This window comes from Bradyrhizobium sp. CCGUVB14, assembly GCF_024199935.1.
GTDB lineage: Bacteria > Pseudomonadota > Alphaproteobacteria > Rhizobiales > Xanthobacteraceae > Bradyrhizobium.
In genome coordinates, this window is record NZ_JANADS010000001.1 from 4992393 (window position 1) to 5105484 (window position 113092).

The 113092-nt window shown below is 64.7% G+C and carries 101 protein-coding genes (2 of these 101 only partly in view); 52 read left to right on the forward strand and 49 right to left on the reverse strand.

Annotated features, from left to right (window positions below):
* The 8 genes from NLM32_RS23110 to NLM32_RS23145 form a co-directional block, all read right to left on the reverse strand.
* Positions 1–89 carry the 5' end (the start) of a response regulator gene (locus NLM32_RS23110; RefSeq protein WP_254131176.1) on the reverse strand. It extends 352 nt beyond the left edge of the window, so the window shows 89 of its 441 coding nt (coding positions 1–89); the start codon lies at positions 87–89; its stop codon lies off the left edge, out of view.
* Complete coding sequence (locus tag NLM32_RS23115) at positions 86–1603, reverse strand: CHASE3 domain-containing protein (protein ID WP_254131177.1); 1518 nt, start codon at positions 1601–1603, stop codon at positions 86–88. Before NLM32_RS23115 ends, NLM32_RS23110 begins: the two co-directional genes overlap by 4 nt.
* A 106-nt stretch (positions 1604–1709) precedes the next feature.
* Positions 1710–3068 carry an acetyl-CoA carboxylase biotin carboxylase subunit gene (gene accC / locus NLM32_RS23120; protein WP_254131178.1) on the reverse strand — a complete coding sequence of 453 codons (1359 nt, stop codon included), beginning with the start codon at positions 3066–3068 and terminating at the stop codon, positions 1710–1712.
* A gap of 31 nt (positions 3069–3099) precedes the next feature.
* Entirely contained in the window at positions 3100–3591 is a 492-nt protein-coding gene (gene accB / locus NLM32_RS23125) for an acetyl-CoA carboxylase biotin carboxyl carrier protein (RefSeq protein ID WP_254131179.1), read from the reverse strand.
* A 37-nt stretch (positions 3592–3628) separates the two neighbouring features.
* Positions 3629–4096, reverse strand: a complete 468-nt coding sequence (gene aroQ, locus NLM32_RS23130; protein ID WP_212427781.1) for a type II 3-dehydroquinate dehydratase — start codon at positions 4094–4096, stop codon at positions 3629–3631.
* 258 nt (positions 4097–4354) lie between these two features.
* Positions 4355–5164: a DUF1236 domain-containing protein gene (locus tag NLM32_RS23135; protein WP_254131180.1), complete on the reverse strand. Its 810-nt coding sequence runs from the start codon at positions 5162–5164 to the stop codon at positions 4355–4357.
* A 221-nt stretch (positions 5165–5385) separates the two neighbouring features.
* The gene (locus tag NLM32_RS23140; RefSeq protein WP_254131181.1) at positions 5386–6153 is read right to left on the reverse strand and encodes a DsbA family protein; all 768 of its coding nucleotides are present in this window, start codon (positions 6151–6153) and stop codon (positions 5386–5388) included.
* A gap of 97 nt (positions 6154–6250) precedes the next feature.
* Positions 6251–7654 (reverse strand): M48 family metalloprotease, encoded by a 1404-nt coding sequence (locus NLM32_RS23145; RefSeq protein WP_254131182.1) that lies wholly within the window; start codon positions 7652–7654, stop codon positions 6251–6253.
* 216 nt (positions 7655–7870) lie between these two features.
* Between NLM32_RS23145 and NLM32_RS23150 the strand changes: the two genes are divergently transcribed.
* The 3 genes from NLM32_RS23150 (at position 7871) to NLM32_RS23160 (ending at position 11124) form a co-directional block, all read left to right on the forward strand.
* Entirely contained in the window at positions 7871–9058 is a 1188-nt protein-coding gene (locus NLM32_RS23150; RefSeq protein ID WP_254131183.1) for a pyridoxal phosphate-dependent aminotransferase, read from the forward strand.
* Positions 9059–9145: 87 nt separating this feature from the next.
* Positions 9146–9703, forward strand: coding sequence for a biotin transporter BioY (locus NLM32_RS23155; protein WP_254135400.1), 558 nt, complete (start codon positions 9146–9148; stop codon positions 9701–9703).
* Positions 9704–9789: 86 nt separating this feature from the next.
* Complete coding sequence (locus NLM32_RS23160; protein WP_254131184.1) at positions 9790–11124, forward strand: dicarboxylate/amino acid:cation symporter; 1335 nt, start codon at positions 9790–9792, stop codon at positions 11122–11124.
* Positions 11125–11157: 33 nt separating this feature from the next.
* On the opposite strand, the gene NLM32_RS23165 is transcribed toward NLM32_RS23160, so the two are convergent.
* Positions 11158–12036 carry an SDR family oxidoreductase gene (locus tag NLM32_RS23165; protein WP_254131185.1) on the reverse strand — a complete coding sequence of 293 codons (879 nt, stop codon included), beginning with the start codon at positions 12034–12036 and terminating at the stop codon, positions 11158–11160.
* A 92-nt stretch (positions 12037–12128) separates the two neighbouring features.
* Between NLM32_RS23165 and NLM32_RS23170 the strand changes: the two genes are divergently transcribed.
* Positions 12129–12962, forward strand: a complete 834-nt coding sequence (locus NLM32_RS23170; RefSeq protein WP_254131186.1) for a helix-turn-helix transcriptional regulator — start codon at positions 12129–12131, stop codon at positions 12960–12962.
* Between the two features lie 59 nt (positions 12963–13021).
* Positions 13022–15106, forward strand: coding sequence for a tetratricopeptide repeat protein (locus tag NLM32_RS23175; RefSeq protein ID WP_375143568.1), 2085 nt, complete (start codon positions 13022–13024; stop codon positions 15104–15106).
* On the opposite strand, the gene NLM32_RS23180 is transcribed toward NLM32_RS23175, so the two are convergent.
* The 3 genes from NLM32_RS23180 to NLM32_RS23190 form a co-directional block, all read right to left on the reverse strand.
* A complete protein-coding gene (locus tag NLM32_RS23180; RefSeq protein WP_254131187.1) occupies positions 15103–16335 on the reverse strand; it encodes an FAD-binding oxidoreductase in 1233 nt (410 codons plus the stop codon). The two genes, NLM32_RS23175 and NLM32_RS23180, sit on opposite strands and share 4 nt — an antisense overlap.
* A gap of 16 nt (positions 16336–16351) precedes the next feature.
* A complete protein-coding gene (locus NLM32_RS23185) occupies positions 16352–17566 on the reverse strand; it encodes an MFS transporter (protein WP_254131188.1) in 1215 nt (404 codons plus the stop codon).
* A gap of 62 nt (positions 17567–17628) precedes the next feature.
* Positions 17629–19125, reverse strand: a complete 1497-nt coding sequence (locus tag NLM32_RS23190) for an amidase (protein ID WP_254131189.1) — start codon at positions 19123–19125, stop codon at positions 17629–17631.
* A 209-nt stretch (positions 19126–19334) separates the two neighbouring features.
* On the opposite strand from NLM32_RS23190, the gene NLM32_RS23195 reads away from it, so the two are divergent.
* Positions 19335–20015: a helix-turn-helix domain-containing protein gene (locus NLM32_RS23195; protein ID WP_254131190.1), complete on the forward strand. Its 681-nt coding sequence runs from the start codon at positions 19335–19337 to the stop codon at positions 20013–20015.
* A gap of 70 nt (positions 20016–20085) precedes the next feature.
* Here NLM32_RS23195 and NLM32_RS23200 read toward each other — a convergent pair whose 3' ends face one another.
* Positions 20086–23199: a ribonuclease E/G gene (locus NLM32_RS23200; RefSeq protein WP_254131191.1), complete on the reverse strand. Its 3114-nt coding sequence runs from the start codon at positions 23197–23199 to the stop codon at positions 20086–20088.
* 705 nt (positions 23200–23904) lie between these two features.
* Here NLM32_RS23200 and NLM32_RS23205 point away from each other — a divergent pair.
* The 8 genes from NLM32_RS23205 (at position 23905) to NLM32_RS23235 (ending at position 33270) form a co-directional block, all read left to right on the forward strand.
* The gene (locus NLM32_RS23205; protein WP_254131192.1) at positions 23905–25194 is read left to right on the forward strand and encodes an N-acetylmuramoyl-L-alanine amidase; all 1290 of its coding nucleotides are present in this window, start codon (positions 23905–23907) and stop codon (positions 25192–25194) included.
* Positions 25195–25426: 232 nt separating this feature from the next.
* Complete coding sequence (locus NLM32_RS23210) at positions 25427–27934, forward strand: penicillin-binding protein 1A (protein WP_254131193.1); 2508 nt, start codon at positions 25427–25429, stop codon at positions 27932–27934.
* A 109-nt stretch (positions 27935–28043) separates the two neighbouring features.
* A protein-coding gene (gene prfB, locus NLM32_RS23215; protein ID WP_254131194.1) for a peptide chain release factor 2 occupies positions 28044–29175 on the forward strand; the annotation gives its coding sequence in 2 pieces (ribosomal slippage) (positions 28044–28112 and positions 28114–29175; 1131 coding nt in all).
* 2 nt (positions 29176–29177) lie between these two features.
* A complete protein-coding gene (locus NLM32_RS23220; protein ID WP_254131195.1) occupies positions 29178–30059 on the forward strand; it encodes an NAD(P)-dependent oxidoreductase in 882 nt (293 codons plus the stop codon).
* Positions 30060–30073: 14 nt separating this feature from the next.
* Positions 30074–30796 carry a DMT family transporter gene (locus NLM32_RS23225; protein WP_254131196.1) on the forward strand — a complete coding sequence of 241 codons (723 nt, stop codon included), beginning with the start codon at positions 30074–30076 and terminating at the stop codon, positions 30794–30796.
* Between the two features lie 23 nt (positions 30797–30819).
* On the forward strand, positions 30820–30942 hold the full coding sequence (locus NLM32_RS45885; RefSeq protein ID WP_256568288.1) for a hypothetical protein: 123 nt from the start codon (positions 30820–30822) through the stop codon (positions 30940–30942).
* 71 nt (positions 30943–31013) lie between these two features.
* Complete coding sequence (locus tag NLM32_RS23230; protein ID WP_254131197.1) at positions 31014–31925, forward strand: DMT family transporter; 912 nt, start codon at positions 31014–31016, stop codon at positions 31923–31925.
* Between the two features lie 109 nt (positions 31926–32034).
* Positions 32035–33270 (forward strand): ABC transporter substrate-binding protein, encoded by a 1236-nt coding sequence (locus tag NLM32_RS23235; RefSeq protein WP_254131198.1) that lies wholly within the window; start codon positions 32035–32037, stop codon positions 33268–33270.
* A gap of 63 nt (positions 33271–33333) precedes the next feature.
* Here NLM32_RS23235 and NLM32_RS23240 read toward each other — a convergent pair whose 3' ends face one another.
* The 5 genes from NLM32_RS23240 to NLM32_RS23260 are packed head-to-tail and all read right to left on the reverse strand — an operon-like array spanning position 33334 to position 38840.
* On the reverse strand, positions 33334–34617 hold the full coding sequence (locus tag NLM32_RS23240) for an O-antigen ligase (RefSeq protein WP_254131199.1): 1284 nt from the start codon (positions 34615–34617) through the stop codon (positions 33334–33336).
* Positions 34614–35999, reverse strand: a complete 1386-nt coding sequence (locus tag NLM32_RS23245) for a glycosyltransferase family 1 protein (protein ID WP_254131200.1) — start codon at positions 35997–35999, stop codon at positions 34614–34616. Before NLM32_RS23245 ends, NLM32_RS23240 begins: the two co-directional genes overlap by 4 nt.
* Positions 35996–36736, reverse strand: coding sequence for an ABC transporter ATP-binding protein (locus NLM32_RS23250; protein ID WP_254131201.1), 741 nt, complete (start codon positions 36734–36736; stop codon positions 35996–35998). The genes NLM32_RS23245 and NLM32_RS23250 overlap by 4 nt, the downstream gene beginning before the upstream one ends.
* Before the next feature lie 3 nt (positions 36737–36739).
* Positions 36740–38668 carry a glycosyltransferase gene (locus NLM32_RS23255; protein WP_254131202.1) on the reverse strand — a complete coding sequence of 643 codons (1929 nt, stop codon included), beginning with the start codon at positions 38666–38668 and terminating at the stop codon, positions 36740–36742.
* Positions 38669–38675: 7 nt separating this feature from the next.
* Positions 38676–38840 carry a hypothetical protein gene (locus NLM32_RS23260; protein WP_254131203.1) on the reverse strand — a complete coding sequence of 55 codons (165 nt, stop codon included), beginning with the start codon at positions 38838–38840 and terminating at the stop codon, positions 38676–38678.
* Between the two features lie 129 nt (positions 38841–38969).
* On the opposite strand from NLM32_RS23260, the gene NLM32_RS23265 reads away from it, so the two are divergent.
* Both NLM32_RS23265 and NLM32_RS23270 read left to right on the forward strand, forming a co-directional pair.
* On the forward strand, positions 38970–39869 hold the full coding sequence (locus NLM32_RS23265; RefSeq protein WP_254131204.1) for a DUF6502 family protein: 900 nt from the start codon (positions 38970–38972) through the stop codon (positions 39867–39869).
* On the forward strand, positions 39869–41059 hold the full coding sequence (locus NLM32_RS23270; protein WP_254131205.1) for a DUF5666 domain-containing protein: 1191 nt from the start codon (positions 39869–39871) through the stop codon (positions 41057–41059). The genes NLM32_RS23265 and NLM32_RS23270 overlap by 1 nt, the downstream gene beginning before the upstream one ends.
* Before the next feature lie 11 nt (positions 41060–41070).
* On the opposite strand, the gene NLM32_RS23275 is transcribed toward NLM32_RS23270, so the two are convergent.
* The 6 genes from NLM32_RS23275 to NLM32_RS23300 are packed head-to-tail and all read right to left on the reverse strand — an operon-like array spanning position 41071 to position 45986.
* On the reverse strand, positions 41071–41793 hold the full coding sequence (locus tag NLM32_RS23275) for an amino acid ABC transporter ATP-binding protein (RefSeq protein ID WP_254131206.1): 723 nt from the start codon (positions 41791–41793) through the stop codon (positions 41071–41073).
* An 8-nt stretch (positions 41794–41801) separates the two neighbouring features.
* Entirely contained in the window at positions 41802–42506 is a 705-nt protein-coding gene (locus NLM32_RS23280; RefSeq protein WP_254131207.1) for an amino acid ABC transporter permease, read from the reverse strand.
* Complete coding sequence (locus NLM32_RS23285) at positions 42506–43204, reverse strand: amino acid ABC transporter permease (RefSeq protein ID WP_254131208.1); 699 nt, start codon at positions 43202–43204, stop codon at positions 42506–42508. Before NLM32_RS23285 ends, NLM32_RS23280 begins: the two co-directional genes overlap by 1 nt.
* Before the next feature lie 49 nt (positions 43205–43253).
* Entirely contained in the window at positions 43254–44072 is an 819-nt protein-coding gene (locus tag NLM32_RS23290) for an ABC transporter substrate-binding protein (protein ID WP_254131209.1), read from the reverse strand.
* A 25-nt stretch (positions 44073–44097) separates the two neighbouring features.
* The gene (locus NLM32_RS23295; RefSeq protein ID WP_254131210.1) at positions 44098–45315 is read right to left on the reverse strand and encodes an aspartate transaminase; all 1218 of its coding nucleotides are present in this window, start codon (positions 45313–45315) and stop codon (positions 44098–44100) included.
* Positions 45312–45986 (reverse strand): RraA family protein, encoded by a 675-nt coding sequence (locus NLM32_RS23300; protein WP_254131211.1) that lies wholly within the window; start codon positions 45984–45986, stop codon positions 45312–45314. The genes NLM32_RS23295 and NLM32_RS23300 overlap by 4 nt, the downstream gene beginning before the upstream one ends.
* Positions 45987–46115: 129 nt before the next feature.
* Between NLM32_RS23300 and NLM32_RS23305 the strand changes: the two genes are divergently transcribed.
* The gene (locus NLM32_RS23305; RefSeq protein WP_254131212.1) at positions 46116–47042 is read left to right on the forward strand and encodes a LysR family transcriptional regulator; all 927 of its coding nucleotides are present in this window, start codon (positions 46116–46118) and stop codon (positions 47040–47042) included.
* Here the strand turns inward: NLM32_RS23305 and NLM32_RS23310 are convergent.
* Both NLM32_RS23310 and NLM32_RS23315 read right to left on the reverse strand, forming a co-directional pair.
* The gene (locus NLM32_RS23310; RefSeq protein WP_254131213.1) at positions 47039–48403 is read right to left on the reverse strand and encodes a M23 family metallopeptidase; all 1365 of its coding nucleotides are present in this window, start codon (positions 48401–48403) and stop codon (positions 47039–47041) included. The genes NLM32_RS23305 and NLM32_RS23310 overlap by 4 nt on opposite strands.
* A gap of 111 nt (positions 48404–48514) precedes the next feature.
* Positions 48515–49234, reverse strand: coding sequence for a peroxiredoxin (locus NLM32_RS23315; RefSeq protein ID WP_254131214.1), 720 nt, complete (start codon positions 49232–49234; stop codon positions 48515–48517).
* 204 nt (positions 49235–49438) lie between these two features.
* On the opposite strand from NLM32_RS23315, the gene NLM32_RS23320 reads away from it, so the two are divergent.
* Positions 49439–53245: an AsmA-like C-terminal region-containing protein gene (locus tag NLM32_RS23320; protein ID WP_254135402.1), complete on the forward strand. Its 3807-nt coding sequence runs from the start codon at positions 49439–49441 to the stop codon at positions 53243–53245.
* A gap of 166 nt (positions 53246–53411) precedes the next feature.
* On the opposite strand, the gene NLM32_RS23325 is transcribed toward NLM32_RS23320, so the two are convergent.
* The 4 genes from NLM32_RS23325 to tyrS all read right to left on the reverse strand — a co-directional run bounded on the left by NLM32_RS23325 (position 53412) and on the right by tyrS (position 58675).
* Positions 53412–55106: a methyl-accepting chemotaxis protein gene (locus tag NLM32_RS23325; RefSeq protein ID WP_254131215.1), complete on the reverse strand. Its 1695-nt coding sequence runs from the start codon at positions 55104–55106 to the stop codon at positions 53412–53414.
* A 357-nt stretch (positions 55107–55463) separates the two neighbouring features.
* Positions 55464–55901, reverse strand: coding sequence for a DoxX family protein (locus NLM32_RS23330; protein ID WP_254131216.1), 438 nt, complete (start codon positions 55899–55901; stop codon positions 55464–55466).
* Between the two features lie 220 nt (positions 55902–56121).
* Complete coding sequence (locus NLM32_RS23335) at positions 56122–57366, reverse strand: MFS transporter (RefSeq protein WP_254131217.1); 1245 nt, start codon at positions 57364–57366, stop codon at positions 56122–56124.
* 55 nt (positions 57367–57421) lie between these two features.
* Entirely contained in the window at positions 57422–58675 is a 1254-nt protein-coding gene (gene tyrS / locus NLM32_RS23340; RefSeq protein WP_254131218.1) for a tyrosine--tRNA ligase, read from the reverse strand.
* A 167-nt stretch (positions 58676–58842) separates the two neighbouring features.
* On the opposite strand from tyrS, the gene NLM32_RS23345 reads away from it, so the two are divergent.
* From NLM32_RS23345 to NLM32_RS23355, 3 genes are all read left to right on the forward strand, one after another.
* Complete coding sequence (locus NLM32_RS23345) at positions 58843–59946, forward strand: anhydro-N-acetylmuramic acid kinase (RefSeq protein WP_254131219.1); 1104 nt, start codon at positions 58843–58845, stop codon at positions 59944–59946.
* 109 nt (positions 59947–60055) lie between these two features.
* Positions 60056–60733 carry a glutathione S-transferase family protein gene (locus NLM32_RS23350; protein ID WP_254131220.1) on the forward strand — a complete coding sequence of 226 codons (678 nt, stop codon included), beginning with the start codon at positions 60056–60058 and terminating at the stop codon, positions 60731–60733.
* 10 nt (positions 60734–60743) lie between these two features.
* Positions 60744–61067 carry a multidrug efflux SMR transporter gene (locus NLM32_RS23355; protein ID WP_254131221.1) on the forward strand — a complete coding sequence of 108 codons (324 nt, stop codon included), beginning with the start codon at positions 60744–60746 and terminating at the stop codon, positions 61065–61067.
* 15 nt (positions 61068–61082) lie between these two features.
* Here the strand turns inward: NLM32_RS23355 and NLM32_RS23360 are convergent, their stop codons facing one another.
* The 5 genes from NLM32_RS23360 to NLM32_RS23380 form a co-directional block, all read right to left on the reverse strand.
* The gene (locus NLM32_RS23360) at positions 61083–61373 is read right to left on the reverse strand and encodes a DUF1330 domain-containing protein (protein ID WP_254131222.1); all 291 of its coding nucleotides are present in this window, start codon (positions 61371–61373) and stop codon (positions 61083–61085) included.
* 182 nt (positions 61374–61555) lie between these two features.
* Complete coding sequence (locus tag NLM32_RS23365) at positions 61556–62644, reverse strand: IS5 family transposase (protein ID WP_254128493.1); 1089 nt, start codon at positions 62642–62644, stop codon at positions 61556–61558.
* A gap of 83 nt (positions 62645–62727) precedes the next feature.
* Complete coding sequence (locus tag NLM32_RS23370) at positions 62728–63240, reverse strand: DUF1697 domain-containing protein (RefSeq protein ID WP_254131223.1); 513 nt, start codon at positions 63238–63240, stop codon at positions 62728–62730.
* A gap of 7 nt (positions 63241–63247) precedes the next feature.
* Complete coding sequence (locus NLM32_RS23375; RefSeq protein ID WP_014495555.1) at positions 63248–63895, reverse strand: alpha/beta hydrolase; 648 nt, start codon at positions 63893–63895, stop codon at positions 63248–63250.
* Positions 63896–64249: 354 nt separating this feature from the next.
* On the reverse strand, positions 64250–65203 hold the full coding sequence (locus tag NLM32_RS23380; protein ID WP_254131224.1) for a LytTR family DNA-binding domain-containing protein: 954 nt from the start codon (positions 65201–65203) through the stop codon (positions 64250–64252).
* A 44-nt stretch (positions 65204–65247) separates the two neighbouring features.
* Between NLM32_RS23380 and NLM32_RS23385 the strand changes: the two genes are divergently transcribed.
* The 9 genes from NLM32_RS23385 (at position 65248) to NLM32_RS23425 (ending at position 74117) form a co-directional block, all read left to right on the forward strand.
* Entirely contained in the window at positions 65248–66456 is a 1209-nt protein-coding gene (locus NLM32_RS23385) for an acyltransferase family protein (protein ID WP_254131225.1), read from the forward strand.
* A gap of 51 nt (positions 66457–66507) precedes the next feature.
* Positions 66508–67647: a cysteine desulfurase family protein gene (locus NLM32_RS23390; RefSeq protein ID WP_254131226.1), complete on the forward strand. Its 1140-nt coding sequence runs from the start codon at positions 66508–66510 to the stop codon at positions 67645–67647.
* Between the two features lie 113 nt (positions 67648–67760).
* Positions 67761–69257 carry a Fe-S cluster assembly protein SufB gene (gene sufB, locus NLM32_RS23395; RefSeq protein WP_254131227.1) on the forward strand — a complete coding sequence of 499 codons (1497 nt, stop codon included), beginning with the start codon at positions 67761–67763 and terminating at the stop codon, positions 69255–69257.
* A 62-nt stretch (positions 69258–69319) separates the two neighbouring features.
* Complete coding sequence (gene sufC / locus NLM32_RS23400) at positions 69320–70072, forward strand: Fe-S cluster assembly ATPase SufC (RefSeq protein ID WP_254131228.1); 753 nt, start codon at positions 69320–69322, stop codon at positions 70070–70072.
* Positions 70073–70083: 11 nt separating this feature from the next.
* Complete coding sequence (gene sufD / locus NLM32_RS23405; protein ID WP_254131229.1) at positions 70084–71388, forward strand: Fe-S cluster assembly protein SufD; 1305 nt, start codon at positions 70084–70086, stop codon at positions 71386–71388.
* Positions 71385–72632, forward strand: coding sequence for a cysteine desulfurase (locus NLM32_RS23410; protein ID WP_254131230.1), 1248 nt, complete (start codon positions 71385–71387; stop codon positions 72630–72632). Before sufD ends, NLM32_RS23410 begins: the two co-directional genes overlap by 4 nt.
* Positions 72629–73000, forward strand: coding sequence for an SUF system Fe-S cluster assembly protein (locus NLM32_RS23415; protein ID WP_148748806.1), 372 nt, complete (start codon positions 72629–72631; stop codon positions 72998–73000). Before NLM32_RS23410 ends, NLM32_RS23415 begins: the two co-directional genes overlap by 4 nt.
* 49 nt (positions 73001–73049) lie before the next feature.
* A complete protein-coding gene (locus tag NLM32_RS23420) occupies positions 73050–73460 on the forward strand; it encodes an iron-sulfur cluster assembly accessory protein (protein WP_254131231.1) in 411 nt (136 codons plus the stop codon).
* Positions 73461–73670: 210 nt separating this feature from the next.
* On the forward strand, positions 73671–74117 hold the full coding sequence (locus tag NLM32_RS23425) for a TfoX/Sxy family protein (RefSeq protein ID WP_254131232.1): 447 nt from the start codon (positions 73671–73673) through the stop codon (positions 74115–74117).
* A 102-nt stretch (positions 74118–74219) separates the two neighbouring features.
* Here the strand turns inward: NLM32_RS23425 and fabA are convergent, their stop codons facing one another.
* From fabA to NLM32_RS23445, 4 genes are all read right to left on the reverse strand, one after another.
* Entirely contained in the window at positions 74220–74750 is a 531-nt protein-coding gene (gene fabA, locus NLM32_RS23430; RefSeq protein ID WP_254131233.1) for a bifunctional 3-hydroxydecanoyl-ACP dehydratase/trans-2-decenoyl-ACP isomerase, read from the reverse strand.
* Between the two features lie 216 nt (positions 74751–74966).
* Positions 74967–76037 (reverse strand): GGDEF domain-containing protein, encoded by a 1071-nt coding sequence (locus NLM32_RS23435; protein WP_254131234.1) that lies wholly within the window; start codon positions 76035–76037, stop codon positions 74967–74969.
* Positions 76038–76165: 128 nt separating this feature from the next.
* Positions 76166–77710 (reverse strand): DEAD/DEAH box helicase, encoded by a 1545-nt coding sequence (locus NLM32_RS23440; protein ID WP_254131235.1) that lies wholly within the window; start codon positions 77708–77710, stop codon positions 76166–76168.
* Between the two features lie 282 nt (positions 77711–77992).
* Positions 77993–78955: a helix-turn-helix transcriptional regulator gene (locus NLM32_RS23445; RefSeq protein ID WP_254131236.1), complete on the reverse strand. Its 963-nt coding sequence runs from the start codon at positions 78953–78955 to the stop codon at positions 77993–77995.
* A 192-nt stretch (positions 78956–79147) separates the two neighbouring features.
* Here NLM32_RS23445 and NLM32_RS23450 point away from each other — a divergent pair, with 192 nt between their 5' ends.
* The 4 genes from NLM32_RS23450 (at position 79148) to NLM32_RS23465 (ending at position 84093) form a co-directional block, all read left to right on the forward strand.
* Positions 79148–80662 carry a caspase family protein gene (locus NLM32_RS23450; RefSeq protein WP_254131237.1) on the forward strand — a complete coding sequence of 505 codons (1515 nt, stop codon included), beginning with the start codon at positions 79148–79150 and terminating at the stop codon, positions 80660–80662.
* A gap of 79 nt (positions 80663–80741) precedes the next feature.
* Positions 80742–81995, forward strand: coding sequence for an FAD-dependent oxidoreductase (locus NLM32_RS23455; protein ID WP_254131238.1), 1254 nt, complete (start codon positions 80742–80744; stop codon positions 81993–81995).
* A 179-nt stretch (positions 81996–82174) separates the two neighbouring features.
* On the forward strand, positions 82175–82945 hold the full coding sequence (locus tag NLM32_RS23460; protein WP_254131239.1) for an outer membrane protein: 771 nt from the start codon (positions 82175–82177) through the stop codon (positions 82943–82945).
* 332 nt (positions 82946–83277) lie between these two features.
* Positions 83278–84093 (forward strand): outer membrane protein, encoded by an 816-nt coding sequence (locus NLM32_RS23465; RefSeq protein WP_254131240.1) that lies wholly within the window; start codon positions 83278–83280, stop codon positions 84091–84093.
* A gap of 72 nt (positions 84094–84165) precedes the next feature.
* Here the strand turns inward: NLM32_RS23465 and NLM32_RS23470 are convergent, their stop codons facing one another.
* Positions 84166–84936, reverse strand: coding sequence for an SDR family NAD(P)-dependent oxidoreductase (locus NLM32_RS23470; protein ID WP_254131241.1), 771 nt, complete (start codon positions 84934–84936; stop codon positions 84166–84168).
* Positions 84937–84957: 21 nt separating this feature from the next.
* Positions 84958–85143: a hypothetical protein gene (locus NLM32_RS23475; RefSeq protein WP_007609848.1), complete on the reverse strand. Its 186-nt coding sequence runs from the start codon at positions 85141–85143 to the stop codon at positions 84958–84960.
* Between the two features lie 138 nt (positions 85144–85281).
* Between NLM32_RS23475 and NLM32_RS23480 the strand changes: the two genes are divergently transcribed.
* Positions 85282–85920 carry a hypothetical protein gene (locus NLM32_RS23480; RefSeq protein WP_254131242.1) on the forward strand — a complete coding sequence of 213 codons (639 nt, stop codon included), beginning with the start codon at positions 85282–85284 and terminating at the stop codon, positions 85918–85920.
* A gap of 76 nt (positions 85921–85996) precedes the next feature.
* Here the strand turns inward: NLM32_RS23480 and NLM32_RS23485 are convergent, their stop codons facing one another.
* Positions 85997–86782 carry an outer membrane protein gene (locus NLM32_RS23485; RefSeq protein WP_254131243.1) on the reverse strand — a complete coding sequence of 262 codons (786 nt, stop codon included), beginning with the start codon at positions 86780–86782 and terminating at the stop codon, positions 85997–85999.
* A gap of 429 nt (positions 86783–87211) precedes the next feature.
* Positions 87212–89260, reverse strand: coding sequence for a DNA topoisomerase IV subunit B (parE, locus tag NLM32_RS23490; protein ID WP_254131244.1), 2049 nt, complete (start codon positions 89258–89260; stop codon positions 87212–87214).
* Positions 89261–89534: 274 nt separating this feature from the next.
* On the opposite strand from parE, the gene NLM32_RS23495 reads away from it, so the two are divergent.
* The 4 genes from NLM32_RS23495 (at position 89535) to argC (NLM32_RS23510) (ending at position 93059) form a co-directional block, all read left to right on the forward strand.
* Positions 89535–90065 carry a DedA family protein gene (locus NLM32_RS23495; protein ID WP_254131245.1) on the forward strand — a complete coding sequence of 177 codons (531 nt, stop codon included), beginning with the start codon at positions 89535–89537 and terminating at the stop codon, positions 90063–90065.
* Between the two features lie 225 nt (positions 90066–90290).
* Positions 90291–90974 (forward strand): FMN-binding negative transcriptional regulator, encoded by a 684-nt coding sequence (locus NLM32_RS23500; RefSeq protein ID WP_254131246.1) that lies wholly within the window; start codon positions 90291–90293, stop codon positions 90972–90974.
* Positions 90974–92023 carry an N-acetyl-gamma-glutamyl-phosphate reductase gene (gene argC, locus NLM32_RS23505; RefSeq protein ID WP_254131247.1) on the forward strand — a complete coding sequence of 350 codons (1050 nt, stop codon included), beginning with the start codon at positions 90974–90976 and terminating at the stop codon, positions 92021–92023. Before NLM32_RS23500 ends, argC (NLM32_RS23505) begins: the two co-directional genes overlap by 1 nt.
* Positions 92024–92069: 46 nt before the next feature.
* Positions 92070–93059 (forward strand): N-acetyl-gamma-glutamyl-phosphate reductase, encoded by a 990-nt coding sequence (gene argC / locus NLM32_RS23510; RefSeq protein WP_254131248.1) that lies wholly within the window; start codon positions 92070–92072, stop codon positions 93057–93059.
* Between the two features lie 65 nt (positions 93060–93124).
* Here the strand turns inward: argC (NLM32_RS23510) and NLM32_RS23515 are convergent, their stop codons facing one another.
* From NLM32_RS23515 to NLM32_RS23525, 3 genes are all read right to left on the reverse strand, one after another.
* Positions 93125–93892, reverse strand: coding sequence for an outer membrane protein (locus NLM32_RS23515; RefSeq protein WP_254131249.1), 768 nt, complete (start codon positions 93890–93892; stop codon positions 93125–93127).
* A 198-nt stretch (positions 93893–94090) separates the two neighbouring features.
* A complete protein-coding gene (locus tag NLM32_RS23520) occupies positions 94091–94489 on the reverse strand; it encodes an MAPEG family protein (protein WP_254131250.1) in 399 nt (132 codons plus the stop codon).
* A 57-nt stretch (positions 94490–94546) separates the two neighbouring features.
* On the reverse strand, positions 94547–96367 hold the full coding sequence (locus NLM32_RS23525; protein ID WP_254131251.1) for an alpha/beta hydrolase: 1821 nt from the start codon (positions 96365–96367) through the stop codon (positions 94547–94549).
* A 253-nt stretch (positions 96368–96620) separates the two neighbouring features.
* On the opposite strand from NLM32_RS23525, the gene NLM32_RS23530 reads away from it, so the two are divergent.
* The 6 genes from NLM32_RS23530 (at position 96621) to NLM32_RS23555 (ending at position 103539) form a co-directional block, all read left to right on the forward strand.
* Positions 96621–96896, forward strand: a complete 276-nt coding sequence (locus NLM32_RS23530; RefSeq protein ID WP_254131252.1) for a hypothetical protein — start codon at positions 96621–96623, stop codon at positions 96894–96896.
* A gap of 248 nt (positions 96897–97144) precedes the next feature.
* The gene (locus tag NLM32_RS23535; RefSeq protein ID WP_254131253.1) at positions 97145–98365 is read left to right on the forward strand and encodes an LL-diaminopimelate aminotransferase; all 1221 of its coding nucleotides are present in this window, start codon (positions 97145–97147) and stop codon (positions 98363–98365) included.
* 39 nt (positions 98366–98404) lie between these two features.
* Positions 98405–99721, forward strand: coding sequence for a homoserine dehydrogenase (locus NLM32_RS23540; RefSeq protein WP_254131254.1), 1317 nt, complete (start codon positions 98405–98407; stop codon positions 99719–99721).
* A gap of 138 nt (positions 99722–99859) precedes the next feature.
* Positions 99860–100861, forward strand: coding sequence for a class II fructose-bisphosphatase (glpX, locus tag NLM32_RS23545; protein ID WP_254131255.1), 1002 nt, complete (start codon positions 99860–99862; stop codon positions 100859–100861).
* 88 nt (positions 100862–100949) lie between these two features.
* Positions 100950–101669 (forward strand): haloacid dehalogenase type II, encoded by a 720-nt coding sequence (locus NLM32_RS23550; RefSeq protein ID WP_254131256.1) that lies wholly within the window; start codon positions 100950–100952, stop codon positions 101667–101669.
* 133 nt (positions 101670–101802) lie between these two features.
* On the forward strand, positions 101803–103539 hold the full coding sequence (locus NLM32_RS23555) for a hypothetical protein (protein WP_254131257.1): 1737 nt from the start codon (positions 101803–101805) through the stop codon (positions 103537–103539).
* A gap of 27 nt (positions 103540–103566) precedes the next feature.
* Here the strand turns inward: NLM32_RS23555 and NLM32_RS23560 are convergent, their stop codons facing one another.
* Positions 103567–104232, reverse strand: a complete 666-nt coding sequence (locus NLM32_RS23560; RefSeq protein ID WP_254131258.1) for a GntR family transcriptional regulator — start codon at positions 104230–104232, stop codon at positions 103567–103569.
* Between the two features lie 116 nt (positions 104233–104348).
* Between NLM32_RS23560 and NLM32_RS23565 the strand changes: the two genes are divergently transcribed.
* From NLM32_RS23565 to NLM32_RS23590, 6 genes are all read left to right on the forward strand, one after another.
* Positions 104349–105143, forward strand: coding sequence for an enoyl-CoA hydratase/isomerase family protein (locus tag NLM32_RS23565; protein WP_254131259.1), 795 nt, complete (start codon positions 104349–104351; stop codon positions 105141–105143).
* 9 nt (positions 105144–105152) lie between these two features.
* Positions 105153–106412, forward strand: coding sequence for a CaiB/BaiF CoA-transferase family protein (locus NLM32_RS23570; RefSeq protein ID WP_254131260.1), 1260 nt, complete (start codon positions 105153–105155; stop codon positions 106410–106412).
* A 55-nt stretch (positions 106413–106467) separates the two neighbouring features.
* Positions 106468–107460: a tripartite tricarboxylate transporter substrate binding protein gene (locus NLM32_RS23575; protein WP_254131261.1), complete on the forward strand. Its 993-nt coding sequence runs from the start codon at positions 106468–106470 to the stop codon at positions 107458–107460.
* Between the two features lie 148 nt (positions 107461–107608).
* Positions 107609–108091: a tripartite tricarboxylate transporter TctB family protein gene (locus tag NLM32_RS23580; protein WP_254131262.1), complete on the forward strand. Its 483-nt coding sequence runs from the start codon at positions 107609–107611 to the stop codon at positions 108089–108091.
* A gap of 11 nt (positions 108092–108102) precedes the next feature.
* Positions 108103–109641, forward strand: a complete 1539-nt coding sequence (locus NLM32_RS23585; RefSeq protein WP_254131263.1) for a tripartite tricarboxylate transporter permease — start codon at positions 108103–108105, stop codon at positions 109639–109641.
* On the forward strand, positions 109638–110648 hold the full coding sequence (locus NLM32_RS23590) for a 4-hydroxythreonine-4-phosphate dehydrogenase PdxA (RefSeq protein ID WP_254131264.1): 1011 nt from the start codon (positions 109638–109640) through the stop codon (positions 110646–110648). Before NLM32_RS23585 ends, NLM32_RS23590 begins: the two co-directional genes overlap by 4 nt.
* Before the next feature lie 27 nt (positions 110649–110675).
* Here the strand turns inward: NLM32_RS23590 and NLM32_RS23595 are convergent, their stop codons facing one another.
* Complete coding sequence (locus NLM32_RS23595) at positions 110676–111206, reverse strand: hypothetical protein (RefSeq protein ID WP_254131265.1); 531 nt, start codon at positions 111204–111206, stop codon at positions 110676–110678.
* A gap of 153 nt (positions 111207–111359) precedes the next feature.
* A complete protein-coding gene (gene cax, locus NLM32_RS23600) occupies positions 111360–112463 on the reverse strand; it encodes a calcium/proton exchanger (protein ID WP_254131266.1) in 1104 nt (367 codons plus the stop codon).
* A gap of 155 nt (positions 112464–112618) precedes the next feature.
* Here cax and NLM32_RS23605 point away from each other — a divergent pair, with 155 nt between their 5' ends.
* Positions 112619–113092, forward strand: partial view of a L,D-transpeptidase family protein gene (locus tag NLM32_RS23605; protein WP_254131267.1) — the beginning only. It continues 534 nt past the right edge of the window; 474 of the gene's 1008 nt are visible here — the first part of the coding sequence; it begins with the start codon at positions 112619–112621; its stop codon lies beyond the right edge, outside the window.

Here is a 113092-nt window from a genome sequence, read left to right on the forward strand (position 1 = left end):
TTGACCCCGGAGCGGCGGATATTGCGCTCGATCAGCCGGGCGTGGCCCTCGTCGTCCTCGATCATGATGATGGTGACGGGCAGTGTCATTTGTCAGCGTTCCGGTTGCTGGCGTTCCACGAGATGGGCAGCGTGATCGTAAAAGTGCTGCCCGCGTTCAGTTCCGACGATACCGACATCGTGCCGCCGAGGCGGCGCACAAGTGCACGCACATGGGCAAGACCGATGCCCTGACCGGGCTTGTCCTGGGTTCCCGCACGGCGGAACAGGTCGAAAATCCGCTGATGATCCCTAGCGTCGATACCGCGGCCGTTATCGCTGATTTCGAAGATAGCGTAGCCGAGCTTGGTGCGCCCGCGAATTCTGATCTCGCCGGGCACCCCGTTCTTCAGATACTTAATCGCGTTGTCGATCAGATTGGAGAAGATCTGCTCCAGCGCAAGGCGGTCGCTGACGATATTCGGCAGCGGCTCGATATGGATCTCGGCCTGCGCCTCTGCCGCCTGATGTGCCACCGACGAGACGATGGCCTCGATGAAGTCGCGCGTATCGATCTTCTCCGGCTGGAACTCACGCCGGCCCTCGCGGGTGAGGTTGAGGATCGCCGAGATCAGCCGGTCCATCCGGGCGATCGAGGATTTGATGAAGCCGAGGGCTTCGGAAAAATCCGCCGACATCTGCTTGTCGGGGCCGTCCAGCGGAATCTCCGCGACATCGACGGGCGGGCCGCCGGCCGGCGTGCCCGTGAGACCTCCGATCCGTCGAAAGATGTCCTTGCCCAATTCCTCGAGCTCGCTGGTGAAGCCCATGATGTTGACCAGCGGCGAGCGCAGGTCATGGCTCACGATATAGGCAAAGCGCTGGATCTCGTCGTTGGCTTCGCGCAGGTCGGCCGTGCGCTCATCGACAGTGGCCTCCAGATTGAGATTGGAGTCGCGAAGCCGTGTTTCCGCGTCGTCGCGGGCGCGGGCAGAGCGCCGCACCAGCCAGACCGAGATGATCGCTAGCAGCACGACGAGACCCGAGCCGATACCGGTCATCGATGCAGCGAGCGTCTGGCTGCGGTTGGCGTTCGCCGAACGGAGGCGGAACAGTCGCTCCTCCTCTGCGATCATGGCGGCCGCGACGCTGCCGATGGTGGCGGTCGTGTTGCCGTCAGCCGCCTCGCGAGCCAGCGCTGTGGCTTGGGCCTGCTGGCCCTGCCTGATGAAGTCGATCTCGCGTCCGAATTGGCCGAGACGGATCTCGATCGCCGCGCTCAGTTTCTCGATACTGTCGCGCTGCGCAGGATTGTCGCCAATGAGGCGGGTGACACGGTCAAGCGCAGGAATGATTGCGGCGACGGCCTTCTCGTGGTCGCCCTGGAATTCTGGTCCCAGCGTCAGGAGATAGCCACGCAGGGCGCTCTCGGCGCGCCGGACTTCGAGCAGCAGACCGTTGATCTGGTTCTCCACCTCGAGGGTGTGAACCACCCATTTGCTGTCGTCTCGGGCTTCGTTGACGAGGTAGACGGAGCCGGCGCTGATCACGGTCAGCACCAGGAGTCCCGCCGCGAACAGCAGGATCTGCCAGAATGCGCGCCGCCGCTGTTCCCCAGCCGTCACGACGGTCTTGCCTTGTTAGGTGTCGCGGAGTTCAAAACGCCCCCTTGGAACTGTCCCCAACCGTCCATAATGCGATTGGGACCAAAGGGTTCCACGGCAGAGAAGATTATTTCGCGCTGGGTTCCGTCTTACCGGCCAGGTACTGCTCCAGCCAGTGGATGTGGTAGTCGCCGTTGATGATGTCGTCCTGGCGCACCAGATCGCGGAACAGCGGCAGCGTGGTCTCGATGCCGTCCACCACCATCTCGTCCAGTGCCCGGCGCAGCCGCATCAGACATTCGGCGCGGGTCTTGCCGTGGACGATCAGCTTGCCGACGAGGGAATCGTAATAGGACGGGATCGTGTAGCCCTGATAGACCGCGGAATCGATGCGGACACCGAGCCCGCCCGGCGGGTGATATTGCGTGATGCGGCCCGGCGAAGGGCGGAAGGTCTGCGGGTTCTCGGCGTTGATGCGGCACTCGATGGCGTGGCCGATGATCTGGATCTCGCTCTGCTTGGCCGGCAACTCGCCGCCGGCGGCGATGCGGATCTGCTCCAGCACGAGATCGATGTCGGTGATGCTCTCGGTGACGGGATGCTCGACCTGGATGCGCGTGTTCATCTCGATGAAGTAGAACTCGCCGTCCTCGAACAGGAACTCGATGGTGCCGACGCCGAGATATTTCATCTCGCGCATCGCCTTTGCACAGGTCTCGCCGATCTTGGCGCGCGCAGCGGCGGCCAGCACGGGCGAGGGGCCTTCTTCCCAGACCTTCTGGTGGCGGCGCTGCAGCGAGCAGTCGCGCTCGCCGAGATGGATCGCGCCGCCGCGGCCGTCGCCGAGAATCTGGATCTCGATGTGGCGCGGCTTCTGCAGGTATTTCTCGAGGTAGACGGAGGCGTCGCCGAAGGCGGATTTGGCCTCGTTGGCCGCCGTCGACAGCGCGATCTGGAGATCCGCCTCGGTCTGCGCGACCTTCATGCCGCGGCCACCGCCGCCGGCAGCCGCCTTCACCAGCACCGGAAAGCCGATCTTCCTGGCGATCGCCATCGCATCGTCGTTGGGACCAACCGCACCGTCCGAGCCGGGCACCACGGGGATGCCGAGCTTCTTGGCGGTCTTCTTGGCCTCGATCTTGTCGCCCATCAGGCGGATGTGCTCGGCTTTGGGGCCGATGAATTGCAGATTGTGCTCGCCGAGGATCTCGGCGAAGCGCGCGTTCTCCGACAGGAAGCCGTAACCGGGATGCACGGCGTCCGCGCCGGTGATCTCGCAGGCCGCGAGCAGCGCGGGCACGTTGAGATAGCTGTCCTTGGACGGCGGCGGCCCGATGCAGACGCTTTCGTCCGACAGGCGCACATGCATGGCGTCGGCGTCGGCGGTGGAGTGCACGGCGACGGTCGCGATCCCGAGCTCCTTGCAGGCCCGCAGGATGCGAAGGGCGATCTCGCCGCGATTGGCTATGAGGATCTTGTCGAACATGGTCCCTCAGCGGGCGAAATTCGCCACTCGCTTATTCAATGATAACCAGCGGCTCGCCGAACTCGACCGGCTGGCCGTCTTCGACCAGGATCTGCGTCACCGTACCGGCGCGCGTCGAGGGAATCTGGTTCATGGTCTTCATCGCTTCGATGATCAGCAGGGTCTGGCCGACCGAGACCTTCGAGCCGACCTCGACGAACGGCTTGGCGCCGGGCTCCGGCGACCAATAGGCAGTGCCGACCATCGGCGAGGTCACGGCGCCCGGATGTTTCGACAGGTCGGACGCAGCAGCCGCAGGTGCGGCAGCCGCAAGGGCGACCGGCGCGGGGGCTGCATGCGCCACCGGAACGGGCATGGTCGCGGCGACGCTGATGTTGCGGGCGACGCGAAGGCGCAGGCCGGCGCGCTCGATCTCGATCTCGGTGAGGCTGGTCTCATCGAGCAGCAGAGCGAGCTCGCGGACGAGTGCGGAATCCTCGCTGGAAAACTTTGCGGCTGCTTTGTCGTCTGGCTGGCGCGCCATGTTCTTTGATCCGAATGTTCTGTGTGAGGAGGGAGCGTCAGGCTTTGGGCTTGATGCCGACCTTGGCGGCAAGGCCCTGGATGGCGAGGCGGTAGCCCTCGATGCCGAAACCGCACAGCGAGGCGAAGGCCGCGCGCGCGGTGTAGGAGTGGTGGCGGAAGCTCTCGCGGGCGTGGATGTTGGTCACATGCACTTCGACGGTCGGGATTTGCACCGCGAGCAGTGCGTCGTGCAGCGCGATCGAGGTGTGCGAATAACCGCCGGCGTTGATGATGATGCCCTTCATCTTGCGGGCATGCGCCTCGTGGATGAAGTCGATCAGCTCGCCTTCGCGGTTGGATTGACGGCAATCAGCCTTGAGGCCGAAGGTCGCGGCCGTCTCCCGGCACAGCGCCTCGACGTCGGCAAGCGTCGCGTGGCCATACTTCTCGGGCTCGCGCGTCCCCAACATGTTGAGGTTCGGCCCGTTGAGAACGAGGATCGTGTCAGTTGCTGGTTCGGCCATTCCTGTCCCGGCAAAGGTGTTTCGGCGTGGCGGGGGTTATAGGTAACAAAGTGACCCAGGGGAAGCCTTGAAGGGGCTCCCGATCGACTTCAGGCCCCTCATCCAGTGTGCAAAAACCTGTGCGGAAACTACGGAAATTGCTTGTTAACCAGTCGAAAGAGTGGCTTGCGGCAGGCCCCGGCGGGGCAGACCGCCCGATAGGCCAAAAGCCCCTGCCGATGGCTCGGCAGGGGCTCACTTTGGCTTCAGCGATCCGGCTTAGCCTTCGATGATGTAGACGATCTCACGCGTCTGCGGCCGGACGATGATGTACTCGCCGTGCACGAAGATCACCTCATAGCCGCGCCATTCCGGGTAGATCTCGACGATCCGGGCCGGGAGCGGGTGGAAACGAACGCCCGCCGGAATGGCGGTGCCGACCGAGATGTTGAAGTTGACGTTGGTGGTCTCTTCGATCTTGGTCGACTTGATCGCGGTGGAGATCTCGGTCCGCTTCTCCGCCGGCGGCGCAGCGGTCGCCGAGGTGGCGGCGTTGCCGGTCGTGGTCTGCGACTTGCTGTCGGTCGCAGCCGGGCGGTTCTCGGCATTGTTGCTCTTGGCGGCGCCGCCGGCCTTGTTGTCCTCGGCCTTCATGTTCTTGCTGTCGGACTTGGTCGTCGAGTCGGAACTCATGCTCTTCGACTTGTCCTGCGTCGCCTTGTCCTGCGCGCTCTGGGTGTGATCACCCTTCGCCGCACCGGCCTTCTCGTCGGCCGCGTTCTTGTTCATCGCGCCGGACTTCTCCATGCCGCCGGATTTCTCCGCGGCGCCCGACTTCTCCATTGCGCCTGACTTCTCTTCACCAGGCTTCATGGAGCCACCGGCCTGACCGACCGTGCCCTTCTGCGGGCTCGCGGATTCCTTGCCCATCGTGCCGTGTTCGGCGGCGCCGCCGGACGGCTGCGACTGCTGCATCGGCTGCGCGCCGGCGCCGCCGTTGTCGTTCTTCATGGTGCCTTGTGCGTTCGCCAGACCGGTGCCGGCGACGAGTGCAAGCGCGGCGACCGAGATCATAAAGCGGTTCGACATCGAGTTTCTCCTCACGTGTTTATTCTGCGTCATTGCCCGCGCCGACAACGAGAGGAGGTGTCACTTGTTCCGGAACATCTGCTGTTCCAAGGTATTTGTTTCTTAAACGCGAGATGAACGCGCGTGCCGGATTCGCGCCGGGATTCATGCAGAGAAGCGGCCAACGAAACAGGCCGGCTTTTCAGCCGGCCTTGTCGCGTCTGCGAATTGCAGGATGATTGTCAGCAGGTCGCCTTGCCGCAGCGTGCGACGCCGATCTTTTCCTTGAGACCGTCGAGCCCGACGGCGCCGACCACGATCTGCTTGCCGATCACGTAGCTCGGCGTGCCGTTCATGCCCATCGCCTCGGCGAGCTTGAAGTTCTCCTCGATGGTGGCGCGCACCTCGGGGCTCGCGATGTCCTTCTCGATCTTCGCGGTGTCGAGGCCGGCTTCCTTGGCCGCCTGGAGCGCGCGCGCCTTGTCGGCCGCGCCGCGACCGCCGAGCAGCTTCTGGTGGAAGTCGAGATATTTCTTGCCGGAGGGATCCTGCATGCGCACGGCGACCGCAACCTGCGCGGCCTCGACCGAGCCCTGGCTCAGCACCGGAAATTCCTTCAGGACGACCTTCAGCTTGGGATCGGCCTTCATCAGGTCGAGCATGTCGCTCATCGCGCGCTTGCAGTAGCCGCAATTGTAATCGAAGAATTCGACGAAGGTGACGTCGCCGTCCTTGTTGCCGAGCACGACCTGCCGCGGCGAGTTGAAGATCGCATCCGAATTCTGCGTGATGCTGGCTTCGTGCTTCTTGGTTTCGGCATCAGCCTGGCGCTTGCTGAGCTCGGTCATGGCCTCTTCGAGCACTTCGGGATGGCTGACGAGGTAGTTCTTGATGATCGCCTCGATGTCGGTGCGCTGGGCATCCGAGAAGCTGTCGGCCGAAGCCGGTCCCGTTGCGCCGAAGATGGCGAGCGCAAACAGCGCGGGAGCAAGCAGGCGCAGCGAAGGCATTGGCAAATCCTCTTATCCAGAGCAGGTTTCGAAAAGAACGTCCCGGCGGACTTAATCGGAGTGTCGTGACGTCAACGTGGCGGATGTCGTGATCAGGCTAGTTGCGCGGCGGCTTCGACGCCACGATATCGTCGGCCTTGACCCATCCGGGCGTGCCGACGGCGAAACGGGTTTTCGCGCGCGTGGCGAGCTCGCGAGCGGTCTTGTTGTCGCCGCGCAGATACGCGGCCTGGGCGGAGGCGAGATCCGCCTCGGCATAGTCTCCCTTCCGGCCATAGGCCATCGCGAGCTGGGTGTAGCCGATCGGCGCCTCGGGCTCGCGCGCCACCGCGGCACGGAGAATCTTGATGGCGTCGTCCGTGTAGGCCTTATTATCGGTTCCAACCAGAGCCTGCCCAAGTAACATCTCGATGAGGGCCCCGTTGTTCGAGAGTGCGACAGCCTTGCGCAGGGGGGCGACCGCGTCGGCCGGCTTGCCGCTTTCCAGCAGGGCCTGGCCGCGGACCTCGTAGAAGTACGGGTTGTTCGGCTGCACCGCGATCAGCGCGTCGATCTGGGTCAGCGCGCTGCGCAGGTCGCCGTGCAGATAGGTGCTGATCGCGCGGGCATAGCGTGCCGGCAAGCTGTCATTGGTCAGGGGATAGCGGCGGTAGACCGTCTCGGGCCGCTCCATGAAGGCGGAGATCTTGGCGCGCACCATGTCGTGGCGGAGCTGCAGCGCGGGATCGTCCTTCTTGTCCCAATACGGACTGCTGCTGGCAAACTCCTGGAGCGCTGCGACGCGCTCGGCGGGCATCGGGTGCGACTGCAGATAGGGATCAGCGCCGCGTGCCGCGAACAGGCTCTCGCTGGTGAACCGCTTGAAGGTCTCGTACATGCCTTTCGGCGATTGCTGGGTCGCGGTCAGGAATTTCACGCCGGCGCGGTCGGCGTTCTCTTCCTGTTGGCGCTGGTAGGACAACAGCGAACGGCGGATCATCTCCTGCGGTCCGGCGATCGCAGCGGCACCGGCATTGGCGAGGCCGTTATTGCCGCTGCCGCCGCCGCGGCTGGCGCCAGCCGCAAGGGCACCTGCGCCAAGCAGCATGGCGATGATCATCTGGGTCTGGGCACTGGCGAGCTGCTCGCGCAGCTTGGACAGATGGCCGCCGGCCAGATGCCCGGTCTCGTGCGCGAGCACGCCGATCAGCTGGTTCGGCGTCTCGGACTGGAGGATCGCGCCGTAATTGACGAAGATGCGGCGGCCATCGGCAACGAACGCGTTGAACGTGCTGTCGTTGATGATCACCATCTGGATGTTCTGCTTCTCCAGACCGGCAACGCGCAGGATCGGGCGCGTGTATTCGCGCAGCAGCTGCTCGGTTTCGGTGTCGCGCAGGACCGGCGGTCCGCGGCCTTCCTGCGCCTGCGTTGCCGGCACCGGCAGCAACGCGATCGCAGCTGCCGTGACGAGGGCGGTGAGGGCGGAGGCCTTCTTGCGCAATTCGATCTGGAGCAACATCAAACGGTCTGGGTCAAACGGGCTTTGCAAGCGGACTTGGCGATCGGACTTGGCGAGCGAACTTGGAATGCAGCTTTTGTGATTGGTTTTGTCGATTGGCGGCGGACCGGATACGCGATATGCCCTTATGAGCCGTATAATGCGGCTAGTCTGGGGCGCAAGTGCCCTGTTTTCCGGACCGAATGGCCCGGTCCGCCAGCGAAATAGCAGATATCGATGCACGATGCGACATTGAGGAACCGGGTGGGGCAGTGGCTCGAGCCCTCCCGCCGCAGTGATGTTCCCCCGTTCATGGTGATGGACGTGATGGCCGCGGCGGCCCGGATCGAGGCGGCCGGTGGTCATGTCATTCACATGGAGGTCGGCCAGCCCGCGGCCGGGGCACCGAAGACCGCGATCGCGGCGGCGCAGGCTGCGCTTCAAACGGGGCGGATCGATTACACCTCGGCGCTGGGCATCCCCACCTTGCGCGAGCGCATCGCGCGGCATTATCGCGATGCCTATGGCTGCACCGTCAGCCCGGAGCGAATCGTGGTGACCACGGGCTCCTCCGGCGGGTTCATCCTCGCCTTCCTGTCGATGTTCGAACCCGGCGATCGCGTCGCCGTCACGGTGCCGGGCTATCCGCCGTACCGTCACATTCTCACGGCGCTCGGCTGCGAGCCGGTGCTGATCGAGACCACCAACGAGACGCGTCACGCGCTGACCGGCGAGGCGCTGCTCGCCGCCCATCGCAAGGCGCCGCTCAAGGGCGTGCTGGTCGGCAGCCCCGCCAATCCGACGGGCACGATGATGTCGCGGGAGGCGCTGGCCGGGCTGATCGCGGCCTCCGAGGACGCCGGCATCCGCTTCATCTCCGACGAGATCTATCACGGGCTCGACTACGCGTTTCCGGCGGTGACGGCGGCCGAGCTGTCTCCGCACGCACTCGTGATCAACTCGTTCTCGAAGTATTTTTGCATGACAGGCTGGCGCGTCGGCTGGATGGTCGTGCCCGAGATCCTGGTGCGCCCGATCGAGCGGCTGCAGCAGAACCTCTCGATCTCGGTGCCGTCATTGTCGCAAATCGCGGCCGAAGCCGCCTTTGATGGCGCTGCCGAGATGGAGGAGATCAAGCACGGCTATCAGGAGAACCGGCGCATCCTGATCGAGGGATTGCCCAAGGCGGGGCTAGCCAAGTTTCTGCCCGCGGACGGTGCGTTCTATCTCTATGCCGACGTCTCGGACTTCACGTCCGACAGTTTCGACTTCGCCAAGCAGATGCTGGAGAAGGCCCACGTCGCCGCGACACCGGGGGTCGATTTCGATCCGATCCACGGACGCTCGTTCATCCGATTCTCCTATGCACGTTCGGCTGCGGAGATGCGGGAGGCAGTTGACCGGATCGCTCACTGGCTTAAATAGCCGCCAGTTTCGAACAGCCTTCCGGAGTGCATCTTGTCTGACCGAACCGTCCAGTCCGCCGCCACGCATTCTCCTCTTGCCGCAGTGATGTGGCCGACCCGACCGGGTGAGACCGTCGGCGCCTTGCGCGCCGTCGTCCTGGTCGCGCTCGGCTCCGCGCTGATGGCGTTGTCGGCCAAGGTGAATCTGCCGCTGCCTTACGTGCCCATGACGTTGCAGACCCTGGTCGTGCTGATGATCGGCGCGGCCTATGGCTGGCGCCTTGGCAGCGCAACCATGATCGCCTACCTCGCCGAGGGCGCGATGGGGTTGCCGGTATTCGCCGGTCCGGTCGGTGGAATTGCACCGCTGGTCGGCCCGACCGCCGGTTATCTCTATGGCTTCGTGCTGGCTGCCGTCGTCATCGGCTGGTTCGCCGAACGGGGCTGGGATCGCAACGTCGTGCTGCTGTTTGCGGCAATGGCCGTCGGCCATGTCGTCATTTTCATCGCCGGTTTCGGCTGGTTGGCCTACGGCATCGGCCTTGGCGCGGACAAGGCTTGGGCCGTCGGCGTCGCGCCGTTCATTGCGGCCTCGTTGGTCAAGAACGCGCTGGGCGCTGCGCTGATGCCGGCAGTGCGCCGGATCGTCGACCGCCGCGGCTAGATTTCATCATACGGAATGTTCCAATTGACAGGGCCGGCCAAGTTGATCTTGGCTGGCTCTGAATTTTGAGGGGGGAGTAAAAAACAATGACAACGACAACAATGAGCGGCGCGCCGGCCGCACCGAGCGCAGCCAAGCCGTGGTATAAAGTTCTCTACGTCCAGGTGCTGATCGCCATCGTGCTCGGCGCCATCGTCGGCTGGCTCTGGCCGACGGTCGCCACCAACGATTGGATCAAAGCGCTCGGCGACGGCTTCATCAAGCTGATCAAGATGGTGATCGCGCCGATCATCTTCTGCACCGTGGTCTCCGGCATCGCCCACATCCAGGACGCCAAGAAGGTCGGACGCATCGGCGTCAAGGCGCTGGTCTATTTCGAGGTCGTCTCGACCTTCGCGCTCGTCATCGGCCTCATCATCGGCAACGTCGTGAAGCCGGGCGCAGGCTTCGGCAGTGCCGCCGCCAACGCGCAGGCCGTCGCCAATTACGCCAAGCAGGCCGAAGGCCAGCGGTCGGTCGACTTCATCCTGCACATCATTCCCGACACGGTCGTCGGCGCCTTTGCGCAAGGCGAGATCCTCCAGGTGCTGCTGTTCTCGGTGCTGTTCGGCTTCGCCATCATGGGGCTCGGCGAGCGCGGCCATGTCATCCGCAGCTTCATCGACGATGCCGCGCATGCGGTGTTCGGCGTCATCTCGATCGTGATGCGCGCAGCCCCGGTCGGCGCCTTCGGCGCGATGGCCTATACCATCGGCAAGTTCGGCACGGGCGCGATCCTCAATTTGATGGGCCTGATCGCGACGTTCTACCTCACTGCCGCATTGTTCGTGTTCGTCGTGCTCGGCATCATCGCGCGGATCGCGGGGTTCTCGATCTTCAGGTTCCTGGCCTACATCAAGGACGAGCTGCTGATCGTGCTCGGCACCTCGTCGTCCGAGAGCGCGCTGCCGTCCTTGATGGAGAAGCTCGAACGGCTCGGCTGCTCGAAGTCGGTGGTCGGCCTCGTGGTGCCCACGGGTTATTCGTTCAACCTCGACGGCACCAACATCTACATGACGCTGGCAACCCTGTTCATCGCGCAGGCGCTCGGCTTCGATCTGACCTTCGGTCAGCAGCTCACCATCCTGGTGGTGGCGATGCTGACCTCGAAGGGCGCCTCCGGCATCACCGGCGCGGGCTTCATCACGCTGGCGGCGACGCTCGCGGTGGTCGATCCGCGGCTCGTGCCGGGCATGGCGATCGTGCTCGGCATCGACAAGTTCATGAGCGAGTGCCGCGCGCTGACCAATCTCTGCGGCAACGGCGTGGCCTGCGTGATCGTCGCCTGGTGGGAGGGCGAGCTCGATCGCGACAAGCTCAATGCGCGGCTGAGCCAGCAGATCGATCCGACCGACCTCGAGACCGCGGTCACGACGGACTGATCCACCGGCTACATCTGGCGGCGTGATGCGCCGTCAGACCTTGAAGTAATAGGGCTGGTCGAGATCCTCGATCAGCCCGATTTCTTTTGGCGCCCAGCCAAGCAATGCGCGCGTCTTCGCACTCGATGACGGAACGTCGACGGCGGCAAACCGCGCGAACCAGCCGAAATGCGCTTCCGCTTCGTCGGGCGATTTCGAGACCACGGGCACGCCGAGCCTTTTGCCGATCACCTCCGCAATCGTCCTGAACGGGATGCCTTCCTCTGCGATCGCGTGATAGCGCGGCGCGGTTGCGCCTTGCTCGAGCGCGAGCCTGTAGACGCGCGCGGCATCGATGCGGTGCCCGGCCGGCCAACGATTCATGCCGTCGCCGATATAGGCCGCGACGCCCTTCTGGCGCGCGAGGTTGATCAGGATCGGGACAAAGCCGTGGTCACCTTCGCCATGGGTCGTCGGTGGCAGCCGAACCACGGCGGCACGAACGCCGTCCAGCGACAGCGCGGTCGCTTCCGAGACACGTGGGAAGCCGCGTGCCGGCTCGTCATCCTCCGTGGCGAGCCGTCCGGGCGCGAGCAGCGCCACGCCGGAGGTGACGATCAGCGGGCGCGCGGAGCCCTTGAGCTCCGCGCCGAGCGCCAGGATGGCGCGGCGGTCGAGCTCGCAATTGTCAGGGAATTTCGAGAAGTCGTGGTTGAAGCCGAGGTGCAGCACGCCGTCGGAGCCGGCCGCGCCGCTGCGCAAGGAGGCGTGGTCCTCCAGCGAGCCGCGGTGGACTGTCGCCCCCATCGCGGCGAGCGATGCGGCACCCGCATCGGAGCGGGCAAGGCCGGTGACGTTATGGCCGGCGGCGATCAGGTCGGCGACGACGGCAGAGCCGACGAAGCCGGTGGCGCCAGTGACGAATACACGCATGAGCAGTTTCTCCAGGGTTGGTGGAGGGCAGCATCTGCGCTACAATTATCCGGGTAAAGTAGTGACGTTATCAGGGTATAATAGCTAACAGGATGAGCGAGACCACCAGCGAGAACCTGCTCGGGACCTATTTGAAAGACCGCCGTACCCGGCTCGACGCGGCGGCCTTCGGCTTTGGCGGCAGCCGCCGGCGGACGCCGGGGCTGCGGCGCGAGGAGGTGGCGCAGCGGGCCAATATCAGCCCGACCTGGTACACTTGGCTGGAGCAGGGCCGCGGCGGCGCGCCGTCAGCCGACGTGCTCGACCGGATCTCGGCCGCGCTGATGCTGACCGACGTCGAGCGCGAGCATCTGTTCTTGATCGGGCTCGGCCGTCCGCCCGAAGTCCGCTACCAGGCGCGTGAGGGCGTGTCGCCGCGGCTTCAGCGCGTGCTCGACGCGCTCGAGACCAGCCCCGCCATCATCAGGACCGCGATCTGGGATGTCGTTGCCTGGAATCGCGCGGCGAGGCTGGTGCTGACCGACTATTCAAAACTCCCGCCCGAACGGCGCAACATCCTGCGGCTGATCTTCAGCGAGCCCAACATCCGGGCCGCGCAATATGATTGGGACAGCGTGGCGCGCTTCGTGGTCGCGGCGTTCCGGGCCGATGCGGCGCGCGCCGGCGCGGTCTCGCATGTCGCCGAATTCGTCGACGAGATGTGCCGTCTCAGCCCCGAATTCGCGAAGCTGTGGGCCGACAATGACGTCCGCAGCTATGGCGAGGGCGTCAAGCATCTGCGCCATCCCGTGCTCGGCCCGGTCGCGTTCGAATATTCGGCCTTCTCGGTCGACGGCCGGCCCGATCTCGGCATGGTCGTCTACAACCCGGCGACGCCGGAGGACGCCGAGCGCATCAGAAACGTTCTCGCCACGCATATCGACTGACGGAATTCGCCGCGTCGCACGTTTAACCGGCATCTCTGATCTCGGGGGGCGGTGATATCGTGGGCGAGGCGGCGGTTAATCGGATCGTGCGGGCGGCGGCGGAGCATTTTGCGGCCGGTCGACCGGATCAGGCGGAGGCGCTCTGCACCGAGGTCCTGAAGGCGGAGCCGGACCATGTGCCGGCGCTGCATCTGGCGGCCGTCGCGGCCTTCGTCACCGACCGTGCCGCCGACGGCGCCGCGCTGCTCAACCGGGTCTTCAATATCGATCCCGACCATGCGCCGGCGCTGGTCACGCTCGGCGATGCGCTGGCCGTGAAGGGCGAGCACGAGGGCGCCGTGGCCGCATTCCAGCGCGCGCTGCGCGGGCGGCCCGATGACGCCGGCCTGCACAACAAGCTCGGCGTGGCACTGGGCGAGCTGTCGCGCTTCGGCGAGGCCGAGACCGCCTATCGCCGCGCAATCGCGCTCGATGCGCATCTGACGCGCGCGTGCTTCAACCTCGCCGTCGCGCTCGCCGGGCAGGGGCGGCTGATCGAGGCGGAGGACGCCTATCGCGCCGTGATCGCGCGCGAGCCCGCCTTCCGCGGCGTCTGGCTCAATCTCGGCAACGTGCTTGCGGACCAGAACAGGTTGAGCGATGCCGTGGCCGCCTATCGCCGCGCACTCCAGCTCGATCCCAACGATGTCGGCCTGATCTGCAATCTCGGCGCGGCGCTCTATCGGCAAGGATTGCTCGAAGAGGCCATCGTCCAGTATCGCCGCGCCGTCGAACGCACGCCCGACAATGTCGCGGCACTGCGCCTGCTTGGTCTCGTGCTGCATGAAGCCCGTCATTTGCAGGAGGCCGCCGGGATCTACCGGCAAGCATTCGCGCGCGATCCCACGGATCATATGATCGCCACCAATCTCGGCGCCTGCCTCTCCGATCTCGGCGAACTCGACGACGCCGTTGCGGCCTGCGAGCACGCGCTGCGGCTCAAGCACGATCACGCGCCGGCCTACACCAATCTCGGCATCATCTTCGAGAAGCAGCAGCGCGTCATTGATGCCGTCGCCGCGCATCGCTGCGCGATCGCGACCGATCCGTCCTATGCCAAGGGCCACGCCAATCTCGCCGTCGCACTGCGCAACGCCGGCGAGATCGACGAGGCGCTCACGGTCTCGGCCCGCGCGGTTGCGCTCGATCCGGAGCAGCCGCTCGCGCAATACAACCACGCGCATTTCCTGCTGATGAACGGCCATTTCACCGAGGGGTTCGATGCCTATCGGTGGCGCCGCAAGTGCAAGACGCTGTCGGATGGCGATCCGACTTTCAGTGAGCCGGAATGGCAAGGCGAGCCGCTCGAAGGGTGCACCTTGCTGGTCTTCGCCGAATACGGCCTCGGCGATGCCCTGCATTTCGTGCGTTACCTGCCGATGGTCACAGGGAAGGGCGGCAGGATCATCCTGCAGGTGCAGCCCGCGCTCGCCTCGCTGCTGCGGCAATTGCCCGATGTCACCGTGATCCCGCGCGGCGAGGCGCTGCCGCCGTTCGATCTGCAAGTGCCGCTGATGAGCCTGCCACGCCTGTTCGGCACCACGCTCGACAATCTGCCTGCCGACGTCCCGTACCTGCACCCGGATCCCGAGAAGCTGTCGCGCTGGCGCGCCGTGCTCGGTCGCGAGACGCGACTGAAGGTCGGCGTGGTCTGGGCCGGCAATCCCAAGCACAAGGGCGACGCGCAGCGCTCACTGTCGGCCGGGGCGGTCCTGCCGCGGCTCGTGATGCCGGGCGTGCAGCTCTACAGCCTGCAAAAGGAGCCGCGCGCGGAAGACGGTGCGGTGCTCGCGGCGCTCGGCGACGACATCATCGATCTCGCGCCCGCGCTCGGCGATTTCGCCGACACGGCGGCGGCCGCGGCCGCGCTCGATCTCGTCATCGCCGTCGACACGTCGGTTGCGCATCTGGCCGGTGCGCTCGGACGTCCGGTGTGGATGCTGACGCCTTACGCGCTCGACTGGCGCTGGCTGCGCGATCGCGAGGACAGCCCGTGGTATCCGACCATGCGCCTGTTTCGCCAACGCCGCCCCCGCGAATGGGACGATCCGCTGATGCGCCTGACGGCTGCGCTCTCAGTGCTCGCCGCGAAAGCGGAGAGCTAGAACCGCTCCGGCCGGTACGGCGTCGGATCGATTGACGGCGTCTCGCCGTTCATCATCTCCGCGAGCAGGCGTCCGGTGGCGGGGCCGAGCGTAAAGCCCTGGTGGCCGTGGCCGAAATTCATCCAGAGGCCGGGGTGGCGCGGGGCGCGACCGAGCACGGGCACCATGTCGGGCGTGCACGGACGGGTGCCGAACCATGGCTCTGGTTCGGCGCGCTTGCCAAGGTCGATCAGTTCGCGGGCCGAAGCTTCGGCACTGGCGAGCTGTACCGGGGTTGCCAGCGCATCCGGGCCCGTGAGCTCCGCGCCGGTGGTGATGCGGATGCCCTTGGCCATCGGCCCCATGGCGTAGCCCTGGCCCTTGTCGACCAGCGGCAGGTCGAGCGAGGCGCCGCCAGTGTAGTGCATGTGGTAGCCGCGCTTGCGCACCAGCGGGATCCGGTAGCCGAACTTGTGCAACAGGTCGGGCGACCACGGCCCGAGCGTCACGACGGCGTTCGCGGCATCGATGCGGCCGTTGTCGGTGTTGACCGACCATCCGGTCGCGGTCTGCTGCAGCGACTGCGCATCACCGAGCACGATGGTGCCGCCGAGCCGCTCGAACAGATTGGCGTAGGCCGTCACCAGCGCGCCGGGATCGGACACGGTCCAGGTATCGAGCCAATGGATCGCGCCGGGAAGGTCATCGCGCAGGATCGGCTCGGCTTTGGTCAGCTCGCTGCCCGAGAGCACGCGAAAATTCACGCCGAACTCGCGGCGGTCTTCTTCCGCGGCCTTGATCGACTGGTCGAGCGCGGCAGCATCGCGAAACAGCGCGCGATAACCGGCGCGGCGGATCAGATTGTCGGCATGGGCCTCGCGGATGAGGATGTCGTGCTCGGGCGTCGCATAGGCGATCAGCTGCGCCCAGGCGGCGATCGCCTCGCGATGCCGCTTCGGTGCCGAATGCCACCAATAGCGGAGCAGGGGCTCGACATGGCGATGCAGCGAGGACAAGCTGTAGCGCACGTCGTTGGTGCGGCCGGTCGCGATCTTCACGAGCGAGGCGAGATCGCGCGGCATCGGATAGGGCCGCACCGCCTCCGCCTGGATCATCCCGGCGTTGCCGTAGCTGGTCTCGCGGCCGGGCTCCCTGCGGTCGACCAGGGTGACGGTCCAGCCGCGTTGCCTCAAATGCAAGGCGGCGCCGACGCCCACCATGCCGCCGCCGAGAATGATTGCGCTTTGCATTGGCGGAATTCTCCTGTCAGGCCGGCTTCGGCGTGAGCCTGGGCTGCGCCGTGTTGATGGTGGCGGCGACGACCACGGACAGCGCGGTCATTGCCACCAGGAAGCCGAAGGCCGCGTCAAACGATCCGGTCCCGGTCACGATGAAGCCAATCGCCGCCGGTGCGACAAAGCCTGCGCTTTGGCCGCCGAGATTGACCATGCCGACGCCCGACCCGATCTGGTCGTCGCGGAGCAGCTTGGTCGGAAGCGCAACCACCGCGGCCAGCACGAAGGATTTGAAGAAGTAGACCAGCGACTGATAGACGATCAGCACCGTAATCGTCTCCGCCTTGTACATGGCGTAGAGGAAGATGCCGGTCAACGCGGAGCTGCCGATCAGCAGATATTTCTCGCGCTCGGAAAAGAACGTGGTCATCACCCAGCCACCGATCGCGGTCGCGATCGTCGCCATCACGAACGGGATCGGCGCCACCACGCCGACGGTCTTGAGATCGAGGCCGCGCTGCTGGAGCAGATAGAGCGGCATCCAGGAATCCAGGCCCTTGTTGACGCAGCTCAGGCCGAACCACACCACCATCAGCTGCCACAGCAGCGGATTCTTCATCAGCTCGCGCATCGGCGCCCGCGGCTTCGCCGTCACCGGCCCCACGCCGATACGCGCGAGATGCGGAACGAAGACGAAATAGATCACCGCGAACAGGACGCCGGCGATGCCGATGGTATTGAAGGCGTGACGCCAGCCGAGCCAGAGGATCAGCGGCGCCATGATCAGCGGCGCGATCATGCTGCCGGCATAGTTCGACGACAGCAGCAGCGCGGACATTTTCGGCCGGCTATCCTTCTTGAACAGCTCCGCGATGGCGCGGATGCTCGCCGGCGGAAATCCGCCCTCGGCGATGCCGAAGATGAAGCGGATAGCGATCAGCGAGGTCAGCGACCAGGCGAGGCTGGTGAAGGACGTGAACAGCGACCACATCACGATAGTGACGATCACCACGTATTTCGAGCCGAAGCGGTCGGAGAGCCATCCGCCCGGCACCTGCATCGCGGCGTAGCCTAAGAAGAACGCGCTGATGACGATGCCGAGGTCGGCAGCCTGGAGATTGAAGTCCTTGCCGATCTGCGCCAGCGCCAGCGAGATCGCCGCGCGGTCGATGTAGGAGATGCAGTAGGCGACATAGAGCAGGACGAAGGCGACGATGCCGGTCTTGCGGTTCGACAATTCGGCCATGCTGCTCTCCGCTTTGCCGGCGACCCGGCGGTCATGCCTGCTTGTTGATCTATTCCCGGGCTCTATTCCCAGGTGAGGAAACCGGGCGTCGACGACAGCGGCGGCGCTGCGGCAAGCCGTGCGAGGTCGGGAACAGGCCGGCACAGTTGTGGATCGCCCGCGAACGCAGCTTCGATGCTCGCGGCGACCGACAGCACGACGGCATCGCCACCGCGCGGGCCGACGATCTGCAGGCCGAAGGGCAGCCCGGCTTCATCGACGCCGAGCGGAACGCTGATCGCGGGATGGCCGGGAAGCGTGACGGCATAGGCGAGCGCGAGCCAGTGGAAGTAGGATTTCGTCGGCACGCCGTCGATCTCGGCGGGATAGAGCTCCGACCACGGCCGCGGGCTGAGCGTGATCGTCGGGCTGATCAGCACGTCGCAGGTTTCGAAGAAGCTTTGATAGGCGCGATAGATCCGCGTCTGCGTCGTCGCGGCGCGACCGTGATCTTCCAGCGTGTAGCTCAGGCCTTCCTCGACATTGGCGCGGACATTGGGGCCGAGCATCTCCGGCCGCTCCTTGTAGTTCTTGCCGTGCATCGCCAGGAACAGGCCGGCGCGCAGCACGGCGAAGGCATCGTCGGCGCCGGTGCAGTCAGGCGTCGCCTCGCGGCTCTCGGCGAACAGCGGGGCAAGCTTGTTGACGCGATCGCGAAAGACGCGGCGGATGGCCTGCTCGGTTGGCGCAAAACCAAAATCTTCGGTGAAGGCGAGGCGTAGCCTGCCAAGTTCCGCGGGACGCGGCGCGGCCCAGCGCTCGGCGCGTCCGCGCAGGGGCTCGCCGGGAAGCGTGTAGGCGAGCGGATCGCGGGCATCGTCGCTCGCCATCACCGAGAGCATCAGCGCGGTATCGGCGACATTGCGGGCCATCGGTCCGTCGGTCGACAGGTTGGACCAGCCGAAGGCGCGCTTTTCGCTCGCCACCAGGCCGTAGGAGGGGCGCATCCCGACGATGCCGGCATAGCCCGCGGGATTGCGCAGGGATCCGCCGGTGTCGGAGCCCGAGGCGAGCGGTGCCATGCCGCACGCAAGCGCAACCGCCGATCCGCCGGAGGAGCCCGCCGCGGAGCGTGAGGGATCAAAGGGGTTGCCGGTCGCACCGAAAACAGGATTGCGGGTGTTGCCGCCCGCCGCCCATTCCGGCGTGTTGGTCTTGCCGAAGACGATGGCGCCCGCCGCACGCAGCCGCGCCACCGAGCCCTGGTCGGCGGCCGGGACATTGTCGCGCAACAGGGGGCTGCCGTAGGTCGAACGCATGCCGGCGGTGTCTTGCGTATCCTTGATCAGGACGGGAAGCCCGTGCAGCGCGCCATGATCCTCGCCGCGCAGGATCGCGGCCTCAGCCTTCTTTGCGGCGGCGCGTGCACCCGGCTCGTCGAGCGTCACGATCGCATTGACGGCGGCATTGGTGGTGGCGATGCGGGACAGGCAGGCGTCCAGCAGTTCGATGGGCGAGATCGCCCGTGCGGCCAGCAGGCGGCGCAGCTCGACGGCACTTTTGTCGCAAAGTTCGGACAACGCCAGGCCCTTTCAAAATATGAAAACGATTTAGCATATCGGAAAGTATGTACAACGCACCAATATTCGCCAACCGGGGCATTTCATGCACAAATCGTGGCTTGCGTGCCCGAGAGGTAGCTCGGAGAGGTATTATGTGGCGGATTGAGCCGAAAAGATTAGACGGATCGGCCAATACCTTTTTCCCGGCGGCGTGATAGAGATGCTGCATGAGCGAGATCACCACGCCCGAAAGTGCCAACTCCCAGCTCGGCCAGTGTCTCAAGGCTGCGCGTCAGGCGCGCGGCCTGACGCTCAAGCAGGTGGCGGAGCGGACGGGCATGGCGCTGTCGACCCTGTCGAAGGTCGAGAACGGCCTGATGTCGCTGACCTACGACAAGCTGCTGCAGCTCACTTCCGGCCTGAAGATGGAGATCGCGGAGCTGTTCAACCCGGCGGTCGCGGCGCCTGCGCAGGGTCGGCCGGTCACCGCGCGGCGCAGCATCAGCCGGGCCGGGCAGGGGCAGCTGATCAACACGAAATTCTACACCTACACCTATCAATGCACCGACCTGATCGGCAAACGCATGGTGCCGATCGTGGCCGAGGTCCGCGCGCGCTCGCTGGACGAATTCGGTCCGCTGCTGCGCCATGCCGGCGAAGAGTATTTTCTGGTGACGAGCGGCCGCGTCGCTGTTCACACCGAGTTCTATGCGCCGGAGATCCTTGGCGCGGGCGACGGTATCTATCTCGACAGCACCATGGGCCACGCCTACCTCAACGCCGGCGAGGCACCGTCCGCCACGGGCGTCTGTCTCTGCACCAGCGAGGCGCCTGACCTCTACGACCAGCTTCGCCAGATCGCGTCGCGCGAGGTGGCGCCACTCGGTGATGACGAGCTGCCATCGTAATCGTCAGCCCTAGGCATAAAATGAAAAACGCCCGGCCAGGCCGGGCGTTTTTTTATTCGGGTGTTTCGTTCTATTCGCCGCCGCCGAAACGACGCGACCACCAGCCGGCGCGACGCGGCGCCGCCGGCGTCTCGCTTGCCGGTTCCGGCGCGGGCTCAGGCGCAGGCGGAGCAACCGGCTCCGGCGCGGCCGCAACCGGGGTTGCGGGCTCGCTCGGGCTGCTCGACAGGAAGCTCACCTTCTCGCGGACGGTGGAGCGGCGTCGTGCGGCCTTGTCGTCGACTGCGGGCTCTTCCTCCACAACGGCGGCAGAAGGTTCGGGCTGCTCCGGTGTTTCAACCGGGGCCTGCAACTGAAACTCGGGCTGAGACGTCTCAACCGGCGCGATGTGCTCCGAATGCGTGATCGACGGAGCTGTCTCGTTGCCGGAGCTGTCGAAATCGGCGACCGCGTCGGTCGCTTCCGACGGCGGATTGCCGCCGAGCTCATCGCCGATGGAGCCGGCGAGACCTTCCTCGCCGTTACCGCGCCGACGACGTCCGCCCCTGCGACCACGCCGGCGACGGCGTTCGCCGCTGCCCTGCTGCTCGCCACGGGCGGCCTGCTCCTCGCCTTCCTCGCCGTCCTGCTCGGTGTCGGCATCCTCTTCGCCTTCGCCGGCCGCTACGACCCCTTCGGGAGAAGCGGGAGCACCATCCTCGCGTGCCTCACCGTCGCGCTGACCGCCGCGGCCACGCCGACGGCGGCGACGCTTGCGGCGCTGGCCGTCCTGCTCGGGCGCGGCATCGCCAGCGGCCTGCTCTTCGGAGAGACCTTCGGTTTCCTCGCTCTCGACCTCGGATTCCAGCTCCGCGTCGAATTCCTCGTCGTCAAAGGCCTCTTCGACCAGCGGCGGCGGGCTTGCGGCCGCCTGTGCTGCGAGCAGCGCCTTGGCGGCTTCGAGCGTATGCACCTGCTCGCCGCGGTCGATGACATAGGCTTGCGGTCCCGAGACGCTGGGGTCGGCGATAACAGACAGCGAGACCTTGAAGCCGTTTTCGAGATCGCGCAGATGACCGCGCTTGTGGTTCAGCACATAGAGCGCGACGTCGGTGCGGGTGCGGACCACGAGGTTGTGGGTCGCGCCCTTCATCAGGATCTCTTCGAGGCCGCGCAGCAGCTGCAGCGCCACCGAGGACACCGAGCGGACATGGCCGGTGCCGCCGCAATGCGGGCAGGGATCGGTCGAGGATTCCAGCACGCTGGCGCGGATGCGCTGGCGCGACATCTCGAGCAGGCCGAAATGCGAGATGCGTCCGACCTGGATGCGCGCGCGATCCTGCCGCAGGCAGTCGGACAGCTTGCGCTCGACCGCACGGTTGTTGCGCTTCTCGTCCATGTCGATGAAGTCGATGACGATCAGGCCGGCGAGGTCGCGCAGGCGGAGCTGGCGGGCGACCTCTTCGGCCGCTTCCAGATTGGTCTTGAGCGCGGTGTCCTCGATATGATGCTCGCGCGTCGATCGTCCGGAGTTGACGTCGATCGAGACCAGCGCCTCGGTCTGGTTGATCACGATGTAACCGCCGGAGCGCAACTGCACGGTCGGCGAGAACATCGCATCCAGCTGGCTCTCGACGCCCATGCGCGAGAACAACGGCTGGCCGTCGCGATACTGCCTGACCGCGCTGACATTGGCGGGCATCAGCATCTTCATGAAGTCGCGGGCTTCGCGGTAGCCGGAGTCACCGGCGACCGAGATCTCGTCGATCTCCTTGTTGTAGAGGTCGCGCAGCGAGCGCTTGATCAGCGAGCCTTCCTCGTAGACCAGCGTCGGGGCCTGCGACTTCAGCGTCAGGTCGCGCACCGTCTCCCACATCCGGATCAGGTACTCGAAGTCGCGCTTGATCTCGGGCTTGGTGCGGGCGGCACCCGCGGTGCGCAGGATAATGCCCATGCCCTCGGGCACGTCGAGATCCTGCACCACTTCCTTCAGGCGGGAACGGTCCTGGGCGCTGGTGATCTTGCGGCTGATGCCGCCGCCACGGGCGGTGTTCGGCATCAGAACGGCATAGCGGCCGGCGAGCGACAGGTAGGTCGTCAGCGCCGCGCCCTTGTTGCCGCGCTCTTCCTTGACCACCTGCACCAGCATCACCTGGCGGCGCTTGATGACTTCCTGGATCTTGTACTGGCGGCGCGGACGGAAGGTGCGCTCCGGCACTTCCTCGAGAACGTCGTCACCGCCGACGGATTCGACGTGCTCCTCTTCGGCTTCCTCGCCGTCTTCATCGTCCTCGTCGTCTTCGTCGGCCCTGGCTTCCGCGTCCTGATGCGGAGCTTCGGTGGGCTCGCCGGCGGCGTAGACGGCATCGGCGGGCTCGGTGACGGAGATCACGGCTTCGGCAAGAGCCTCGGCATGCGTTTCGGAGGCGGCGGCCTCTTGTTGCGGCTCGGCAACGGTCTCGACCGCAACCACGGGCTCGGCTCCGACCGCTGCGACAGGCGCGGGCGTCTCGTCGGCATGATCATGGTCGTGATGATCGTGGTCATGACCATGGTCGTCATGATCGTGAGCGTGATGCTCGTCATCATGGGCGTGATGGTGATCATCGTGCTCATGATCGTCATGCCCGTGATCGTCGTGATCATGGTCATGATGATCGTGGTCGAGATGGTCGTGACCTTCGTGCTCGCCGTGATGCTCGGCATCGGCATGCAGGTGCTCGCCCTCATGCGGCGCGCCCTCGGCGTGCAGGGCCTGGCCCTCGACCGGCTGGGCCGCGGGATCGGCGCCGGCGTCGAGACCCTCGACGATGTCGCTGCGGACGCGCTCGCCATGACCGCGACGGCGGGCGTTGCGGTGGCGCGAGCGGCGGCGGCCGTGGGAGCGGTTCTCGTTCTCTTCCTCGGCTTCGCGATGGGCCTGCTCTTCGGCCTCGATCAGCGCCTGCCGGTCGGCGACCGGGATCTGGTAATAGTCGGGATGGATTTCGCTGAAGGCGAGGAAGCCGTGGCGGTTGCCGCCATATTCAACGAAAGCGGCCTGGAGCGAGGGTTCGACCCTTGTGACCTTGGCGAGGTAGATATTCCCGCGCAGTTGCTTGCGTTGCGCGGTCTCGAAGTCAAACTCTTCGACGCGATTGCCGCGGACCACGACGACCCGGGTCTCTTCCGGGTGGGTGGCATCGATCAACATCTTGTTGGGCATGTCTTAACTCTTGGCGGCGGCGGGCGCGATCGACCGTGGGCGCGAAGAGCGCTGCCGGGTGACGCGACGGTCCACCTGATTCGGGGGTGAGGGGAAGGCCGAAACGCCGTCTCTCGCGCCTCGCCGAATCGGAAGCTTCAGGACCGAAGCGGCGCGCGGGAGTGTCACTCCGCAGCGTCGCGAAAGGTCCTTCAGAATTCGTCGGCACAGTCTGGCGCATCAAGCGTCGGCCCGTATGAAACATTGGGCGGCGGGGCCGCCCCTAATCAGTTGCTGCTGGCCAGGCATGGCGCGTGCGCGCTCGCCCTGGGATCACGAACCGCCCCCTTGGGATTAAGGGACCGGGTAACTGGCCGCGTCGCTGTCAAAACTGTCCCGGAAACAGTGTGGTAACCGGAAACCGTCCGCCGCCGGGGCTTGCCCTGTTCCACCTCGCTGCCGCGCACCGCGCTGGTCTTAGAGGAGAACAGAAAAACGCTGGAATTCCCAAACCTTGGGAGTTCCGGCGCTGCACCGGGAGGCTGAATGCGACACAACCGGAAATTATTGGCCGTCAGCAATCCGTACATACGAGGAATGGGTCATCCGTGCAAGGGAGCGTCGCACGCCGGTCACAGTCGGAGAGTTTCGCGTTTTCGTCATTAAGGATCGATTAACCCTGTGGTTCTATTGCGTTAAAGAGGGCTGCTCGGAGGCACGGATTCGGTGGCGAGCCGCACAAATCAACGGGTTTTGCTGGGTTTCGCGCTGCTGTGCGCCGCAGCATTGCCGTGCGCCGATTCCTCGCGCTTGAGCGCGGCCGAGAGCCCATCGCAACCCTCTGTTGCGACGGCGAATTTTCCGATTGCCACGGCTGCACGCCTGGCCGGCGACGGCAAGCAGACCCGCTTCATTCTCGACCTCGACCAGACCGTCAGCTTCCGCGTCACGACGCTCGCCGACCCTTACCGCGTCGTGGTCGACGTTCCCCAGGTGAATTTTCAGCTGGCTCCGGGCTCGGGGGCCGGGCGAGGGCTGGTCAAGGCCTTCCGCTACGGGCTCGTGATGCCCGGCGGCTCCCGAATCGTGTTCGACCTGACCGGGCCCGCCAAGATCACCAATTCCTACGTGCTCGAGGCGGCCAACGGCCAGCCGGCCCGGCTGGTGCTCGAGCTGGAGGAGGTCGACCGCGCGGCTTTCGTGCAGACACCCGCCCCGGAGAATCGGCCCGAGCTGCGGCCGACGATCGCCACCGCGCCGCCGGCAACGGTTCCTGCCGCGCCCGACGAGGCGCCGCAAAAGCCCTCCGACGGCCGGCCGGTCGTCGTGATCGATCCCGGCCATGGCGGTATCGACAACGGCACCCAGTCGAGCGGCGAGAGCGAGAAGAACCTCGTGCTCGCCTTTGGCCTGGCGCTGCGCGATCGGCTGGAAAAAGCAGGCAAATACCGTGTGGTCATGACGCGGGACGACGACACCTTCATTCCGCTCAATGACCGATCCAAAATCGCCCGCAACCTGAATGCCGCGCTGTTCGTCTCGATCCACGCCGACGCGCTGCCGAAGGCCGAGGGCGATGCGCAGGGCGCCACGATCTACACGCTCTCGGACAAGGCCTCCGACGCCGAGGCTCAGCGGCTGGCGGACGCCGAAAACCGTGCGGACGCGATCGCCGGCTTCAATCTCGCGGAAGAGCCGACCGACGTCGCCGACATCCTGATCGATCTGACCCAGCGGGAAACCCGCACCTTTTCAAACCGTTTTGCCCATCTGCTGATGGGTGAAATGAAGTCGACCGTGCGGATGCACAAGCATCCCCTGAAGTCGGCCGGCTTCAGGGTGCTGAAAGCTCCCGACGTGCCTTCGGTGCTGGTCGAGATCGGCTACGTCTCCAACAAGGGCGACCTTGAGCACCTCGTGTCCGAGGGCTGGCGGTCCAAGGCTGTCGGCTCGATGGCCCAGGCGATCGACACGTTCCTGGCCAAGCGGATGGCGACGGCGGGGGCCAGCAATTAATCAGGGAATGCCGGTTCCGATGTTAAGCCCTAGTTTGGCCACAGCGGACGCTTTATAAAAACGATGCAGGGGGTTCCGGAATCGATCAGAATCCCGTTCGGCAAGCGTCTTTCGGTCCGGCATCGATGGTATTGAATAGGCCGGTGAATTCGCGACGTGAGGATGGCGTCCGTTTGGGGCGCCTTATTTGGGCGCCTTGGGCTGATCCCGAGATTGAACGGATAAACACATAATGCGCTTGCTTGTGCGGTTCATGGGCTTCCTGTTCGCCGCGGGAACGGTGATGTTCCTTGTTGGCGTCGGTGCCGTGGCAGGCCTGATCTGGCATTTCTCCAAGGACTTGCCCGACTACTCTCAGCTTCAGGATTACGAGCCGCCGGTGATGACCCGCGTGCACGCGGTCGACGGTTCGCTGCTCGGCGAATACGCCAAGGAGCGGCGGCTTTATCTGCCGATCCAGGCGGTGCCGAAGCTTGTGATCAACGCGTTCCTCGCCGCCGAAGACAAGAATTTCTACGAGCATGGCGGCATCGACTACACCGGCATGGCGCGCGCTGGCGTGCTCTATCTGCAGAACTTCGGCTCGAACCGCCGTCCGCAGGGTGCGTCCACGATCACCCAGCAGGTCGCCAAGAACTTCCTTCTCACCAACGAGGTCTCGTTCTCGCGCAAGATCAAGGAAGCCTTGCTCGCGATGCGTATCGAGAAGACCTATTCGAAGGACAAGATCCTCGAGCTGTATCTGAACGAAATCTATCTTGGTCTCGGCGCCTACGGCATTGCCGCCGCTTCGCTGGTCTATTTCGACAAGTCGGTGAACGAGCTCACCGTGGCGGAAGCCTCCTACCTCGCCGCGCTGCCGAAGATGCCGGCGACGCTGCATCCGGTGCGTAACCGCGATCGCGCCATCGAGCGCCGCAACTATGTGATCGACCGCCTCCAGGAGAACGGCTGGATCAAGCAGGCCGACGCCGAGAAGGCGCGCAAGGAGCCGCTGGCCGTCACCAACCGCTCCAACGGTGCCCACACCTTCGCCGGCGAGTATTTCGCCGAGGAAGTCCGCCGCGACATCTTCGAGCGCTACGGCGAGAAGAAGTTGTATGAGGGCGGCCTGTCGGTCCGCACCACGCTCGATCCGAAGATCCAGGTCATGGCGCGCAAAACCATGGTCGCCGGCCTCGTGAACTATGACGAGCAGCAGGGCTATCGCGGCGCCATCAGCAAGCTCGATATTTCGGGCGACTGGGGCGTGAAGCTCGCCGAGATCAAGTCGCTCTCCGACATCTCGCCGTGGCGGATGGCGGTGGTGCTGGAGACCAGCGATCAGTCGGCGCGGATCGGTTTCCAGCCCAACCGCGAGCTCGGCGGCGCCGTCAGCAAGCAGCGCGAGACCGGCCTGGTCACGCTCGACGGCGTCAAGTGGGCGAAGGCGGCCTCAGGCGCTGCAAAGGGCAGGGCGGCGACGTCGGTGGCGCAGGTGCTGCAGCCCGGTGACGTCATCTATGCCGACCCGCTCTACAGCAAGGAAGGCCAACCCGTCGAAGGCCAGTACCGTCTGCGCCAGATCCCCGAAGTGTCGGGCGCGATGGTGGTGATGGACCCCTGGACCGGTCGCGTGCTCGCGATGGTCGGCGGCTTCTCGTTCGACCAGAGCCAGTTCAACCGTGCCACGCAGGCCTACCGGCAGCCGGGTTCGTCGTTCAAGCCGATCGTCTATTCGGCCGCGCTCGACAACGGCTACACGCCGTCGACCGTCGTGCTCGACGCGCCGATCGAAATCGACCAGGGCCAGGGCGCCGGTGTGTGGCGGCCCGAAAACTTCTCGTCGAACAAATATCAGGGGCCGGTGACGCTGCGGAACGCGCTGCGGCAGTCGCTCAACACGGTGACGGTGCGCCTCGCGCAGGACATCGGCATGCCGCTGATCGGCGAATATGCCCGCCGCTTCGGCGTCTATGACGAGCTGCCGAATTATCTCTCCTACGCGCTTGGCGCCGGCGAGACCACGGCGATGCGCATGGTCACGGCCTACTCGATGCTCGCCAATGGCGGTCGCCGCGTGAAGCCGACCTTGATCGACCGTATCCAGGATCGCTACGGCCACACCATCTTCAAGCACGACCAGCGCGAATGCCGCGGCTGCGACGCGCCCGGCGGCTGGAAGAACCAGAACGAGCCGCAGCTGATCGACCGCCGCGAGCAGGTGCTGGACTCCATGACCGCCTATCAGATCACCGAGCTGATGGAAGGCGTAGTCCAGGCCGGTACGGCGACCGTCGTGAAGGAAGTCGGCAAGCCGATCGCCGGCAAGACCGGTACGACCAACGAGGCCAAGGACGCCTGGTTCGTCGGCTTCTCGCCTGACGTCGCGGTGGCGATCTACATGGGCTACGACAAGCCGCGTCCGCTCGGCAAAGGCAACGCTGCGACCGGCGGCCATCTGGCGGCTCCGATCGCGCGCGATTTCCTCAAGCTTGCGCTCGCCGACAAGCCCGCGGTTCCGTTCAAGGTGCCGGCCGGCATCAAGCTGATCCGCGTCGTCTCCAAGACCGGCATGCGCGCCGGCCCCGGCGAAACCGGCGGAACCATCCTCGAAGCCTTCAAGCCGGGCACGGCGCCGCCGGACAATTACTCGGTCATCGGGGTCGCCGACGCAGACGGGCGCGGCGGCATGCCGTCGTCGCAGCAGCAGCCGGATTCCGGCTTCCTGATCCGGCCAGGCACCGGTGGGCTGTGGTAGCCGTTAACGCCTGATCCGGGCGAGGCGGGCGGTTGCGCTTTGGCGCCGCCGCCGCTACATCCCCGTTGCAAATCAAACGCGGACCAGCTCCGCGAGACCAGAGAACGACATGCGCGCCGAAATCGAACGGTTGGTAGAAGAGATCAAGCAGTCAGTCGGGCTGCTGAGGAGGCATCTTTGACGTCGAGAAATCGACGGCGCGCCTCGCTGAGCTGAACAAGCTCGCAGAAGATCCCAACCTCTGGAACGATCCCCAGAAAGCCCAGAAGCTGATGCAGGAGCGGACCTCGCTTGAGGACTCGCTCTCGGGCATCGGCAAGGTCGAGCAGCAGCTCGAAGACGACATCGGCATGATCGAGCTCGGCGAGGCCGAGGGCGATGCCGGCGTCGTGGCCGAAGCCGAAGCCGCACTCAAGAACCTCAAGAAGGAAGTGGCGCGGCGCGAGCTCGAGGCGCTGCTGTCGGGCGAGGCCGATCGCTTCGATTCCTATCTCGAAGTCCATGCCGGCGCCGGCGGCACCGAGAGCCAGGACTGGGCGCAGATGCTCTTGCGCATGTACACGCGCTGGGCCGAAACGCACGGCTTCAAGGTCGAGTATCTCGAAGAGTCCGAGGGCGAAGAGGCCGGCATCAAGTCGGCGACCATCCAGGTCTCCGGCCACAACGCCTATGGCTGGCTGAAGACCGAGGCGGGCGTGCATCGTCTTGTCCGCATCTCGCCGTTCGATTCCAACGCGCGCCGGCACACCTCGTTCTCGAGCGTGCAGGTGTTTCCGGTCATCGACGACAGCATCAAGATCGACATCAAGGAATCCGACGTCCGCACCGACACGATGCGGTCGGGCGGCGCCGGCGGTCAGCACGTCAACAAGACCGAATCCGCGGTACGCCTGACGCACATCCCGACCGGCGTCGCGGTGGTCTGCCAGGCCGGCCGCTCCCAGCACAAGAACCGGGCGCAGGCCTGGGACATGCTGCGCGCGCGGCTGTACGAGATCGAGCTGAAGAAGCGCGAGGAGAAGGCCGCCGCCGACCAGGCCGCCAAGACCGATATCGGCTGGGGTCACCAGATCCGCTCCTACGTGCTGCAGCCCTATCAGATGGTGAAGGACCTGCGCACCGGCGTGCAGACCTCCGACACGTCGGGCGTCCTCAACGGCGAGCTCGACGACTTCATGGCCGCGACGCTTGCCCAGCGCGCCTTCGGGACCACCGGCGCTGACATCGAGGACGTGGATTGATCATGCCCCGTGTTGCCTTCATCGGGTTGGGGCGGATGGGCCATGGCATGGCCGGTCGCTATCTCGATGCCGGCTTTACGGTGGCGCTGTGGAATCGCAGCAAGGCAAAAGCGGAAGACCTGATCGCGCGTGGTGCGCATTGGGCGACCTCGCCCGAGGATGCCGCGATCGACGCCGATGCCGTGGTGACCATGGTCGCCGACGACGAAGCCTCGCGCGCGGTCTGGCTCGGACCGAACGGGGCAGCCAAGACGGCGAAGGCCGGCACCATAGCGATCGAGTGCTCCACCGTTTCCTATGACCATGCGCGCGAGATGGGTCGCGAGCTCAATGCGCGCGGGCTGATCTATATCGACTGCCCCGTGACGGGATTGCCGGATGCGGCAGCAAGCGGAAAGCTGACGCTGCTGGCCGGCGCCGATGCGGCCGACCTCGAGCGCGCCCGCCCGTTCCTCGAACCCATCGGCTCGACCATCCGGCATTTCGGTGCTGTCGGCTCCGGCACGGTCTACAAGCTCATCAACAATCTCATGGGCGCGATCCAGATCGCTGGCCTTGCCGAGGGCCTCGCGATCGCCGAGCAGGCCGGGCTCGACATGAATCTGGTGCTGGAGTCGATCCAGGCCGGCGTCGCCGCCAGCCCGCAGGTGCAGCGCCACTCCAAGCGCATGGTCGCCCGCGATTTCAGCGGCGCGACGTTCACCGCAGCGCTGCGGCACAAGGATGCCGCCTACGCCGTGAAACTCGCCGAGAGCCTGCTGGCCGACACGCCGCTGGTCTCGCGCGCCGCGGTCGATGCATACGCCCTAGCCAAGGCCGCGATGCCCGATGACGACGAGGGCAAGATGATCGAGCTGGTGTCGCGGCCGAAGAAGCCGTCCTAACTGGGAATTTCGACGTGGGGCAGCCTCGATCGGAGCGCGGTCTCGGCATTGCCCTTGTCGCCGCAGCGGCGATTGCCTGGAGCACGGCGCCGTTCTTCACGCGACTGCTGCCGTTCGATCCCTGGACCATCCTGTTCTGGCGCGGCCTGTTCGGCGGCAGCCTGATCACGGTGCTCCTCGTCCTGATGCAGGGGCCGGGCGCGCTGCGGCAATTGGTGGTGCCGGGACGCGGGGGCTTGCTCGTCGCCTCGCTGTCCGCTGTCGGCATGATCTCGTTCATCCCCGCGCTGCAGATGACTGATGTCATGAATGTCGCGGTGCTGATCGCGACCCAGCCGTTCGTTGCGGCTGCACTGGCATGGCTGTGGCTTGGCGAATCCGCGACGTGGCGCACCCTGATCGCGAGCCTCGTCGCCTTTTCCGGCGTCGTCATCACGGTCGGCGGCATCAGGGCGGGCGCCGATATCGGCGGCGTGGCCCTGAGCTGCCTGATGGTGCTTGCGATCTCGGCCATGACGGTCGTCGTCCGGCGCCATAGGGAGACCTCGATGGTCGCGGCGGCAGCACTGTCGAACTTCATCGGCAGCCTCGTCAGCCTGCCATTCGCGCACGATATCGCCCATGTCGGCGGCCACAGCCTCGCGATCCTCGCGATGTTCGGCTGCCTCCAGGTCGCGCTCGGCCGACCTTCTACATGCTCGGCTCGCGCCTGCTGCCGTCAGGGCAGGCCTCCCTGATCGCCACGCTGGAGACGCCATTGATGGCGTTCTGGATCTGGGTGGGGTTTGGCGAGGTCCCCGCCGTGCATGCGCTGATTGGTGGGGCGCTGGTGATCGGGGCGGTGATCGCCGATATCGCGGGCGACGCTCGTTCGCGCTTGTGAGCCGCGTCTTGTCGGAAATCGGGTGGCATTATCCGTTGGCTTGAACTAGGTCGACCGCCGAGATGAAACCCATGCCGCCAAACGATATCAAGATCGATGCGCGAGACTGGTCGCTGCTCGCCGTCCTCTCGATCCTCTGGGGCGGGTCATTCTTCTTCAATGGTGCGGCTTTGCGGGAATTGCCGCCGCTGACACTCGTGCTGCTGCGCGTCGCGCTTGGCGCAGCCATGCTGCTCCCGCTGCTTCGTTTGCAGGGGATCAACTTCCCGAAGGGCGTCAGGGGCTGGAAGCCGTTCTTTGCGATCGGCTTGCTCAACAACGTCATTCCGTTCTCGCTGATCGTGATCGGCCAGACCTTCATTCCGAGCGGGCTCGCCTCCATCCTCAATGCCACCACGCCGCTGTTCACGGTACTGGTGATGGCCGCCGCGGGTGAAGAGGCATTGCAGGCGCGGCGGGTCGCCGGCGTAGCGCTTGGGCTCGCCGGCGTGGTCATCCTGCGCGGATGGGGCATCGAGACGCGCACGGCGCAGGGGCTTGGCATCCTCCTCTGTCTCGGCGGCGCGCTCAGCTATGGCTTTGCGGCGCTCGCCGCGCGGCGGCTCCTGAAGGACTCGCCACCACTGGGAACGGCCACGTTTCAGCTGATGGCGTCGACGGTGATGATGGCTGTCGTCGCCGGCGCGGCGGAGCAGCCGTGGCGGCTGCCGATACCGGGCGTGTTGACCTGGCTTGCGGTCCTCGGTCTCGCCGCGCTCTCGACAGCGCTCGCCTACATCGTGTTCTTTCAGATCATACGACGCTCAGGCGCGAGCAACGTCATGCTGGTGACGCTGCTCATTCCCGTGACCGCGATCCTGCTGGGATGGCTGGTGCTGGGTGAGCCGATTTCCGCGCGCGAGATCGCCGGTGCGATCGTCATCGCCAGCGCGTTGATCGTGATCGACGGACGCGCGCTGAGGATGCTGCAGCGCGTCGCATAAGTTCCTGCCTCCGCGTTTCACGTTGCGGAAAATCCTGCCGCTTGCCAGCGGCAAGGCTGCTTGCGACACTCCCTCACAATAAGAACGACAAAACATAGGGGAGAGAACGATGCCGGGTCGTCGCGAAAACCTTGCTGCCCTCGCCATGCTTGCTGCCGGAGTGCTCGTCACGACGCCGGCCTCGGCGCAGAAGAAATACGATCCCGGCGCCAGCGACACCGAAATCAAGATCGGCAACATCATGCCTTACAGTGGACCGGCTTCGTCCTATGGCGTGATCGGCAAGACCGAGGCCGCGTTCTTTCGGATGATCAATGATCAGGGCGGCATCAACGGCCGCAAGATCAACTTCATCAGCTATGACGACGCCTATTCGCCGCCGAAGGCGATCGAGCAGGCGCGCAAGCTGGTCGAGAGCGATGAGGTGCTGCTGATCTTCCAGGCGCTCGGCACGCCCTCGAACTCGGCGATCATGAAATACATGAACGCCAAGAAGGTGCCGCAGCTGTTCGTCGCCTCCGGCGGCACCAAGTTCGGCGATCCCAAGAACTTTCCGTGGACCATGGGCTTTCAGCCGAATTACCAGAGCGAGGGGCGGATCTACGCAAAGTACATCCGCGACAACTTCCCGAACGGCAAGATCGCCGTGTTCTGGCAGAACGATGACGCCGGCAAGGACCAGTTCAAGGGCCTGAAGGACGGGCTCGGCGACAAGGCCAGCATGATCATCGCGGACAAATCCTACGAGGTCAGCGATCCCTCGATCGACTCGCAGATCGTCGCCTTGCATGATTCCGGTGCCGACATCTTCTTCTCATGGGCCGCGCCGAAGGGTTCAGCGCAGGCGATCCGGAAGGTCGGCGAGCTCGGCTGGAAGCCAAAATTCTTCCTGGCCAACACCGCGACCTCGGTCGCCTCGGTCTTGAAGCCGGCCGGCCTCGACTATTCCAAGGACATCATCTCGACCATCTATCTGAAGGAGCCGACAGATCCGACCTGGGACAAGGATCCCGCGGTCGTGAAATGGCGCGAATTCATGGACAAGTACTATCCTGACGGCGACAAGGCCAATGCCAACAACGTCTACGGCTACGTGCAGGCCGAGGCGATGCTACAGGTCCTGAAGCAGTGCGGCGACAATCTCACGCGCGACAACGTCATGAAGCAGGCCGCAAGCCTGAAGAATTTCCACACCGACCTGATGCTGCCCGGCATCATGGTCAACACGTCAGCCGACGACTATTTCCCGATCGAGCAGATGCAGCTGATGCGCTTCAACGGGCAGGCCTGGGAGATGTTCGGCGATGTCATCACCGGCGAGGTCGGCCACGAGCGCAGCCAGTAGTCGGGGCTGGCTAATGGAGCGTTTTCCAGCGAAGTGGGCACCGGTTCGCGTCAGGAAAACGCGTCAGGACTTCCGTTCGGATTCGAACAAAACCGAAGTTCTGGCTTTCGCCTTCAGGACCATGCCGCCGGCGACGCCGACGCCGAGCACATAGATCCAGCCCTCGTGAAAATCGGCGAGATGGGAGTTGAGAAGCGAGCTCGCGATGTTTTGCACGACGACGACGAGGCCGATCCAGGCGGCAAGACCTTCGCCCGCGAACAGGCGCAGATGGGCAATCCACAGGGCGTAGAGCAGGATGACGCCCAGCAGTCCCCACTGCACCGCGACGTGCAGGGTCTGGTTGTGCGGGTTGCTGACGACCTCGGAATCAAGGCTGCTCTCGCCTGAGGCCGCGCGCTCGAACTGGCGCTTGATCGACCCGGTGCCGTGGCCGAACAGCGGCGCCGCGGCGAAGGAGGCGACCGATTTGCGCCAATAGGTCAGGCGCTGCGCGGTCGAGGCGTGACTGATGTCCTCGCGCCCGTGCTGATATTCCACGGCAATGTCGGAAATGCGCTGGCGCAGATAGGGCGACGCCGTCCAGGCCAGCGCGCTTGCGGCCACCGCGCCCGTGAGCAGCCACAATGCCGCGCGCCGGCTCAGATGCCGCCAGGCGAACAGCACCAGCAGGACCGCGACGCAGAGCAGTGCCGTGCGGGCGGAGGCGACGAACACCATGTTGGTCAAAAACAGCAAGATCAGCGCAACGCACGCGGCCGTCGCAAGCATGCTTCCGCCGCGCCAGAAGCTCAGCGCCGGCAGCGCGAGCGCGAAGGCGCACAACGTGAACTCCTGGCTCTGGTCGATGTAGTTCTTGACGGGAACACCGGCCGACGCCGTCGCGGTCAGCTTCAAGGCGGGATCGAGCAGCACAACCCAGGAGAACATCGCAAGCAGCGCGCAGGAGGCGAGAAAGGCCGCGCAAACATGGAAGCCGCGCTCCGATCGACTGAAATGATAGAGCAGCGGCGGAATCAGCACGAGCTTTGCAGCCGGCTTGAACGCGTGCAGCCGGTCGGTCCAGGCGCCGTCCGACCACAGCATCCCCAGAAGCGCGAGCAGCAGGATGATGAAGGGCAGGGCGTAGGCAGGCTGCGCAAGCCTGCGTGCATAGTCCCGCCAGTCGATGGTGGGCGTCACCGCGAGCAGCCACAGACCGACGAAGATTGAAGGTGCCGTGGTCGACCACGGCAGCGACGCCGCGATCAATGCTGCGAGCCCATCGGCGGCCTGGGTCCATGCAGCCGAGCCGCGCGCGGTGCGGGCAGTGGCGTGACCCCCGTACGCCACCGATTGGGCGGTCATGCCCGTTGCGCCGCGACGGGGCGTTCCGGGCCCAGATATTGCCCGAGGAAATCGCGGGCCTGGGTCTGGTAGCCGAAGCGTTCGGCAAGCTCGGAGCGGCGCGCCCGGATTCGGCCACGACATTCCTCCTGCCGCGCCAGCACGCGGGTGACGGAGGCCACGATCGACTCGGTCGCGAACGGATCGAAGTAGTCGGCGAGCTCGCCCGCGACTTCGCGGAACACGGCGATGTCGGAGCAGAGCACGGGCGTATTGGCGGCCAGCGACTCGATGATCGGGACGCCAAAGCCTTCGGCGAAACTCGGCATGATCAGGCCGTGCGCCTCCGCGATCAGGGCAGCCTTCTCCTGCTCGTCGACATAGCCGGCGAAACGAATGTTCGGCGGAAGATTGCGCATCTTGCTGATCTGGCCGGCCAGGCCGATCACCACCAGGTCGGCCTGGGGGATGCTGCGGAACGCGCGAATGACGGTCGCGACGTTCTTGCGCGGCTCGTTCGAGACGATAACGACAAAGCTCGGCCGCCCCGGACGCCCCGACGGGGCTGGGAGGTGCAGGACATCCGGGGCGTCGAACCGGGTGCGGGGATACACGACCCGCGCCGGCAGGTGCGCAAATTGCGGTAACAGGTCCCTGAACCGCATCATGCTATAGTGTGAAACGAAGGCGAGCTCGTCGGCCTGACGCAGGCTGGTGAGCAGCCGCGACAGGAAAAGCCGCGTTGCGACGTCGCTGAGCTTGAGATCGGTGAGCGGCAGCAGATCGTGCACGACGCAGATCACCTTGGCGTCCGGCCTGCGCTTCACCGAGACCCGTGTCGGCGTGTCGATGACGATGACGTCATAGTCGCGCGCGTCGATCCGCGGCGGCGGCAGCAACAAGAAGGCCGAGGAGTCCTGATAGCTGTAGAATCCGGGCTCGAGATGGAAGTCGCGGAACAGTTCGAGGTGACGCAGATCCGGCGGGATATATTCGAGAGCCGAGGTCTTGTTCTCGATCAGCCGCGCGTGCAGGCCGCGCAGGCCGATCGCGCGCAGGAAGCAGAGAGTATAGTCCCATGACACCGACATGGTGACCTTGTGGCGCAGCCAGTCGAGCGTACGCCGCAGGCCGTTGCGCGCCAGCGGCTCGGCCATGTTGATTTCGTCGAGGAAACGATAGAGCGCCAGCAACTCGATGTTGCGCGATTGGGTGGGGAACAATCTTGTGCGCCGCTCGCGCCGGCGCAGCTTGCGGTAACGCCGGCTGGTCTCGACCAGCAGGGTGAGCTCGTGGCCCTCGGCGGCCAGCGAGCGCATCAATTCGCGGGTGAAATGAAAGATGCCGCGCTTGTGGTTGGGTTCGCCGAGCGCCTCGGAGACGACAAGGATATTCTGCTTCATGCGCGTTTCTCGCGGAGCTCGAAAGACAGGGGCGACGGCGGCTCGACTGTGATGGTCGAGGCGATACGGCCGTGGTCGAGGTTGATGATGCTGGTGCAGGTGCGCCGCAGCAGCGGCTGGTCGTGCGAGGCGATGATCACGATCGCGGCCTGCGAGACCAGGTTCTGCAGCCGCTGCTCGGCCTTCTCGGCAAAGTGCTCGTCGACCACGCTCAGCCATTCGTCGAGCAGGAGGATGTCGGCCGGAAAGGCGGTCGCGGTCGCGAACAGGACGCGCATCAGCATGCCCGAGGAGAACATCCGCAACGGCAGCCGCTGCATGCGCTCTTCGAGCTCGGTGAAGGCCCAGATCTCGTCGATCACGGCGCGGGTCGGCTTGCGGCCGCTGATCCGCAGCAACAGGGCGATGTTGTCCTCGGCGATGAAGTCGAGGTTCACGCCGGCATTGAGGCCGAGCAAGGGCACGACATTGCCTTTGACCGCGACGCGCCCGCTGCTCGGCGGATAGACCCCGGCGATCAGCCGCAGCAGCGTCGACTTGCCCGAGCCGTTGGGACCGGCAAGCCCGATGCGCGCGCCGGCCTCGGCCTCGATCGTGACGTTGTCGACGGCGCGGATGATCCGCATCTCGCCCTTCTCGCGGATGAGGTGGCCGAGCAGACGCCGCTTCAGTGAGAAGTCGTAGGCGCCGTAGAGGGGATAATCGAGACAGACATCGTGCAGGCTGATCGAGGCCATCGGTCAGATCCAGAAAGCGGCTTTGCGCAAATGGACCAGCGTGAGCACGCTCGCGCAGAGCAGCAGCGCCAATGCGACCAGGACATAGATGATGCTGGTCGCATCGACATGTGCGCCCACAAGCGGCTCGCGCCACACCGCGAACAGATGGGTCAGCGGATTGAGCCGCATCACGGTCGAACGGTGATTGATGATGTCCGAAGACCAGATCACGGGCGAAGCGAGGAAAGCGAGCATCAGCGTCGATTCGATGATCGGCTTGAGGTCGCGATACCGCGTCGCCAGCGCGCCGAGCACGAGGCTCAGGCCGAAGGTGCAGATCACGAACAGCGACAGGCCCGGGAGCGCCGCGAGCGCGCCGGAGAGATCGTGCGGCGTGAGCAGCAGCCAGAGCAGGAGCGGGACGCAGGCATTATGCAGGGCGAACAGGCCCTGGCGGAACGAGCATTGCAGAAGGAAGATCACCGGCGGCAGCGCCCGGTCGCGGATCAGGCTCGCGGAGTTCTGCAGCGCCGTGGTCGAATCGAGCACCACGCTGTTGAGGAAGGTCCAGGCCGTCATCGACAGGGCCAGCATCGGCAGCCGTGCCAGCATGTCGGCGTTCGACATCTGGCCGATCACCGAGCCGAGCACCGCGACCACGATCGCCATCTGCAGCGACATCCAGAACGGACCGAGCAGCGAGCGCACATAGCGGTGGCGCATGTCGGACCAGGCCAGCGCTGCTGCAATTCGCAGGCTATCGAGCCAGCCCGTTGGCTGCGGCGCCTCGGCGACGGGGACGATCTCATTGGAGGGAGCGGTGACGGCGTTGCGGTAGACGGATTCCATGCCTTCCTTGAAGGCGGTGGCGGAATAGCGGCTGACGGCGCGGGCCCGGGCCGAAAGCCCCAGGCGGCGGCGGCGTTCGGGATCGCTGATCAGAGCGTCGATGGCTTCACCGAGTTTCTCGGCGTCGCCCGGCGGCACCGTGATTCCCTCCATGCCGTGACGGGCGACGCGTGGCACCGCGGTGTCGAGCGCCGTGTTCACCACGGGGCGGCCGGCGGCCATGGCTTCGAGCTGGGAGAGGCCGAAGGTCTCGGCATTGGTAACGGACGGCATCACGAAGACGTCGGCAAGGCACATCAGCTTGATGCGCTCGGAATCAGTGACTGAGCCGAGCAGGCGAACGCGGTCGCCGACGCCAAGCTCGCTGATCAGCTGCTCGAGCCGGGGCCGCTCGGCGCCTTCGCCGATGATCCAGGCCTCGAACTTGCGATTGACGGCGGCGCGGATCAGCACGTCGTAGCCCTTGTAGGGCACGAGACGGCCGCAGGCGAGCACGAGGCGGCCGCGATCGTTGACATGGTGCGGCTCGATCTTCGGCCAGTCATAGACACTGGTGTCGATGCCGAACGGCACGACGTGGCACTTGTCCTCGAATTCCCGCAGCAGCGGCGTCTCTTCGATCAGAACGCCGTCGGAGACGATGATCGCCTTGGCGCGGCGCAGCGTCCGTCGCATCAGCGGCTCGATGAGCCAGCGCAGGCCCGAATGGGTGACGATGTCGGCGTGCCAGTGCACCACCAGCGGCCGGTTGCGGCCGAAGCCGAGGGCGAAGACGAGGTCGGCGAGCGGGAAGGGCGCATGCAGCGCCAGCAGATCGTGCTCGGCGATCTTCTGCCACAGCCTCCAGGGATAGGCGGGCGCGGCCGGCAGCGACATCACATTGCCGAACGAGCGGACGCGCTCGACCGGCACGTCGTTGACGACGATCTCGCGCTGGTCGGCCGATTGCGAGCAGGTCAGCACGGCGGAGGCGAAGGTGTCCTTCAGGCTGGCGCAGATGTCACGGATCACCGTGAGCGTGCCGCCGAACAGGTCGGGATAGTAGATCTTGAAGATGTGCAGCACCGACGGACGGCGCGGGGGAGAGCTGGTGTGATGCATGGTGGTGTCAGCCGGCGAGGAGTGCTGCGACGAACGGTGCGGATAGCACCAAGATGAAGATCACGCCGCGCAGCAACGCCGGCAGGATCGGCTCGATTGCAGCCGTACGGCTCCGCTCGGGAAACGGCACGGCACGCAGTGAACTGGAATTGCAGACCAAGCGGTCAGCCATGGTTGTCTGTCCCTTTACGTCGTCGCGCCCTCAGTGAGGTTTCATCTACGTGGGAAAATTTACCACGTCAATCGCAAAATGGGAAAATGTGGGATTGTGTCCCACGTATGTCACGGGTACAATTCAGACATGAATGCCAAGTCCGGGCCCAAAGCGGCGGCGCCAGAGCCGAATGCCGCCGCAAAGCTGCACGCGCCGCTGGCGCGGCTGCTGCGCCCGCTCGTGCGGCTCTGTATCCGCAGCGGCATGACCTTTCCGGCCCTGGCGCAGCTGCTCCGCGAGCTCTTCGTCAACGTCGCCGAGCATGATTTCGCGCTCGAGGGCAAAGAGCAGACCGACAGCCGCGTCAGCCTGCTCACCGGCATCCACCGCAAGGAGGTGGCGCGGCTGCGCGGCGCCGGCGCGCCGGTGCATGAGACGCCGGCGGCGCTGTCGCTGACGAGCGCGGTGATCGCGCGCTGGCTCGCCGCGCCTGAATTCACCGATGCGAGCGGCGAGCCGCTGGCATTGCCGCGCACGGCCGAGGGCGACGCGCCGTCCTTCGAGCAGCTCGTCGCCTCCGTCACCAAGGATGTGCGCCCGCGCGCGGTGCTCGACGAATGGGTCGACCGTCAGCTCGTCACCATCAACGCGGCCGACGAGATCGAGCTGGTGGAGGCGGCTTTCGTCCCGAGTGGCGCCGACGACAGCAAATGGCACTATCTCGGCCGCAATCTGCACGACCATATCGCAGCCGCCGCCGAGAACGTGTCGGGGCCGGCGCCGCGCTTCCTCGAACGCGCGGTGCATTACAACAACATCTCGCCGAAGCTTGCGAGGCGTCTCGAGGCGCGCTCGCGCGAGCTTGCGATGGATGCGCTGAAGACCGCCAATCGCGAGGCCAATCGCGCGCTTGCCAAGGACAAGGGCGGCGACGCGCGCTGGAATTTCGGCATCTACATCTACAGCGAAGACGCCGATGAGGAGGGCGAAACCAAGGACGCCAACAAGGACGGTGGCAAGGAGAACGGCAAGGAGGGCAGCTCCTGATGAGCCGGCCGCCGCTGATCTCCCGCCGACTGCTGCTGACCGGATTCTGGCTCGCCGGAACGGCTATCGCGCGCGCGCAGGTCAAGCGCGGCACGGACCAGGGCATCGGCGGCACCGGAATCACGCGCGGTGACGATCACGGCATCGGCGGCACCGGCATCGTCGGTGTGATCCAGCGTTTCGGCAGCATCTACGTCAATGGCGAGCGCGTCACCTATGCGAGCGACGTGCCGGTGCGTATCGATGGCGAGGCGGCGAGCCCGAGCAGCTTGCGCATCGGCCAGCTTGCCCGCGTGGTCGCGACGCGGCAGGCCGACGGTACGCTCGTCACCCGCAACATCGCGATCGCGAGCGAGGTCTCCGGGCCGATCGAGCAGGTCAAGGGCAATGAGCTGACGGTGTTGGGTCAGAAGATCGTCGCCGGCAGCAAGGAGAGCAAGCTTCGCGCCGGCACCCAGGTCGCCGTCTACGGCCTGCGCCGGACCGACGGCGTGATCGTCGCAAGCCTGGTCGAGCCTCGGAAGGACGCAACTGAGCGCGTCACGGGGCTGGTCGAGCGCGGACCCAACGGGTTGCATATTGGCGGGCTGAAGCTCGCCGGCGTCGATCCCTTGCTGGTCGGCCAGCGCGTCCAGATCGAGGGCAGCGCGAGCCAGGGCGCGATGCAGGCCGCGCGCACGCGCATCGACGATTTCTCGGATCTCGTCGGCGCGAGCCGGCTCTCGATCGAGGCCTATGTGCAGCGCGCAGGCTCCAGCCTGCAACTCGGCTCCGGCTTGGTGGCCCGCGACAGCTCACGCTTCGGGCCGGCGGCGGGCGAAGCGCGCATGGTGGTCAATGGCGTGTTCGATCGCTCGCGCGGGCTTCAGGTGGAGTCGACGCAAGCGATCGGCCCGGGACCCGGCGCGCCTCAGCCGGGCGGCAACAATCCCGGCCGGTCGCCCGGCGGTTCGATCATGCATCCGGATCGCGGCGCCCCGAGCCCGGGTAACAGCCCGCCCGGTGGGTCGACTGCGCCTGGATCCGGTCCCGCTGGCAATCCTGGCTCGGCGCCGTCGGGAGCAGGCGGCCCCTCAGGCCCCGGTGGTTTTGGCACGCCCGGTGGAGGCCCGATGGGCCCCGGCGGCGGAATGGGTGGTGGCGGCTTCGGAAGTCCCGGAGGCGGGATGGGCGGCGGCGGTCGGCGCTAGGGAGGAGCGCCTTAACGCGCTCTGGAGAGGAACGCGCGCAGCCGGTCGTGACGGGGAGCATCGAGGACATCGGCCGGTGGACCGCTTTCGACGATCTGGCCCTTGTCCAGAAACCAGACGGTGTCCGCGACTTCGCGCGCAAAGCCGATCTCGTGCGTGACGACGACCATCGTCATGCCATTCTGCGCCAGCGTCCTCATCACCCGCAGCACCTCGTTGACCATTTCCGGATCGAGCGCGCTGGTGGGCTCGTCGAACAGCATGACGTCCGGATCCATCGCGAGTGCGCGTGCGATCGCGACGCGTTGCCGCTGCCCGCCGGACAGGCGCGAGGGCAAGGCGTCAGCCTTGTCGACCAGCCCGACGCGGTCGAGCTCAGCCATGGCGCGTTCTCGGGCCGCCGCCTTGCGCATGTTTCGGAGACGCTCCAGCCCCAGCGTGATGTTGCCGAGCACAGTGAGATGCGGAAACAGGTTGAACGCCTGGAATACGAAGCCGACGCGCTGGCGCAAACGGTTGATATCGACGCCACGCCCGGCGACGTCCACACCCTCGAACAGCACTTGTCCACCTTGAATGGCTTCCAGGCGCGTCACCGCGCGAATGAGCGTCGATTTGCCGGAGCCCGATGAGCCAAGCAGCGTGACGACCTCGCCGCGTTTCACCTCGCCCGTCACGCCGGCTAGCACCCGGTGCCGGCCAAACCATTTTTCGACGGCCTCGAAGCGGATCATGACAGCCCTCACGCCGGCTGAACGCCGAGCCCACCGCGCTCGGCGGCCAGCCGGCGTTCTAGCCAGCGCGCCGCCGATGTCAGGGTGAAGCACAGTGTGAAATAGGTCAGCGCCAGCAAGCCATATACCTCGAACGGTTGGGTCATGAGCTGGTTGTTCACCTGGCTCGCCGCAAAGGTCACCTCGTTGGCGCTGATGACATAGCCGAGCGAGGTCTCCTTGATCGTGGAGACGAACTGGCTGACGAGGCTTGGCATCATGTTGTGCAGGACTTGCGGCAGGATGACCTTGAAGGTGGTCGGAAAGTAGCCGAGGCCAAGCGCCTTTGCCGCCTCAGCCTGGCCTTTCGGTAGGCCTTCAATCCCGGCCCGGATGATCTCCGACAGATAGCTCGCCTCGTAGACGACAAGCGCGAAGAGCAGCGTCTCGACGCCTCCGACCGTATGTCCGGTCAACAGCGGCAGCGCGAAATAGGTCCAGAAGATGAACATGATCAGCGGCAGGCCGCGCACGACGTAAACCACGGCGGTGGCCGGTCCGCGAAGCCAACGACGCGTACTGAGACGCGCCAGCGCGAGCGCAATTGCGACGGGAAAGCTGAGAGATAGACCAGCCATCGCGAGGAACAGCGTCATGGCGAGGCCACCGACGGGGCCGTGCGGATATTGCCCGATCAGAAATAGAAGCCAGTTGTCCTCGAGGATCTTCAGCATCAGCGGATCTCGAGTTTCAGGCGCCGGTCGGCGAAGCTGCCGAGGGCCATGATGGCGAAGGAAATCGCAAGATAAAGGATGGTCGCGACCGCAAAAGCTTCGAACGTCTTGAACGTGTAGCTGTCGACCTCACGCGTGCGATAGGTCAGTTCGCCGACGCCGATCGCCATGGCGAGGCTGGTGTTCTTGAACAGAAGCAGGGTCTGGTTGATCAGAGGCGGGATCACGATGCGCAGCGCCTGCGGCAGGATCACGTAGCTCATCGCCTGGAGGTAGTTGAACCCGATCGAGCGCGCCGCCTCGTATTGCGTCTTCGGGATCGAGCGAATACCGCTGCGCAAATCCTCAGTAATATAGGCAGCGCTGGCGAGGCCCAGCGCCACCATCGCGAGGAGAAACTCGCTGTGGTGGCTATTGACCCACATGCGGATGGCGCGAGGCAACAGTTGCGGGACGCCGAAATACCAGACCAGGATCTGAACCAGCAGCGGAACGTTGCGATGATATTCGACGTAACCAGCGACCAGCCATTCGAGCGGCTTGAACGGAAGCATGCGGACCAGCGTCAGGATGATCCCGATCGTCATTCCGAGCAGCCAGGCAGCCACGGTCAGCGCGATCGTCGTCGCCAGTCCCCAGATGAACCAGTCCAGATATTGGCCGGTCAGGACCGCGGCCGGGTCGAAGACATAGCCCATCGTTAAATCATGCACTCCCGATGTTCGGTTTCGCGCGGTGGCGAGGGGGTCAGCCCTTGATCTCCTCGATCTTGAAATCGAGCTTCATTCCATAGACGGTATCCGGGCCGAACCATTTTGCAAAAATCTTGCCGGCCTCACCGGACGCATCCAGCTCGGTCAGCACCTTGTTGACCTGGTCCTTGAAGGCGGCCTCACCCTTGCGGACGCCGAGTCCCCACGGTTCGACGAAGACCGACTTTTCGACGATCGACATCGGGGCGGATGCCTGCGCCTGTTTACGGAGCTTCACCAGGATCAACTCGGAAGCGCAAAAGCCGTCGACCTTTCCCTGAACGACCGCGAGGAAGGCCGAGGATGAATCCTGAAAGGTCACGGTTTCTGCCGTCGGTATGACACGCCTGACGCCCTGTTCCGAAGACGATCCCTTGAGCGCGCTGACCCGCTTGCCCGATAATTGCTCGAGGGTGGCGATGCCGGAATCGGCGGACACGAGAACCTTCTGCTCGCTGACGAAGTACGAATAGCTGTAGTCGATCTGTTGCGCGCGTTCCTTGGTCCAGCCGAGATTGGCGGCGAGGATGTCGACCCGCCCCTGCAACAGCTCGGGGATGCGGGCCTCGACGGCCATCGGCTTGAGCTCGAGCGCGACACCGAGCGACTCTGCGACCTTGCGGCACATGTCGACGTCGTATCCGACGATCTCCCGCGTCTTCGGGTCCTGGAAGCTGAACGGCTCGGCCGTGCCGAGCGTCCCACAGACCAGCTTGCCGCGGCTCTTCACGTCCGCGAGCTCGTCTGCCTTTGCCGCGCTGACAACGCCTGTGAGGATCAGGAGTCCGGCGGCGGTGACCTTTGATAATCTCATGGCTCTCTCCTTCGTCCTTCGGCGGTTAGCGCAAGGCCGCACAGGTTCGCGCGAGCCGCGTGCAGGCTTCCTCGATCTTGGGCAACGAGGTCGCGATCGACATTCGCAGATAGGACGGCATTCCGTAGGCCGTTCCATCGATCACGGCGACGCCGGCGGCATCGAGAAAGTGCATCACGACATCCAGATCCGTCTTGAGGATCTTGCCCTCGGGCGTAGTCTTCCCGATCAGGCCGGCGCAAGACGGAAACACGTAAAAGGCGCCGTCGGGCGGGAGGCAAGAGAGGCCGGGAATGTCGTTGAGCATCGCCACCGCACGATCGCGGCGACGGCGATACATCTCGCGAGCCTCCGCGACGAAGCCCTGGTCGCCGTCGAGTGCGGCGGTCGCCGCTGCCTGGCTGATCGCCGACGTGCAGGACGTCGACTGCGACTGGATCGTGTTCATGGCCGAGATGAGCTCTGCGGGTCCCGCGCCGTAGCCAAGCCGGAAGCCCGTCATGGCATAGGTCTTAGAGACGCCGTTGACCAACAGAGTCCGCGTCCTCAGCCGAGGCTCGGCGGCAACGATGCATGGAGTTGCCCCGCCATCGAAGCGGATGTGCTCGTAAATGTCGTCGGTCATGACCGCGACATGGGGGTGCCGCAGCAGCACCCCGGCGAGCGCGGCTATCTCGGCAGCGGAATAAAATGCACCGGTGGGATTGCAGGGCGAGTTCAGAATGAGCCAGCGCGTCCGTGGCGTGATTGCCTTCTCGAGAGCCTCGGCCGACAGCTTGAAGCCTGCGTTCTCGCCGCAGCTCACGATCACCGGAGTGCCGTCGCAAGCCTCGACCATGTCGGGGTACGAGACCCAATAGGGGGCGGGGACAATCACTTCATCGCCGGCTCCGAGCGTGGCGGCGAGTGCGTTGTAGATGACCTGCTTGGCGCCGCCGCCAACGGAGATCTCGTTCATGGCATAGTGGACGCCGTTTTCGCGGGCGAGCTTTGCGATGATCGCCTTGCGTAGTGCCGGCGTTCCGTTGACCGGTGTGTAGCGCGTCTCTCCCGCTTCGAGCGCGGCTGTAGCTGCGTCACGGATATGCTTCGGCGTATCCAGATCAGGCTCGCCGGCGGTGAGATCGACGACGTCACGGCCCTCCGCGTGGAGCTGCCGGACCCGTTCCCGCGCGACCATGCTCGGTGACGGCTTGATCCGTTGAACCCTCGGGGCGAGGGCGATGGCGCTAGTGCTGCTCATGACGTTGCCCCTTGGGCAGGAGAGTTTCCGGTGCCGATGTAGGAATTGTCGAGACGGCCCTCGCGGATGGCGGCCAACGCGCCGGCTTCGCGCGCTTCCTGCTGTCTGACCCGGTCGAGCAGCTCCGGGGCAACGGATCGCTCGAAGGCCACGACACCATCCTCATCGCCGAGAATGACGTCGCCCGGCATCACCACCATGCCGTCGATCGAGACCGGCACGTTGATCTCTCCGGGGCCTGATTTGTACGGACCGCGATGCGTGACACCGCGCGCGAAGCAGGGAAAGCCAGCCTCGGCGAACGCGGCGACATCGCGGATGGCGCCGTCGATGACGAAGCCGGCGACTCCCATCGCCTTGGCGCGCGTCATCATGATCTCGCCGACCAGGGCCTGGTTGAGATCGCCACCACCATCGACCACGAGCACGTCGCCCGGCCGGAGCAGCTCATACGCCTTGTGCAGCATGAAATTGTCGCCGGCACGCGTCTTGACGGTGATCGCCGTGCCGATCAGGCGGGCGTTGCCATGGAACGGGCGGAGCGCGCGCGTGCCGTGCAGCCGGTTCATGTTGTCGGACACGATCGCGACCTGCGCCGCGGCAAAGTCGGCGATGATTGCAGGCGGGACCGAGGGCGGCGAGGGAAGCAGTCGATGGCCGGGCAGGAGCATGGGGCAAAACCGATGGGCTGTGCGCCGGAGCGCAGATTTCGCGTGAAGCCTGCCCTGCGGTTGACTTGAAGAAAAGTGAATATTTTTCTACGTATTGGATCACTTTTTTCGATTGATGGGGGCGAAGCCATGGTGAGCCTGACACTGAAGCAGGTCGAAGCCTTCTACTGGATTGCCGAATTGGGCGGGGTGGTTGACGCCGCGGAGCGGCTGAACCTGGCGCAATCGACCATTTCCAAGCGCATCGCCGAGTTGGAAGCTGCGATCGGGAGCACGCTGTTCGATCGCAACAGTCGAACGATCAGCCTGACGCGCAGCGGCGAAAATCTGATCGAGCTCGCGGCTGAGCTGTTGGAGCTCGAGGCGCGAATGCGCCAGGTCGCAGCAGGGCCGCTGGCTTTTAGCGGTGCCTTCCGGTTCGGTGTCACCGAGCTCGTGGCGCTGACCTGGCTCCCGAAACTGATCGTGGCCATGAAAGAGGCCTATCCGGCGGTCATTCCGGAGCCCGAAGTCGAATCCAGTGTCGTGCTTCTCGACAAGCTCGCCGATCGCCGCCTGGATCTTGTCATTGGTCTTGATCCGCCGGCCAGTGCCGACTTCAACGCACTGCCGCTCGACAGCGTCACGTTGCAATGGATGTCGGCACCTGGCGTCGGGCCGAAGTCCAACGAGGCCGCGCTCGAGGAGATCGCGCAATATCCGATCCTCACCCAGGGAGAAGGATCAGGCTTGCAGAAGCTCGTCCTGGATTGGCTGGGTGGGAGCGGCATCAAGCTCAATCGCGTCGTCAAGTGCAACAGTCTCAGCGTGCTCTCGGCGCTTGCGGTGGCCGGACTCGGCATCACCTTTCTGACCGAGCAGTATTTCCGGCATGAGATCGAGATCGGTCTCTTGCGTACGATCAGAACGTCGCCGCCCATCCCGCAGATCAGGTATTTTGCCGTGACGCGTACGGACATCGTCGATCCGTTGGCCGGGCAGATCGCACGGATTGCGCGTGAATGCTGTGATTTCTCGCTTCGAGGCCTATCGGCGCGGCGGGGCCGACAGACTTAGCCCGCGCTGAGCCGTACGCCGGCGCGCAAAAACTTCTGCGGGTCGACCGCTTCGCCATCGATGCGGGTTTCGTAGTGCAGATGCGGCCCCGTCGAACGTCCCGTCGAGCCGACCAGGCCGATGACCTGGCCGATCTTCACGATCTCGCCGACCTTGACGTTGATCTCGGAGAGATGGCCGTAGCGGGTCGACAGCCCATTGCCGTGATCGACCTCGACCATGCGGCCATAACCACCGGACCAGCCGGCCGAGACGACCTTGCCGTTGGCGGTGACGCGCGCGGGATCGCCGGTCGCGGCACGGAAATCGAGTCCGGTATGCATCGCGGGCCGGCCGAGGAAGGGATCGCTGCGCACGCCGAAGCCGGAGGTGAATTCGACCTCGCCGACCACAGGCTTGCGATAGGGCACCTGCGCCAGCGTGCGGTTGAGCCGGTCCATCTCGGCGCGGGTGGTGCTGATGCGATAGAGCTGCTTCTCGAACGGGCCCGCATTGGCCGTGAGCTTGACCGGCACGAACGGGCCGCCCATCGCGGCGCGCGGCACCGCCGCCTCGAGAGTGGCCATGTTCAGGCCGAGGTCGCTGACCACGCCGCGCAACCGCCGCATCCGCGAATCCATGCCTTCCTCGACGGCGCTGAGCGCCGCAACCTGGCGGCGCTCGACCTGATCGAGCGAGGTCGTCAGCCGGACCAGGACGTTGTCAAAGCCCTGGTTCTTGGCGAATTGATTGACCGGCGGGGCGATCGCGGCCGGCGCACGCGATTCGAGCCGCGCTTCGCGGTCGGGCGGCGCCACGAAGATCACGGTGTCGCTGATCGGCGACGGCTTTGGCGTGCCTTGCGTCGTCTGGTTCGCGTCACCACGCTGCGGCGTCGAACGGGGAATCGATCCGGTGACGTCAGGCATGGCCCCTAGCGCCGTCGCCCGGGACTCCAGCGCCGTCTGGCGCTTCATGATCTGGTCGAGCTTCTGGTCGAACTGCTCTTGGTCGAGCAATTGCCGGCTGGTGGTGCGGTCGACCTTGGCGCGCAACTCGGCGATGCGATCCTCATAGGCGTATTGCATCTCGGCCTGGCGGGCGATCAGCCGTGTCAGAACGTCGTCGCGGAAAGCGAAATAGGTGGCGGTCGCCGCCGACCACAGGCCGAGCAGCACGACGGTGCCGACCACGATCCAGAACACGACAGGCCCGAGGCGAACCTGCTTGCCGTGATGCACGATGGTGTAGGCGTCATCGGCATCGGGCAGGGGAATCGCGGCGGCTGCCGCAGCAGCGGCAGGACGGCGATGGAAGGCACGTCCGTGGTCGTGGGGATGATGCTGGGGGTACTGCGAGAATTGGGCAGAACTTTTCGACATCGGCACTCCCGCGCCGGTCGGAACGGTTCCTTACGGCCTAATTGCCGCAGCAATCTGGGCCGGTCATGGTTAATTTTCCGGAAACGGGAACGCTCGATTTTAACGGGCTGGTTAAAGACTTCTTGCCGCGAGCAGCACCTCGTCGGCATGGCCATCGACCCGCACGTTGCGCCAGACCTTGGTCACCTTGCCGTCGGATCCGATCAGTACCGTGGTGCGAAGAATCCCGAGGAAGCTCCTGCCATACATGGATTTTTCGCCCCAGGCGCCATACGCCTCCAGCATCTCGTGCTGTTCGTCCGAGATCAGGGGGACGCCGAGGCTGTGCTTGTCGCGAAACTTCTCCTGGGCCTTTAACGGATCGGCCGAAATACCCAGCACGGCGGTGCCGGCAGCCGCGAAGTCGTCCTTGAGCCGGGTGAAGTCGATCGCCTCGCGGGTGCAGCCCGGCGTGTCGGCGCGGGGGTAGAAGAACAGGACGAGCTTCTGGCCGGCATAGTCCTGGAGGGTCACGACGTTGCCGCCGTCGCGGGGGAGGCGGAAGGCGGGCGCCTTCTGGCCCTCGGCCAGAGACTTTGCCGACGCGGGTTTTGCCGAAGCGGCCGACGCCGACGCGGAAGGCTTAGAGGCCTTTTCAGAAGATTTTAACCGTTTCGATGCGGCCTTATGCGATGCTGCCTTGGCGGTTGCTTTGCCTGATTTGCTTGCCGATGCCGGCTGTGATTTCGCGCCACTTGCTTGAGTCGATGCCCGTGTTTTCAGGGGCTTCTTTTTAGCGGTCGAACTGCCGGAGGGCGTTTTGGACGATTTCTTTCGGGATTTCTTGGACATACGCCTTCCTTTCGTCGCTTTCGGCGGGTCAACCAAAGCGGTATTGCAGCTCTCGTCCGGTGTGCCGGATTCGCGCCCTCGGCTGGGCAATTTTGGCGGCGACGGAGTATGGTTACAAGGAATTCCACACACCACCCCACTGCTCGTTGAACGCGCTCCCGGGGCGAAATGACGAACAGCAGGAACATTCGAGGTATGGCGGCAATGCCGGGGCGGGGAGCGTCGATTCCCGTCGACGGCTGCGGTCCCGGCGGCGCTCAATCCTACGACGGGCGCCTGTATCGAGAGGCAATGGCTAGGAATACGTCGCCCCAGGATCACAATCGGGACTTCGATCGGCACGGCGGCCATCACGAGCAGCCGGAATGGCACGAGGACGACTGGGATCAAGACCAGGAAGAGGAAGCGGGACATCGCGCGCGCCGCCTGTTGTCGCGTTCCAACTCGCGCTTTCGCGTCGGTGACGGTTTCTCTTTGTTTCGGCGGGCGCTGCCGAGCGGACGCTGGCTGCGCCGGATGTCCGTCGTCCTCGGCGCATTGATCGTCATCTTCGTCGGTTGTTTTGGCGCGCTGTGGTGGCGGCTGGGCGCCGGTCCCATCAACCTCGACATGGCGACGCCCTGGCTCGCCGCTGCCATCGAGGACAATATCGGCCACGGCAATACCGTGGAGGTCGGCGGCACCCAGATCGAGCGCGCCGGGCGGGTCCGGATTGCCGTGCGCATCCGCGACATCATCGTCCGCGATCACGACCATGCCATCGTCGCCAGCGCACCGAAGGCCGAGGTGCGGCTGTCGGGGGCAGCACTTCTCACCGGGCACCTGCGCGCCGAAAGCCTCAACCTCGTCGATGCCGAGCTCGCGATCCGGATCGCACCTGACGGGACAGTCACGGTGTCCGCCGGCGACACGGCGAAGCCGCTCGCAACCGGCGTCGCGTCCAAGAAGGAAGCGGGCCTGCCGCCGACATTCCCGCGCAACGGCGTTCCGCCGCCGCCGTTCGGGATGGCGCCTGCAACTCCGGACGCATCCCAGGCCGCAGCTCAGCCTGCCGCGCAGAGTGGAATTCTTCAGGGCCTCGACTGGCTCGACAGCTTGAGCTTGACCGGCCTCGACGGCCAGAACCTCAACGAGATCGGTCTCAAGAACGGCAATCTGATCGTCGACGATCAGCAGCGCGGCAGCAAATGGACGTTTGAGAACATCACGCTCAGCCTGCGCCGGCCGAGCCATGGCGGCGTTGCGCTCAGCTTCGGCGAAGAGGGGGCACGCCCGTGGTCGCTGCGCACCACGATCGGACCGAGCGAGAACGGCGTGCGCTCGATCGATATCCGCGCCGACAAGGTGTCGACCGCCAACATCCTGCTGGCGCTGCGCGTCAAGGACTTCACCTATACGGCCGACCTGCCTCTGACCGGCGAGCTCAAGGGTGAGCTCGGCCGCGACGGTGTGCCGACATTCTTCCGCGGCAAGGTCGCAATCGGCGCGGGCAACATCATCGACACCGACACGCCCGATTATCCCATGGCGATCGACTCGGCCGAGATCAACGTCGAATGGGATGCGGGACGGCGGGTGCTGGTCGCACCGTTCAAGATCCTCTCCGGCGCCAATCGCTTGACACTGCTTGCCCATCTCGAGCCGCCGAACGGCACCACCAATGACTGGCAGCTCGGCTTCAGCGGCGGCTCGATCCTGCTCGGCGGCATCGACAACGAGCCGCCGCTCGTCTTCAACCGTATCGCGATCGGATTCCGCTTCGACACCGATCACAAGCGCATGCTGCTGACGCAGGCCGACATCTCCAACGGCGAGATCGGTGTCGCCGGCACCGGCGCGATCGACTATTCCGGCGAGCCGCGCCTGACGCTCGGCTTTGCGGGAACGCCGATGTCGGCCTCGGCCATGAAGCGGATGTGGCCGACGCTGGTGGTGCCCGAGTTGCGCCAATGGGTGATCGAGCGGATCGAGCGCGGCACGCTTCAGCGCATCGAGATCGGCATCAACTCGCCGACGCGCAACCTTCCGCGCAAGGGGCCGCCGATTCCCGACGACGGCCTGTCGGTCAACATCGTGGCGAGCGGCGTCGCGGTCCGCCCCGTGGACGGCATGCCGGTGGTGCACGATGCGGACCTCAAGGCGCATGTGACCGGACGCACCGCCACCGTGAATATCGGCCAGGGCGTTGCCGACACGCCCGCAGGTCGCAAGGTCACGATCTCCGACTTCACGTTCGAGGTGCCGGACATGGCGCCGAAGCCGTCGCCCTCGCGAACGCGCTTCCGCGTCGATGGTCCGGTGCCGGCCGCTGCCGAAATGCTGTCCAACGACCGGTTGAGCGATCTGTCATCGACCGTCGTCGATCCCAACACCAGCAAGGGCACGTTCACGGCGAACATCCAACTCGGCTTGCCGGTCAAGGGCGAGCTGACCAAGGCGGACACCGTCTACGCCGTCACCGCCGATCTCAACGGCTTTGCCGCCGACAAGCTGGTGATGAACCAGAAGCTCGAGGCCAACAATCTCAAGATCGTCGCCAACAACCAGGGTTACCAGGTCAAGGGCGACGTCAAGATCAACGGGCAGGCGGCCTCGCTCGACTACCGCAAGGCGACCGATGGCGATGCGGACGTCAAGCTGCAGACGACGCTGGACGATGCCAGCCGTGCGCGGCTTGGCTTCGATCTCAGTCCGGCCGTCAGCGGGTCGGTGCCGGTCAAGGTGTCGGGCAAGATTGCCGGCGGGCCCGAGCAGACGACGAAGCTCGGCATCGAGGCGGACCTGACTTCGGTCAAGCTCGACAACATCCTTCCCGGTTGGGTCAAGCTGCCGGGCAAAGCGAGCAAGGCGACGTTCAAGGTGGTGCCGACGGCACAATCGACGCGGCTCGAGGACATCGTCATCGACGGCGGCGGTGCCTCGATCAAGGGCTCGCTGGAAGTCGACCCGAACGGCGACCTCATGAATGCGAACTTCCCGGTCTATTCGCCGTCCGACGGCGACAAGACGTCGCTGAAGGTGGAGCGCGGTCAGGACGGCGTGGTCCGTGGCACAATGCGCGGCGACGTGTTCGACGGTCGCGGCTTCCTGAAGTCGGCGATCTCAGGCAATTCCAAGGACGACGGCAAGAGCAAGCTCAAGAACGTCGATTTCGACATCGATGTGAAGCTCGGCACGGTGGCCGGATTCAACGGCGAGACGATGCGCAGCGTCGACGCCAAAATGTCGAAGCGCAGCGGGGCCATCAAGGCGTTCTCGCTGAGCGGCAGGGTCGGTCAGAACACGCCGGTGGCAGCCGATCTGCGCGGCGGGCGTGCGCAAGGCAGCCGCGAGGTGATCTATCTCCAGACCAACGACGCGGGCTCGCTGCTGAAATTCACCGACACCTATACCAAGGCCGTCGGCGGCCAGATGGTGGTGGCGATGGAGCCGCCGACATCGGACGCGACCACGGCGCGCGAGGGCCTCATCAACGTGCGCGACTTCACGGTGAAGGGCGAGGCGCAGCTCGAACGCGTCGCCGCAGGCGCGCCGAACGGCACTCCGGGCGGCGGTGGCGTTTCCTTCAGCGCCTTGCGCGCGGAGTTCACCCGGCAGAACGGCGCGCTCACGGTCCGCGACGGCCTGGTCAAGGGGCCGATGATCGGCGCCACCATCGAGGGCTCGATCGACTATCCCGGCAATCAGGTCTGCATGAGCGGCACCTTCGTGCCGATGTATGGCGTGAACAACATTTTCGGCCAGATCCCGTTGTTCGGCCTCTTCCTCGGCGGTGGCGACAAGGAAGGGCTGATCGGCGTCACCTACGAGGTCGTCGGCACGCCTGCGGCTCCCGTGATGCGCGTCAATCCGATCTCCGCGATGGTGCCAGGCGTGTTCCGCAAGATCTTCGAGTTCAACACCGGCAAGCAGAACATGCCGATCGACGAACTGCCGTCGTCGCAGTCCGGCGACAGTTCGACGGGATCGGCAAGGCCGCTGTCGAGCGGTTGCAGCGTCGCGCGGCGTTAGCCGCGAGTCCGTTCTATCGGGGCGGGCCCTGAAGTCTCCACAGCGTCATGGCCGGGCTCGTCCCGGCCATCCACGCATTCTCTAGCAGCACAAAGAACGTGGATGCCCGGGACGAGCCCGGGCATGACGACATCTTGTGAATGCTTATGCGACGAGCCGCGTCGTCTTACGCCGCGCGCACGCTCGCCAGGAATGTGCCGACTTCGCCCGAGAGCTGCTCGGCCTGCTTGGAGAGGTTCGACGCGGCCGCGAGCACCATGCCGGCGGCATTGCCGGTCTCGTTGGCCGCCGAGCTGACGCCGCCGATATTGGTGGTGACTTCCTTGGTCGCCTCGGCGGTCTGCGAGACGCTGCGGGCGATCTCGGCGGTGGCCGCACCTTGCTCCTCGATTGCGGCGCCGATCGAGGTGGCAATGCGGCTGACCTCCTCGATGGTGGCGGTGATGCCGCCGATGGCGTCGACAGCTTCCTTGGTTGCGCCCTGAATCTGGGCGATCTTGTCGCCGATCTCGCGGGTGGCCTCTGCAGTCTGACTTGCCAGCGATTTCACTTCGGAGGCGACGACGGCGAAGCCGCGACCGGCTTCACCGGCGCGTGCGGCCTCGATGGTGGCATTGAGTGCCAGCAAATTGGTCTGCGCGGCGATGCTGGAGATCAGCTCGGCGACGTGCTCGATCTGCTGGGCGCCGTCGGATAGCGCGCGCACGATGGTGTCGGTGTGGCGTGCGCTCTCGACCGCGCGGCCGGTGACTTCGGCCGATTGCGCGACCTGACGGCTGATTTCGGTGATGGAGGAGGAGAGCTCTTCGGCGGCGGCGGCGACCGTCTGAACGCGTTGGCTGGCTTCGGTCGCAGCCGAGCCGACCACGGCGGCGCGGCGGTTGGTGCCCTCGGCGGTCGACGACATCGATTTGGCCGTGGTTTCCAGCTCGCCGGAGCCCGAGGCCATCAGACCCACGAGCTGACCGACGGACGCATCGAAGCGATCGGCGAGGGAGATCAGGGCGTCGCGCTTTTCCTGCTCGCCGCGGGCCTTGGCTGCGACCTGTTCGGCTTCCAGCGTGCGCGCCGTCAGGGCGGTCTGGCGCAACACTTCGAGCGTCTCGGCCATGCGGCCGATCTCGTCGCCGCGATCGGTCTCCTCGACCGGCTTGTCGATGGCACCGTCGGCGATGTCCTGCATCCGGGTCTTCTGGCGGTCGAGCGCGCTGAGCACGTCGCGGGCGATCAGCCAGGACAGCGTCGCCATCAGCAGCATCAGGCCGGCGCCGATCGCGGCGAGCTCGAGCGTCAGCGCACGCACGTCGGCGTCGATATCGTCGACGTAAAGGCCGTAGCTGATCGTGGCGTTCCAGGGCGTGAACTGGCGGACGAACACGGTCTTGCGGACGGGCTCGGTCTGACCGGGGCGAGGGTAGAGATAGGATGTCACGCCGCCCTGCGGCGCCTGCCTGGCGGCGTTGAGCTGAGCATCGGCAATCAGGACGCCATTGGAATCCGTCGCGCCTGTGATCTTGCCTTCGAGCTGGGGATTGGCGCCGTTGACAAGGATCGACGTGTCGGAATTGTAGACGACAGGATAGCCCTGGCCGCCGCCGAACTTCATGTTGCGGGCACGCTGGCGAAACTGCAGCTTGGCGTCGTCCACCGTCATCTTGCCGGCGGCCGCGTCATCCTGGAAAGTCTGTGCGAGGCCGTGGAGCAGATCGACCGCGGCCTTCATCTGCTGGACCCGGTCGTCCATCATGCGGCTCTTGCTGAGGACGGTCGATACCGCGATGATGGCCGTGACTGTCAGAGCTGCGAGGCAGACCATGCTGGCAAGCTTGGTCCGGATCTTCAGATGGCTCAGCAGCTTCATCACAGCCCCTACGGAATGGTTGTTATTGTCATCATCCGTAACATCAAGTTCTTACCAATCATGAAGATGGACGCGCCGCGGCCGGCCGCGCGAGGGACTCTTCGCAGACCCATGCGCAACGGTGCAGGCAAATGGACACGCTCTGTTGCGCGTCCGCATATTTGCGGGAGGATGTCGATCTCAGATTTTGGTGGTCATCGCACCTGGCCGGACCCGCAATGAACCGATTCGTTCACCGCCTCATCATGTCCGTGCTGCTTGTCGCGGCCCTCGTTCTGATCTGGAACATACTGGGCTCTCGCTGAGACGGCGCCGGCTATGGCCGGCGCCGTCCTCGTTTTGCGAATTGGGCGCGCGTCAGCGCCGCGCGAAGGCGCCGCCTGGTGCGTCGCTCTCCTTGCCGATCAGCGCGTCGACGCTGACCGAGCCGCCGCCCGCCGCCGAGATGTAGAGACAGGCGAAGCAGAACAGGATCGCGGCGGTGCCGCCGTTGAGCAGCGGCAGGAGCACCGGCGTTCCGGTCTTCATCGCATGGCCCATGAAGTAGGCGAAGGCCATTTCACCCGACAGGATGAAAGCCGTGAGGCGGGTGAACAGGCCGAGCATCAGCGTCGCACCGAGCACCAGCTCGAGCGTGCCGGCCACATAGATCAGCGGCGGGATGTCGGCGAAGTAGGGGAGCACCGGGAACTTGAACAGCTTGGCGACACCGTACTGGAACAGCAGCAGTCCAGTGATGAAGCGAAACAGGCTCAAGAGAACCGGCTGAAAGCGAGAGAGATAGGGAAAGTTCATTGGTTTGTGCCCTCCATCCAATGCTGCGACTAGGACCGCATTCGGTTCCACCCTGCAAGCTGCGCCAGGTCAATTTGCGCTGACATTTTTGTCATGTCGGACAAAACACCGCAGGCGGTGATTCCAGCCGCGCGCCGTCCGCCTTTTTTAAGCATCTACGCGTCGTGCCTATCCGTAGTTCCCCGGTGACGCGTTTGAATTCAGGTTACCTCTGGGAGACCTAGCGCCGCAAGGCGGGCACGATCAGGAACGGGATCATCCCGAGGACCACGTTTGCAAGTGCGAAGACGAGCAGCGCGTTGTAGCCCTGGGTGGCATCGTGGATCAGGCCGCCGCTCCAGGAGCCGAAGGCCGAGCCGAGTCCACTGCCGATCGAGATCGTGCCGAAGATGGTGCCGACCCGCTTGCCTCTGAAGATCTTCATCGCCGTTGCCGTGATCAGCGGTCCGCGCGATCCCATCATGCTGCCGAAGCAGACGACGAAGCCGGTGAGCAGGATGACATTCGGATAATACTGAATGAGCCAGAGCAGGACGATGCCGAGGATCGAGATCGCGTAGCTCAGCAGCACCGAGGGACGGCGTCCGATCAGCCCGTCGAGCGCGGAGACGCCGATCATGCCGAACACCAGCACGACACCCGAAAAGCCCCAGGCGGTCGCGGCCTGCAGCGGCGGGAAGCCGGCATCGATCAGATAGGCGACGATCTGGGCTGCGATGCAGTACATGCCGACCGCGGTGAAGAAGAAGGTCGAGAACAGCGCCCAGAACGCGTGGTGACGCATCGCGCTCACGAGCGTCCAGCCGTGGTCGACGAAATCAGGATCGGTCTTCTTGGCAACATACGGCGAGCCGGCCGCGAAACTGCGCCAGGGCAGCAGCAGCAGCGGCACCAGCAGACCAAGTGTAGCGAAGCCGTAGACCTGATAGGTCTCGCGCCAGCCGAGATGATCGATCAGGAGCTGCGAGGCCGGCAGCAGCGCCAGCACGCCGCCGCCCATTGCCGAATACACCACCGCCATCGCGGTCGGCAGCTTCGGCCCGAACCAGCGGCCGAGCAGGATCGAGTTCGGCACGTTGCCGATGAAGGCAACGCCGATACCGACGCACAATCCGATCGAGAGCTGGAATTGCCAGAGCGCCTGCGCATGGCCTGCGATCAGGAACGCGGAGCCGAGCAGCAACAGGCCGAGCGCATAGACGATGCGCGGTCCGGAATGATCGAACAGGCGGCCAACCAGCGGCGCCGTCAGTCCGCTGATGAGCCAGGTCAGCGAATAGATCGAAACGACCTGCGCGCGGTCCCAACCAAAATTTTCGGAGATCGGCTTGAGGAAGACTGTGAAGCTTTCGCTCAAGCCGCGGCCGAGCACGGCCAGCGTGAAGCACAACGCGAGCACGACGAGCGCGGTTCGTGCCGCGTCCTGCTGCATGTTCCCCTGTTCGCCGGGCGTCTTCTGATCCATTGCCGTCAGGGAGCGCGCTTCGGCGCGCCCTGACAAGCATCAAAAGCTCATACGCCTATGCAGGCTTGAGCAGGACGTGCTTCTTCTTGCCGAAGGACAGCTTGATCACGCCTTCCGGCGTCAGACTGGCCGCTGACAGCGCCATCTTCTCGTCGGTGACGGATTCGTCGTTGACGCGCAGGCCGCCACCTTTGATCTGACGCCGTGCCTCGCCATTGGAGGCGACGAGGCCCGCCTTGACGAAAGCGTTGAGCACGCCGAGGCCGGCCTCCAGCTCGCCGCGCGGAATTTCAACTGTCGGCAAGCTCTCGGCGAGTGCGCCTTCCTCAAAAGTGCGGCGTGCGGTTTCGGCCGCTTCGTTTGCTGCGTCGCGGCCATGCAGCAGGGCGGTCGCTTCCGTCGCGAGCACCTTCTTGGCCTCGTTGATCTCCGAGCCGCCGAGCGCCTCGAGCTTCTTGATCTCGCTCATCGGCAGCGTCGTGAACAGTTTCAGGAATTTGGCGACGTCGGCATCCTCGGTGTTGCGCCAGTACTGCCAGAAATCGTAAGCGCTGAACTGGTCGGCGTTGAGCCACACCGCGCCTTGCGCGGTCTTGCCCATCTTGGCGCCCGATGCTGTCGTCAGCAGCGGCGTGGTCAGCGCGAACAGCTGATGCGTGCCCATCCGGCGGCCGAGATCGACGCCCATGATGATGTTGCCCCATTGGTCCGAGCCGCCCATCTGCAAATGGCAGCCGGTCCGCTTGGCCAATTCGACGAAGTCGTAGGCTTGGCAGATCATGTAGTTGAACTCGATGAAGCTCATCTCCTGCTCGCGCTCGAGGCGCAGGCGCACGGAGTCCATCGTCAGCATGCGGTTGACCGAGAAATGCCGGCCGACGTCGCGCAGCATCTCGATCCAGTTGAGCTTGGTCAGCCACTCGGCATTGTCGAGCATGACGGCGTCGCTCTTGCCGTCGCCGTAGCGCAGCACCTTTGCGAACACGCCGCGGATCGAAGCCTTGTTGGCCTCGATCTCGGCGACGGTGCGGATCGCGCGCGTCTCGTCCTTGCCGGAGGGATCGCCCACCATGGTGGTACCGCCACCCATCAGCGTGATCGGCTTGTTGCCGGACTGCTGAAACCAGTGCAGCAGCATCATGGTCAGGTAGTTGCCGATATGCAGCGAAGGAGCGGTGCAATCGTAGCCGACATAGGCGATCGCCTCGCCCCTGGCGGCGAGCGCGTCCAGCCCCTCGAAATCGGAGCACTGGTGGATAAAACCACGTTCCTGCAGGGTATTGAGGAAATCCGATTTAAATGCAGTCATCTGTCGGCGTGCCTGACAATTCTTGGTTTACTGTTTCGGGCGCAATTTAAGCGTCTTTCTATGGGAACTCGATTGCCGCCCGCCACTTGGCGCTGTGGCATTATAAGATGTGTCCCTCTGGCACAAGATCGGCATGCCGGAGGGGGTGTTTTGAGGACGCTGATCCCATGATGTTGACGGCACTCGGTTTGATGAGCGGCACCTCGCTGGACGGGGTGGACGTCGCGCTGATCGAAACCGACGGAAAGCAGGTGAAGGCGTTCGGACCGTCCGGCTACCGGCCCTATAGCCCGGCCGAGCGCAATCTGCTGCGCCAGGCGCTGTCCGAGGCGGTACACTTGCCGCAACGCGATGCCCGGCCGGGAATCCTGGCCGAGGCCGAGCGCGCCGTGACGCTGGCGCATGCCGAGGCGGTTGCCGCGTTCGTGGCCCAGAACCGGATGAAGCCGGAGGATATCGACATCGTCGGCTTCCACGGTCAGACCGTGCTGCACCGGCCCGAGCGGCGCCTGACGGTGCAGATCGGCGATGCGCCGGCGCTGGCGAAGGTCATCCATATTCCCGTGATGTACGACTTCCGCGCTGCCGACGTCGAGGCCGGCGGGCAGGGCGCGCCGCTCGTGCCGGTCTACCACCGGGCGCTGGCCAATTCGCTGGCGCGCGAAGGGCCGATCGTCGTGGTCAATATCGGCGGTGTCTCCAACATCACCTATATCGACGGCAACGACACGCTGATTGCTTGCGACACCGGCCCCGGCAACGCGCTGCTCGACGATTTCATGTACCGCACCATGAACCAGGCCTTCGATGCCGAGGGCAAGTTCGCAGCCCTGGGCAAGGCCGACGAGGCCTGGATCGCGCGGGCGCTGGAGCTGCCGTTCTTCGCGGTCCCGCCGCCGAAATCGCTCGACCGCAACGACTTCGCCGCGGTCAAGCTCGGCGATGTCCAGCCGGCCGATGGGGCTGCGACGCTCACCGCCTTCACCGCGGCCGCGATCGCCCGGATCATCCCGCTGCTGCCGCGGCGGCCGCGGAGCTGGATCATTTGCGGCGGCGGCGCCCGCAACCTCACCATGCTGCGGATGCTGCGGGAGCGGGTCGGCGCGGCAACCGTCGAAGCCGCCGAGACGCTGGGCTGGGCCTCCGACGCGATCGAGGCGCAGGCCTTTGGTTTCCTTGCCGCGCGTGGCCTCAAGGGCCTGCCGCTGTCCTACCCGGCCACGACAGGCGTGCCGATGCCGATGACGGGCGGGGTGATCGTGCGGCCCTAAAGGCGACTGCCGGCGGTCACAGTAGGTTGATGCAGTTGCATTGATCTTGACGGTTGCATGCAAGTGCATCTATCTTGGGTGCAGTTGAATCCAACCGCCGGGATTAGCCATGACCGCTTCGCTCAAACTGATCAGCCACAAGCTTTGTCCGTACGTGCAGCGCGCGGTGATCGCGCTCAAGGAGAAGGGCGTGCCGTTCGAGCGGGTCGACATCGACCTCGCCAACAAGCCCGACTGGTTCCTGAAACTGTCGCCGCTCGGCAAGGTGCCGGTGCTGGTGGTTACGACGGACAAGGGCGAGGTCGCGCTGTTCGAGAGCAACGTGATCTGCGAGTACATCGAGGAGACGCAAGCCGGCGCGAAGCTGCATCCGATCGATGCGCTGAAGCGGGCCGAGCACCGGGCCTGGATGGAGTTCGGCTCGGCGATCCTCGGTGATCTCTGGGGGCTGGAGACAACGGCGGATCCGGCAACGTTCGAAAGCAAGCGCCAGGCGCTGGCGACGAAATTCGCGCGTGTCGAAGCCGCACTGGGCGCGGGACCTTATTTCGCCGGCGAGGCATTCAGTCTGGTCGATGCAGTGTTCGCGCCGGTGTTCCGTTATTTCGACCTGTTTGATGAGCTGACCGAGCACGGTATCTTCCGCGATGTGCCGAAAGTGCGCGCGTGGCGGAGCGAGCTCGCGAAACGTCCGAGCGTGCGCACTGCGGTCGGAGCAGACTATCCGCAATTGCTGCGCGCCTTCCTCGTGCGCCACGACGCGCATCTGCTCAAGCTCGCGGCCTGAGCACACGCCGATGTCGCAATCTCTGGCCTGGTTGATGCTGGTGATCGCCGGCGCGCTCGATGTCGGCTGGGCGATCTCGATGAAATATGCCGAAGGCTACACGCGCGTCGGTTGGAGCATCGTGTCGCTGGTGCTGCTCGCCGCCTTCGTGTTCCTGCTCGGGCGTGCCTTGAAGGTGCTCGAGGTCGGCGTCGCCTATTCGGTGTGGACCGGCATAGGCGCCGCGGGCACCTTCATGATGGGCGTCGTGCTGTTCGGGGAAGCACTGAGCGCGATGAAGCTTGCGGGCATCGCGCTCGTCTTGATGGGGATCGCCGCGCTCAAGCTGGCTTGAGCCGCGCTGCCGCGCTCAGGTGCAGCCGTCGGCGAGCAACAGTCTGCTCGTCGTCGTGGCATGGCGCAGCTTGAACAGGGCCTGAGCGTCGGGATCATCCAGGAAGGCCTGCGCGTCCGCGCGTTCCGGAAATTCGATGATGACGAGACGCTCGGGCATCCAGTCGCCTTCGATTGCGGTCGGCTCGATGCCGCGGACGATGTATCGCCCCGAATGCCTGGCGATGAAGGCCGGGATTTCAGCGATGTATCTCTCGAAGCCGGCAGGGTCATTCACCGACAGGTCGAGCACCAGATACGCCTTCAATCCTTGTCCCCCGAAGCGAGCAATGTCGTCTTCGATCAGCTAGCAGGCTGCTGAAAAAGATGCCTTGGATGATGATTTTCGTAATATGCGGCTTGAAAACGAAGCCAGCGATGGGCCTCGATGAGCTCCGCATGCGCTGTATAGGTGGGGTTGGTGGCTCATTTTTGACGCTCCAGACGGATTCATCCCGTCGCGGCCAGCAGCTTTGGGATGCGAACGAGGTTGTAGGCTGCGGCGGTGAACACGAAGAACCACTCGACCAGGCCGCGGCCGCGATGGCGCGTCTTGCGCAGGCCGCCAACCGTCTTGATCCACCCGAACGGCTCCTCGATCAGCTTGCGTTTGATGGTGCTGATCCGATAGCCGGGATGGCGGGTGGTGCGCGCGTCGATCGCCGAGCGGCGGTTGGTGTCGTTCTGCGAGACATGCGGCGTGCAGCCGCGCTCGCGGCAGCCGGCGACGAAGTCGGCAGTGTCGTAGTTCTTGTCGCCGCCGACCGTGCTACCGGGCCGGGCATTGTCCTCGATCATGTCGAGCGCAGTCGCGCGCTCGGCGGTGCCGTTGGCCTCGGTCAACCGCGCATCGACGATGAGTCCGTTGCGATTCTCCGTCATCAGATGCCCCATGTGGCAGAGCTTGGCCTCCTTGCCAGCACCCTTGCGGAACAGGCGGGCGTCGGGGTCCGTCGTCGAGGAATGCGTGGCGTTCTTGCGCTTCTCGCCATGGAAGTCGCGCTCGGCATTGCGGGAGCCGCGATCCTTTCCCGCGGGCGGATCGCCAGCGTCCTTCGGCACGAAGCTCTTCATGCTGGCCCAGGCCTCGATCAGCGTACCGTCAACCGAAAAGTGCTCGCTGGACAGCAGTCCTCGCACCTGCGGCAGGTTCAGCACGGCGACGAAGAACTTGGCGGCGATGTCGCCGTCGAGCAGCCGATCCCTGTTCTTGCAGAACACGGTCGGATTCCACACCGCGTCATCCATCGAAAGACCGACGAACCAGCGAAACAGCAGATTATAGTCGAGCTGCTCCATCAACTGCCGTTCCGAACGCACCGTATAGAAGGCTTGCAGCAGCAGCGCTCGCAAAAGCCGCTCCGGCGGGATCGACGGCCGACCTTCGCGCGAGTAAAGCCTGCTAAAATCGCGCGACAACTCTTTCAGCGCAGCGTCGACCAGGTCGCGGATCGCACGCAGCGGATGATCCGCCGGAACACGCTGCTCCAATCGCACGTAGCTGAATATGCCTTCCGACCGCTGATCTGCCCCGCGCATCGCAATCCCCAGCCCCAAGGAATCAAGCAAATGCAGGGAATCACAATCCGCGCGTCGCGCGAAGCGACTTTTTCAGCAGCCTGCTAGAGCTCAGCAGCCATCTTCGCTAGCGTCGCGATGGTATTCATGTTGCGTGCGGTACCGGTCTTGGCGGCGGGGATCGCGAGCTTTGACGTTCCCATACCGTCGCCATAGTGCACGTAGATCTCGCGGCGGCCGAGCTTGATCTCTTCGTCCTTTTGACCGCGAATGCCAGCAAGCGCGTCTGCCGGCGGTGGCTTGTCGAGGAAAATCGCAACCGTGCGGTTCGGTGCCATCTTTGGGAATGGATTGTCGGCCGCGACTTGCGCCATCTCGGCCGCGCTGCGCACGAGCACGCCGACCGGCGCGCCCGCATAGGTGTGCAGGCGCTTTTCCAACGCAGCCTTGATCGCGGTTTCAGATTTGCGGCTCGTGAAGACCACATTGCCGCTGGCGATGTAGGTGCGCACGGCACCCAAACCGAGCTCTTCGCACATCGCCTTGAGCTCGGTCATCGGCAGCTTGCCGGTGCCTCCGACATTGACCGCGCGCAGCAGGGCTACAAACGCGGCCATGTCATGCTTACCGCACGTTGGCGAGGCGCATGTCGAGATAGGCTGTGATGGTTTCCATCAGCGGCTCGAGCTTGGCGTCGAAGAAGTGGTTGGCGCCGGGGATGACCTGCTGGTCGATCACGATGCCCTTCTGTGTCTTCAGCTTCTCGACCAGCGTGTTGACATCCTTCGGCGGCACCACCGCGTCCTTCTCGCCATGCACGATCAGGCCCGACGACGGGCAGGGCGCAAGGAACGAGAAGTCGTAGAGGTTCGCGGGCGGCGCGATCGAGATGAAGCCTTCGACCTCGGGGCGGCGCATCAGAAGCTGCATGCCGATCCACGCGCCGAAGGAGAAGCCGGCGACCCAGCAGGCGCGCGCCTCGGGATTGATGGTCTGCGCCCAGTCGAGAGCCGCCGCCGCATCCGACAATTCGCCGGTGCCGTGATCGAACGAGCCCTGGCTGCGGCCGACGCCGCGGAAGTTGAAGCGCAGCACCGAGAAGCCGCGATGCGCGAAGGCGTAGTAGCACTGGTACACGATCTGATGGTTCATCGTGCCGTGAAACTGCGGATGCGGATGCAGGATCATCGCGATCGGCGCGTTCTTCTGCTTGGCCGGGTGATAGCGGCCTTCGAGACGGCCGGCGGGGCCAGTGAAAATGACTTCAGGCATGGATGATCTCTTGATTGATGTCCTGGAGAGACGGTTCTCCGCAATCAACCGATTGTGGCCTCATCGGCAGCGACGCCGGCGAGAGCGCGAATGGAAGGACGAGAAGGCGTGCGCCTCGCGGTGATGCGCAAATGGCGCGCGTTGACTTGACGGTGCGCGTTCTAACATAGGCGGCGGGGCTAAAAGCAAGCATCTTCGACATCTGCCAATTTGCTCAAGAACTTAGCCGGTCATCGCGGTGTCATGCCCAAGGCGGCCGGGATGAATCGGGGCAATGGCCCGCCTCGCATCCGTGGCGGCAACTGATTGGAATCACGATCGTTTATCGATCGCTCGGGCGATTTGGCGAGCGATTCACACGGGCGCCGTGCGCCCTCCGAGCGCGGCGACCGCGGGCCGGTAGCGGCGGCTGCCCCCAAGCGTTTGCCCGTTGTCGAATGTGAGCTCGAAATCTCCTGACGGCTTGAACTCCACGCCGCTCACGCGGTCGAGATTGGCGAGCCGGGTCCGGTGCACGCGCACGATGGCGAAGCGGGCGAGCTCGCTTTCGGTCGCAGCCAGCGTGCCGCGGATCAGGTGCTGGGTGCCGTTGGCGAGGATGTATTCGATGTAATTGCCGGCGGAGGCGACCCAGAGGATGTCACGCGGCGCGACGCGGATGCGGCTGGTGCCGTCCCGGAGCCAGATCAGATCGGATGAGGGTTGCTCCTGCGGAGCGGCCGGCATGGACGCAGGGGCGCGCGCGGCCTTCCTCAGCTCACGCCGGCTTTCGATCAGCCAGAGCGTTGCCCCAAGCAGCAACGCGGTCACGGCATCCTTGCGGAACTCGTACAGGACCGTCGCCAGCGAGAAGTGGAAGTCGTAGGTGCCTCCAGCGAGCCAAAGCAGGAGTTTCCGCAAGCCCACCATGCCGGTAATGTGGAGGGCTGAGAAGCCGAGCAGGGCGGCCGCAGCGATTCCGATCCGCGCCACCAAGACCTTCGTCTCGCGCATGCGCCGAACGGCCAGCGCCAGGATCGGCACCAGCAGCAGGATGACGCTGATGCTCGACAGCTCCCAAAACAACCGCTGGCCGACATTGGAGCTGTCGCCACGCCAGGCGGCGTCCTGTGCGCCTGACAGTGCATTGACGATACCGATGGCAAGCGCGACGGCTGCGATGGTCGCGAACGTCGTCCACTCGCCGCCGCCGATCCCACCGCGCCAACCGCTCGTCCCGGCCGGGGACGATTCGTCCCCTCGCGCCCGGTTCTGATCCCAAACCGTCTCGACGCGCTCCGTTTCGGGGGCATTTTGGCCGTCAGCCATGGCCCGAAAACCGCGTTTGTCTTTCCGTCAAGGAGCAGAACACCATGTCAACACCGCAGCAATCAGCAAACTCGGAACGACGCATCGATCTGGATTGGGTGCGGATTTTAGCCTTTGGGTCGCTGATCTTCTACCACGTCGGCATGCTCTACGTGTCCTGGGGATTTCACATCAAGAGCGAGCACCGGCTGACCTGGCTGGAGCCAGCGATGCTGGTGCTCAATCCCTGGCGGCTGTCGCTGCTGTTCCTGGTTTCCGGGGTCGCCAGCCGCGTCATGCTGGGGAAAGTTCGCTTGGCTGCCTTCGCCCGTGCTCGATCGGCGCGGCTTCTGATCCCGCTGATCTTCGGCATGCTCGTGATCGTGCCGCCGCAATCCTATCTCCAGATCGTCGAGAGCCTCGGCTATCCCCAAGCCTCTTATCTCCAAGGTTTCGCTGATTATTACGTCCACCATTATCTGGCGTTCGGGGCGCAGTTCTGTCCGAACCCCTGCATCGCGCAGCCGACCTGGAACCATCTCTGGTTCGTGATCTATCTCTGGGTCTACACCATGGCGCTGGCTGGCGTGTTGTGGGTGTGGCCGAAGGCTGCCGACTGGATGGGTGAGAGGATGGCGGCCGTCCTCGCCGGACCATGGCTGCTGGTGCTGCCCTGCCTGCTGTTTGCAGCCTGGCGGCTGTTTCTCTCGCCGATCTTCCCGTCGACTCATGCGCTGTTCGGTGACTGGTACAATCACGCGGACTACGCGAGTGCGTTCCTTATCGGCTTCCTGCTCGCCCGCCAGGATGGCATCTGGCGCGACATCGAGCGGCAACGATGGCTAGCGCTCACCGTGGCGGCTGGCTGCTTCACCATCTTCGTCGTTGTCTATGCCGGCTTGTTGGCGCCTTCGTCGGTGCCGAAATGGTTCGCGAGCTCCGTCTATGGCTGCTACCAATGGCTGGCGATGGCGGCGGTGCTCGGCTTTGCGCGGCGACATCTGAAGGCTGATGGCCCTGCGCGGCGCTATCTCACCGATGCGATCTTTCCCTATTACATCGTGCATCAGACTGCGATCATCATGATCGCACATGCGCTACGAGGCAGCGGGCTGTCTGCGGGAAGTGAGGCTGCGATCGTGATTGTCGGCACCGCGCTCGCCTGTCTCGTCACCTACGAGGTCGCGCGCCGGATCGCCTGGCTGCGGCCGCTGTTCGGACTGCGGATGGAGCCCCGTTCCGTTGGTCGAATTGCGCAGCAACAGCCGGCCTGATGCGCGATGGCTGCCGATTGGCGCCGGGGCAAAAGGTGCTAAGAGGGCGCCATGCCGAGCCGCGTCTATCTCGACTGGAATGCGACCACACCGCTGCGCGCCGAGGCGCGCGCAGCGATGCTGGCCGCTTACGAGCTGATCGGCAATCCGTCCTCGGTCCATGCCGAGGGACGCGAGGCGCGGCGGCTGATCGAGGACGCCCGTGGTACGCTAGCGGCGGCCGTCGGCGCGCTGCCGCGAAACGTGGTTTTCACCTCCGCCGGAACCGAGGCTAACGCGCTGGCGCTGTCGCCCGGCTTGCGCAGCCGATCGGGCGAACCGGTGCGGCGACTTCTGGTTTCCGCGGTCGAGCATGCCTCGGTGCTGGCGGGCGGCCGGTTTCCGGCCGACGACATTGGCCAGATCCGGGTCACGCGCTCAGGCGTCGTCGACCTCGACCATCTCCGGGCTCTGCTCGCTGATGGTCCGCCCGCACTGGTCTCGATCATGGCGGCCAACAACGAGACGGGGGCGCTCCAGCCTGTCGCCGAGGCGGCGCCGATTGTCCATGAGGCCGGCGGCCTCCTGCATGTCGATGCGATCCAGGCCCTTGGCAAAATTGCTTTCAATATTAACGCGCTAGGCGCGGACCTTGCGACCTTTTCTGGCCACAAGATCGGCGGTCCCAAGGGCGTCGGCGCGCTGGTCGTGGCCGAGGGACTGGCCGGGTTGGAACCGGTGCTGCGGGGCGGCGGACAGGAGCTCGGCCGGCGGGCGGGAACCGAGAATGTCGCCGGGATCTCCGGTTTCGGGGCTGCGGTGAAGGCCGCCCTTCAGGCTCTGCCGGAAGATGCGGAGCGGATGACAAGCCTAAGAGATCGCTTGGGAAATGGCCTTCGGGCTATTGCCGGGGCGACCATCTTCGCGGAAGATGGCAAGAGGTTGCCGAATACCGTCTTGTTCACGGCGCCGGGGCTCAAGGCCGAGACGGCCGTGATCGGCTTCGACCTCGAAGGCATCGCCGTATCCTCCGGTTCGGCGTGTTCCTCGGGCAAGGTCCAGCCGTCCCACGTGCTCTCGGCGATGGGGTATGATGCCACCGTCGCCCAGGGAGCGGTGCGCCTCAGTCTGGGCTGGTCCACGCAACCTGATGACATCAATAGGGCGTTAGAGGCTTGGCGAAAGCTCGGTAATACCCTACTTAGAGGCTAAGCGATGAAACACGGCTTGAACGGTTCTAAGCCCGTGCTTTCCGCACAGAAACATCGTAATACTCGTCCGAGTTTGATCCACCGCGGTCCTTGAAACCGCGAGCGGAGGATAGAATGCCAGCCGTCCAAGAGACGGTCGAGCGCGTCAAGCGCATCGACGTCGACCAGTATCGTTATGGGTTTGAGACCCAGATCGAGTCCGACAAGGCCCCCAAGGGGCTGTCCGAAGACACCATCAGGTTCATCTCCGAGAAGAAGAACGAGCCCGCCTGGATGCTCCAGTGGCGGCTCGAAGCCTATCGGCGCTGGCTGACCATGACCGAGCCGACCTGGGCACGTGTCGACTATCCCAAGATCGACTTCCAGGATCTCTATTACTACGCGGCGCCGAAGCCGAAGAAGACGGTCACCTCGCTCGACGAGATCGATCCGGAGATTCTCAAGACCTACGAGAAGCTCGGCATTCCCCTGCGGGAAGTCGCCATGCTCGAAGGCGTCGAGCCCAAGCCCGGCGAGGAAGATCCGGCGCGCCGCAAGATAGCGGTCGATGCGGTCTTCGATTCGGTTTCGGTCGCGACCACCTTCAAGGCAGAGCTGAAGAAGGCCGGCGTGATCTTCATGCCGATCTCGGAGGCCATCCGCGAACATCCCGAGCTGGTGCAGAAGTATCTGGGCTCGGTGGTTCCGACGTCCGACAATTTCTATGCGACGCTGAACTCGGCGGTGTTCTCCGACGGCTCGTTCGTCTACGTGCCGCCGGGCGTGCGCTGCCCGATGGAGCTGTCGACCTATTTCCGCATCAACGAGCGCAACACCGGTCAGTTCGAGCGCACGCTGATCATCGCCGACAAGGGCGCCTACGTCAGCTATCTCGAAGGCTGCACCGCGCCGCAGCGCGACGAGAACCAGCTGCATGCCGCCGTGGTCGAGCTCGTCGCGCATGACGACGCCGAGATCAAATACTCGACGGTGCAGAACTGGTACCCGGGCAATTCGGAAGGCAAGGGCGGCATCTACAATTTCGTCACCAAGCGTGGTGACTGCCGCGGCAACAACTCCAAGATCTCCTGGACTCAGGTCGAGACCGGTTCGGCGATCACCTGGAAGTATCCGAGCTGCATTCTCCGCGGCGACAATTCCCGCGGCGAGTTCTACTCGATCGCGATCTCGAACGGCTTCCAGCAGGTCGATTCGGGCACCAAGATGATCCACCTCGGCAAGAACACGTCGAGCCGCATCATCTCGAAGGGCATCGCCGCCGGCAAGTCGCAGAACACTTATCGCGGTCTCGTTACGGCGCATCGGAAAGCGACCGGCGCGCGCAACTTCACCGCCTGCGATTCCCTGCTGATCGGCGACAAATGCGGCGCGCACACCGTGCCGTACATCGAAGCCAAGAACTCCTCGGCGACGTTCGAGCACGAGGCGACGACGTCGAAGATCTCCGAGGACGTGTTGTTCTACTGCGTCCAGCGTGGCCTCAGCCAGGAAGAAGCCGTCGGCCTCGTCGTCAACGGCTTCGTCAAGGACGTGCTGCAGCAACTGCCGATGGAGTTCGCGGTGGAAGCGCAGAAGCTGATCTCGATCTCGCTTGAAGGGTCGGTTGGCTAATTACCGACCCTCGCGGTGCGCATCTCGCGCTCCAACATCAATTGAATAAACTGGATACCAAGATGGCTTTGCTTGAAGTGAAAGACCTGAAGGTTCGTGTCGAGGAGCGTGAGATCCTCCACGGGCTGACGCTGACCGTGAACGAGGGCGAGATTCACGCGATCATGGGGCCGAACGGCTCCGGCAAGTCGACGCTCTCGCATGTCATCGCCGGCAAGCCCGGCTATGAGGTCACCGATGGCCAGATCCTGTTCAAGGGCGAGGACCTGCTGGAGATGTCGCCGGACGAGCGCGCCGCCAAGGGCGTGTTCTTGGCGTTCCAGTATCCGGTCGAGATCCCCGGCGTCGCCACCATGACCTTCCTGCGCACTGCGCTGAACGCGCAGCGCAAGGCGCGCGGCGAGAGCGAATATTCGACGCCTGACTTCCTGAAGAAGGTCCGCGAGGTCTCGAAGTCGCTGAACATCCCGCAGGACATGCTCAAGCGCGGCGTCAATGTCGGCTTCTCCGGCGGCGAGAAGAAACGCAACGAGGTGCTGCAGATGGCGCTGTTCGAGCCGAGCCTCTGCATCCTCGACGAGATGGATTCCGGCCTCGACATCGACGCGCTGCGCATCGCGGCCGATGGCGTCAACGCGCTGCATTCGCCCAAGCGCGCGATGGTCGTCATCACCCACTATCAGCGCCTCCTCAACTACATCGTGCCCGACATCGTGCACGTGATGTCGAAGGGCCGCGTCGTGAAGAGCGGCGGCAAGGAATTGGCGCTCGAGCTGGAAGCGTCCGGCTACACCCAATTCGAGGATGCCGCGTAAGGAATGTTGCAATGAACGTTGCTGTGGCAAAGACCGGAAAGGGCCGCGCGGTGAGCGATCTCTTCACCAGCGCCGAAGGCCGTTTGCCGGGTGCGCCGACCGTGATCGCAGCGCGCCGCGAGGCGTTCGAGACCTATGAGCGTCTCGGCCTGCCGCACCGCCGGATCGAGGAATGGAAATACACCGACCTGCGCGCGCTGGTCGGCGAGGTGCTGCCGCTCGCAGCCGCGCCGGATGCGGCCGCTCTGAAGCGTGCTGCGGACGCCGTGAAGGCGCATGCGATCGCCGGCGCCCGCAAGCTGGTGCTGGTCGACGGCGTGTTCGCGGGCGATCTGTCCGACGTCAAGGCGCTCGCCGGTGAAGCGGGCTTCAAGACGTCGCGGGAGATGCTGGAGAAGGATGCCGGCCTGCTGAAGACCGCGTCCACCGACGCCGTGATCGCGCTGAACGCGGCGATGGCGACCGATGGCGTGGTGCTGTCGATTGCCGACGGCGCGCAGCTGTCCGCACCGATCCAGATCATCCACATCGCGACGGCCGCTTCCGCATCCAGCTTCACCCGTTCGCAGGTCGCGATCGGGAAGGGCGCCCGCGCCACCATCGTCGAGACCTTCGTTGCCGCTGGCGCCAACGCCTACCAGATCAATGACGCCGTGCTCGTCACGGTCGGCGACGATGCGGATGTCGCACACATTCGCCTGATGGACGATGCGCCCGACGCGCTGAACGTCTCGTCGCATTTCGTCACCGTCGGCGCCAATGTGAAGTTCAACTTCTTCAACATGACGACCGGCGCGGCGGTCAGCCGCCTGCAGGGATTCATCACGCTGGCAGGCGAGGGCAGTGAGCTCTCCGCCAACGGCGTGAACTTGTTGCAGAAGACTGAGCATGGCGACACCACGCTGGTCGTCGACCACGCCGTGCCGAACTGTGTCAGCCGCGAAGTCTTCCGCGCCGTGATCGACGATCGCGCCCATTCGGTGTTCCAGGGCCGCATCATCGTTCGTCCCGATGCGCAGAAGACCGACGGCAAGATGATGACCCGCGCGCTGCTGCTCTCGGACGAAGCCGAGGCCGACAACAAGCCGGAGCTGGAAATCTTTGCCGACGACGTCTCCTGCGGCCACGGCGCCACTGCCGGCGCGCTGGACGACAGCCTGCTGTTCTATCTGAAGGCGCGCGGCCTGCCCGAGAAGCAGGCCCAGGCGCTGCTGATCCAGGCCTTTGTCGGCGAAGCCGTCGAGCAGATCGCAGACGATGATTTGCGCGAGCATGTGATCGGCATTGCCGAGCGCTGGCTGGAGCGCCGCCAATGAGCACGCATCCCGCGGTCAAGAACGGTGCCTACGACGTCGCGCGGGTGCGCCAGGACTTTCCTGCGCTCGCCATGCAGGTCTACGGCAAGCCGCTGGTCTATCTCGACAACGCGGCCTCCGCGCAGAAGCCGAGCGCCGTGCTCGACCGGATGACGCAGGCCTACACGAGCGAATACGCCAACGTGCATCGCGGCCTGCACTACCTCGCCAACGCCGCGACCGAAGCCTATGAGGGCGGTCGCACCAAGGCCGCGCAGTTCATCAACGCTGCCCGCACCGAGGAAGTGATCTTCACCCGCAATGCGACTGAGGCGATCAATCTGGTCGCTTCGTCCTGGGGCGGGCCGAACATCGGGGAAGGCGACGAGATCGTCATCTCGATCATGGAGCACCACTCCAACATCGTGCCTTGGCATTTCCTCAGGGAACGTCAGGGCGCGGTAATCAAGTGGGCGCCGGTCGACGATGAGGGCAACTTCCTGATCGACGAGTTCGAGAAGCTGCTGACGTCGAAGACCAAGCTGGTCGCGATCACGCAGATGTCGAATGCGCTCGGCACCATCGTGCCGGTCAAGGACGTCGTGAAGATTGCGCATGCCCGCGGCATTCCCGTGCTGGTCGACGGCAGCCAGGGCGCTGTGCATTTGCCGGTCGACGTTCAGGACATCGGCTGCGACTTCTACGTCTTCACCGGCCACAAGGTGTACGGGCCGACCGGCATCGGCGTGCTCTGGGCCAAGTACGACCACCTCGTAAGGATGCGCCCCTTCAATGGCGGCGGCGAGATGATCCGCGAGGTCTCGCGCGAGATCGTCACCTATGGCGATCCCCCGCACAAGTTCGAGGCGGGCACGCCGGCGATCGTCGAGGCCGTCGGCCTTGGCGCGGCCATCGATTACGTTAATTCGATCGGCAAGGAGCGCATCGCCGCACACGAGGCCGATCTCACCGCCTACGCCCAGGAGAAGCTGCGCGAGATCAACTCGCTTCGGCTGATCGGTACGGCACGCGGCAAGGGCCCTGTGATCTCCTTCGAGCTGAAGGGTGCGCACGCCCACGACGTCGCCACCGTGATCGACCGTCAGGGCATCGCGGTCCGCGCCGGCACCCATTGCGTGATGCCGCTTTTAGAGCGGTTCAACGTGACCGCCACCTGCCGCGCCTCGTTCGGCATGTATAATACGCGGGAAGAAGTCGATCATCTGGCACAGGCGCTGTTGAAGGCGCGGGATTTGTTCGCATGAGTGACACGGCCGAAATCAAAGCCAATCCGATGGAAACTCATTCGGCGCTGCCGCCGGAGGAGACCGAACGCCTGACCACCGAGATCATCGCGGGCCTCAAGACCGTGTTCGATCCGGAAATCCCGGCCGACATCTACGAGCTTGGCCTGATCTACAAGGTCGAGATCAAGGACGATCGTTCCGTCGACGTCCAGATGACGCTGACGACGCCGAACTGCCCGGCCGCCGGCGAGCTGCCGACCATGGTCGAGAACGCGGTCGCCAGCGTTCCCGGCGTCGGCGTGGTCGACGTCAAGGTGGTCTGGGAGCCGGCCTGGTCACCGGAACGCATGAGCGACGAGGCCCGCCTCGTCCTCAACATGTGGTGACGCGTAACTCTGGCATTGAATTCGTTCAGCAACGGACCACATCACTGACATGACACAGATTTCGTCCGGCTCGACACCAGCATCCACTCCGAAGCCGCGGCGGCCCCGCCCGCAGGTGATGCGGTTGACGGATGCCGCTGCCCAGCGCATCTCCGAACTCACCCAGCGCGCCGATTCCGAGATCGTCGGCCTGCGCGTCGGCGTCAAGAACGGCGGCTGCGCCGGCCAGTCCTACACGGTCGAATACGCCCACGAGATCCGCGCGACCGATGAGGTCGTCGAGGACAAGGGCGTCAAGATCCTGGTCGACCCCAAGGCCGTGCTGTTCCTGCTCGGCACCGAGATGGACTACAAGGCCGACAAGATGCAGGCCCAGTTCGTCTTCAACAACCCCAACCAGATTTCCGCCTGCGGCTGCGGCGAATCGGTCGAGCTGCGTCCGGCCAAGATCGACGGGTAAACCCGGCTCGCGCCAATAACTCCGCTGTCGTCCCTGCGAACGCAGGAACCCATACCGCGTGATCTCTCTTTAGGGCGAGATATCCGTACCGGAGCTGGCACCACGACCAGTCTTCGCTAAACTCCTCCCTGTGGCTATGGCGACGAGCGCAAAGCGCTCGCGCTGGGGTCCTGGCTTTCGCCAGGACGATGCTGGGGAGAGAGTTGGGCCATGGACCGCGAATTCCTGATCGACCTGTTTTCCAGTTTCGGTCCCGTCACCGTGCGAAAGATGTTCTCCGGCCACGGCATTTCCGTCGACGGGGTCAACTTCGCGCTGTCCTTGCGCGCCGGCCTGTTCTTCCGGGCCGATGAGATCACGATCCCCGACTTCGAAGCCGAAGGCTCAAAACCGTTCCAGTATTCCACCCGTGCCAAGACGGTGCTGGTGAACTCCTACTGGGAGCTGCCGGCGCGCCTGTTCGATGATTCCGAGGATTTTGTGCAGTGGGCGAGGGCGGCGCTTGCCGCCGCCCAGCGTGCCAAGGTCAGGAAGCGGCCGAAGAAGGCGGCAGCGAAGAAGGTCGCGCCGAAGAAGGCTATTGCGAAGAAGAGGCCGGCCAAGAAGGCAGCCAAGAAGACGATCCGTAGGGTGGGCAAAGCGACTCGTCCGCCGTAGCTCGCAGAGCGAAGGCGGAAGCGTGCCCACGGTTCGAAATAGTCATGCCGAGTTCGTGGGCACGGCGCGGTGCGCCTTTGCCCACCCTACGGCACCTGAGGCTCAGTCCACGGCTTTCGTCAAACCAACCCTCATATCCTTCGCGGTGAAGACGCACGCGCCGTCCGCAACCACACGCCCGTCGGCAATCCCGAGCACCAGCTTGCCGCGGCGGACCATGCGCATGGCGACCTCGTAGCGGACGGATCGCGTCTGTGGCGTGATGGCGCCCGTGACCTCGACTTCGCCGACGCCGATGGCGCGGCCCTTGCCCGGTGAGCCCGACCAGCCGAGCCAGTAGCCGACCATCTGCCACATCGCATCCAGGCCCAGACTTCCCGGCATCATCGCGTCACCGCGATAGTGACAATCGAAGAACCAGTGCTCCGGCGCAATGTCGAGCTCGCCGACGATATGGCCCTTGCGGAATTCGCCGCCGTCCAGGCTGATCTCGGTAATGCGGTCCATCATCAGCATCGGCGGAGCCGGCAATTGCGCATTGCCCGGGCCGAAATAGCCGCCCTCGCTCGATCTCAGCAGCTCGTCCTTGGTGTAGGACGGTTGTGGCGTGTGAAAATCATGCGGGTTTGGCAAGGCGACAGAACCTCTATGGGGCACGGTCAGGTGCATGGGACCGGCGACACAGCCTCAGATGTCGTTCGTCCGGGAACAATGTCAAGCGCGCCATCGGACAGACCCTGCCGCGGCGATGTCAGGCTGCGGACGTGGTGAGGCCGACGCGCAGATCCCGCACGACATGGACGCAGGTTTCGTCGGCGAGCACGCGACCGTCAGCGACGGCTAGGCGGCTCAGGCCACCACCCGGTTGTGCGTCTCGACCGCGTATTCGGGATCGACTTCGCAGATCACGCGGTTGCGGCCGTTGCGCTTGGCCGCGTAGAGGCAGGCGTCGGCACGATCGATCAGCGTCTCGGTGTCGTCACCCTGCTTCAGCATGGAGACGCCGACGGAGATGGTGACGCGGCCGAGGATCTCGCCGGTCGACTTCTTCTTCAATTCCTTCGCCATCACGGCGCGGCGGATATGGTCGGCGACGGTGAGAGCCTGGCGCAGCGCGGTGTTGGGCAGCACGACTGCGAATTCCTCGCCGCCGTAGCGCGCGGTGATGTCCTGGCCCTTGATGGTCTGCTTCAGGGACAGGCCGACGAGCCGGAGCACCTGGTCGCCGGTGAGGTGGCCGTAGGAATCGTTGAACGATTTGAAATGGTCGATGTCGAACAGCAGCAGCGACAGCGGCTCGCCGCTCGCGAGCGCGCTCTGCACGGCCATGCCGATCATGCGGTCGAAATATTTGCGGTTGCCGAGACCCGTCAGCGGATCCGTCAGGCTCTCGGCGCGGATCGCTTCCAGGCTCTGCTGGAGATTGCTGATCTCGTTCTTTGCCAGGATGAGCCGATCTTCGAGCGTCTTGTTGCTCTCGCGCATGTCGCTTGTCGAACGGAGCAGGGATTCGATGATCGATTGGAGCTGGTCGGCCTTTTTGGCCAATGACAGATCCTTCGCCGCGCCCGACAGGCTCGCGTCGTAAGAGCTGGTCACTCCGAGTGCTTCGCTCAGCACCTCCACGACGTCGTCGATCTCGCCGATGACGCGCGCTCCGACCTTGTCGATGCGGTCGGTCGTTTTGATGTGGGAGAGATAGGTGTCGTAGATCTGCTCGAGATCGGCTTCGGTCAGCTTGCCGTTGCGCGCCAGCGTCTCGTTGATGATCTTGTTGAGCGGGGCATTGTAGCCGGTCGCGTAGACGTACCAGATCTCGTAATTGCGGGGGATTGCGGTCTGCTTCAGCGACCGGATCTGACCGAGCGCCACCTCGGCGAACGCCATCGTGCGTTCGTGTTCATCGAGAACCTTGACCACAGAACATACCCCACAGCGGTCGGTGCGCTAGCGACCGCAGCAATGCTTAAATTATGTTCGTAGGCTAACGGACGATCATGAACGGTCGGTAAACGGGCGACCGTTCAACTTACGCGTGTATCGCGGTGTCAGGCCCCGGCGGGGGAGCGGACCGGTCGGAGCAGGAAGGCCGGAAGATGCGAGTGATCGCCGGGCTCGGTATCGGCTTCGCGCTGGCGGCGCGGCTCGGGGCGGCCGATCGACGGCACATGCGAATTGTTGGCCTGCTGGCGCGCGCCATGACGCGGCTCAGAGGATTGCCTGGCTTCGCGCGGAGGCCTTGCCTCGCGAGCAGGCCGCGCTTCGCGCGCGGGCCGTGCTTCGGCAGCAGGTCTTGCATCCGACGAAGGCGTTGCTTCGGAGGCGTGTCGCGCCTCGCGCGGCTCGTGGCTGCGCTCACGGTCGCGACCGCGCTGCGGCTTGCCGCGTCCGCCGCGGGAACGTTCACGATCGCGGCCGCGCGATTCGCGCGGACGGTCGCTCTGCTCGCCCGACCCTGCATGCACCTCGTAATCGCCTTCGGCGCGGGGAATGCTCTGGCCGATCAGCTTTTCGATCGCCACCATCGACTTCTGGTCGAGCGGCGTCACGATCGAGATCGCGGTGCCGGTGCGACCGGCGCGGCCGGTGCGGCCGATGCGGTGAACGTAGTCATCGGCGTGGTGGGGAACGTCGAAATTGAAGACGTGGCTGACCTCGGGAATGTCGAGGCCGCGGGCGGCGACGTCGGAGGCGACCAGGAGCGGAAGCTCACCCTTGCGGAACTGGTCGAGCGCGGCCATGCGGGCCGGCTGGTCCATGTCGCCATGCAGCGCGCCGACGCTGAAACCGTGCTTCTGAAGCGACTTGTGAACGATCGCGACTTCGCGCTTGCGATTGCAGAAGATGATCGCGTTCTTGAGATCCTTGGCCTCGCGCAGCAGGCGGCGCAGCAGCTCGCGCTTCTCGTGCGCCTCGCGCCCGGCAGGTACTTGCGACTGCGTGACGGTGACGGCTGTGGTGGCGGGCTTGGAGACTTCCACCTTCTGCGGGTTGTGCAGGAAGGCTTCGGTGATCCGCCGGATTTCCGGCGGCATGGTCGCGGTGAAGAACAGGGTCTGCCGCGTGAACGGGACGAGCTTGCAGATGCGCTCGATGTCGGGGATGAAGCCCATGTCCAGCATGCGGTCGGCTTCGTCGATGACGAGCAGCTCGACGCCAGTGAGCAGCAGGCCGCCGCGCTCGGTATGGTCGAGCAGCCGGCCCGGGGTGGCGATCAGCACGTCGACGCCGCGCATCAGCTTGGCATCCTGGTCGCCGAAGGAGACGCCGCCGATCAGCAGGGCGACGTTGAGTTTCTGGCCGGCGCCGTAGCGGTCGAAGTTTTCCTTCACCTGGGCTGCGAGCTCGCGGGTCGGCTCCAGGATCAGCGTGCGCGGCATGCGTGCGCGGGCGCGACCCTTTTCGAGGATGGTGAGCATCGGCAGCACGAAGGCTGCGGTCTTGCCGGTGCCGGTCTGGGCGATGCCGAGCACGTCCTTGCGTGCGAGGACGTGGGGGATCGCCTGTTCCTGAATGGGGGTAGGGGTGGTGTAACCGGTGGCCGCCACTGCGGCGAGGACTTTTTCGGAGAGTCCGAGATTGGAAAAGGACATTGAGCCTCTGGTCGAAACCGCCGTTCGGAATCGAGGGTAAAAAGGCTGTCGCGTTCCACCCCGAAACGGCGCGCTCTCAAAGAAGCTGGGGGTGCTGACTCACGCGAACAAAGCGCCAAGCTCAGGAATCGCTCTTCGATACCGAGCCGCGTCGACCCGGAACATAGGGCGGAATCGGCCAAAGTCAATGGAGCAGGCGCGGGAAGGCCCTAAAAACCCTCATGTTTTTGCCCAAATACCGGGCGCGGCAGGGCTTTTCGATGCGGGTAGCCGGCCCGGTGGTTAACGCGCCCCTGCGGCCTGGGCCCGGAAATCGCCCGGCGCCATGCCATAGGCGGCGTTGAAGACCCGGTAATAGGTCGCCAGGCTCTCAAAACCGCAGGCGCTGGCGATGTCGGCGATCAGCCGCTCCGGCGCTTCGCGCATCAAGCGGCGGCTCTGTTTCAGGCGCTCTTCCGTCACCGTTTGGGAGAAGCTGCGATCGGCGACTTCGAACAGCATGTGCAGATGCCGCACGGAGACGCCGAGCAGGTCGGCCACCCGCGTCGGCGCCAGATCGGGGTCTTGCAGATGGCGTGCGATCAGGCGCCGCGCCAGCGAGAGGCGGGCGGTCCGGAGCGCGGCCTGTCCGCGCCGGCTGCCCGGTCTGACGATGCCGCGCTCGATCAGCGCCAGATGCCCCAAGGCCTGCACGAGCGGGACGGCGCTGGACGAACCATCGTTGGCGGCCGCCTCGCCGAGGTCGGCAAAGCAGGCATCGAGCAGAGCTGCGAGCGCGGGATCGTTGAAAACCTTGGGCGCAAGCTCGCGCGTGCGCTTGTCCTGTGTCGCAAGGCCGCTGACGGGGATTTTCAGGATCCGCAGGTGGAAACCGGAATCGCCCAGCGGCCTCGTGCGGTAGGGCAGGTCGGTATGGCTGGTGGCAAAGGCACCATTGGCGATCGCGAAATCGCTGGAGCGCATGCCGCCGAACCAACCGCCGCCACCGAGCTGCTGGTAGACGCAGATGCTGTCACCCGGCGCGTAGCCGATGTCGGCCTGGCTGCGCTCGACCGCGTAGGACGAGGCCTTCAGCTCCACAAGGGCGCCATTGCCGACCTGGCTCAGCGAGAACTCCCCGTAAAAGCCTGCGCGCTGTTCGCGCTCGAGCTCCGCCGTGACCCCGAATAGCCCCTTGGAGCGCACCTCGCGCCAAAAATCGAACCGGTCGTGAGGCTCGACCTCGTCAGTGCACCAGCGATACACGGCAGCCCCTCGTCTCAAACGGAATTCCGCCCAAGAAAGAGCAGATTCCGCGGGAATCTGCCATAGGCGAGATGATGGAACTGCAGGGACGAACGGGTTGAACCGCCGTTACGGCTGGGCCGACTATCACATCAACGGCGTAAGGCTCCGCATGGAGCCAACGGGGAGCCGTTCTGCAACGGGATTATCACGATGACGCGTCTGGTTTTCAGGATTTTGGCAGCGCTTGGCCTGGCCGCGAGCCTTGGCGGTTTCGCGAGTGCCGCGCACGCCGAAAAGCGTGTCGCGCTCGTCGTCGGCAACAACGACTACAAGAACGTTCCCAAACTCCTGAAGGCCGTCAACGATGCCCGCACCATGGGCGATACGCTGAAGCAGCTCGGCTTCCAGGTGATGGTTGCCGAAAACCAGAACCGCCAGCAATTCTCCGAGACGCTGCTTGCCTTCGACCGGGCGATCGAGCCCGGCGACACCGCGTTCTTCTTCTACGCCGGCCACGGTTTCGAGATCGCGGGCCAGAACTATCTGCTGCCGACCGATGTGCCGGCGGCGACTGAAGGCCAGGAAGAGCTGGTGCGCGATGCTTCCATTCTCGCCGATCGTGTCGTCGAGCGGCTCCAGAACAAGAAGGCGCGCACCTCGATCCTGGTGTTCGACGCCTGCCGCAACAATCCGTTCGAGCGTTCAGGCACGCGCGCAGTCGCCGGCGGTGGCGGGTTGGCGCCGATGGTGCAACTGCCCGAAGGTGTGTTCTCGGTGTTCTCGGCCGGTCCCCGCCAGACCGCGCTCGATCGTCTGTCCAATGACGACGCCAACCCCAATTCGGTGTTCACGCGCACCTTCGCCAAGGAGTTGCTCCAGCCCGGCGAGAACCTGGTGCAGGTGGCGCAGCGCACCCGCCGTCTCGTCAGCGAGATGGCCGATACCGTGAAGCACAGGCAGGTGCCGGTCTATTTCGATCAGATGGTCGATGACGTCTTCCTCAGCGGCACCGCGAAGGATGCTGCCGCCCGGCCGGCCGATCCACCGCCGCAGAAAGTCGCGGCGCTGCCGCCGGTCTCGGTGCCGCGCGTGCCGAAGGAGGAGACCACCAACGCGCCGATCGCAAGCTTCTCGCGGCACAATGGCGGCTGGAGCGTGACGTTCTCCTTCGCCGATCCCACCCTCGGCGTGTCCTGGCGCATGGCCGGCAACGGTGATTTCCGCGAGACCGGCTTCATGGACACGCTCGATCCGCGCACGCGCAAGCGGATGCCCAACCCATCGATCGAGCTGCCCCCGGACGCGCAGGCCGGCACCATCGAGGTCCGTTATGTCGATGCGTCCGGCGACATGCAGGGCCCGTTCCCGATCAAGTTCGATCCCGAAGCGGCGCTGGTCCGCGATCAGCGCAAGATCCTCGACATGACCGCGACGAGCTGGCTGTCGTTCCGCCAGTTCAACGGGTTGCTGGTCTATTACACGCATCTCGTCTCGTACCGCTGTGCGATCCGCGAAGTGCGGATCGGCATCGACACGGCGGTACCGGACAAGGTGCTGAAGATGCCGCCTTGCGATCTCAGAGACCCCTCCGCAATCACCGCCGGCATGCTGCTTTATGAAAAGCTGCCACCCGCGACGCAGTTCATGTCCGTCGAATTGACCTACCGCGACGGCAGCGTGTCCGAGGTCAAAAGCTTCCGCACGGCCAACCGCAGCAACAATTGAGCGGTTGCAGATTGAACATGCTCCCGACGCCCGCTGGCGCTACAATCGATTGAGCGATTGCAGCAGCGAGAGTCGGGTCATGGAAGCAGCCACACAGGATCAACCTGCGCGCGTTCGAAAAGTCCGCTGCTGCATCGTCGGCGGCGGACCGGCCGGCATGATGCTCGGCTATCTCCTCGGTCGTGCCGGCGTCGATGTCGTTGTGCTGGAGAAGCACGCGGATTTCTTCCGCGACTTTCGCGGCGACACCGTGCATCCCTCGACGCTTCAGGTGATGGACGAGCTCGGCCTGATCGACGGCTTCCTCAAGCTGCCGCATCAACGCCTGCAGACGATGGACGGCTTGTTCGGCGGCACCAAGGTGCGGATCGCCGATCTCCGCCGGCTGAATACGAAGTACCCGTTCATCGCCTTCATGCCGCAATGGGATTTTCTCAACTTCCTGCGCGAGGCGGGCAAGCGCTTCACCTCGCTCGAGGTGCTGATGAACACCGAGGCGGTCGACCTGATCCGCCACGGCGATGCCGTCGCCGGCGTACGCGCCAGGACGCCTGACGGCATCGTCGACATCGCGGCCGATCTCACCATCGCCTGCGACGGCCGGCATTCGACGGTGCGCGAGCGCGCGGGCCTCAGCGTCGAGGAGATCGGCGCGCCGATGGACGTGCTCTGGTTCCGCGCCAGCCGCAAGCCGGACGAGACCGAGAACCTCTTTGCGCGGATCGAGCCCGGCAAGATGATGGTCACGTTCGATCGCGGCGATTACTGGCAGTGCGCCTATGTCATCGCCAAGGGACAATACGATGCGGTGAAGGCGAGGGGATTGCAGGCGCTGCTCGACGACGTCGTTCGCATGGCACCGGTCCTCAGACAGGGCGTCGCCGACCTGAAGAGTTTTGACGACGTCAAGCTTCTCACCGTCGCGATCAATCGCTTGAGCCGCTGGACGCGGCCGGGCCTGCTTTGCATCGGCGACGCCGCGCATGCGATGTCACCGGTGGGCGGCGTCGGCGTCAATCTTGCCGTGCAGGATGCGGTCGCGACCGCCAATTTGCTCGCGGATGACCTGACGCGCGGCTGCCCATCGGAAGATGCGCTCGATGCCGTGCGGCGCCGCCGCGCGTTCCCTGTGAAGATGACGCAGGCGATGCAGGTGATCGTGCAGAACCACATCATCAGCGGCGCGCTTCAGGGCGGCGATCGTCCGCTCACGGTGCCGTTGCCGCTGCGTCTGATCTCCGCATGGCCATGGCTTCAGGGGATTCCGGCGCGCTTCCTTGCGATCGGCGTGCGGCCCGAGCATGTGCGGTCGAAGGCAGCGCCAGCGTCGTAGCGCAGGGATTTGGTAGGGATAACGCCGCGTTAAATCGCGCGCTTTGCGTTGCCTGCCTGCAACAGCGCATCCGGATTCAAAGAGGGCGAAGTGCCAATCCGGCGTCTTAACTTTCTTGATTCAAATTTGAGTAAGAACTGCGTGTGAGCGTGCATCCGTCAAAGGACACGGGATGTACCATGCGTAACAAATTGATTGCCGCCTTCGCCTGCACGACCGCTCTGGTTTCGACCGGCGCCGCTTCCGCCGCCGATCTCGCCGCGCGTCCTTACACCAAGGCGCCCGCCTATATCGAACCTCTGTTCAACTGGACCGGCTTCTATGTCGGCGGCCACATCGGTGGCGCCTGGACCAATGAGCAGTTCATCAACAATGGCGTCGGCGCGCCGTTCGGCGATCTGACGCCGGGCCAGGGCTATCGTCAGCGCGGTACCGGCATCATGGGCGGCGCCCAGATCGGCTACAACTGGCAGGCCAACAACTACGTGTTCGGTATGGAAGGCACGATCTCCGGCCTCGACAACAAGGGCACCGTCGTGAACACCGCGTTCGGCGCGGGCGACGACGTCTTCACCTGGCGTGCGAACGTGCTTGCGACCGTCGTCGGTCGCGCCGGCTTCGCGGTTCAGAACAACCTGTTCTACATCAAGGGCGGCTATGCCGGCGTCAACAACCGCCTGTCGGTGAGCGACACGGTCGGCCCGGCGACGGGTTCGGGCGGTCAGACTCACTGGGCCAACGGCTGGACCGTGGGCGCCGGCTGGGAATACGGCATCACCCGCAACTGGATCGTCGGCCTCGAGTACAACTACGCGGCCTTCGGCAGCCAGACCTATCAGCTCGGCGGCACCTCGGGGAACTACACCTTCGATGCCAAGCCGCGTGACATCCAGTGGGCCGTCGTCCGCGCCAGCTACAAGTTCGACGCCCCCGTCATCGCCCGCTACTGAGCAACGAAGTTCGACGCAACGAACGATTAGGAAGACAAGAAACGATCACTGCCAAAAAATTCAAAGCCCCGGCTTCGGGCGGGGCTTTTTTTGCGCGAGTCGCACCCAACGGGAGTGCGGGCAGGCGACGCCGCTGCCTGCGGAATATGGCCGTTTGGCTGTGCACAAACCCGCAGTAGGGAAGGATCGCTTCCATATTTATGTAGCAGGAGGGCAACGCCCCGAAGCGAAATGGTCGAGAAACCAGGCGGGTACGACATTTGGGCTGGGTTTGAGTGAACAGCTGTCCATAAATGTTGATCTGATTATTTTTGCGCATTGGGGATTTGGTTATGAAGAGATATTTCGGATGGGCGTTCGCCACTGCTTCGCTGCTCTCAATTGCCACCATGGGCGCTGCTTCCGCAGCCGATATGGCCGTGAAGGCTCTGCCACCGCCTGCACCGATCTACAGCTGGACCGGCTGGTATGCCGGCGTAAACGGTGGCTGGGCATTTGACACCACGTCCACAGGAAGCTTGGTCGCGTTCACGCCGCCCTTTACGGGAGCGGTGACTGCGGGGGGCACCCCGAGCTTCCTCGGTGCCAAGCACGAAGGTGGTTTTGGTGGCGGGCAGGTCGGCTACAACTGGCAGATGGCCAACTGGCTGGTTGGCGTGGAAACCGACATCCAAGGCGCGGATATCGGTCGCACCTCGACGGTGATTTTCCCGGGGGGCGGAGGCATCGTTCCGAGCGTTTCAACCGGCCGCGACCATATCGATTGGTTCGGAACTCTCCGTGGTCGCGTTGGTGTCACGACTGGTCCGGTTCTCTTCTACGCAACGGGTGGCCTTGCCTACGGTGGGGTCAGGACCAGTGTCACCAATGTCTTCACGCCTGCCACTTCCGGCAATTTCGCAGGCAGCGACAGCAGCACCCGGGTCGGGTGGGCTGCTGGCGCCGGTGTAGAGTGGGGCTTCGCGCCCAATTGGACGGTAAGGGGAGAATATCTGCACGTGGATCTTGGCCGATCGAACGTGACGATGTTCGATCCGGTCAACTTCCCCACCGACTCGGCGACCTATCGTTTCAATCATGTGGTTGATGCGGTGCGCGTCGGCGTGAACTACCGCTTCGGTTCCACGGCTGTCGTCGCGAAATACTGAGTTTCTCCCGCGTATGACTTGATGCAAAGCCCCGGCGCGAGCCGGGGCTTTTTTCATGATCCGTTAGTTGCCTTACGCCATCACCGAGAACCCGCCGTCAACGGGGATCGCGGTGCCCGTGACGAAGTTCGAGGCTGATGAGGCGAGGAACACCGCGATGCCGGCGAAGTCGTCGATATCGCCCCAGCGCCCCGCAGGCGTACGCGCCAGCACGCGCTCGTGCAGGCCCGACACCTGCTTCCGCGCGCCGCGGGTGAGATCGGTGTCGATCCAGCCCGGCAGGATGGCATTGACCTGAATGTTGTCCGGCGCCCAGGCATTGGCGCAGGCGCGCGTGTATTGCACGATGCCGCCCTTGCTCGCCGCATAGGCGGTCGCGAAGCTCGCACCGAAGATCGACATCATCGAGCCGATGTTGATCACCTTGCCGTTGCCTGACGCCTTCAGCGCCGGATAGGCCAGCTTCGAGCAGACGAAGGCGCTGGTGAGGTTGGTGTCGATCACCTTGTTCCACTCGTCGAGCTCGAGCTCATGCGGCGGCTTGCGGATGCTCATGCCGGCGTTGTTGATCAGGATGTCGATGCGGCCGAGATCCTTGACGACGCGGTCGATCATCGCGGCGACCGCGGCTTTGTCGGTCACGTCGGTGGTGACGGAAATCGCCTTGACGCCGCGCGCCTTGAGATCGGCAACGGCCGCAGCCGACTTGGTTTCGTTGCGTCCGACCACGGCAATATCGGCGCCGGCGTCCGCAAGCCCGTGCGCGAGGCCGAGCCCGATGCCGCCATTGCCCCCTGTGACGATCGCGACCTTGCCGCGGAGATCGAACCGGTTGGATGTCATGCTTTCACTTCCTGGTTTCTTCTATTGGTTGCTTTGCCAGATCAGCACCAGCCCGAAGCCTGCCATGGCGGCGCCATAGCCGGCCCATTGCAGCTGGTTGACCATGAAGCTCGATCGGGGCCAGGCGACCGTGCCGGTGCCTTGTCCGATCCAGAGCAGCCCGACGGCGAGGGCAAACAGGCCTGCGATCAGCAGAAATCTGCGCATGCATTCCTCCCCATTCGACTGCTTCTGCCGCGACCCACGGCAAAACGATCGCCGGAGGTCGCGAAAACTTCCCGCAAGACTAGCCGTAGCTTCGGTTGGGATACAATGGCCGCGGACGCAGGGCCGCGGGAAGGATGCATGTCCGTGCGCAAGACCATTCTGGGTGTCGCTGCTGCAGCCGTCCTTGTCGCGGCCTATGCCGCCATTCCGCGGCACGCGGATCTGCGGGCGTTCGATCCGGCCGAAATGGCGCGACTCGAGACGGCGATGTGGCGCGACTATTACGACAAGCGCTATGCCGCGCTGTCCTACCATCTCTATGAGTCCACGCGGACGCAGTTCGGCTTCTCGCCGTTCAAGAGCCTGCATGTCGCGCTGAGCGCTGCCGAGGCGGCCCGGGCATTCCAGCCGACCCGGTCACGCCGGGAGGCCGATGCGGCCCTGCCGGCGCTCGTGGCGTACTACCGCGATGTCGCAACGGCCGCGCCCGTGACGTTCGAGGTGGAGGCGGCCGCGCGCCTTGAGCTCGACTGGTGGCAGGCGCGCCGCGAGGCGGTCGGTCCGCAGGACTATGGCCTGACCATCGCGCGCGTGACGGCGCTGACGTACGGCGGCAGCGCGGAGGATGCCGGGATCAGGCGGTTCGGCGTCGCGCGGGCCGAAGCGATGGCTTACCGCGATGCGCGCGGTGAGGGGATTACCGACACCGACTGGGCCGCCATCGAAGCCCGGCTGGTCGACGCTTACCGGTCGCTGAAGGCGAGCGTCGCGCGCTAGGGCCTCAAAACGAAAAAGCCCCGGCGATGCCGGGGCTTTGACGTCTGAAGTGAAGTTCAGCTCACTACTTTTCGGCTCAGTACTTGGCGACGACCGGGCCGGTCCAGTTGAAGCGGTAGACCAGCGAGGTCGAGATCGTCTGGTTCCAGCTGTTGGCGCGGATGCTGTTGACGCCGGTCGGCAGGTTGGTGACGTTCGAGATCTCGTCCTGGGTCTTGGCGTTGTAGAAGGCCGAACGGTACTCGGTCTTCATGAACCAGCCGGGGGAGGAGATGCCGAAGATGTTCAGGCTGTTCTCGACGCCGCCGCCGACGAAGAAGCCGTTACGGTTGTAGCCGTTCAGGTGGACAGCGGTCGGGCCGCCAGCCAGGGTCGTGAAGTTGGTGCTGCCGAAGTGAGCGCCGGAGTAACCGCCGTTGACGTAGGAGAGAACGTTCGGAGCGACCAGCCAGCCGAGGCGCACACCAGCGGCCCAGGAGTCTTCCAGCTTCTGGCTGCCAGTGAGGCCGAGGAGCGGATCCTGCACGGTGGAGCGGATGCTGCCGAACTGACCGTCAGCGAACACGCCGGCGACCCAGGTGCCGCTGAACTGCCAGTCGTAGCCGGCGCCGACGGTGCCGAACCAACCCGAACCGCCCTGACGCTGGGTGATGGTCAGCGGAACAGCGCCGACGGTCGACTGGACGGACTGGTCGGAGTTCGAGAGACCGCCGCCGCCACCGCCGAACACGTAGAAGCCGGTCCAGCTGGCAACCGGGGCAACCACCGGAGCCTTGACGTAGGGACGGGCAGCAAGGTCGGCCGCCGAGGCCGAACCGGTCATCGCCGCGACCGCGGTCAGTGCGAGTGCAATCTTCTTCATGATAAAATCCCCAACCTTGGTCCGTAGCAGGCGCGAGCGCTCTGAAGTCCGTGTGATCTGATGCCCGGACTATAGACGGTTCTCTCCGAAATGCTGTTGCAGGGCAGGCACAGTTGCCGGAAAACGCCCGCCAGCCGGGTTTAGGGGCGGTCCTGCTCGGTTTCAGAAAAACCATGTAATTTCAATTCATTACGCGAATTCCGGCGTCTCCCGTTTCGGTAGGTTTTCGTTAGGAATTCGCCTTTGTCCGAAACGGAGGCAATCCTGCCTCAGCCCTTGGCTTGCCGCCTGGCCATTGTGAGTCGCTGGCCGAGTCGCGCATTCGGGGATGCGAATCTCGCGGATCGATCGTCGGCAAGGGGCCGCACCGTCTCCGCAAATGAAAAAGCCCCGGCCTCGGGCCGGGGCTTTTCAGCGGGAACCGCCGTCTCAGACGTCGAGCAGCTCGTCGCTGGCGAACTCGGCCTTGTCGGAGATGAAGGCGAAGCGCGCCTCGGCCTTGGTGCCCATCAGGCGCTCGACCGAGTCGGCCGTGGTGTCGCGATCGTCGGGCAGCAGCACCACCTTGAGCAGCGTCCGCTTGACCGGATCCATGGTGGTTTCCTTGAGCTGCGCCGGCATCATCTCGCCGAGGCCTTTGAAGCGATTCACCTCGACCTTGGCGTTGGCGTTGAACGCGCTCTTGATCAGCTCTTCCTTGTGCTTGTCGTCGCGCGCGTAGACCGACTTCTGGCCGTGCGTCAGCTTGTAGAGCGGCGGCACGGCGAGGAAGAGATGTCCTTCGTCGATCAGTTTCGGCATCTGCCGGTAGAAGAAGGTGATCAGCAGCGAAGCGATGTGCGCGCCGTCGACGTCGGCGTCGGTCATGATGATGATGCGCTGATAGCGCAGATCCTCTTCGCGATACTGCAGGAGCTGGCCGCAGCCGATCGCCTGCACGAGGTCGGAGAGCTGGGCGTTCGCCGTCAGCTTGTCCTTGCCTGCGGAGGCGACGTTGAGGATTTTTCCGCGCAACGGCAGCACGGCTTGCGTCTTGCGATCGCGCGCCTGCTTGGCGCTGCCGCCTGCCGAGTCACCCTCGACGATGAAAAGCTCTGAGCCTTCGGTGCCGGCGTCGGTGCAGTCGGCGAGCTTGCCGGGTAGGCGCAGCTTCTTGCCGGCGGTCTTGCGCGCCGTCTCCTTTTCCTGACGACGGCGCAGCCGCTCTTCAGCGCGGTCGATCACGAAGTCGAGCAGCCGGTTGGCCATGTTCGGATTGCCCGACAGCCAATGGTCGAACGGATCCTTCATCGCCTGTTCGACGATCCGCTGCGCTTCCGCAGTAGCCAGACGATCCTTGGTTTGGCCCTGGAATTCAGGCTCGCGCACGAACACCGACAGCATCACGGCGGCGCCAACCATCACGTCTTCCGAGGTGATGGACGAGGCACGCTTGCCCTGGCCGACGCGCTCGGCGTGATCCTTCAGGCCGCGCAGCAGCGCGCTGCGCAGGCCGGATTCGTGCGTGCCGCCATCGGGCGTCGGCACGGTGTTGGTGTAGGAGGAGAGGAAGCCGTCCGCATCCGCAGTCCACGCAACGGCCCATTCGCAGGCGCCATGTGCGCCGTTGCGGCCCGACTTGCCGGAGAAGATGTCGGGATGCACCAGCGTGTCGGCGTGGATCGCCGCGGCCAGATAATCCTTGAGGCCGCCGGGGAAGTGGAAGGTCGCTTCCGCCGGCACGTCCTCGACGCCCTTGAGCAGCTCGGGCGCGCAGTTCCAGCGGATTTCGACGCCGCCGAACAGATACGCCTTCGAGCGCGTCATCTTGAACAGGCGCTGCGGCTTGAACGCGGCCTTGGCGCCGAAGATGTCGGTGTCGGGCTTGAACCGCACGCGCGTGCCGCGGCGGTTGTTGACCTTGCCGAGATCCTCGAGCTTGCCCTTGGGGTGGCCGCGCTCGAAATTCATGCGGTAGAGCTTCTGGCTGCGCGCGACTTCGACCTCGAGCCGCGAGGAGAGGGCGTTCACGACGGAGATGCCGACGCCGTGCAGACCGCCCGAGGTCTCGTAGACCTTGCTGTCGAACTTGCCGCCCGAATGCAGCGTGCACATGATGACTTCAAGCGCCGACTTCTTGGGGAACTTCGGATGCGGATCGATCGGGATGCCGCGACCATTGTCGGTGACGGTGAGGAAGCCGTCTGCCGAAAGCTCGACGCCGATGAAGGTCGCGTGCCCGGCCAGTGCTTCGTCCATCGAGTTGTCGATGACTTCGGCGAACAGGTGATGCAGCGCCTTCTCGTCGGTGCCGCCGATATACATGCCGGGCCGGCGCCGGACCGGTTCCAGGCCTTCGAGCACCTCGATGTCGGCGGCCGTGTAATCGGCCTCGCCACCGCTCGCGCGTGGCGCTGCCTTCGCGGCAGTCGCGCGTCCCTTCGGCTCATTGCCGTCGAACAAATCGTCTTTGCTTTTTGTTTTCAACTGCTTGGACATATATCTTGATGCGTTTTGAGGGTCGCGCAAGCGGCGAATCGGTTAGGCCGACTATGCCACTTCTGGCCCCGAAAGGTTACCGCAGCGCCGGCCGGACGCTGTGGGTGGGAGCTAATGCCGGCGATTTTACGCCGCAAGCCAACCAAGTCCCGGCAATTTGACGCTGCCGTCCGGCCATAGCCGGTTTTTGTGACTTGATGTCACACAACCCCTTGGCTTACCAGTCTTTTCCATCTGACAGGACCTCGAGGCGGGGCGGGAAGGCTATTCTGGAATGGAGCAGTACGCGCACGCACTGGCCGATTTCGTGCGCCATCACCAGGCCTGGGCTGCTCCGATCGTGTTCCTGCTGGCGTTCGGGGAATCGCTGGCCTTCATCTCGCTGCTGATCCCGGCCTGGGGCGCGCTGGTCGCCATCGGCGCCCTGATCGGGGTGAGCGGCATCAGCTTTTATCCGATCTGGATCGCCGGCGGCATTGGTGCCGCGCTGGGCGACTGGGTCTCCTACTGGTTCGGTTTTCGTTACAAGGAGCGGGTCGCGCAGATGTGGCCGCTCTCGCGCTATCCGGAACTTCTGCCCAAGGGCGAGGCCTTCGTGCGCACCTGGGGCGTGCCCAGCATCTTCATCGGCCGCTTCTTCGGCCCTTTGCGCGCCTCCGTACCGCTTGCCGCCGGCATTTTCGAAATGCCGTATTGGAGCTTCCAGGCCGCCAATTTCGTCTCGGCGCTGGTCTGGTCGGCGGCACTCCTGCTGTTCGGCGACGTGATCGCGAAGATCATGGAATGGCTCTGGCGGGTGATCTGACGCCGCGAACCTTGACGGAAACCGCATCTCGCCCTATAGCCGCGCGCCATGATCAACGCCGCGACCATCTTGTTCGCCCGTCGCCGCCGCCGCTCTTTAGCGGTTCGGGCGGTCGATCGCGTTTGAGATCATCGTCTTTGCCGCTGGATCCGATCCGCGGCATTCTCTCTCCTGTCAGCGCGATCTGATCCGGCGGCCCCCAAGAAGGCCCAGCAGGAGACCACGATGTACACGCCACCCTTTTTCAAGCCGGACCGCGCCGCGAGCCTGAAATTCGCAGGCGAGCGCGGTTTCGGCACCATCTGCGCCTTCGATGGCCATAAGCCGATCGCGTCGCCGCTGCCGTTCTATCTGACCTATTCCGCCGACGGCACGCCGCAGGCCGCCTTTCATGTCGCCCGTCACAATCCGCTGGTAAAGCTTGCGGACGGCGCGACGTCCTGGCTGCTCGCGGTCAACGGCCCCGATGCCTATGTATCGCCCGACTGGTACGTCTCGCCGGATCAGGTGCCGACTTGGCTCTACCAGTCGGTGCATTTGAGCGGAGCTGTCAGGCTGTTGTCGGACGATGAGTTGGCGCTGCAGATCGACACGCTCAGCGACATCTTCGAGAACTGGCTGCTGCCGAAGAAGCCGTGGACGTCGGCCAAGATGACGGCGGGCCGGCTCGAGGCGATGAAGAAGGGGATTGTTGGTCTGGTCATGACGGTTGAAGAGGTCGAAGGCAGCTTCAAGCTCAACCAGCACAAGTCCGATGCCGACTATATGGCGATCGCCGATGCGCTGGGCTCGCAGGCGAATGCGGACTCGCGCGCGATCGCAGGCCTGATGCGCGAAGCCAGACCGTTGGCCTTCGCAACAGATGCGATACAAGCACAACAAGCGCTTGCGCCTGAAGGGGGCGTGTGATGAGCACGAAGAAGACGATCGGCATTCTCGGCGCGTCCGGCTACACCGGAGCCGACGCGGTGCGCCTGCTGGCGCGGCACCCGAATGCCGAGATCACCGCGCTCACCGCCAACACCCATGCCGGCAAGGCCATGAGTGAAGTGTTTCCGCACTTCTTCATGCTCGACCTGCCAAGGCTCGTGGAGTGGGAGAAGGTCGACTGGACCAAGCTCGACGCAGTGCTCTGCGGGCTGCCGCACGGCACCACGCAAGAGATCATCGCGGCCGTGCTCAAGGCCAATCCGAAGATCAAGATCCTCGATATGTCCGCGGATTTTCGGCTGCGCAACAAGGACACCTACGCGCAGTGGTACGGCCATGAGCACCGCGCGCTCGAACTGCAAGGTGAAGCGGTCTATGGGTTGACCGAATTCTACCGGGAGAAGATCGCTTCGGCACGGCTGGTCGCCTGTCCCGGCTGTTATCCGACCGCGGCGTTGCTGGCGTTGGTTCCGCTGGCGAAGGCCAGGCTGATCGACGTTGATGACATCATCATCGACGCGAAATCGGGCCTCACCGGAGCCGGTCGCGGGCTGAAGCAGAACACGCTGTTCAGCGAAGCGGGCGAGGGGCTGTCGCCCTATTCGGTCGGCACGCACCGGCACGCGCCTGAAATCGAGCAGGAGATCAGCCTCGCTGCGGGCTCTGCGGTGACGGTGAATTTCACGCCGCATCTGATTCCGATGGCGCGGGGCGAATTCTGTACCTCCTACGTCAAGCTCAACGGTGCAACGCCCGACGATTTGCGGGCGGCACTGCAGAATGCGTACGCGAACGAGCCGTTCGTGCATGTCGCCCCAAAGGGCGTGCTGCCACAGACGCAGAACGTGCGCGGCTCCAACTATGTCCAGATCGGCGTCGTTGCCGACCGCATCAAGGATCGGGCGATCGTGCTTTCGACGCTCGACAATCTGGTGAAGGGCTCGGCCGGTCAGGCGATCCAGAACATGAACCTGATGTTCGGATTTCCTGAGACCGCGGGGCTTGAGCAGATCGCGCTGTTTCCATAAGGCGAGGCGCCGACGGTGATACGAACAAGCTCGAAAGGAGCGTGCCATGAGTCTTTCTGAAGTCGACGCCAAACAGGCCTCGAGCAGCGCCGCAACGACAAAGCCCGCCACCGTCTTCGTCGACGGAGGCTCCGGCACGACCGGGCTCGGCATCAATGAGCGGCTCAAGCTGCAGAACGACGTCGTGGTGAAGACCATCGCCGACGACAAGCGCAAGGATCCCGCGGCCAAGAAGGCGCTGATGGAGGAGGTGGATCTCGTCATCCTCTGCCTGCCCGATGATGCCGCCAGGGAAACGGTCGCGCTGATCGACAGCATGGGCGCCTCGGGCCCGAAGGTGCTCGACGCCTCGACCGCCTACCGGGTTGCGCCGGACTGGGCCTACGGCTTTCCGGAGCTCGCCCCGGACCAAGCCAGCAGGATCAAGGCCGCGAAGAAGGTCTCCAATCCCGGCTGCTATCCGACCGGCGGCATCGCGCTGCTGCGGCCGATCGTGGATGCCGGCCTGTTGCCGCCTGACTATCCCATCAGCGTCAATGCGGTGAGCGGCTATTCCGGCGGCGGCAAGTCGATGATCGCGAGCTTTGAAGACGGCAGCGCGCCGTCCTTCGAGCTCTATGGCCTCGGCTTCGAGCACAAGCATCTGCCGGAGCTGCAGCTCTATTCGAACCTGACGCGGCGGCCGATCTTCATTCCCTCGGTCGGCAATTACCGGCAGGGCATGCTGGTCTCGGTCCCGCTCCAGCTCGACACGCTGCCGGGCAAGCCCAGCGGCGCCGACCTGCAGGCCGTACTCGCCAAGCGCTACGCGGGTTCGAAATACGTCTCGGCGATGCCGCTTCAGAACGAAGCGACCAAGGGCGGCCGGCTCGAACCGGAAGCGCTCAACGAGACCAACATGCTCGAGCTCTACGTCTTCGCCAGCGACAAGTATCACCAGGCGGTGCTGGTCGCGCGGCTGGACAATCTCGGCAAGGGCGCCTCGGGCGCAGCCGTGCAGAACATGCGGCTGATGCTGGGGCTGCCGGAGGAGTAGGGCGTTGTTCGCCGCACGCAGAGCAGGACTTCTTGAGTGATGCGCTGCGTGCGGGACTCCAGACCTCAGTACTTGGCGATGACCGGGCCGCCGAACTTGTAGTTGATGCGGGCCGTGATCAGGTCGACATCCTGACGAATGCTATCGGTGCGCGAGAACGTGCCGACCGGCGCGAGCGCGCCGTTGGCCGTGAGCGTGACGTCGTGGCGGCCCATGAACAGGTGATCGTATTCGAGGCCGACCGACCAGTTCGGGGCAAAACCGTACTCGAAGCCGACGCCGACCGTGCCGCCCCAGCGGGTCTCGTTGGCACCATCGAACTCGGCCCCGGCAAGACCGCCTGTGCCGATGCCGCGGTACTGATTGCTGGTGACCGCGGCGCCGCCCTTCACATAGAGCAGCGCATTGTTCCAGGCGTAGCCGACCTGGCCGGTGAACAGCCCGAAGGCGTCGATATGGGTGCGGTTCGCGACGCCGAGCACGGCGCTGGTATTCCGGCCCGAGAGATCGGCCCAGTCACCCTGCGCTTCGAGGCCAAACACGAAGGCGCTGCTCTGCCAGCGATAGCCGATCTGGCCGCCGGCGACGGCGCCCGTCGCATCATGGCAACCTTCGGCGATGCCGACCGGGAAGCCGGCGGTTCCGTTCCAGCAATTGTGCGAGGAGCCATAGCCGCCGTTGGCGCCGATGTAGAAGCCGCTCCAGTCATAGACGGTGGCGATCATCGGCGGCGCCTTGGTGTAGGGGCGGGCAGCGAGGTCGGCAGCGTTGGCTTGCGTCGCGATGGCGGCGAGCGAAACCGCACCGAGTGCGAAAATCATCTTCCGGTTCATGTCTGTTCCGAATCAATCAATTGCGATGCGTGAATTTTGCTGTGGATGGGTGACAACCTGTACGGGCAATCTGTCGCGCCAGTCCGTTTTTGCCGCACTGTCATCCTTCGGCAACAGCTGCGGTTGATGGCGGACAGCCGTCAGGGTGCGCAGGCCTGAAGCCTTCGCCAGGCATCGCCCCGCATGCGGGGTGCGCAGTCAGAAGATCTTGAAGATCGCCAGCGCCAGCACGGCCTGCGCGAGGAAGCCGACGGTGAAGGCCAGCGTTCGGAACACGGGGACGCCGAGGGCATAGACGATCAGATGCGCGACGCGCGACCAGAAATAGACCACGCAGGCGAGCACCGTCCATTTCGAGGAATAGTCGATCGCGTTCAGGATCAGCACCAGCGGGGCGAACAGCACGAGGTTCTCGACGGCATTGTCATGCGCGAACATCAGGCGGTTCGCCCACTCCGACTGCGGCTTGTCGCCGCGCGACGGATTGGCCATCGCGCCGCCGAGGCCCCGAATCTGGCAGCGGTTGATGGTGTAGGGAATCCAGAGGATCCCGGTCAGGATCACTGTGCACGTCAGCCAGAACAATTCGCGCGTCATAACCCGGTCCCCTCCAAATCGATGTCGTGAGCTTATACGAAAGCGCGCGGCATTGCGCTATGCGCGAACCCTGACATAGCTGCCCGGGGCGTCCTCGATCGGCGGCAGCGTCTCGGTACCGACGCCGCGCGCCGGCACTTCCTCCGGATCGAGCCCGCCGAGCCATTCGCGCCAATCCGGCCACCATGAGCCCTTGTGCTCCACCGCGCCCTTCATCCACTGGGCGACGTTGACGTCCTTGATGTTGTCGTTGGTCCAGTACTGATACTTGTTGGAGACCGGCGGATTGACGACGCCGGCGATATGGCCGGAGCCGGACAGCACGTATTTCACGGGCCCGCCGAAGAATTGCGAGCCGTACAGCACCGATTCCGCCGGTGCGATGTGATCCTCGCGCGTGGCGAGGTTGTAGACGGGCACCATGACCTTGGAGAGATCGAGCAGGGTGTTGTCGAGCACCATCGTGCCGGTCGACAGCCGGTTCTCCAGATAGCAGTTGCGCAAGTAATAGGAATGGTTCGCCTGGGTCATCCGCGTTGCGTCGGAATTCCAGTGCAGCAGGTCGAACGCGCTCGGCTGCTGGCCCTTGAGATAGTTGCTGACCACGTAGGACCAGATCAGGTCGTTGGAGCGCAGCATGTTGAAGGCCATCGCCATCTTGGAGCCTTCGAGCACGCCGGACGCCTTCATGTCCTGCTCGAGCGCCGTGATCTGGCCCTCGTCGACGAACACCAGGAGATCGCCGGCATGGGTGAAATCGACCTGGGCGGCAAAGAACGTCGCCGAGGTCACGCGCTGGCGCCGCTTCTCGGCGAGCCAGGCCAGCGTGGTCGCGAGCATGGTGCCGCCGACGCAATAGCCGGCGGTGTGCACCTTCATCTCGCCGGTGACCCGCTCGATCACGTCCATCGCCGTGAGCGGGCCTTCCTTCATGTAGTCTTCCCAGCTCTTGGCACCGAGCTTCTTGTCGGGATTGACCCATGAGATCACGAACACGGTGATGCCCTGGTCGACGCACCACTTGATGTAGGATTTCTCCGGCTTGAGATCGAGGATGTAGAACTTGTTGATCCAGGGCGGCACGATCAGCAGCGGCGTGCGCAGCACCTTCTCCGTGGTCGGAGAATACTGGATCAGCTGCATCATCTCGTTCTGGTAGATCACCTTGCCCGGCGTCGTCGCCATGTTGACGCCGACGACGAGGTTGTCCGGATTGGACTGGCGGATCTTCAGCATGCCCTTGCCGGCGGCGATGTCCTCCGCCAGCATCGTCAGGCCGCGCGCGAGGTTCTCGCCGCTGCTGGCAACCGTCTCGCGCAGCACTTCCGGATTGGTCAGCACGAAGTTCGACGGCGAGATCGCGTTGGTGACCTGCTGCATGTAGAACTCGGCCTTGCGCCGCGTCTGCGGATCGAGCCCCTCGGCATCGTGCACCAGCTCCTGCGCCCATTTGGTCGTGAGCAGATAGAGCTGCATCATGAAATCGAAGAACTGGTTCGACTTCCATTCCGGATCGGCAAAGCGCTTGTCGCGCGGCGAGGGCGCGATCGCGGGCTGTGCTTCCTGGCCGGCCATCCGCCGTGCAGCCGAGCCCCAGAGATCGAGATAGTCCTTGGCGAGCTTGGTCTGGAGGTCGGACGACCGCGACTGGTCCGACAGCCAGTATTCGGCGACCGACGTGAAGGTCTTCACGACTTCGGCGAGCTCGGCCGGCGGACGGTCCTGCACCTCCCCGGTTTCGCGCGGCTTCAGATATGCGGCGAGCGCCTTGCCGCCGCTCTCCATGGCCCGTGCGACATTCATCGCGAAGGCTTCCGCATCGAACTTCGTTTCGGAGTTTGTCCCGGATTTGGGCGTGTCGGTCGTGGCGCTACTCATGAAGGCGACAGTAACGATTCATTCCCTATTCGTCACCGCGAAGCTCGCTGGTTTTGCGTTAAACACGCGTGGAAGATGTGCTGCACTGCGACAAGGCTTCTTGCTTTTGTCACAATCGCAGTGCACCTCTCCCAGCGTGGGCCTTGGATGATTTCTCGCTCGTACCATTTGTGGGCAGCAATGGTTTGAGCTTGGGCAGGTTGTTGGGATAAGCTCCCACAGCCTCGCATGGGACGAGTAGGGGAATTCCCAGGTGTTTGCGTTGTGGGACCTGCAAAAGTCGCGGCTTGCCGGCTGCGTGCTGCTGATGGCGGCGCTCGCGCTGGGCGGCTGTTCGAGTCAGCTCGCGGACATGTCGGCCGCCGACACGCCGGCTCATCCCAAGGAGCCCGGGGCCTATCTGCCGGTGCACGATTTGCCGCCGGATCGTGATCAGGCGATCATCCCGCCAGAGCAGCGCGCCAAGATCGAGGCCGAGCTTGCGGCCGCCCGCGACCGCCAGGCCGTCGCCGCCAAGGACGCCAAGTAAGCTCCGCCGATTCGGCGCGGGACGGCCATCGCAGGGCGCGCAAGGTAATCGCTGGCGCCCCCGCCACTCCGTGCTAAAAAGACTTCAATTCAGCCGAGAGTCAGGGCGAAGGAGTTCAGTCCTCGTCGCCGAAAATTGCTCCAAGTATTTGATTTTGAGCAATTTTTGCGTGTGGGGCGAGATCTCCTCGAAGGGTGGTCATCGCCCATCGATTCTATCCTGACCGGTTGCCCGGAGCCCAGAGAGCCATGGACGATTTTTACCGCATCCGCCGCCTTCCGCCTTACGTGTTCGAGCAGGTCAATCGGGCCAAGGCGGCCGCGCGGAATGCCGGTGCCGATATCATCGATCTCGGCATGGGCAACCCGGATCTGCCGGCGCCGCCGCATGTGCTGGAGAAGCTCAAGGAGACGCTCGGCAAGCCGCGCACCGACCGCTACTCGGCCTCCCGCGGCATCCCCGGCCTGCGCCGGGCCCAGGCCGCCTATTACGAGCGCCGCTTCGGCGTGAAGCTCAACCCCGACACCCAGGTCGTGGCGACGCTGGGATCGAAGGAGGGGTTTGCCAATGTGGCCCAGGCGATCACCGCGCCGGGCGACGTCATCCTCTGCCCGAACCCGAGCTACCCGATTCACGCCTTCGGCTTTTTGATGGCGGGCGGCGTGATCCGCTCGGTGCCGTCGGAGCCGACGCCGCAATTCTTCGAGGCGGTGGAGCGGGCGATCGTGCATTCGATCCCGAAGCCGCTCGCGCTCGTGGTCTGCTATCCCTCGAACCCGACCGCCTATGTCGCGAGCCTCGATTTCTACAAGGACCTCGTCGCCTTCGCGAAGAAGCATGAGATCCTGATCCTGTCCGATCTGGCTTATGCCGAGGTCTATTTCGACGAGAGCAACCCGCCGCCCTCGGTGCTCCAGGTGCCCGGCGCGATCGACGTCACCGTCGAGTTCACCTCGATGTCGAAGACCTATTCGATGGCCGGCTGGCGCATGGGCTTTGCGGTCGGCAATGACCGCGTGATCGCCGCGCTCGCCCGCGTCAAATCGTACCTCGACTATGGCGCATTCACGCCGGTGCAGGTCGCTGCGACCGCGGCGCTGAACGGCCCTGACGACTGCATCAAGGAGATGCGCGACACCTATCGCAAGCGCCGCGATGCGCTGGTGGAATCGTTCGGCCGCGCCGGCTGGGAGATTCCGCCGCCGGAGGCCTCGATGTTCGCCTGGGTGCCGCTGCCCGAAGCGTTCCGCAGCGTCGGCAGCATGCAGTTCGCGACCCTGATGGTGGAGAAATCCGGCGTCGCGGTCTCGCCCGGCGTCGGCTTCGGCGAGCATGGCGAAGGATATGTCCGCATCGCCATGGTGGAAAACGAGCAACGGATCAGGCAGGCCGCGCGCGGCGTGCGTCGCTTCCTTGAAAGCGGCATCGAAACGTTGCACAACGTCGTTCCGCTCGCCAATCGGCGCTAATTCTCTTCAAGTTCTCTTCGACAGGTTTTCCTAGGCATCATGGTTGCACCCCTGAAAGTGGGCATAGCGGGGCTCGGCACCGTGGGCGCCGAAGTTGTCCGTTTGATTGAAACGCAGGCGCGCGTGCTCGCGGGCCGCAGCGGTCGCGGCATCCGCGTCGTCGCCGTCACCGCGCGCTCGAAGGCCAAGAAGCGCAGCATCGATCTGCGCGGCGTCGAATGGGCCAAGGATCCGATGGCGCTCGCCACGCATCCCGGCATCGACTGTTTCGTCGAGCTGATGGGCGGCGCCGGCGATCCCGCGCTGTCGGCGGTCGAAGCCGCGCTGACGGCCGGCAAGTCCGTCGTCACCGCGAACAAGGCACTGCTCGCCAAGCACGGGATCAAGCTGGCAAAAGCCGCCGAAAAGCATGGCGGTGCGCTGAATTTCGAGGCAGCGGTCGGCGCCGCTATCCCTGTCATCAAGACGTTACGTGAAGGTCTTGCGGGAACCGGCATCAACCGCGTCTATGGCATCCTCAACGGCACCTGCAATTACATCCTGACCCGGATGGAGCAGGAGGGCCTGTCGTTTGCCGAGTGCCTCAAGGATGCGCAGCGCCTCGGCTATGCCGAGGCCAACCCGTCCTTCGACGTCGACGGCCACGATACCGCGCAAAAGCTTGCCATTCTCGCCAGCCTCGCTTTCGGCACGAAAGTTGCTCAAAGCGCGGTGTATGTCGAAGGTATCTCCTCCATCGCGCCGGAAGATCTGCGCGCCGCTGACGATCTCGGTTACCGGCTCAAGCTGCTCGGTGTTGCCGTTCGCACCGCCAAGGGCATCGAGCAGCGCGTGCATCCGACCATGGTTCCAAAAACCTCTTCGATCGCGCAGGTGATGGGTGTCACCAATGCGGTCACCGTCGATGGCGAGGGCATTCCGCCGATTACGCTGGTCGGCCCCGGTGCGGGGGGTGCTGCGACCGCGTCCGCCGTCGTCGCCGATATCGCCGACGTCGCACGCGGCATCCGCGCCAATCCGTTCGGCCGGCCGATCGCGCAGCTGCGCGACACCAAGAAGGCGCCGATGGAGCGGCACGAGGGCGGCTATTACATCCGCCTTCTGGCGCGCGATTTCCCGGGCACGGCGGCTGCGATCGCGACCCGGCTCGCGGAGCAGAAGATTTCGATCGAGTCGATCGTGCAGCGTCATCCCAATGGCGGCGCTGCCCCGGCGGACGGCAAGGCGGTCCCCGTGCCCGTCATCCTGATCACCTATGCCACACATGAGGACGCAGTGCGCCGCGCGCTCGCCGCCGTGCAGAAGGACAAGGTGATCAGCGGGCGGCCGCAGGTCATCAGGATCGAGAAGAACTAGAGCATGATCCGGAAAAGTGTGAAGCGGTTTTCCGGTAAGGTCATGCTCAAACGATAAAACAGTTCGAACGAACTGTGGGTGTTACGAGTTGATGTGGGCGGAGATTCCCGCCCAGAACTGTTTCGAAGGAGTTAGCCGATGTCGACCCATATTTCAGTGCCGCCGCAAGCATTGCTCGAGCGCATTCTCACGCTGGAGATCGTGCGCGTCACGGAGCGGGCCGCGGTGTCGTCGGCGCGGCTGCGCGGGCACGGGCAGGAGAAGGCCGCCGACCAGGCCGCCGTCGACGCCATGCGCCGCGAGCTGAACAAGCTGCCGATCCAGGGCACCATCGTGATCGGTGAGGGCGAGCGCGACGAGGCGCCGATGCTCTTCATCGGCGAGAAGGTCGGCGTGAACGCCGGCCCGGAGGTCGATATCGCGGTCGACCCGCTCGAAGGCACCACGCTGTGCGCCAAGAACATGCCGGGTTCGATCGCCACCATGGCGATGGCCGATGGCGGTACGCTGCTGCACGCGCCTGACGTCTACATGCAGAAGCTCGCGGTCGGCCCCGGCTACGCCAAGGGCGTCGTCGAGCTCGACGCGACGCCGGCCGAGAACGTCCGCCGCCTCGCCAAGGCCAAGGGCGTCCAGCCCGACGGCATCACGGTTCTCGTGCTCGATCGTCCGCGTCATGCCGGTATCATCGAGAGCGTGCGCTCGACCGGCGCGGCCGTGCGCCTCATCACCGACGGCGACGTCGCCGGCGTGATCCACTGCGCCGATCCCGACAACACCGGCGTCGACATGTATCTCGGCACCGGCGGCGCGCCGGAAGGCGTGCTCGCGGCGGTGGCGCTGCGTTGCATCGGCGGCCAGATGCAGTGCCGCCTGATCCTCGATTCCGGCGAGAAGATCGAGCGCGCCGCCAAGATGGGCGTCAACGATCCCAAGATGATCTACGGCATCGAGGACATGGCGCGCGGCGACTGCCTGTTCGCCGCGACCGGCGTCACGACCGGTTCACTGCTGTCGGGCGTGAAATTCCGCAAGGACGGCGTGATCGAGACCGAGACGGTGGTGATGCGTTCCGTCACCGGCACCGTGCGCTACATCAAGGCCGAGCACCGCGAACTCGCGAAGTTCCACCTGGACTGAGCTGACGACACGCTACCCTCATTCCGGGCCTGCGCCGCGCGGCGCATCCCGGAATGACCAAGAACAAGCAACATACAGGGAAGCGCCCATGTCCGATCTCTCCGCCGTCAAAGCTCTCGTCTTCGACGTGTTCGGCACCGTCGTCGACTGGCGCACCAGCCTGATCACGGACTTCATGTGGTGGGGGAAGGGCCGCGGCATCAGCACCGACTGGACCGCTCTGGTCGACGGCTGGCGCGCCGTGTACTCCGCCTCGATGGACGACGTGCGCAAGCATCCCGAGCGCGGCTATGTCATGCTCGACGATCTGCATCGCCGCTCGCTGGAGAAGCTGGTCGAGCAGTTCGCGATCAAGGGCCTCACCGAGGCCGATCTGGATTATCTCACCAAGGGCTGGCACCGCCTGCATCCCTGGCCGGACAGCGTCGCCGGCCTGACGCGGCTCAAGACCAGGTTCGTGATCTCGCCACTGTCCAACGGCAATGTCGCGCTGCTCACCAACATGGCGAAGTTTGCGAAGCTGCCGTGGGACCTCGTGATGTCGGCCGAGCTGTTCGAGCACTACAAGCCCGATCCCGAGACCTATCTCGGCGCGGCCAAGCTGCTCTGCCTCAAGCCGGAAGAGGTCATGATGGTCGCTGCCCACAATTACGACCTCAAGGCCGCCCAGAGCTATGGCTTGAAGACCGCCTTTGTCGCGCGGCCGACCGAGTACGGCCCGTTGCAGAAGATCGATTTCGAAGCCACAGGCCAATGGGACATCGTGGCCAGGGATTTCGGCGGCGTCGCCGACCAGCTCGGCTGCTAGGCCGGGCGCCCCGCATAATCCACAAGCCCTTTCTTCACGCTCAGCCTCTTACCGTTCGCGCGCCGCGAGCGGAAGCCGAGGAGCGTCGCATCGCTGCCCGTCTTGCAAAAATCACAAATTTGGGAAAACGCCGATGGCCTTCAAAGGATTGCGCGTGTTCGCGGTGATTCCGCGGACTGTGTTTGTGGCTGGCTTGCTCGCGTCGACTGCGCTCGCCGGTGTGCCGGCGCGCGCCGACCAGGACGATTTCCATTTCCGGCCGGGCCATCTGCTCCTCAGCCGAGCGGTCTATGACAACAAGGCTTCGAACATCACGGCCGGCGTCACCCAATTGCCGCCGAACTGCGTGGCGCCGAATTGCGCCACGGCGACCGCGGACGGCATTTATCCGATGGTGTTCAGCAACGATCTCGTCGATGCCTCCTTCGGTATCACGGCCAAGATCGTGCTCGACGAGCTGCGCCTGAACGGCCATCGCATCCATTCGCTCGAAGTGCCGAATAGCGGCCAGCACGGCGTCACCGCGAACAGGGACCAGATGGTGACGAGCTTCCCGTCGAAGTCCGAGATCGGGCTGAACCTCTCGATCGATCGCCACAGCGTATCGTTTATGGGTTACCTCGCACCAGTCGACGCGATCGACGTGTCGAACTCCAACACGCCCGATGTCGTCGATTCGACCAACCCGGTGACGTCAGCGTATTCACGCGTGATCGCGACGGTCGACGAGCATGGCCGCTTCCGTTTCACCAAGACCAACGCCTATAGCGGCAACAACGGCCGCGCTGCGATCCTGAACGACCGGGCCGGTGCCAATGTGTTCTACACCACCGGCAATGCCGGCAACGGCGGCAATCCTCAGCCGAACGGCGTGATCATCGGTGCGGGCGCGCAGATCATGACATCTGCGAAGACCCCGCTCGTCGATCAACCCGATCCGGGCCTGCCGACGCCGGTCGGGAGCTTCAATGTCACACAGTTGAGCCTGAAGGCCGACAAGGTTGGCAAGGACACCAACTTCCGCGGCCTGACCGTGTTCAACGACGTGATCTACGTGACCAAGGGTAGCGGCGGCAACGGCATCAACACGGTGTACTTCATCGACACATCGGGCTTCGACGCCAATGGCAAGCCGCTGGCGTGCCCCAATGGCGTCGGTCTGCCGAGCCCATCGGCGAAGCTGCCGACGACTCCGATCTACTACGATGCAACGAAGCTCCAGACGCTTGGCGTCACGCCTTACAATATGTGCGTGCTCAAGGGTTTCCCGACCAATCTCGCGAAGACAGCGACCTCGTTCCCGTTCGGGATCTGGTTCGCGGATGCCAAGACTCTCTATGTCGCCGACGAAGGCGACGGCACCAATACGTACAGCGCCGTCACCAACACCTACACCGTCGCTGCGGCCCAGACCGGAGCGGGCTTGCAGAAATGGGTGTTCGACGACGCGGCCAAGACCTGGAAGCTGAGCTACACGCTGCAGGCGGGTCTTGGCCTCGGCGTTCCCTATACCGTTCGCGACTATCCGACCGGCAACAACGCTGCGACCGGGCTGCCGTGGTCGCCGGCGACTGACGGGCTGCGCAACATCACCGGACGCGTCAATACGGACGGCACGGCATCGATCTGGGCGATCACCTCCACTGTGAGTGGTGGCGGCGATCAGGGCGCCGATCCGAACAAGCTTGTCATGATCAAGGACAAGCTCGCCGCGACCGCGCTGCCGGCGAACGAAACGTTCAGCACGGTGCGCACCGCGCGCTTCGCCGAAGCGCTCCGCGGCGTGTCGTTTACACCGGAGACCGGCCTGGGCCGTGATGCGGACGACCGTGACGGTGCCTGCGACCGCGACGACGACGATTGCCGCTGATCGGAATGAGCCGGAAGGCGGCGCCCCTTACGCGATCTTCAGCGTGGGCTCGCTGCCCTCCGTCTCCGCATAGCCCGCCTGCAACACTTCTTCCCGCTTGTGCCGCAGATGCGCGCGCAAGATATGGGAGAGCCCGGCGCCGTCGCGGCGCTGGAGCGCGTTCAGGATGGCTTCGTGCTCGCTGACGGCGAACGCCCAGCGCTGCGGCGTCATCGGCGTCACGTAGCGGGCGCGGCGGATGCGCGCGGTGACGGATGCGTAGAGGCCGGACAGCACGGGATTGCCGGCCGCATTGACGATCCCTTCGTGGATGGTGCGGTTGCCGCGGTAATACTGGATCAGATCGCCTTCGCGATAATGTTGCACCATCGCTGCGTGCGCAGCCGCGATCTCCGCGATCTCACGATCGGTGATGCGTTCGCAGGCGAGCTCGCCGGCCAATGCTTCGAGGCCCTGGCAGACCTCGAACAGGTCGCGCATGTCCTTGTCGGTCAGTTTTGCCGCGCGCGAGCCGCGATGGGGCAGGAGCTGCACGAGGCCCTCGGCAGCGAGCACCTTGAGTGCTTCGCGCAACGGCGTGCGCGAGATGTCGAGCCGCTCGCACAGCTCGCGCTCGGGAATCCGCGCGCCCGGCGGAATCTCGCCGTCGAGCAGAATGTCGCGGATACGGCCGACGACCTCCTCATGCAGCATGGGATAATCCCTAGTTTGAATGCAAAAATGATCAAATAGACCAAAGTCTGGCAATTATATCTTGAAATTCCCAAATTGTGCATTCAAAAATACAAAAAACAGCAGGGATCGAGGAAATGGACCAGGCCGTAAAGGCGGACGACCTCGTTTTTGAATGCAGGGACGGGATCGGGCGGATCACCTTTAACCGCCCGCAGGCGCGCAACGCCTTCACTTTCGCCATGTACGAGCGGCTCGCTGCCATTTGCGAGCAGGCCAACGACGATCGCTCCATCAAGGTGCTGGTGCTGCGCGGGGCCGGCGACAAGGCCTTCGCCTCGGGCACCGACATCAACCAGTTCCGCGAATTCAAGACGCCACAGGACTCCATCGACTACGAGAACCGGATCGACCGGGTGCTGACCACGCTCGAGCAATGCCGGGTGCCGACGATCGCGGCGATCAACGGTTTCTGCACCGGCGGCGGGGCGGGCATCGCCGCGACGTGCGATCTGCGCATCGGCACACGCAGCACGAAAATCGGCTTTCCGATCGCCCGCACGCTCGGCAATTGCCTGTCGATGTCCAATGTCAGCCGTCTCACGGCCCTGATCGGGGCTGCGCGGGTCAAGGATTTGATCTTCACCGCGCGCCTTGTCGATGCGGCGGAGGCAGCCCAGGTCGGGCTGCTCGGCGAGGTCGTCGACGATCTTCCGGCGCTCGACAGACGTGCCGACGAGCTCGCGCGCCTCGTCGCCAGCCATGCACCGCTGACGCTGAATGCGACCAAGCAGGCGGTGGCCCGCCTGCAAAAGCGCCTGACGCGGGACGAGGGCGAAGACCTCATCCTGATGTGCTACACGAGCCAGGATTTTCGCGAAGGGCTCGATGCTTTCCTCAACAAGCGCTCCCCGCAGTGGCGCGGTCAATAGGACGCCCCGATGCCAAGCGATCGATCGCAATCCGCCTCACGTCGTTCCGGCCCGCTCGCCGGCCTCAAGGTCATCGATCTCACCCACGTCATGGCGGGGCCGACCTGCACCCTGATGCTCGCCGACATGGGCGCCGACGTCATCAAGATCGAGAAATGGCCGAACGGCGACGACACCCGCCATTCGGTGCCGCCCAGGATCGGCGACGAGGCGGCCTCGTTCCTGATGATGAACCGCAACAAGCGCGGCATCGTGCTGGATCTGAAAACCGACGGCGGCAAGGAGGTGCTGCGTCGCCTGATCGCGGACGCCGACGTGCTGGTCGAGAATTTTGCGCCGGGCGCGATGGAGCGCCTTGGGTTCGGCTATGAAGAGCTGCACGAAAAATTTCGGGCGCTGATCTATTGCTCGCTGTCGGGCTTCGGTCGCACCGGTCCCTACAAACACCGTCGTGGGTTTGACCTGGTCGCGCAGGCCATGAGCGGCATCATGAGCTTCACCGGCGAACGCCCTGATGGCCCGCCGGTGAAATGCGGCCCGCCGCTCTCGGACATCACCGCCGGCCTGCTCGCGAGTATGGGGATCCTTGCCGCCTACACCCACCGTCTCAAGACCGGCGAGGGGCAGTGGGTCGAGACCTCGCTCTACGAGGCGGCGCTGGTGCAGACCTATTGGCAATCGACCATCGCGCTCGCCGCCGGCACCGCGCCGCGCGCGATGGGTTCGGCCCATCCGCTGAACGCGCCTTACCAGGCGTTCGAAGCCGCCGACGGCTGGCTGGTGGTCGGCGGGGCCAACAAGAAGCACTGGCTGTTGATGCTGGAGGCGCTCGGCGCGAGCGAGCTGGCCTCCGATCCGCGCTTCGTCAACGGCGCCGACCGTATGGCGAATTTGAAGGAGCTCGAAGCCGTCCTGAGCGAACGCTTCCGCACGCAAACGCGGGCGCACTGGCTCGCGGCGCTGGACGAGAAGGGCGTGCCCTGCGGCCCCGTGCACGACATGCTGGAGGCGCTCGGCGATCCGCAGACGCTGGCGCGCGAGATGGTTGTCGAGGTCGAGCATTCCACGCTCGGCCCGGTCAAGACGATCGGGTTGCCGGTCAAGTTCTCGGAAACGCCGGGCAAGGTTGTGTCCGGCGCGCCCATCTATGGCGAACATACGCGCGAGGTGCTCGCCGAGCACGGGTTCGATCAAAAGCAAATCGAAGCGCTCGAACAAGAAGGCGCAATCGTTTCGGCTTCAGGGGAGCGCAGGGAGCGCGTCGCCTGAGCGGACGTCGAGACGGCTGATCAAACAAAACAGAAAAAATCAGTTGGAGGAAATCATGCGTGGGACGTCTCTCTTCATGTTGTCCGTCAGTGCAGCCGTGTTCGCAGGCATTGCGCCGGCGTTTGCTGCCTGGCAGCCGCAGAAGCCGATCGAGTTCGTGGCGACCGCAGGTCCTGGCGGCGGCACCGACAACATCGCCCGTGCGGTGCAGAACATCATCACCAAGTACAAGCTGACGGACCAGCCGATCGTCGTCGTCAACAAGGCCGGCGGCAGCGGCGCCGAAGGCTATGTCTACGGCAAGGCTTCTGCCGGCGATCCCTACAAGGTGATCTTCGGGACCTCGAACGCCTGGCAGCAGCCGCTCGTCTCCAAGGTCGCCTTCAACTACACCGACCTCACCCCGATCGCGGCGATGGCGCAGGACGAATTCCTGCTCTGGGTCAAGCAGGACGCGCCCTACAAGACGGCGGGCGATTACCTGAAGGCTGCGGCAACCGGCGACTTCAAGATGGGCGGTGCGCAGTCCAAGGACACCGACGAGGTCCTGACCCGCATGATCGAGAAGGCCGGCCATGTGAAGCTGACCTACATCCCCTTCAAGAGCGGTGCCGAAACCGCCGTGCAGCTTGCCGGCGGACATCTGGATTCCCACGTCAACAATCCCAGCGAAAGCATTGGGCAGTGGCGCGGTGGCACGCAGCGCCCGCTGTGTGTCTTCAGACCGAAGCGGCTGCCGCAAGGCGCCAAGGTCACGGCCACCGAAGGCTGGGGCGACGTGCCGACCTGTGCCGAACAGGGTCTCGACATCAAGCAATATGAGCAGCCGCGGACGGTCTGGTTGCCCGGCAAGGTCACGCCGGAGCAGGCCGCCTATTATGTCGATCTCATGAAAAAGGTGCAGGCGACGCCGGAGTGGAAGGACTACATCGACAAGAGCTCGCAGATCGACACGTTCCTCACCGGGGCGGACTTCGACAAATTCATCAAGGAGGATCTCGAGCACCTCAGGCAGGTTGCAAGCGAGCAGGGCTGGCTGGTCAAGTGAGGCGGGGCTGTTGCATCAGCTTTGATGGAAGCAGGGCTTACCCACCAGCTCCGCTGTCGTCCCTGCGAACGCAGGGACGACAGCGAATGCTGGGCAAAGACGTGGGCGTCTTAGCCGGCCGCTGTCCGATGCCACAAGGGAGCCTTCGATGATCTCGCGCCGCGCCCTCGAACTCGCGACCGCGATCCTCACCGGCAGTTTTGGCGTTGCGGTGGTGGTCCAGAGTCTGGACAACGGTATCGGCTGGTCGAGCGCGGGCGTGGATTCCGGCACGTTCCCGTTTCTGACCGGCATCATCATCGTCGCCGGCAGCCTCTACAATCTGGCGCGCGGCGTCGTGCCGGCTGCGACGCTTGCCAGCGTTCCCATCGCGATCACGTCCGTTGAGCTGCGGCGGCTGGCGGGACTGTTCGTGCCGGCCGCGATCTTCGTTGCCGCCATCCCGCTGCTCGGGATGTATCTGGCGTCGGCGGCTTACGTGTTCGCGGTGCTCGCGATCCCTCGGCACCAATCCGTGGTGCGTTCGGCGGTGACGGCGGCGGCAACGGCGCTCGCGCTCTACGTCGTGTTTGAGCGCATGTTTCAGGTGAGCCTGCCGCACGGCGCGGTCGCCGCTGTTCTTGGGTTCTAGGGGAGCACCCGATGGATAATCTCCAGGAACTCCTTCACGGCTTCACCATCGCGGTCACCGTGCCGCATCTGGCCCTGATGGCCGTGGGCGTGCTGCTCGGCATCCTCGTCGGCGTGCTGCCGGGGCTGGGTGCGCCGAACGGTGTGTCGCTGCTGCTGCCGTTGACCTTCGGCATGCAGCCGGTGTCGGCGATCATCCTGCTTTCCAGCATGTATTGGGGCGCGCTGTTCGGGGGATCGGTGACCTCGATCCTGTTCAACATCCCGGGCGAGCCGTCCTCGGTCGCGACGACCTTCGACGGCTATCCGATGGCGCGGGACGGCCGGCCGACCACAGCGCTGGCCACCGCCTTCGGCTCGGCGGCGTTCGGTGCGCTGATTGGCGTCATCCTGATCACCTTCCTGGCGTCCTGGGTGGCGCAGGTCGCGCTTGCCTTCGGTCCGCCGGAATATTTCGCGGTCTACTTCCTGGCTTTCGCAAGCTTCGTCGGCATGGGCGGCGCGGCGCCGATCAAGACCGTGGTGGCGCTCGCCATCGGCTTTGCCATCGCCGCTATCGGCATCGACACGGTGTCCGGCAGCGTTCGCCTCACCATGGGCGTGGACGAGCTGGTCAAGGGCGTCAACTTCGTCGTCGCTGTGATGGGCCTGTTCGGCATCGGCGAGCTGCTGGTCGCGGTCGAGGAGGAATTTCACGCGCGCGCCGTCTCCTCGAAGATCGACTGGCGCGAGGTGTTTCGCGCCGTCAGCCGCCTGCCACGGCACGGCGTTGCGCTGCTGCGGAGCGCCGCGATCGGCTGCTGGATGGGGATCACGCCGGGTGGTCCGACCGCGGCATCCTTCATGAGCTACGGCATCGCCCGCCGCTTCTCGCGCCGCGGCCGCTATTTCGGCACCGGTGAGGTCGAAGGCATCATCTCGCCGGAGACCGCCGATCATGCCGCCGGCACCAGCGCGTTGCTGCCGATGCTTTCGCTCGGCATTCCCGGCTCGGCGACCGCGGCCGTGATGATGGGCGGACTGATGATCTGGGGTCTCAATCCCGGACCGATGCTGTTCGTCGACCAGAAGGATTTTGTGTGGGGCCTGATCGCCTCGATGTATGTCGGCAACATCGTCGCGGTCGCGCTGGTGCTGCTGACCGTGCCGGTGTTTGCCGCGTTGATGCGAATTCCCTTCGTGATCATCGCGCCGCTGATCGTGATCATCTGCGTCGTCGGCGCCTATTCGGTGTCGAACTCCTATCTCGACGTCGTCATGATGCTCGGCTTCGGCGTGGTCGGCTATCTCTTCAAGAAACTGTTCTATCCGTTGGCACCGCTGGTGCTCGCCATCGTCATCGGCGACAAGGCCGAGGATGCGTTCCGGCAGTCGATGCTGATGTCCAAGGGATCGCTCGGTATCTTCTTTGCCAACAAGCTGGTGACCTGCCTGGTCGTGGGCGGCATCGCGCTGCTGCTGCTTCCGCTGGTGCTGCAGCTGGCGCGGCCCTTCCGCAAACCCAATTCGCCCACTGCCGAGACGCCCGCCCAAGAAAAGGTGATCATATGACCGCAAAGCCGCTCATTGCGCTGGCAATGGGAGATCCCGCCGGCATCAGCCCGGAGCTGACGGCAAAGCTCGTGGCGCTGGACGAGATCCGCAGCCGCTGCCGCCTTGTCGTGATCGGCGATCGCCGCATCTTCGACGCGGGCGCACGCGTCGCCGGCGCCACGCCGGAGCTGACGAAGGTGGAGCAGGGGGCCGACTTTCGCGCGGCGAAAGGCGAGGCGCTGTTCGTCGATCTCGGCCATCTCGACCCCAAGGAGGTTGAACCGAAAACCGCGACCCTTGCCGGCGGCAGGTTCGCGCTTGCCAACTACCGCCACGCGCTCGAGCTTGCCCGGGATGGCCGCGTCGACGCCGTCTGCTTCACGCCCTTCAACAAGCAGGCGATGCGGTATGCCCGCGCCGACTACGACGACGAGATTGCATTTTCCGCGGAGGTCGCCGGGCTCAAGACGCCGGCCAGCGAATTCAACGTGCTGGGCGAGCTCTGGAATGCGCGGGTTACCTCGCACATTCCGCTCAAGGATGTGGCTGCAAAGCTCTCCGGCGATCGCATCCAGCGCGCGTTGAAACTCACTGATGCCTGCATGCGCAATGCCGGCTTTGCGCGGCCGCGGATTGCCGTGGCAGGCCTCAACCCGCACGCCGGCGACGGCGGCAATTTCGGCCGTGAGGAGATCGATGTCATCGCGCCGGTGGTGGAAGCCGGCCAGCGCGACGGCATTGCCGTGGAGGGACCGTTTCCGGCCGACACCGTGTTCCTGCGCGCCAAGGCCGGCGCCTTCGATGCGGTGCTGACGATGTATCACGACCAGGGCCAGATCGCGATGAAGCTGATGGGGTTCGATCGCGGCGTCACCTTGCTCGGCGGCTTTCCGTTTCCGATCTGCACGCCCGCGCACGGCACCGCCTACGACATCGCAGGCCAAGGCGTCGCATCGACCGGCGCCAGCCGTGCGGCGGTGCTGCTTGCGGCCGAGATGGCGGCGCGGCGTAGGGGCGACGCTTGAGCCGCCCCTTGCCGCAGTGCTGAGAAGCTACTGACAGACGTGCATCAGGCCGTCACCACCTTTGAACGTGGTGCCGGGATCGCACACGATGCCATTGCGCGCCTTGTAGTCAGTCCACCCGTTGTGGCCGTACCACGGGGCGCTTCCGGAGTAGGCGCGCTGCAGGTAGAACGGGCTGGTCTCAGCCGGCCCGGAATAATAGGCGTTGGCGGCAAGGGCATTGTTGCCGACATACGGCCCGTTCCCGTAATAGCCGTTGTTGTAGGGATCGCCGAAGGGTGAGGTGGCCGCGGCGACGGCGGCCGTCGTGCCCACCACCGCTGCGCCGGCGAGGCCGGCTCCAACGGCAGCGGCGCCGTAGCCATAGTTGCCCCGCCGATACTGACGCCGTGCAACGCCGGCGACGCTGACGGGTGTCAGCGGACGGCCGACACGCGCCTGAGCGCTGTCGATCGACAACACGGGGCCGCCTTGTCCGGACCAGCTAAAGGACAGCAGTGCGGCACACACAAAGGTTGAGGCCCCGATCGCAATATTTCTCGGACGCAAACAAGTCATGGATTGGCTCCACGGTTTCCTGCCCGCGGATGGCGTTGCGCCTGCCTGCGGCTCGCGCATTGCGCTAGATCAAGGTTGCCGGGAGGATTTCCGAACAACGCCAACCATGCTGACGTGCCGCGTCCCGGATCGCGCCGTTAAACCGGCCACGATCTAGACCGGGCCGTGCGAGCCGGGCGGTATCATGTAGAGCGTCATGGCGAAGATGGCATAGATGAACAGCAGGAGCGCGCCGATGAACCATGCCGATCGTCCGCTGTTGGTGACGAAGCATGTCACCACGGTCGCAATCATCACCATGGTCACCGCGCCGCGCCAGAATTGGAGATCCATCGGGTGCGGTCCGATGAGATAGCTCAACAACACGAGGACCGGAGCAACGAACAGGGCGATCTGGGATGCGCTTCCAAGCGCGATGCTGACGCTGAGGTCGAGCCGGTTGTGACGGGCCGCCGAGAACGCCACCGCCATCTCGGCCGCTGCTCCCACCAGAGCGACGACAACAAAGCCGACGAAGGCCGGGCTCATGCCGAGCGTTTCGGCCGCTTTCTGCACGGATTCCACGAAGATCTCGCTGACGATCGCGACGAGCACGGTTACGACCAGCAGGGTCGGGACGGCAATTCCGATCGGCAGCGCGGGCCCGCCCGTTTCGCCGTGATCCTCGCTGGCAAACAGCTCCTTGTGGGTCTTCATCGAGAACAACAGGCTGAGGCCATAGGCCGCAATCAGCAGGATTGCCAAGGCGGTGCTCAACCGCTGCACCGCGCTTTCCTCTCCGGCGAAGTCGAGATCGGCGATGGCCGAGGGCGAGAGCAGGGCGATGGTCGCCATCAGCAGCAATGCGGAATAGAGCCTGCCGCCGGCGCGGTTGTACTCCTGCGTCGGAAATTTCAGTCCTCCCAGCAGCAGGGAGGCGCCGAGCATGAACAGCGAGTTGGTGACAATCGCGCCCGCGATGGAAGCCTTCACCAGCATGTATTCACCGGCCTGCAACGCAGCGATCGCGATGATGAGTTCGGTCAGATTGCCAAGCGTGGCATTCAACAGCCCGCCGATCGCGTCGCCCGTCCGCTCGGCAACCGCTTCCGTAGCATGGCTGAGCAGGCTCGCCAGCGGAATGATGGCAATGACGGCCAGCACGAACAGCAGGGTATGAGCATCCGGCCTGACCTGCGCGAGGACGATCACCACCGGCACGAAGACCAGAAGCCAGAGCAGTGGGTTGTGCCGGATTTCCTTGAGCAGCAGATTCATGCGCCGTCCTCAACGGGAATGCATCGAGCCTGCCGTCCGGGGGGACGTCAGACTTGATCTAGCTCAACGATCGCGGTCGGCCGGGAAGAACTGGAAACTTCTGCCGTCGAGCCGAGTTGCCGATCCGACAGACCTCGCCACATCGGAGCTGGACCATGGCCGAGCAGGTGCCCCACGCGGCAGCGAGAATTGCCTTCGCCGTCGCGCTCCTTGCCCTAGCGGCCGCGCCGGCGTTCGCCGCCGGGATGGACGCGGCCGCGATCGGTTCGGCTGAACCATCGAAGAAGACCCTGTCGAACGAGAAGCCGACCCCGGCGGGCGTGCGTCTGCAGGTGCTGCTGGACAGGGCCCATTTCTCGCCCGGCGAGATCGATGGCAGGTTCGGCGAGAATGCCAGGAAGGCGCTGCGCGCCTATGCGGAAGCGCGGCAATTGCCGAGCTCGGATGAATTGACGGATGACGTCTGGAAGGCGCTGCAGGCGGACACGCGGCCACCCATGGCAACCTACACCATCACCGATAAGGACGTCGCAGGCCCGTTCCTGCGCAAGCTTCCAGCAAAGATGGAGGCGATGAAGGACATTCCGACGCTCGGCTACACCAGTCCGCGCGAAGGATTGGCCGAGAAA

What these genes read in the sequence shown, in the direction of transcription:
- accC (WP_254131178.1), bottom strand. Translation starts at nt 3,068, where the DNA reads ATGTTCGACAAGATCCTCATAGCCAATCGCGGCGAGATCGCCCTTCGC.
- accB (WP_254131179.1), bottom strand. Translation starts at nt 3,591, where the DNA reads ATGGCGCGCCAGCCAGACGACAAAGCAGCCGCAAAGTTTTCCAGCGAG.
- aroQ (WP_212427781.1), bottom strand. Translation starts at nt 4,096, where the DNA reads ATGGCCGAACCAGCAACTGACACGATCCTCGTTCTCAACGGGCCGAAC.
- NLM32_RS23135 (WP_254131180.1), bottom strand. Translation starts at nt 5,164, where the DNA reads ATGTCGAACCGCTTTATGATCTCGGTCGCCGCGCTTGCACTCGTCGCC.
- NLM32_RS23140 (WP_254131181.1), bottom strand. Translation starts at nt 6,153, where the DNA reads ATGCCTTCGCTGCGCCTGCTTGCTCCCGCGCTGTTTGCGCTCGCCATC.
- NLM32_RS23145 (WP_254131182.1), bottom strand. Translation starts at nt 7,654, where the DNA reads ATGTTGCTCCAGATCGAATTGCGCAAGAAGGCCTCCGCCCTCACCGCC.
- NLM32_RS23150 (WP_254131183.1), top strand. Translation starts at nt 7,871, where the DNA reads ATGCACGATGCGACATTGAGGAACCGGGTGGGGCAGTGGCTCGAGCCC.
- NLM32_RS23155 (WP_254135400.1), top strand. Translation starts at nt 9,146, where the DNA reads ATGTGGCCGACCCGACCGGGTGAGACCGTCGGCGCCTTGCGCGCCGTC.
- NLM32_RS23160 (WP_254131184.1), top strand. Translation starts at nt 9,790, where the DNA reads ATGACAACGACAACAATGAGCGGCGCGCCGGCCGCACCGAGCGCAGCC.
- NLM32_RS23165 (WP_254131185.1), bottom strand. Translation starts at nt 12,036, where the DNA reads ATGCGTGTATTCGTCACTGGCGCCACCGGCTTCGTCGGCTCTGCCGTC.
- NLM32_RS23170 (WP_254131186.1), top strand. Translation starts at nt 12,129, where the DNA reads ATGAGCGAGACCACCAGCGAGAACCTGCTCGGGACCTATTTGAAAGAC.
- NLM32_RS23180 (WP_254131187.1), bottom strand. Translation starts at nt 16,335, where the DNA reads ATGCAAAGCGCAATCATTCTCGGCGGCGGCATGGTGGGCGTCGGCGCC.
- NLM32_RS23185 (WP_254131188.1), bottom strand. Translation starts at nt 17,566, where the DNA reads ATGGCCGAATTGTCGAACCGCAAGACCGGCATCGTCGCCTTCGTCCTG.
- NLM32_RS23195 (WP_254131190.1), top strand. Translation starts at nt 19,335, where the DNA reads ATGAGCGAGATCACCACGCCCGAAAGTGCCAACTCCCAGCTCGGCCAG.
- NLM32_RS23200 (WP_254131191.1), bottom strand. Translation starts at nt 23,199, where the DNA reads ATGCCCAACAAGATGTTGATCGATGCCACCCACCCGGAAGAGACCCGG.
- NLM32_RS23210 (WP_254131193.1), top strand. Translation starts at nt 25,427, where the DNA reads ATGCGCTTGCTTGTGCGGTTCATGGGCTTCCTGTTCGCCGCGGGAACG.
- NLM32_RS23220 (WP_254131195.1), top strand. Translation starts at nt 29,178, where the DNA reads ATGCCCCGTGTTGCCTTCATCGGGTTGGGGCGGATGGGCCATGGCATG.
- NLM32_RS45885 (WP_256568288.1), top strand. Translation starts at nt 30,820, where the DNA reads ATGGCGTTCTGGATCTGGGTGGGGTTTGGCGAGGTCCCCGCCGTGCAT.
- NLM32_RS23230 (WP_254131197.1), top strand. Translation starts at nt 31,014, where the DNA reads ATGCCGCCAAACGATATCAAGATCGATGCGCGAGACTGGTCGCTGCTC.
- NLM32_RS23235 (WP_254131198.1), top strand. Translation starts at nt 32,035, where the DNA reads ATGCCGGGTCGTCGCGAAAACCTTGCTGCCCTCGCCATGCTTGCTGCC.
- NLM32_RS23240 (WP_254131199.1), bottom strand. Translation starts at nt 34,617, where the DNA reads ATGACCGCCCAATCGGTGGCGTACGGGGGTCACGCCACTGCCCGCACC.
- NLM32_RS23245 (WP_254131200.1), bottom strand. Translation starts at nt 35,999, where the DNA reads ATGAAGCAGAATATCCTTGTCGTCTCCGAGGCGCTCGGCGAACCCAAC.
- NLM32_RS23250 (WP_254131201.1), bottom strand. Translation starts at nt 36,736, where the DNA reads ATGGCCTCGATCAGCCTGCACGATGTCTGTCTCGATTATCCCCTCTAC.
- NLM32_RS23255 (WP_254131202.1), bottom strand. Translation starts at nt 38,668, where the DNA reads ATGCATCACACCAGCTCTCCCCCGCGCCGTCCGTCGGTGCTGCACATC.
- NLM32_RS23260 (WP_254131203.1), bottom strand. Translation starts at nt 38,840, where the DNA reads ATGGCTGACCGCTTGGTCTGCAATTCCAGTTCACTGCGTGCCGTGCCG.
- NLM32_RS23265 (WP_254131204.1), top strand. Translation starts at nt 38,970, where the DNA reads ATGAATGCCAAGTCCGGGCCCAAAGCGGCGGCGCCAGAGCCGAATGCC.
- NLM32_RS23270 (WP_254131205.1), top strand. Translation starts at nt 39,869, where the DNA reads ATGAGCCGGCCGCCGCTGATCTCCCGCCGACTGCTGCTGACCGGATTC.
- NLM32_RS23275 (WP_254131206.1), bottom strand. Translation starts at nt 41,793, where the DNA reads ATGATCCGCTTCGAGGCCGTCGAAAAATGGTTTGGCCGGCACCGGGTG.
- NLM32_RS23280 (WP_254131207.1), bottom strand. Translation starts at nt 42,506, where the DNA reads ATGCTGAAGATCCTCGAGGACAACTGGCTTCTATTTCTGATCGGGCAA.
- NLM32_RS23285 (WP_254131208.1), bottom strand. Translation starts at nt 43,204, where the DNA reads ATGGGCTATGTCTTCGACCCGGCCGCGGTCCTGACCGGCCAATATCTG.
- NLM32_RS23290 (WP_254131209.1), bottom strand. Translation starts at nt 44,072, where the DNA reads ATGAGATTATCAAAGGTCACCGCCGCCGGACTCCTGATCCTCACAGGC.
- NLM32_RS23295 (WP_254131210.1), bottom strand. Translation starts at nt 45,315, where the DNA reads ATGAGCAGCACTAGCGCCATCGCCCTCGCCCCGAGGGTTCAACGGATC.
- NLM32_RS23300 (WP_254131211.1), bottom strand. Translation starts at nt 45,986, where the DNA reads ATGCTCCTGCCCGGCCATCGACTGCTTCCCTCGCCGCCCTCGGTCCCG.
- NLM32_RS23305 (WP_254131212.1), top strand. Translation starts at nt 46,116, where the DNA reads ATGGTGAGCCTGACACTGAAGCAGGTCGAAGCCTTCTACTGGATTGCC.
- NLM32_RS23310 (WP_254131213.1), bottom strand. Translation starts at nt 48,403, where the DNA reads ATGTCGAAAAGTTCTGCCCAATTCTCGCAGTACCCCCAGCATCATCCC.
- NLM32_RS23315 (WP_254131214.1), bottom strand. Translation starts at nt 49,234, where the DNA reads ATGTCCAAGAAATCCCGAAAGAAATCGTCCAAAACGCCCTCCGGCAGT.
- NLM32_RS23320 (WP_254135402.1), top strand. Translation starts at nt 49,439, where the DNA reads ATGCCGGGGCGGGGAGCGTCGATTCCCGTCGACGGCTGCGGTCCCGGC.
- NLM32_RS23325 (WP_254131215.1), bottom strand. Translation starts at nt 55,106, where the DNA reads ATGAAGCTGCTGAGCCATCTGAAGATCCGGACCAAGCTTGCCAGCATG.
- NLM32_RS23330 (WP_254131216.1), bottom strand. Translation starts at nt 55,901, where the DNA reads ATGAACTTTCCCTATCTCTCTCGCTTTCAGCCGGTTCTCTTGAGCCTG.
- NLM32_RS23335 (WP_254131217.1), bottom strand. Translation starts at nt 57,366, where the DNA reads ATGGATCAGAAGACGCCCGGCGAACAGGGGAACATGCAGCAGGACGCG.
- tyrS (WP_254131218.1), bottom strand. Translation starts at nt 58,675, where the DNA reads ATGACTGCATTTAAATCGGATTTCCTCAATACCCTGCAGGAACGTGGT.
- NLM32_RS23345 (WP_254131219.1), top strand. Translation starts at nt 58,843, where the DNA reads ATGATGTTGACGGCACTCGGTTTGATGAGCGGCACCTCGCTGGACGGG.
- NLM32_RS23350 (WP_254131220.1), top strand. Translation starts at nt 60,056, where the DNA reads ATGACCGCTTCGCTCAAACTGATCAGCCACAAGCTTTGTCCGTACGTG.
- NLM32_RS23355 (WP_254131221.1), top strand. Translation starts at nt 60,744, where the DNA reads ATGTCGCAATCTCTGGCCTGGTTGATGCTGGTGATCGCCGGCGCGCTC.
- NLM32_RS23365 (WP_254128493.1), bottom strand. Translation starts at nt 62,644, where the DNA reads ATGCGCGGGGCAGATCAGCGGTCGGAAGGCATATTCAGCTACGTGCGA.
- NLM32_RS23370 (WP_254131223.1), bottom strand. Translation starts at nt 63,240, where the DNA reads ATGGCCGCGTTTGTAGCCCTGCTGCGCGCGGTCAATGTCGGAGGCACC.
- NLM32_RS23375 (WP_014495555.1), bottom strand. Translation starts at nt 63,895, where the DNA reads ATGCCTGAAGTCATTTTCACTGGCCCCGCCGGCCGTCTCGAAGGCCGC.
- NLM32_RS23380 (WP_254131224.1), bottom strand. Translation starts at nt 65,203, where the DNA reads ATGGCTGACGGCCAAAATGCCCCCGAAACGGAGCGCGTCGAGACGGTT.
- NLM32_RS23385 (WP_254131225.1), top strand. Translation starts at nt 65,248, where the DNA reads ATGTCAACACCGCAGCAATCAGCAAACTCGGAACGACGCATCGATCTG.
- NLM32_RS23390 (WP_254131226.1), top strand. Translation starts at nt 66,508, where the DNA reads ATGCCGAGCCGCGTCTATCTCGACTGGAATGCGACCACACCGCTGCGC.
- sufB (WP_254131227.1), top strand. Translation starts at nt 67,761, where the DNA reads ATGCCAGCCGTCCAAGAGACGGTCGAGCGCGTCAAGCGCATCGACGTC.
- sufC (WP_254131228.1), top strand. Translation starts at nt 69,320, where the DNA reads ATGGCTTTGCTTGAAGTGAAAGACCTGAAGGTTCGTGTCGAGGAGCGT.
- sufD (WP_254131229.1), top strand. Translation starts at nt 70,084, where the DNA reads ATGAACGTTGCTGTGGCAAAGACCGGAAAGGGCCGCGCGGTGAGCGAT.
- NLM32_RS23410 (WP_254131230.1), top strand. Translation starts at nt 71,385, where the DNA reads ATGAGCACGCATCCCGCGGTCAAGAACGGTGCCTACGACGTCGCGCGG.
- NLM32_RS23415 (WP_148748806.1), top strand. Translation starts at nt 72,629, where the DNA reads ATGAGTGACACGGCCGAAATCAAAGCCAATCCGATGGAAACTCATTCG.
- NLM32_RS23420 (WP_254131231.1), top strand. Translation starts at nt 73,050, where the DNA reads ATGACACAGATTTCGTCCGGCTCGACACCAGCATCCACTCCGAAGCCG.
- NLM32_RS23425 (WP_254131232.1), top strand. Translation starts at nt 73,671, where the DNA reads ATGGACCGCGAATTCCTGATCGACCTGTTTTCCAGTTTCGGTCCCGTC.
- NLM32_RS23440 (WP_254131235.1), bottom strand. Translation starts at nt 77,710, where the DNA reads ATGTCCTTTTCCAATCTCGGACTCTCCGAAAAAGTCCTCGCCGCAGTG.
- NLM32_RS23450 (WP_254131237.1), top strand. Translation starts at nt 79,148, where the DNA reads ATGACGCGTCTGGTTTTCAGGATTTTGGCAGCGCTTGGCCTGGCCGCG.
- NLM32_RS23455 (WP_254131238.1), top strand. Translation starts at nt 80,742, where the DNA reads ATGGAAGCAGCCACACAGGATCAACCTGCGCGCGTTCGAAAAGTCCGC.
- NLM32_RS23460 (WP_254131239.1), top strand. Translation starts at nt 82,175, where the DNA reads ATGCGTAACAAATTGATTGCCGCCTTCGCCTGCACGACCGCTCTGGTT.
- NLM32_RS23465 (WP_254131240.1), top strand. Translation starts at nt 83,278, where the DNA reads ATGAAGAGATATTTCGGATGGGCGTTCGCCACTGCTTCGCTGCTCTCA.
- NLM32_RS23470 (WP_254131241.1), bottom strand. Translation starts at nt 84,936, where the DNA reads ATGACATCCAACCGGTTCGATCTCCGCGGCAAGGTCGCGATCGTCACA.
- NLM32_RS23475 (WP_007609848.1), bottom strand. Translation starts at nt 85,143, where the DNA reads ATGCGCAGATTTCTGCTGATCGCAGGCCTGTTTGCCCTCGCCGTCGGG.
- NLM32_RS23480 (WP_254131242.1), top strand. Translation starts at nt 85,282, where the DNA reads ATGTCCGTGCGCAAGACCATTCTGGGTGTCGCTGCTGCAGCCGTCCTT.
- NLM32_RS23485 (WP_254131243.1), bottom strand. Translation starts at nt 86,782, where the DNA reads ATGAAGAAGATTGCACTCGCACTGACCGCGGTCGCGGCGATGACCGGT.
- parE (WP_254131244.1), bottom strand. Translation starts at nt 89,260, where the DNA reads ATGTCCAAGCAGTTGAAAACAAAAAGCAAAGACGATTTGTTCGACGGC.
- NLM32_RS23495 (WP_254131245.1), top strand. Translation starts at nt 89,535, where the DNA reads ATGGAGCAGTACGCGCACGCACTGGCCGATTTCGTGCGCCATCACCAG.
- NLM32_RS23500 (WP_254131246.1), top strand. Translation starts at nt 90,291, where the DNA reads ATGTACACGCCACCCTTTTTCAAGCCGGACCGCGCCGCGAGCCTGAAA.
- argC (WP_254131247.1), top strand. Translation starts at nt 90,974, where the DNA reads ATGAGCACGAAGAAGACGATCGGCATTCTCGGCGCGTCCGGCTACACC.
- argC (WP_254131248.1), top strand. Translation starts at nt 92,070, where the DNA reads ATGAGTCTTTCTGAAGTCGACGCCAAACAGGCCTCGAGCAGCGCCGCA.
- NLM32_RS23515 (WP_254131249.1), bottom strand. Translation starts at nt 93,892, where the DNA reads ATGAACCGGAAGATGATTTTCGCACTCGGTGCGGTTTCGCTCGCCGCC.
- NLM32_RS23520 (WP_254131250.1), bottom strand. Translation starts at nt 94,489, where the DNA reads ATGACGCGCGAATTGTTCTGGCTGACGTGCACAGTGATCCTGACCGGG.
- NLM32_RS23525 (WP_254131251.1), bottom strand. Translation starts at nt 96,367, where the DNA reads ATGAGTAGCGCCACGACCGACACGCCCAAATCCGGGACAAACTCCGAA.
- NLM32_RS23535 (WP_254131253.1), top strand. Translation starts at nt 97,145, where the DNA reads ATGGACGATTTTTACCGCATCCGCCGCCTTCCGCCTTACGTGTTCGAG.
- NLM32_RS23540 (WP_254131254.1), top strand. Translation starts at nt 98,405, where the DNA reads ATGGTTGCACCCCTGAAAGTGGGCATAGCGGGGCTCGGCACCGTGGGC.
- glpX (WP_254131255.1), top strand. Translation starts at nt 99,860, where the DNA reads ATGTCGACCCATATTTCAGTGCCGCCGCAAGCATTGCTCGAGCGCATT.
- NLM32_RS23550 (WP_254131256.1), top strand. Translation starts at nt 100,950, where the DNA reads ATGTCCGATCTCTCCGCCGTCAAAGCTCTCGTCTTCGACGTGTTCGGC.
- NLM32_RS23555 (WP_254131257.1), top strand. Translation starts at nt 101,803, where the DNA reads ATGGCCTTCAAAGGATTGCGCGTGTTCGCGGTGATTCCGCGGACTGTG.
- NLM32_RS23560 (WP_254131258.1), bottom strand. Translation starts at nt 104,232, where the DNA reads ATGCTGCATGAGGAGGTCGTCGGCCGTATCCGCGACATTCTGCTCGAC.
- NLM32_RS23565 (WP_254131259.1), top strand. Translation starts at nt 104,349, where the DNA reads ATGGACCAGGCCGTAAAGGCGGACGACCTCGTTTTTGAATGCAGGGAC.
- NLM32_RS23570 (WP_254131260.1), top strand. Translation starts at nt 105,153, where the DNA reads ATGCCAAGCGATCGATCGCAATCCGCCTCACGTCGTTCCGGCCCGCTC.
- NLM32_RS23575 (WP_254131261.1), top strand. Translation starts at nt 106,468, where the DNA reads ATGCGTGGGACGTCTCTCTTCATGTTGTCCGTCAGTGCAGCCGTGTTC.
- NLM32_RS23580 (WP_254131262.1), top strand. Translation starts at nt 107,609, where the DNA reads ATGATCTCGCGCCGCGCCCTCGAACTCGCGACCGCGATCCTCACCGGC.
- NLM32_RS23585 (WP_254131263.1), top strand. Translation starts at nt 108,103, where the DNA reads ATGGATAATCTCCAGGAACTCCTTCACGGCTTCACCATCGCGGTCACC.
- NLM32_RS23590 (WP_254131264.1), top strand. Translation starts at nt 109,638, where the DNA reads ATGACCGCAAAGCCGCTCATTGCGCTGGCAATGGGAGATCCCGCCGGC.
- NLM32_RS23595 (WP_254131265.1), bottom strand. Translation starts at nt 111,206, where the DNA reads ATGACTTGTTTGCGTCCGAGAAATATTGCGATCGGGGCCTCAACCTTT.
- cax (WP_254131266.1), bottom strand. Translation starts at nt 112,463, where the DNA reads ATGAATCTGCTGCTCAAGGAAATCCGGCACAACCCACTGCTCTGGCTT.